Origin of the sequence: Asticcacaulis benevestitus DSM 16100 = ATCC BAA-896 (assembly GCF_000376105.1) — a bacterium.
GTDB lineage: Bacteria > Pseudomonadota > Alphaproteobacteria > Caulobacterales > Caulobacteraceae > Asticcacaulis > Asticcacaulis benevestitus.
The window spans coordinates 1-111697 of record NZ_AQWM01000004.1; the positions used below are offsets into that span (position 1 = coordinate 1).

General features: G+C 60.6%; 114 protein-coding genes, 1 tRNA gene and 1 pseudogene (1 of these 116 cut by a window edge). 59 read left to right on the forward strand and 57 right to left on the reverse strand.

The features are described from left to right. Positions 1–116: 116 nt before the first annotated feature. The gene (locus B060_RS24010) at positions 117–509 is read left to right on the forward strand and encodes a transposase (protein ID WP_157405622.1); all 393 of its coding nucleotides are present in this window, start codon (positions 117–119) and stop codon (positions 507–509) included. 270 nt (positions 510–779) lie between these two features. On the opposite strand, the gene B060_RS28205 is transcribed toward B060_RS24010, so the two are convergent. The 3 genes from B060_RS28205 to B060_RS0107220 form a co-directional block, all read right to left on the reverse strand. Continuing rightward, entirely contained in the window at positions 780–902 is a 123-nt protein-coding gene (locus tag B060_RS28205; protein WP_018081098.1) for a hypothetical protein, read from the reverse strand. 267 nt (positions 903–1169) lie between these two features. Further along, positions 1170–1466: an addiction module antidote protein gene (locus B060_RS0107215; protein WP_018081100.1), complete on the reverse strand. Its 297-nt coding sequence runs from the start codon at positions 1464–1466 to the stop codon at positions 1170–1172. Then, positions 1463–1768: a type II toxin-antitoxin system RelE/ParE family toxin gene (locus B060_RS0107220; protein WP_018081101.1), complete on the reverse strand. Its 306-nt coding sequence runs from the start codon at positions 1766–1768 to the stop codon at positions 1463–1465. Before B060_RS0107220 ends, B060_RS0107215 begins: the two co-directional genes overlap by 4 nt. Positions 1769–1936: 168 nt before the next feature. Here B060_RS0107220 and B060_RS0107225 point away from each other — a divergent pair, with 168 nt between their 5' ends. The 8 genes and pseudogenes from B060_RS0107225 to B060_RS0107255 all read left to right on the forward strand — a co-directional run bounded on the left by B060_RS0107225 (position 1937) and on the right by B060_RS0107255 (position 9914). Then, positions 1937–3151, forward strand: a complete 1215-nt coding sequence (locus tag B060_RS0107225; RefSeq protein ID WP_018081102.1) for an NADP-dependent isocitrate dehydrogenase — start codon at positions 1937–1939, stop codon at positions 3149–3151. Positions 3152–3417: 266 nt separating this feature from the next. Next, positions 3418–3747: pseudogene (locus B060_RS28410) on the forward strand (hypothetical protein); the annotation flags it as partial. A gap of 36 nt (positions 3748–3783) precedes the next feature. After that, the gene (locus B060_RS27970) at positions 3784–4461 is read left to right on the forward strand and encodes an SGNH/GDSL hydrolase family protein (protein ID WP_157405623.1); all 678 of its coding nucleotides are present in this window, start codon (positions 3784–3786) and stop codon (positions 4459–4461) included. Position 4462: 1 nt separating this feature from the next. Next, entirely contained in the window at positions 4463–5548 is a 1086-nt protein-coding gene (locus tag B060_RS0107235; protein ID WP_018081104.1) for an SGNH/GDSL hydrolase family protein, read from the forward strand. A 3-nt stretch (positions 5549–5551) separates the two neighbouring features. After that, positions 5552–6619, forward strand: a complete 1068-nt coding sequence (locus tag B060_RS0107240) for a zinc-binding metallopeptidase family protein (RefSeq protein ID WP_018081105.1) — start codon at positions 5552–5554, stop codon at positions 6617–6619. A gap of 192 nt (positions 6620–6811) precedes the next feature. Next, positions 6812–7891 (forward strand): SGNH/GDSL hydrolase family protein, encoded by a 1080-nt coding sequence (locus B060_RS0107245; RefSeq protein WP_023447243.1) that lies wholly within the window; start codon positions 6812–6814, stop codon positions 7889–7891. 310 nt (positions 7892–8201) lie between these two features. After that, positions 8202–8822, forward strand: a complete 621-nt coding sequence (locus B060_RS24015; RefSeq protein WP_157405624.1) for a DUF2939 domain-containing protein — start codon at positions 8202–8204, stop codon at positions 8820–8822. A gap of 165 nt (positions 8823–8987) precedes the next feature. Then, positions 8988–9914 carry an AEC family transporter gene (locus B060_RS0107255; protein WP_018081108.1) on the forward strand — a complete coding sequence of 309 codons (927 nt, stop codon included), beginning with the start codon at positions 8988–8990 and terminating at the stop codon, positions 9912–9914. Here the strand turns inward: B060_RS0107255 and B060_RS0107260 are convergent, their stop codons facing one another. The 6 genes from B060_RS0107260 to B060_RS0107285 all read right to left on the reverse strand — a co-directional run bounded on the left by B060_RS0107260 (position 9915) and on the right by B060_RS0107285 (position 19629). Then, positions 9915–10700, reverse strand: coding sequence for a glucose 1-dehydrogenase (locus tag B060_RS0107260; protein WP_018081109.1), 786 nt, complete (start codon positions 10698–10700; stop codon positions 9915–9917). Positions 10701–10878: 178 nt separating this feature from the next. After that, entirely contained in the window at positions 10879–13515 is a 2637-nt protein-coding gene (alaS, locus tag B060_RS0107265) for an alanine--tRNA ligase (RefSeq protein WP_026172675.1), read from the reverse strand. 272 nt (positions 13516–13787) lie between these two features. Beyond that, complete coding sequence (gene recA, locus B060_RS0107270) at positions 13788–14873, reverse strand: recombinase RecA (protein ID WP_031220123.1); 1086 nt, start codon at positions 14871–14873, stop codon at positions 13788–13790. Between the two features lie 216 nt (positions 14874–15089). Beyond that, complete coding sequence (locus tag B060_RS0107275; RefSeq protein WP_018081112.1) at positions 15090–15563, reverse strand: VOC family protein; 474 nt, start codon at positions 15561–15563, stop codon at positions 15090–15092. Positions 15564–15733: 170 nt separating this feature from the next. After that, positions 15734–17530, reverse strand: coding sequence for a DUF885 domain-containing protein (locus B060_RS0107280; protein ID WP_018081113.1), 1797 nt, complete (start codon positions 17528–17530; stop codon positions 15734–15736). Between the two features lie 98 nt (positions 17531–17628). Beyond that, positions 17629–19629, reverse strand: a complete 2001-nt coding sequence (locus B060_RS0107285; RefSeq protein WP_023447242.1) for a DUF885 domain-containing protein — start codon at positions 19627–19629, stop codon at positions 17629–17631. Between the two features lie 209 nt (positions 19630–19838). Here B060_RS0107285 and sodC point away from each other — a divergent pair, with 209 nt between their 5' ends. Next, positions 19839–20399, forward strand: coding sequence for a superoxide dismutase[Cu-Zn] (gene sodC, locus B060_RS0107290; RefSeq protein ID WP_018081114.1), 561 nt, complete (start codon positions 19839–19841; stop codon positions 20397–20399). A 9-nt stretch (positions 20400–20408) separates the two neighbouring features. Next, positions 20409–20975 carry a hydrolase gene (locus B060_RS0107295; protein WP_018081115.1) on the forward strand — a complete coding sequence of 189 codons (567 nt, stop codon included), beginning with the start codon at positions 20409–20411 and terminating at the stop codon, positions 20973–20975. On the opposite strand, the gene B060_RS0107300 is transcribed toward B060_RS0107295, so the two are convergent. Continuing rightward, entirely contained in the window at positions 20972–21337 is a 366-nt protein-coding gene (locus tag B060_RS0107300; RefSeq protein WP_018081116.1) for a hypothetical protein, read from the reverse strand. The two genes, B060_RS0107295 and B060_RS0107300, sit on opposite strands and share 4 nt — an antisense overlap. A gap of 68 nt (positions 21338–21405) precedes the next feature. After that, on the reverse strand, positions 21406–21795 hold the full coding sequence (locus B060_RS0107305) for a hypothetical protein (protein ID WP_018081117.1): 390 nt from the start codon (positions 21793–21795) through the stop codon (positions 21406–21408). A 298-nt stretch (positions 21796–22093) separates the two neighbouring features. Here B060_RS0107305 and B060_RS0107310 point away from each other — a divergent pair, with 298 nt between their 5' ends. Beyond that, positions 22094–22492, forward strand: a complete 399-nt coding sequence (locus B060_RS0107310; protein WP_018081118.1) for a DUF1801 domain-containing protein — start codon at positions 22094–22096, stop codon at positions 22490–22492. A 141-nt stretch (positions 22493–22633) separates the two neighbouring features. On the opposite strand, the gene B060_RS0107315 is transcribed toward B060_RS0107310, so the two are convergent. The 4 genes from B060_RS0107315 to B060_RS0107335 form a co-directional block, all read right to left on the reverse strand. Further along, positions 22634–24058, reverse strand: a complete 1425-nt coding sequence (locus tag B060_RS0107315; protein WP_018081119.1) for a DUF1593 domain-containing protein — start codon at positions 24056–24058, stop codon at positions 22634–22636. 141 nt (positions 24059–24199) lie between these two features. Further along, a complete protein-coding gene (locus tag B060_RS0107320) occupies positions 24200–25189 on the reverse strand; it encodes a glycoside hydrolase family 5 protein (protein ID WP_018081120.1) in 990 nt (329 codons plus the stop codon). Between the two features lie 215 nt (positions 25190–25404). Next, complete coding sequence (gene typA / locus B060_RS0107330; RefSeq protein ID WP_018081121.1) at positions 25405–27243, reverse strand: translational GTPase TypA; 1839 nt, start codon at positions 27241–27243, stop codon at positions 25405–25407. Between the two features lie 154 nt (positions 27244–27397). Next, positions 27398–27805, reverse strand: coding sequence for a response regulator (locus B060_RS0107335; protein WP_018081122.1), 408 nt, complete (start codon positions 27803–27805; stop codon positions 27398–27400). Positions 27806–28044: 239 nt separating this feature from the next. Here B060_RS0107335 and B060_RS0107340 point away from each other — a divergent pair, with 239 nt between their 5' ends. The 5 genes from B060_RS0107340 (at position 28045) to B060_RS0107360 (ending at position 32578) form a co-directional block, all read left to right on the forward strand. Beyond that, entirely contained in the window at positions 28045–28422 is a 378-nt protein-coding gene (locus B060_RS0107340; RefSeq protein ID WP_236621531.1) for a response regulator, read from the forward strand. Between the two features lie 169 nt (positions 28423–28591). Further along, positions 28592–29734 carry a sensor histidine kinase gene (locus B060_RS0107345; protein WP_018081124.1) on the forward strand — a complete coding sequence of 381 codons (1143 nt, stop codon included), beginning with the start codon at positions 28592–28594 and terminating at the stop codon, positions 29732–29734. Positions 29735–29993: 259 nt separating this feature from the next. Then, the gene (locus tag B060_RS0107350) at positions 29994–30728 is read left to right on the forward strand and encodes a hypothetical protein (protein ID WP_018081125.1); all 735 of its coding nucleotides are present in this window, start codon (positions 29994–29996) and stop codon (positions 30726–30728) included. Further along, on the forward strand, positions 30715–30927 hold the full coding sequence (locus B060_RS0107355; protein WP_018081126.1) for a hypothetical protein: 213 nt from the start codon (positions 30715–30717) through the stop codon (positions 30925–30927). The genes B060_RS0107350 and B060_RS0107355 overlap by 14 nt, the downstream gene beginning before the upstream one ends. Positions 30928–30997: 70 nt before the next feature. Then, entirely contained in the window at positions 30998–32578 is a 1581-nt protein-coding gene (locus B060_RS0107360) for an alkaline phosphatase D family protein (RefSeq protein WP_018081127.1), read from the forward strand. A gap of 93 nt (positions 32579–32671) precedes the next feature. Here the strand turns inward: B060_RS0107360 and B060_RS0107365 are convergent, their stop codons facing one another. The 3 genes from B060_RS0107365 to B060_RS0107375 form a co-directional block, all read right to left on the reverse strand. Further along, positions 32672–33346, reverse strand: a complete 675-nt coding sequence (locus B060_RS0107365) for a peptidylprolyl isomerase (RefSeq protein WP_018081128.1) — start codon at positions 33344–33346, stop codon at positions 32672–32674. Between the two features lie 56 nt (positions 33347–33402). After that, positions 33403–34833 (reverse strand): alpha/beta hydrolase family protein, encoded by a 1431-nt coding sequence (locus B060_RS0107370; RefSeq protein ID WP_031220119.1) that lies wholly within the window; start codon positions 34831–34833, stop codon positions 33403–33405. Between the two features lie 132 nt (positions 34834–34965). After that, positions 34966–35799, reverse strand: coding sequence for a glycine zipper 2TM domain-containing protein (locus B060_RS0107375; protein ID WP_018081130.1), 834 nt, complete (start codon positions 35797–35799; stop codon positions 34966–34968). Positions 35800–35981: 182 nt separating this feature from the next. Here B060_RS0107375 and B060_RS0107380 point away from each other — a divergent pair, with 182 nt between their 5' ends. Beyond that, positions 35982–36449: a hypothetical protein gene (locus B060_RS0107380; RefSeq protein ID WP_018081131.1), complete on the forward strand. Its 468-nt coding sequence runs from the start codon at positions 35982–35984 to the stop codon at positions 36447–36449. 75 nt (positions 36450–36524) lie between these two features. Beyond that, positions 36525–37340 carry an NAD(P)H-hydrate dehydratase gene (locus tag B060_RS0107385; protein WP_018081132.1) on the forward strand — a complete coding sequence of 272 codons (816 nt, stop codon included), beginning with the start codon at positions 36525–36527 and terminating at the stop codon, positions 37338–37340. Here B060_RS0107385 and B060_RS0107390 read toward each other — a convergent pair. The 3 genes from B060_RS0107390 to msrA form a co-directional block, all read right to left on the reverse strand. Continuing rightward, positions 37297–37701 carry a hypothetical protein gene (locus tag B060_RS0107390; RefSeq protein WP_018081133.1) on the reverse strand — a complete coding sequence of 135 codons (405 nt, stop codon included), beginning with the start codon at positions 37699–37701 and terminating at the stop codon, positions 37297–37299. The two genes, B060_RS0107385 and B060_RS0107390, sit on opposite strands and share 44 nt — an antisense overlap. A 73-nt stretch (positions 37702–37774) precedes the next feature. Beyond that, entirely contained in the window at positions 37775–38935 is a 1161-nt protein-coding gene (locus B060_RS24020; RefSeq protein WP_155847514.1) for a DUF3667 domain-containing protein, read from the reverse strand. Between the two features lie 86 nt (positions 38936–39021). Next, the gene (gene msrA, locus B060_RS0107400; protein WP_018081135.1) at positions 39022–39687 is read right to left on the reverse strand and encodes a peptide-methionine (S)-S-oxide reductase MsrA; all 666 of its coding nucleotides are present in this window, start codon (positions 39685–39687) and stop codon (positions 39022–39024) included. Between the two features lie 235 nt (positions 39688–39922). Here msrA and B060_RS0107405 point away from each other — a divergent pair. Further along, a tRNA-Ser gene (locus tag B060_RS0107405) sits at positions 39923–40012 on the forward strand. 280 nt (positions 40013–40292) lie between these two features. Here the strand turns inward: B060_RS0107405 and B060_RS0107410 are convergent. The 3 genes from B060_RS0107410 to B060_RS0107420 all read right to left on the reverse strand — a co-directional run bounded on the left by B060_RS0107410 (position 40293) and on the right by B060_RS0107420 (position 43584). Continuing rightward, positions 40293–40895 carry a hypothetical protein gene (locus tag B060_RS0107410; RefSeq protein WP_018081136.1) on the reverse strand — a complete coding sequence of 201 codons (603 nt, stop codon included), beginning with the start codon at positions 40893–40895 and terminating at the stop codon, positions 40293–40295. Positions 40896–41179: 284 nt separating this feature from the next. Next, a complete protein-coding gene (locus B060_RS0107415) occupies positions 41180–42853 on the reverse strand; it encodes a methyl-accepting chemotaxis protein (protein WP_018081137.1) in 1674 nt (557 codons plus the stop codon). Positions 42854–42885: 32 nt separating this feature from the next. Next, positions 42886–43584 carry a porin gene (locus tag B060_RS0107420; RefSeq protein ID WP_155847513.1) on the reverse strand — a complete coding sequence of 233 codons (699 nt, stop codon included), beginning with the start codon at positions 43582–43584 and terminating at the stop codon, positions 42886–42888. A gap of 408 nt (positions 43585–43992) precedes the next feature. Between B060_RS0107420 and B060_RS0107425 the strand changes: the two genes are divergently transcribed. Then, the gene (locus B060_RS0107425) at positions 43993–46383 is read left to right on the forward strand and encodes a TonB-dependent receptor (protein WP_026172678.1); all 2391 of its coding nucleotides are present in this window, start codon (positions 43993–43995) and stop codon (positions 46381–46383) included. A gap of 71 nt (positions 46384–46454) precedes the next feature. Next, entirely contained in the window at positions 46455–47543 is a 1089-nt protein-coding gene (locus tag B060_RS0107430; RefSeq protein WP_018081140.1) for a glycerophosphodiester phosphodiesterase, read from the forward strand. A 181-nt stretch (positions 47544–47724) separates the two neighbouring features. Here B060_RS0107430 and B060_RS0107435 read toward each other — a convergent pair whose 3' ends face one another. Next, positions 47725–49068: a glycoside hydrolase family 27 protein gene (locus B060_RS0107435; protein ID WP_018081141.1), complete on the reverse strand. Its 1344-nt coding sequence runs from the start codon at positions 49066–49068 to the stop codon at positions 47725–47727. Between the two features lie 168 nt (positions 49069–49236). Here B060_RS0107435 and B060_RS0107440 point away from each other — a divergent pair, with 168 nt between their 5' ends. The 3 genes from B060_RS0107440 (at position 49237) to B060_RS0107450 (ending at position 51345) form a co-directional block, all read left to right on the forward strand. Continuing rightward, positions 49237–49707 carry a hypothetical protein gene (locus B060_RS0107440; protein WP_155847512.1) on the forward strand — a complete coding sequence of 157 codons (471 nt, stop codon included), beginning with the start codon at positions 49237–49239 and terminating at the stop codon, positions 49705–49707. Between the two features lie 15 nt (positions 49708–49722). Beyond that, on the forward strand, positions 49723–50136 hold the full coding sequence (locus tag B060_RS0107445) for a CBS domain-containing protein (protein WP_018081143.1): 414 nt from the start codon (positions 49723–49725) through the stop codon (positions 50134–50136). Positions 50137–50220: 84 nt separating this feature from the next. Beyond that, positions 50221–51345, forward strand: coding sequence for a heavy metal-binding domain-containing protein (locus B060_RS0107450; RefSeq protein ID WP_018081144.1), 1125 nt, complete (start codon positions 50221–50223; stop codon positions 51343–51345). 7 nt (positions 51346–51352) lie between these two features. Here the strand turns inward: B060_RS0107450 and B060_RS0107455 are convergent, their stop codons facing one another. Beyond that, complete coding sequence (locus tag B060_RS0107455) at positions 51353–52240, reverse strand: hypothetical protein (protein WP_155847511.1); 888 nt, start codon at positions 52238–52240, stop codon at positions 51353–51355. Between B060_RS0107455 and B060_RS0107460 the strand changes: the two genes are divergently transcribed. The 4 genes from B060_RS0107460 to B060_RS0107480 all read left to right on the forward strand — a co-directional run bounded on the left by B060_RS0107460 (position 52232) and on the right by B060_RS0107480 (position 54875). Then, entirely contained in the window at positions 52232–52975 is a 744-nt protein-coding gene (locus B060_RS0107460; RefSeq protein ID WP_018081146.1) for a helix-turn-helix transcriptional regulator, read from the forward strand. The two genes, B060_RS0107455 and B060_RS0107460, sit on opposite strands and share 9 nt — an antisense overlap. 92 nt (positions 52976–53067) lie before the next feature. Beyond that, on the forward strand, positions 53068–53319 hold the full coding sequence (locus B060_RS0107465) for a hypothetical protein (RefSeq protein ID WP_018081147.1): 252 nt from the start codon (positions 53068–53070) through the stop codon (positions 53317–53319). 161 nt (positions 53320–53480) lie between these two features. Next, positions 53481–54227: a LuxR family transcriptional regulator gene (locus B060_RS0107475; RefSeq protein WP_018081149.1), complete on the forward strand. Its 747-nt coding sequence runs from the start codon at positions 53481–53483 to the stop codon at positions 54225–54227. A 21-nt stretch (positions 54228–54248) separates the two neighbouring features. After that, positions 54249–54875 carry an SOS response-associated peptidase gene (locus tag B060_RS0107480; RefSeq protein ID WP_018081150.1) on the forward strand — a complete coding sequence of 209 codons (627 nt, stop codon included), beginning with the start codon at positions 54249–54251 and terminating at the stop codon, positions 54873–54875. 3 nt (positions 54876–54878) lie between these two features. Here B060_RS0107480 and B060_RS0107485 read toward each other — a convergent pair whose 3' ends face one another. The 3 genes from B060_RS0107485 to B060_RS0107495 form a co-directional block, all read right to left on the reverse strand. Beyond that, positions 54879–56666 (reverse strand): chloride channel protein, encoded by a 1788-nt coding sequence (locus B060_RS0107485; protein WP_018081151.1) that lies wholly within the window; start codon positions 56664–56666, stop codon positions 54879–54881. 121 nt (positions 56667–56787) lie between these two features. After that, positions 56788–57498, reverse strand: a complete 711-nt coding sequence (locus B060_RS24025; RefSeq protein ID WP_018081152.1) for a YoaK family protein — start codon at positions 57496–57498, stop codon at positions 56788–56790. A gap of 21 nt (positions 57499–57519) precedes the next feature. Continuing rightward, positions 57520–58086: a TetR/AcrR family transcriptional regulator gene (locus B060_RS0107495; protein ID WP_018081153.1), complete on the reverse strand. Its 567-nt coding sequence runs from the start codon at positions 58084–58086 to the stop codon at positions 57520–57522. A gap of 138 nt (positions 58087–58224) precedes the next feature. On the opposite strand from B060_RS0107495, the gene B060_RS0107500 reads away from it, so the two are divergent. Further along, positions 58225–58944 (forward strand): SDR family NAD(P)-dependent oxidoreductase, encoded by a 720-nt coding sequence (locus B060_RS0107500; RefSeq protein WP_018081154.1) that lies wholly within the window; start codon positions 58225–58227, stop codon positions 58942–58944. A gap of 163 nt (positions 58945–59107) precedes the next feature. Here B060_RS0107500 and B060_RS0107505 read toward each other — a convergent pair whose 3' ends face one another. The 3 genes from B060_RS0107505 to B060_RS0107515 are packed head-to-tail and all read right to left on the reverse strand — an operon-like array spanning position 59108 to position 61200. Next, complete coding sequence (locus tag B060_RS0107505) at positions 59108–59863, reverse strand: metallophosphoesterase (protein ID WP_023447239.1); 756 nt, start codon at positions 59861–59863, stop codon at positions 59108–59110. A gap of 30 nt (positions 59864–59893) precedes the next feature. Beyond that, complete coding sequence (locus B060_RS0107510; protein ID WP_018081156.1) at positions 59894–60805, reverse strand: NAD-dependent epimerase/dehydratase family protein; 912 nt, start codon at positions 60803–60805, stop codon at positions 59894–59896. Beyond that, positions 60802–61200, reverse strand: a complete 399-nt coding sequence (locus B060_RS0107515) for a DUF4260 domain-containing protein (RefSeq protein ID WP_018081157.1) — start codon at positions 61198–61200, stop codon at positions 60802–60804. Before B060_RS0107515 ends, B060_RS0107510 begins: the two co-directional genes overlap by 4 nt. Positions 61201–61306: 106 nt before the next feature. Here B060_RS0107515 and B060_RS0107520 point away from each other — a divergent pair, with 106 nt between their 5' ends. The 5 genes from B060_RS0107520 (at position 61307) to B060_RS0107540 (ending at position 65526) form a co-directional block, all read left to right on the forward strand. Next, complete coding sequence (locus B060_RS0107520) at positions 61307–62188, forward strand: LysR family transcriptional regulator (RefSeq protein ID WP_018081158.1); 882 nt, start codon at positions 61307–61309, stop codon at positions 62186–62188. Positions 62189–62312: 124 nt separating this feature from the next. Next, positions 62313–63893 (forward strand): MFS transporter, encoded by a 1581-nt coding sequence (locus tag B060_RS0107525; protein WP_018081159.1) that lies wholly within the window; start codon positions 62313–62315, stop codon positions 63891–63893. 54 nt (positions 63894–63947) lie between these two features. Further along, a complete protein-coding gene (locus B060_RS0107530) occupies positions 63948–64205 on the forward strand; it encodes a type II toxin-antitoxin system ParD family antitoxin (protein WP_018081160.1) in 258 nt (85 codons plus the stop codon). Positions 64206–64211: 6 nt separating this feature from the next. Next, the gene (locus B060_RS0107535) at positions 64212–64502 is read left to right on the forward strand and encodes a type II toxin-antitoxin system RelE/ParE family toxin (RefSeq protein WP_018081161.1); all 291 of its coding nucleotides are present in this window, start codon (positions 64212–64214) and stop codon (positions 64500–64502) included. Positions 64503–64509: 7 nt separating this feature from the next. Further along, on the forward strand, positions 64510–65526 hold the full coding sequence (locus B060_RS0107540; RefSeq protein ID WP_018081162.1) for an adenosine deaminase: 1017 nt from the start codon (positions 64510–64512) through the stop codon (positions 65524–65526). Here B060_RS0107540 and B060_RS0107545 read toward each other — a convergent pair. From B060_RS0107545 to B060_RS0107560, 4 genes are all read right to left on the reverse strand, one after another. After that, positions 65488–66123 (reverse strand): hypothetical protein, encoded by a 636-nt coding sequence (locus B060_RS0107545; RefSeq protein WP_018081163.1) that lies wholly within the window; start codon positions 66121–66123, stop codon positions 65488–65490. The genes B060_RS0107540 and B060_RS0107545 overlap by 39 nt on opposite strands. A gap of 16 nt (positions 66124–66139) precedes the next feature. Then, on the reverse strand, positions 66140–66736 hold the full coding sequence (locus B060_RS0107550; protein WP_018081164.1) for a DUF1287 domain-containing protein: 597 nt from the start codon (positions 66734–66736) through the stop codon (positions 66140–66142). Between the two features lie 4 nt (positions 66737–66740). Beyond that, the gene (locus tag B060_RS0107555; protein WP_018081165.1) at positions 66741–66866 is read right to left on the reverse strand and encodes an entericidin A/B family lipoprotein; all 126 of its coding nucleotides are present in this window, start codon (positions 66864–66866) and stop codon (positions 66741–66743) included. Positions 66867–67001: 135 nt separating this feature from the next. Further along, positions 67002–67130, reverse strand: coding sequence for an entericidin A/B family lipoprotein (locus tag B060_RS0107560; protein WP_018081166.1), 129 nt, complete (start codon positions 67128–67130; stop codon positions 67002–67004). A 164-nt stretch (positions 67131–67294) separates the two neighbouring features. Here B060_RS0107560 and B060_RS0107565 point away from each other — a divergent pair, with 164 nt between their 5' ends. The 3 genes from B060_RS0107565 (at position 67295) to B060_RS0107575 (ending at position 72365) form a co-directional block, all read left to right on the forward strand. Further along, positions 67295–68476 carry a BaiN/RdsA family NAD(P)/FAD-dependent oxidoreductase gene (locus B060_RS0107565; RefSeq protein ID WP_018081167.1) on the forward strand — a complete coding sequence of 394 codons (1182 nt, stop codon included), beginning with the start codon at positions 67295–67297 and terminating at the stop codon, positions 68474–68476. A gap of 140 nt (positions 68477–68616) precedes the next feature. Next, on the forward strand, positions 68617–70038 hold the full coding sequence (locus B060_RS0107570; RefSeq protein WP_026172680.1) for a glycoside hydrolase family 125 protein: 1422 nt from the start codon (positions 68617–68619) through the stop codon (positions 70036–70038). Beyond that, positions 70038–72365 (forward strand): GH92 family glycosyl hydrolase, encoded by a 2328-nt coding sequence (locus B060_RS0107575; protein WP_018081169.1) that lies wholly within the window; start codon positions 70038–70040, stop codon positions 72363–72365. The genes B060_RS0107570 and B060_RS0107575 overlap by 1 nt, the downstream gene beginning before the upstream one ends. Here B060_RS0107575 and B060_RS0107580 read toward each other — a convergent pair. After that, positions 72353–73180, reverse strand: a complete 828-nt coding sequence (locus B060_RS0107580; RefSeq protein WP_023447238.1) for a LytR/AlgR family response regulator transcription factor — start codon at positions 73178–73180, stop codon at positions 72353–72355. The two genes, B060_RS0107575 and B060_RS0107580, sit on opposite strands and share 13 nt — an antisense overlap. Before the next feature lie 98 nt (positions 73181–73278). Here B060_RS0107580 and B060_RS0107585 point away from each other — a divergent pair, with 98 nt between their 5' ends. From B060_RS0107585 to nagA, 8 genes are all read left to right on the forward strand, one after another. Next, entirely contained in the window at positions 73279–74430 is a 1152-nt protein-coding gene (locus tag B060_RS0107585) for an acyltransferase family protein (protein ID WP_155847510.1), read from the forward strand. A gap of 94 nt (positions 74431–74524) precedes the next feature. Further along, positions 74525–76231: a tetratricopeptide repeat-containing sulfotransferase family protein gene (locus B060_RS0107590; RefSeq protein WP_018081172.1), complete on the forward strand. Its 1707-nt coding sequence runs from the start codon at positions 74525–74527 to the stop codon at positions 76229–76231. 262 nt (positions 76232–76493) lie between these two features. Beyond that, positions 76494–77783 (forward strand): sugar MFS transporter, encoded by a 1290-nt coding sequence (locus B060_RS24030; RefSeq protein ID WP_018081173.1) that lies wholly within the window; start codon positions 76494–76496, stop codon positions 77781–77783. A gap of 60 nt (positions 77784–77843) precedes the next feature. After that, complete coding sequence (locus B060_RS0107600) at positions 77844–78755, forward strand: glucosamine kinase nucleotide-binding domain-containing protein (RefSeq protein ID WP_035422779.1); 912 nt, start codon at positions 77844–77846, stop codon at positions 78753–78755. After that, on the forward strand, positions 78755–79531 hold the full coding sequence (locus tag B060_RS0107605) for a copper homeostasis protein CutC (protein WP_018081175.1): 777 nt from the start codon (positions 78755–78757) through the stop codon (positions 79529–79531). The genes B060_RS0107600 and B060_RS0107605 overlap by 1 nt, the downstream gene beginning before the upstream one ends. A 41-nt stretch (positions 79532–79572) precedes the next feature. Beyond that, positions 79573–80313, forward strand: coding sequence for a GntR family transcriptional regulator (locus B060_RS0107610; protein ID WP_026172682.1), 741 nt, complete (start codon positions 79573–79575; stop codon positions 80311–80313). A 51-nt stretch (positions 80314–80364) separates the two neighbouring features. After that, complete coding sequence (locus tag B060_RS0107615) at positions 80365–81432, forward strand: SIS domain-containing protein (RefSeq protein WP_018081177.1); 1068 nt, start codon at positions 80365–80367, stop codon at positions 81430–81432. Beyond that, the gene (gene nagA, locus B060_RS0107620; RefSeq protein WP_018081178.1) at positions 81429–82580 is read left to right on the forward strand and encodes an N-acetylglucosamine-6-phosphate deacetylase; all 1152 of its coding nucleotides are present in this window, start codon (positions 81429–81431) and stop codon (positions 82578–82580) included. Before B060_RS0107615 ends, nagA begins: the two co-directional genes overlap by 4 nt. On the opposite strand, the gene B060_RS0107625 is transcribed toward nagA, so the two are convergent. The 4 genes from B060_RS0107625 to B060_RS0107640 all read right to left on the reverse strand — a co-directional run bounded on the left by B060_RS0107625 (position 82577) and on the right by B060_RS0107640 (position 84536). Further along, complete coding sequence (locus B060_RS0107625) at positions 82577–82927, reverse strand: hypothetical protein (RefSeq protein WP_018081179.1); 351 nt, start codon at positions 82925–82927, stop codon at positions 82577–82579. The two genes, nagA and B060_RS0107625, sit on opposite strands and share 4 nt — an antisense overlap. Positions 82928–82959: 32 nt before the next feature. Further along, positions 82960–83376, reverse strand: coding sequence for a YdcH family protein (locus tag B060_RS26455; RefSeq protein WP_018081180.1), 417 nt, complete (start codon positions 83374–83376; stop codon positions 82960–82962). Between the two features lie 70 nt (positions 83377–83446). Further along, positions 83447–83950: a TIGR02444 family protein gene (locus tag B060_RS26035; RefSeq protein WP_018081181.1), complete on the reverse strand. Its 504-nt coding sequence runs from the start codon at positions 83948–83950 to the stop codon at positions 83447–83449. Continuing rightward, on the reverse strand, positions 83940–84536 hold the full coding sequence (locus B060_RS0107640) for a UbiX family flavin prenyltransferase (protein WP_018081182.1): 597 nt from the start codon (positions 84534–84536) through the stop codon (positions 83940–83942). Before B060_RS0107640 ends, B060_RS26035 begins: the two co-directional genes overlap by 11 nt. Positions 84537–84706: 170 nt before the next feature. On the opposite strand from B060_RS0107640, the gene B060_RS0107645 reads away from it, so the two are divergent. Continuing rightward, positions 84707–84904: a DUF465 domain-containing protein gene (locus tag B060_RS0107645; protein WP_018081183.1), complete on the forward strand. Its 198-nt coding sequence runs from the start codon at positions 84707–84709 to the stop codon at positions 84902–84904. Between the two features lie 98 nt (positions 84905–85002). Here the strand turns inward: B060_RS0107645 and B060_RS0107650 are convergent, their stop codons facing one another. Both B060_RS0107650 and B060_RS24045 read right to left on the reverse strand, forming a co-directional pair. Beyond that, entirely contained in the window at positions 85003–85467 is a 465-nt protein-coding gene (locus tag B060_RS0107650; RefSeq protein WP_018081184.1) for an Lrp/AsnC family transcriptional regulator, read from the reverse strand. Between the two features lie 49 nt (positions 85468–85516). Further along, on the reverse strand, positions 85517–86422 hold the full coding sequence (locus tag B060_RS24045; protein ID WP_018081185.1) for a tetratricopeptide repeat protein: 906 nt from the start codon (positions 86420–86422) through the stop codon (positions 85517–85519). A 175-nt stretch (positions 86423–86597) separates the two neighbouring features. Between B060_RS24045 and B060_RS0107660 the strand changes: the two genes are divergently transcribed. From B060_RS0107660 to B060_RS0107670, 3 genes are all read left to right on the forward strand, one after another. Then, positions 86598–88451, forward strand: coding sequence for an alkaline phosphatase family protein (locus B060_RS0107660; protein WP_018081186.1), 1854 nt, complete (start codon positions 86598–86600; stop codon positions 88449–88451). An 89-nt stretch (positions 88452–88540) separates the two neighbouring features. Beyond that, positions 88541–89047: a GNAT family N-acetyltransferase gene (locus tag B060_RS0107665; protein WP_018081187.1), complete on the forward strand. Its 507-nt coding sequence runs from the start codon at positions 88541–88543 to the stop codon at positions 89045–89047. A 276-nt stretch (positions 89048–89323) separates the two neighbouring features. After that, a complete protein-coding gene (locus tag B060_RS0107670; protein WP_018081188.1) occupies positions 89324–89833 on the forward strand; it encodes a GNAT family N-acetyltransferase in 510 nt (169 codons plus the stop codon). Here the strand turns inward: B060_RS0107670 and B060_RS0107675 are convergent, their stop codons facing one another. Both B060_RS0107675 and B060_RS24050 read right to left on the reverse strand, forming a co-directional pair. Then, positions 89834–90259, reverse strand: coding sequence for a CPBP family glutamic-type intramembrane protease (locus B060_RS0107675; RefSeq protein WP_155847509.1), 426 nt, complete (start codon positions 90257–90259; stop codon positions 89834–89836). An 80-nt stretch (positions 90260–90339) separates the two neighbouring features. After that, a complete protein-coding gene (locus tag B060_RS24050) occupies positions 90340–91350 on the reverse strand; it encodes a tetratricopeptide repeat protein (protein ID WP_018081190.1) in 1011 nt (336 codons plus the stop codon). Positions 91351–91546: 196 nt separating this feature from the next. Between B060_RS24050 and B060_RS0107685 the strand changes: the two genes are divergently transcribed. The 4 genes from B060_RS0107685 (at position 91547) to B060_RS0107700 (ending at position 95116) form a co-directional block, all read left to right on the forward strand. Then, positions 91547–92194: a LemA family protein gene (locus B060_RS0107685; RefSeq protein ID WP_018081191.1), complete on the forward strand. Its 648-nt coding sequence runs from the start codon at positions 91547–91549 to the stop codon at positions 92192–92194. Between the two features lie 26 nt (positions 92195–92220). Next, positions 92221–93030 carry a TPM domain-containing protein gene (locus tag B060_RS0107690; protein WP_018081192.1) on the forward strand — a complete coding sequence of 270 codons (810 nt, stop codon included), beginning with the start codon at positions 92221–92223 and terminating at the stop codon, positions 93028–93030. A gap of 1 nt (position 93031) precedes the next feature. After that, positions 93032–93724, forward strand: coding sequence for a TPM domain-containing protein (locus B060_RS0107695; RefSeq protein WP_018081193.1), 693 nt, complete (start codon positions 93032–93034; stop codon positions 93722–93724). Between the two features lie 147 nt (positions 93725–93871). Continuing rightward, positions 93872–95116, forward strand: coding sequence for an Hsp70 family protein (locus B060_RS0107700; RefSeq protein ID WP_018081194.1), 1245 nt, complete (start codon positions 93872–93874; stop codon positions 95114–95116). On the opposite strand, the gene B060_RS0107705 is transcribed toward B060_RS0107700, so the two are convergent. The 7 genes from B060_RS0107705 to B060_RS0107735 form a co-directional block, all read right to left on the reverse strand. Continuing rightward, positions 95113–95334, reverse strand: a complete 222-nt coding sequence (locus B060_RS0107705; protein WP_018081195.1) for a hypothetical protein — start codon at positions 95332–95334, stop codon at positions 95113–95115. The two genes, B060_RS0107700 and B060_RS0107705, sit on opposite strands and share 4 nt — an antisense overlap. 198 nt (positions 95335–95532) lie before the next feature. Beyond that, entirely contained in the window at positions 95533–96702 is a 1170-nt protein-coding gene (gene rodA / locus B060_RS0107710) for a rod shape-determining protein RodA (RefSeq protein ID WP_018081196.1), read from the reverse strand. 10 nt (positions 96703–96712) lie between these two features. Further along, positions 96713–98722 (reverse strand): penicillin-binding protein 2, encoded by a 2010-nt coding sequence (gene mrdA, locus B060_RS0107715; RefSeq protein WP_018081197.1) that lies wholly within the window; start codon positions 98720–98722, stop codon positions 96713–96715. A 15-nt stretch (positions 98723–98737) separates the two neighbouring features. Further along, on the reverse strand, positions 98738–99322 hold the full coding sequence (locus tag B060_RS0107720; RefSeq protein ID WP_018081198.1) for a hypothetical protein: 585 nt from the start codon (positions 99320–99322) through the stop codon (positions 98738–98740). Beyond that, the gene (gene mreC, locus B060_RS0107725; protein ID WP_018081199.1) at positions 99322–100479 is read right to left on the reverse strand and encodes a rod shape-determining protein MreC; all 1158 of its coding nucleotides are present in this window, start codon (positions 100477–100479) and stop codon (positions 99322–99324) included. The genes B060_RS0107720 and mreC overlap by 1 nt, the downstream gene beginning before the upstream one ends. 72 nt (positions 100480–100551) lie before the next feature. Further along, positions 100552–101595 carry a rod shape-determining protein gene (locus B060_RS0107730; RefSeq protein WP_018081200.1) on the reverse strand — a complete coding sequence of 348 codons (1044 nt, stop codon included), beginning with the start codon at positions 101593–101595 and terminating at the stop codon, positions 100552–100554. A gap of 325 nt (positions 101596–101920) precedes the next feature. Next, positions 101921–102610, reverse strand: a complete 690-nt coding sequence (locus B060_RS0107735) for a TVP38/TMEM64 family protein (protein ID WP_018081201.1) — start codon at positions 102608–102610, stop codon at positions 101921–101923. Positions 102611–102894: 284 nt separating this feature from the next. Between B060_RS0107735 and B060_RS0107740 the strand changes: the two genes are divergently transcribed. Both B060_RS0107740 and B060_RS0107745 read left to right on the forward strand, forming a co-directional pair. After that, positions 102895–104103 (forward strand): pyridoxal phosphate-dependent aminotransferase, encoded by a 1209-nt coding sequence (locus B060_RS0107740; RefSeq protein WP_018081202.1) that lies wholly within the window; start codon positions 102895–102897, stop codon positions 104101–104103. A 156-nt stretch (positions 104104–104259) separates the two neighbouring features. Then, a complete protein-coding gene (locus B060_RS0107745) occupies positions 104260–105372 on the forward strand; it encodes a glycosyltransferase family 4 protein (protein WP_236621528.1) in 1113 nt (370 codons plus the stop codon). On the opposite strand, the gene B060_RS0107750 is transcribed toward B060_RS0107745, so the two are convergent. From B060_RS0107750 to B060_RS0107770, 5 genes are all read right to left on the reverse strand, one after another. Next, a complete protein-coding gene (locus tag B060_RS0107750) occupies positions 105341–105856 on the reverse strand; it encodes a GNAT family N-acetyltransferase (RefSeq protein ID WP_018081204.1) in 516 nt (171 codons plus the stop codon). The genes B060_RS0107745 and B060_RS0107750 overlap by 32 nt on opposite strands. After that, entirely contained in the window at positions 105846–106277 is a 432-nt protein-coding gene (arfB, locus tag B060_RS0107755; protein WP_018081205.1) for an alternative ribosome rescue aminoacyl-tRNA hydrolase ArfB, read from the reverse strand. The genes B060_RS0107750 and arfB overlap by 11 nt, the downstream gene beginning before the upstream one ends. 31 nt (positions 106278–106308) lie before the next feature. Continuing rightward, on the reverse strand, positions 106309–107001 hold the full coding sequence (locus B060_RS0107760; RefSeq protein ID WP_018081206.1) for a DUF2459 domain-containing protein: 693 nt from the start codon (positions 106999–107001) through the stop codon (positions 106309–106311). 79 nt (positions 107002–107080) lie between these two features. Further along, positions 107081–107539: a Dps family protein gene (locus B060_RS0107765; protein ID WP_018081207.1), complete on the reverse strand. Its 459-nt coding sequence runs from the start codon at positions 107537–107539 to the stop codon at positions 107081–107083. A 98-nt stretch (positions 107540–107637) separates the two neighbouring features. Then, entirely contained in the window at positions 107638–108648 is a 1011-nt protein-coding gene (locus B060_RS0107770; RefSeq protein ID WP_018081208.1) for an SRPBCC family protein, read from the reverse strand. 186 nt (positions 108649–108834) lie between these two features. Here B060_RS0107770 and nadA point away from each other — a divergent pair, with 186 nt between their 5' ends. The 3 genes from nadA to nadC all read left to right on the forward strand — a co-directional run. Beyond that, positions 108835–109923, forward strand: a complete 1089-nt coding sequence (nadA, locus tag B060_RS0107775; protein WP_018081209.1) for a quinolinate synthase NadA — start codon at positions 108835–108837, stop codon at positions 109921–109923. Positions 109924–110063: 140 nt separating this feature from the next. Further along, positions 110064–111632: an L-aspartate oxidase gene (locus B060_RS0107780; protein WP_018081210.1), complete on the forward strand. Its 1569-nt coding sequence runs from the start codon at positions 110064–110066 to the stop codon at positions 111630–111632. After that, positions 111602–111697, forward strand: the 5' end (the start) of a protein-coding gene (gene nadC / locus B060_RS0107785; protein ID WP_018081211.1) for a carboxylating nicotinate-nucleotide diphosphorylase. The gene runs 771 nt beyond the window's last position; the window shows 96 of its 867 coding nt (coding positions 1–96); it begins with the start codon at positions 111602–111604; its stop codon lies beyond the right edge, outside the window. The genes B060_RS0107780 and nadC overlap by 31 nt, the downstream gene beginning before the upstream one ends.

Below are 111697 nucleotides of genomic sequence, written 5' to 3' on the forward strand. Positions count from 1 at the left end.
TGACGCAGATCGCCAGGTCAATACTCGACGCCCGACAGGCCCTTCTGGAGCAGTTCAACCTTCTCCATCGAAAGGTTCTAGCTATGGCAAAGGCCGACCAGCGAANGTGTCGACTGATGACCATACCCGGCGTCGGCCCNNTAACCTCGCTGACTTTTGTATCTGCTATCGACCAAGCCGAGCGGTTCTCCTNGTCACGCGACATTGGTCCACACTTCGGACTGACCCCGCGAAAGTATCAGTCAGGAGAAACAGACTACACCGGCCGCATCTCAAAGACGGGGGATGCCAGCGTACGCACAGCTCTTTACGAGGCGGCGAACACAATCATGATCCGGCCCAGCAAAGCCATACGCCTGAAAGCGTGGGCGACAGCGATTGCCACGCGCTCGGGCCTAAAAAAGGCCAAGGTCGCCTTGGCCAGGAAGCTCGGCGTCATCATGCATGCCATGCTCCGCAATGGGCAGGACTTTGCGGCTACCCAAACAGAAAGGGCTGCCATGGCCTGACATATTACACCCTCAGGCCGCTCTACCATCCTCGGCCTGAGCCAGGTCCCTTCGCCGGGACGCGAGGATCGGTCAGACCGCACGTCCGCTCGCAGCCGAATAGGACTGCGACCTAAAGATTGGTCGGCCGAGCCTTTTTCCTACACCATCAAGCAGCGCTCTCAGAGATGACTGCGGACAGAAGCACGAAGCCGGCGATCGGAAATGGCTCAAAAGGGATTGACTTTAAGTGGCCCGTTACAGAAGCATGTCGTATCCGGCGCAGGCGTCTTACCAGCGTTCGCGGATCGCCAGAAACACCAGCAGAACCAGCGCCAACGGCAGGAGCGCTATGGCGCGAGCGGTATCGACCCAATCGCGGCGGTTGCGGACTTCGTATGTTAACCCGGTCATTTCGGCACCCTCTGTAATATTTGAAGATGTCATTGCAAGGTGCGGGCCAATTAAGGGTTCATAGGTTTCAATCTAAAATCTGAAACATATCCAATGGATACAAATAATCTTCACCATAATCACCCCATACGCGGATCATATCTTTTTCGAGAGCCGCCTCATAAATATTACCAATCGTCAGGTTCACTAAAGGCATTACGAGGCTTTTTGCCTACATGCCTTCAAGACGGATATATTGTCGGTTAGACACACATTTCGTCTTCAGCATCACGACGCCGCTTTCTGATCCGTCACGATGGCCAGCCTGACGCCGACAGCTCGCAAAATAGCGGTGATCGTCTCGTGACGCGGATGCGCCCCCACGCTCAGCGCCTTATACAGACTTTCGCGCCCCAGACCGGACGCCTTGGCTACATTGGCCATGCCGCGCGCTCTGGCCACATTGTTCAGGGCAAAAAGAAAGACATCAGGATTGGGGTCTTCCGCCGCGGCCGACAGATACTCGGCAATGGCGTCTTCACTATCGAGGTAATCGACCGCATCAAAGGGCGCGTAGGTCGTCATGCTTTCTTCTCCTTAAGCTCACGCGCCATAAGTTTGGCACGCGCTATGTCTTTCTTTTGAGACGATTTATCGCCGCCGATCAGCAGCACATAAACCGTTGCACCATCACGGACAAAATAGACTCTATAGCCGGGTCCTGTATGAACACGCATTTCAGAAACACCTTCACCGACAGGCGCACAGTCACCGAAATTACCAAAACGCGCGGAGTCGAGACGCGCCACAATACGCAGTCTGGCTGTCATATCCGTAAGCCCGTGCAGCCATTTGTCGAAATCGGATGATCGGATAAGTATATTCATGCGTCCCCCATCCTTACAGTATCCAATTGGATACAATCTTGCAAGTCCCCACAGGCGAAATTTGAGCTATTTGCGCCGCCAGATAATTCGTTTATAGCACCTGCCGTTAGCGACGGCTCCGACCCTGTGTGTCCTGCCGCCAGCTCCCGTTTGGAAAAGGATTCTGTAATGGCTAAAATCAAGGTGGCGAACCCGGTTGTCGATATCGACGGCGACGAAATGACCCGCATCATCTGGCAGTGGATCAAGGACAAGCTGATCCACCCCTATCTCGATATCGACCTGCAATATTTCGATCTCGGCATGGAAAACCGCGACGCGACCGACGATCAGGTCACCATCGATGCCGCCGAAGCCATCAAGGCCTGCGGCGTCGGCGTCAAGTGCGCCACTATCACGCCTGACGAAGCCCGCGTGAAGGAATTCAGCCTGAAGAAGATGTGGAAGTCGCCCAACGGCACCATCCGCAACATCCTGGGCGGCGTTGTTTTCCGTGAGCCGATCATCTGCAAGAACGTGCCGCGCCTCGTTCCCGGCTGGACCCAGCCGATCGTCGTTGGCCGCCATGCCTTCGGCGACCAGTACAAGGCCACCGATTTCCTCGTCCCCGGCCCCGGTAAACTGACCATGAAGTTCGTCGGTGACGACGGCAAGGAAATGGACTTTGAGGTCTTCAAGTTCCCCAGCGCCGGCGTGGCCATGGGCATGTACAACCTCGACGACTCGATCCGCGATTTCGCCCATGCCTGCTTCGCTTACGGCCTGTCGCGCGGCTATCCGGTCTATCTGTCGACCAAGAACACCATCCTGAAAGCCTATGACGGCCGCTTCAAGGACATCTTCGCCGAAATCTACGCCGCCGAATACGAAGACAAGTTCAAGGCCGCCGGCCTGCACTACGAGCACCGCCTGATCGACGACATGGTCGCCGCGGCGCTCAAGTGGTCGGGCGGTTACCTCTGGGCCTGTAAGAACTATGACGGCGACGTCCAGTCCGACACCGTGGCGCAAGGCTATGGCTCGCTCGGCCTGATGACCTCGGCCCTGGTCACGCCCGACGGCAAGATCATGGAAGCCGAAGCCGCCCACGGCACCGTGACGCGCCACTTCCGCCAGCACCAGAAGGGTGAAGCCACCTCGACCAATTCGATGGCCTCGATCTTCGCCTGGACACAAGGCCTGAAGCACCGCGCCAAGCTCGACGGCAATGCCGAGCTGACCAAGTTCGCCGAAACCCTGGAAAAGGTCTGCGTCGATACGGTCGAAGCCGGCTTCATGACCAAGGATCTGGCGCTGCTCGTCGGCCCGTCGCAAGGCTGGCTGACCACCGAGGGCTTCCTCGACAAGATCAGCGAAAACCTGACCAAGGCGCTGGCCGCCTAAGCCCAGGCCAAACGAGACAGAAAAGCCGTCGGTTCATTCCGGCGGCTTTTTTTATGTCGAGGCGACAACCGCGACATCCACCCTGACGTCTGCTGGCCGGTTGGCAGCGCAGGGCGTGTCAAAAAAACGCGCGTTGACGCCTGTGAACCGAACTGAAATAGTCCACTAAAATACAGGGGAAGACCATGCGATTCACAGCGGCTTTATTATCGGGTATGATACTCGCCGGCAGCGCACATGCGGAAACCATCAGCTCACAGACCTTAATGCATACACCGCCGCTTGATACAGTGCCGCTTAGCGTTGATACCTTCGGCCGTGTGGCGCATGAAAAAAGTGGCGCTATAGCCTATTCGTGGCCTTTGGTTACCTTCTCTTCTCATTTCACAGGTTCGGAAATTTGGATAGATATTGATGATTCCAAGGGCCGATTGAATGTCTATATCGACGGTAATATAGCAACCACACTGAGTCACCCCGGTGCCAGTCGGATTCATATAAAAGACGTGCCGGAGAATCCGCGTGGCGGTGATGAGCACTCTGTGAGTCTGACGCGATTCAATGAAACGCAGGATTCCGTTTCCCGCCTGATCGCAATATATGCTCACGGGGCCTCGTCCGGCCCACCATCAATGTCACCTTCCAAAAGTATCGAATTTATTGGCGATTCCTATACGGTCGGTTACGGTAATACTTCTAGCAAACGTTCCTGCACCGCAGAAGAATTGGATGCGACAACTGACACCGGCAAGAGCTTCGCCGTGCTTACCGCAGATGCCATTTGGGCTAAGGTCCAAGTTAACGCCTATTCCGGCCGCGGCATCGTACGTAACTATAATGGCTTTGCCGGCGACACCCTACCCGACCTCTACCCCTATGCTCTCTTCGACGGCAAGACCGAATATCACGACCCCACCTGGCAGCCGCAGGTCATCGTCATCGCGCTCGGCACCAACGATTTCTCCACGCCCCTCCATGCCGGCGAAAAGTGGAAGACTGAGGCTGAACTGATCGCGGATTACGAAGCAACTTATGTCAATTTCGTCAAATCCCTGCGCACGAAAAACCCGGATGCGTCCGTCCTGCTGATCTCCTACGATCCGGCCACTACGCCGCAAATCACCACTGTACGCGACCGCCTGAGGGCCGCGGGCGAGACCAGGGTGGATGTGCTGGAAATCACCGGCTTCACCAAGAACGCCTGCGATCATCACCCCGATACCGACGATGACCGCAAGATCAGCCAAACCCTGATCGCTTATTTCGATGCCCATCCCGAACTCTGGCCAGACCTCAGACAAGGCAAGTAATATGCGTCTTTTCAATGCTCTCCTGCTCGCCGGCACGCTTCTGGCCACGACCGCTCAGGCCGGAACGCCGATCGGTTATCCCCTGCCGTTGCATATCGGCGGCCGCGTGGCGACCGTTAGCGCCGATCCGGCTCAGGGCTACGTCCACCAGTGGCCGGGCACCTATTTCGAGGCCCGCTTCAAGGGCAAGGAGATATCACTGCGCCTGAACGACCAGACCAATATCCTCAATGTCTATGTCGATGGCCAGAAGGTGCAGACCGTCAATCGCCCCGGCGAAGGCGATATCGTGCTGGGCCCCTTCGCCGATACCGAACACACCATCCGCATCGAGAAGCTGACCGAGTCGGCCTCAAGCTCGGCGCAGTTCACCGGCCTGTTCGTGGCCGATGCTAATAATGTCCGTCCCGCGCCGCTGCCATCACCGCGCCGCATCGAGTTCATCGGCGACAGCTATACCGTAGGCTACGGCAACACCTCCTCCACCCGCACCTGCACCGGCGATCAGGTCTGGGCCACCACCAACACCCAGGCCGCCTTCGGGCCGGTCACCGCCAAACATTTCAAGGCCGATTACCGCGTCAACGCCATTTCCGGCCGCGGCATCGTGCGCAACTACAATGGCGGCGAAGGCCTGCCCCTGCCGCAAGCCTATGCCTATACCGTCACCCCCGACATCAAGGACACATCCGAGAGCTGGAACCCGCAGGTCGTCGTCATCGGCCTCGGCACCAACGATTTCACCACGCCCCTGCATGGCGGCGAGGTGTGGACCACGCGCGACGAACTGCACAGCGATTACGAGCAGACCTATGTCGCGTTCGTGCAGTCCCTGCGCGCCCAATATCCCGGAGCCTATTTCATCCTGATGGCCACCGATCAGGCCAATGGCGAGATCCAGTCCGAGGTTAAAAAGGTACTCACCGCCTTGCGCGCATCGGGTGAGAGCCGCATCGATTTCTTACCCATGAACGGCCTAAGTTTTGGCGGGTGCAACTGGCACCCGACCACGGCGGACGATACTCAGGTGGCGAACAGCCTGATCGGTTTCCTTGAGGCCCGGCCGGAGATATGGGACAACAAATAAAGCATGAAACTTTTTCGCTGCGATAACTGCGGAAATTCGATCTATTTCGAGAACCGGTCCTGCCTCAAATGCGGTTTACGCCTGGGCTTCGTCTGCGAAGAAATCAGCCTGCACGCCATGCAGCCCGACGCCAACCATGCTGATCGCTGGCGCCGCGTCGATCAGCAGCAATTCGTCTATCGCTTCTGCCCGAACGCCGCTTTCGATGTCTGCAACTGGCTGGTGCGCGATGACAGCGACGAAACGTTTTGCACCGCCTGCCGTTACAATGGCTTAGTGCCCAATGCGAAAAGCAGGGAGGGCCTGCGCCGCTGGCGCGCCATCTCCGACGCCCAGCGCCACCTGTTCTATTCGTTCCTGCGCTGGGATCTGCCGCGTCCCTCGCGCAAGGAAGACCCGATCGGCGGGCTTCGCTTCGATCTGAAAGACGACAAGATCAATCCGGATGGCTCGTGCCAGCCGGTGCTGATCGGCCACGATGAGGGCCATATCGTCATCCGCACCGCCGAGGCCGACGACCCGACGCGCGAACAGCAGCGCGCCATGATGAACGAGCCCTACCGCACCCTGCTCGGTCACTTCCGCCACGAGACCGGCCACTTCATCTGGAACAAGATGGTGCGCGATGCCGGCAAGACCGAGAGTTTCCGCGCCGTTTTCGGTGACGAGAGCGTCGATTACGACGAGGCGCTGAAGCATCATTACGCGCGGGGGCCTAGGCCCGGCTGGGGTTCCAGCTATATCAGCTATTACGCCACCACCCATCCGTGGGAGGATTTCGCCGAGTGCTTCGCCCATGTGCTGCATATCATCGATTCACTGGAGACGGCGCACATGTTCGGCATAGCGCTGGCGCCCATGTCACATGATTTCCTGGCGGCGCACGCGAACTTCGACCCCTATTCGGTGCTCGATTTTGAGCGCATCGCCGAGGTGTGGATACCGCTCAGCCTGGCGCTCAACACCATCCACCATTCGATGGGCGAGCGCGATCTTTATCCCTTTATCCTGACCCCGGTGATCAAGGGCAAACTGGCCTATGTCCACAGCCTGCTGACCAGACAGATCTAGCCTCTCTTAATACCTCCCCGCTCATGAATGGGTCTGCTTTTTATACCTCCCCGGCTTGTTCGGGGAGGGGGACCGACGCGCCCCGCGCTCAAACAGCGAAGCGGTAGCGCACCCCAAATAGGCGCGTTGGTGGTGGGGTTTCTTGCTTTCTTGCCTGATAGCCACCACTATCGCTAAAAAAAGGGAGAAACCATGTGGAAATCGATTTTACTGGCCGGGGCGCTGGCTACATCTCCGTTCGCCGCACACGCGACAACCACTGCACAGATGGCTTATCTCCTGCCTATGACCATTGGCGGGCGGGTCACAGCCGATAATGTTCATCAATGGCCTGCCGTTTATTTCGAATCGCGTTTCACAGGGCCGTCCGTAAAATTGCTTTTCGACAATGAGAACAGCAACTTCAATGTTATTGTCGATGGCAAGCCGTTGATGATTTTGCAAAAACCAGGCAGCAAGGTCGTAGAGCTAGGTAAGTTGGGCGACGGCGAACATACGATCCGCCTCGAAAAGCGATCAGAAACCCAATATCTGACAGGTCGTTTCGTCGGGTTCGACACGATCGATCAGCCAAGCCCGCTGTTACCCCCGCCCGACCGCGCCCGCCAGATCGAGTTCATCGGTGACTCACTGACCGTCGGCTATGGCAATACCTCAGCCTTTACCCAGTGTACGCCCGAGGAAATCTTCGAGACCACCGACAGCCAGCAGGGCTTTGGCGTCCTCACCGCCAGGCATTTCGACGCTGATTACCAGATCAACGCCTTTTCGGGTCTTGGCATGGTGCGCAATTACGACGGCCGCGAGCATCCGAAATACCATATGCCGATGCTCTATGAACGCGCGCTCTTCGATGACCCGACGCCCGCCCACCAGCCCGACTGGCACCCACAGGTCATTGTGGTCGGTATCGGCAGCAATGACTTTTCCACGCCGGTGCGTCCCGATGAACCCTGGGGCAATGAGGCCAATCTCCGCGCCGACTATGTGAAAACCTACACCGCCTTCGTCAAAACCCTCCGCGCCCGAAACCCAAACGCCTTTATCCTGCTCACCACGCTGGAAGGCGAACCGGAAGGCTATATCAGCGGCACTGATGCGGTGTTTAACGCCATGACCTCAGGCGGTGATACCAAGATTGACCGCATCACCCTGCCGGTGCTCGACTACACCGGCTGCAACAGTCACCCCAATACCCGCTCGGACGCGCGGGCCGCCGATATCTACATCAAATATCTCGAAGCGCACCCGCAACTCTGGCAAGGCAAGTAAGGCTCTGACACGGATAAGGCACAGATGATGACCTGCGGTCATCGACACGGATAAGGCACGGATTTCATAATAAATTTCAAAGCTCAACGCTGAGCGATAGACCTTAAGGACGGCAAAGCCGTCATAAAATACCTATCCGTGCCTTATCCGTGTCGCCGCGAAGCGGCATCCGTGCCTTTATCCGTGGTCCAAACTATCTTCCAATATCGGCAGCCGCGCCACACCTGCGCGTCAATTCACCGCAAAGGGGCGACAAGCCTAGATTGGCGTGTTAACCTTGTTTCATACGGTCTCCAGGGGGAAATGTACTGTGTCGAGAATTCTAAGCCTGTTGCTGGTCCTCATCGTCGCGGGTTGCGCCGGTCTGTTCTATGCCGCGCCGATCATTTCCTTCGCCGATGTCCGCAGTTCCTGCCAGAGCCAGGATATCGACGCCCTGGCCAAACTGATCGATTTCGACACCGTGCGCATCAGCCTAAAAGCCCAGCTCGATGCCGGCGACAAGGGGCTGGCCGCTCCCGCCCCCAGCGCGCTCAATGATCCGGTCGGCGCCACCGGCAGCGCCTTCAAAAATGTCGCCGATTCCGTCGGCAAGGCCATCAATGACATGGTCAACCCCAATGCGGTCAAAGCACCCGCCAGGCCGGTGATCGACGTCAATTCTTACCTGACGCCCAAGGCGATCCTCGGCCTGACCTATGGCGAAGCGAAAGACGCCAACACCTTTGAGCCGTCAGCTTTCGAGGGCAAGCCGCCCTCGCCCAAGGTGGCGTTTTTCAGTCTCGAACGCGCCCGCCTGACCGTCACCGACGAGATCCACGGCACCACCACCTTCACCTTCGAGCGCCACGGCCTGACCCATTGGGAACTGGTCCATATCGGCCTGCCCACCGCCGAAAGCGAAGCCATGAAGGCCAATCCGGCCGGTTAACCCTAGGCATAAGGTAGCCAAGGCCTTATGGATGGGCGGCTCCGGTGAGTCGAAAAGGATTAGCTTTCGAGACCCGTAGCGCAGCGTACTCAAGTACGTGAGCAACGGAAGCTCTAAAGATGATGCTTTGCAGACCATCGGAGCGAGACCAGACATGAGGCCGACATGATTGATACCTTAGGCCGCGTCCTCGTCTTCTTCGCCTTTATCGGCCTTGGCGCCTTGCTGGTGAAGCTCAAGCGCCTCAACGCGCAGGGGCTGGACGGCCTGTCCGCCTATTTCTACTGGCTGGCCTTTCCGTGCTGGCTGATGATCAGCTTTTCCCGCCTGCCGCATGTCGCCCCCACCATGGCCACGCCGATCCTTGGCTATCTCGCCGCCATGGTACTAACCGGCGCGATCGTCGTTCTTGCCACCCGCCTTTTCAAAAGCCGCAAAGACGACTCCATCGCCGCCGGCATGGCCGGCTTCATCAACAATTCCGCTTTTCTCGGCATCCCCATTGCGCTCAGCCTGTTCGGGCCGGAAGTTTCGCGCATCGGGCCGCTGGTCGTGGCCGCCGATTTCCTCATCCTGTTCAGCATCGGTTGCGCCGGACTGGCCAAGGCCTCGGGCAAGACCTTCCGGGCCGCGCTCGCCCACACCGCCAAAAACCCGACCGTGATCGGTGCCCTGACCGGCGTCGCCTGCATGCTGATCGGTTTTCACTTCCCGCCGGCGATAGACAATGCGCTCGATATCCTCGGCAGGTCCGGCCCGCCGGTCGCGCTCGTGGCGCTGGGCGGCATGCTGGCCTTGATGCCCGCCACCAATCTCGTCCGCCCGGATATCACCAGCGCCATCGCCATCATCGGCAAGATCCTGCTGGCGCCCGCCCTCGTCGCGCTGGTGCTCAGCCTGCTCCGCGTCGATCCGCTGACCTTGCGCGTCTGCGTCTTCCTCGCGGCCACGCCCACCGCCGTCAGCGTCTTCATCCAGACCAAAATGTACGGCCTGTGGTTTGAAGGCGCCGCCAAGACGGTGGCACAATCGACCCTGATCAGCCTGTTTACCCTGTCGGCGCTGGCGCTGATTCTAACGCATGGAATATGACTACTTCGGCGAGGTCGATGTCCCGGCCAGGATACCGCCGTCGATATTGAATTCCGACCCCGTGATATAGGTCGCCTCATCCGATGCCAGCAGGATCGCCACCGCCGCCACCTCATCCGGCCGGCCAAAACGATGCAGCGGCATATTATCGAGCATCCGCTTTTCATCGGCCGCGCCATCGATCATGCCATCCCACATCGGCGTGCGGATCGAGGCCGGATAGAGCGAATTGCAGCGGATTCCGAGATTTTGCTCGGCGCAATAGAGCGCCACCGACTTGCTGTGATTGCGGATGGCGGCCTTGCTGGCGGCATAGGCGGCGGTTTTCGGCACGCCCACAAGCCCCGACCGCGACGACATATTGATGATCGAGCCGCCCTTGCCGACCGCGCGCATGGCCTGGATCGCGTGCTTGCATCCCAGGAACACGCTGTCGAGATTGATGGCCATGACCTTGCGCCAATCCTCCAGACTGGCGTGTTCCGGATCGTGCGGATGCCCGCCCTCGGTGCCGGTGATGCCGGCATTATTGACCAGAATATCGAGCCCGCCGCGTTCTGACACGATAGCGGCCATCACCGCCGCCCACTGCGCCTCGTCGGTGACATCGTGCGCCATAAAGCCGCCCTTGTCCCCCAGCGCCCGGGCGGCGGCCTCGCCTTTTTCCACATTGATATCGCTGATGACAACATAGGCGCCCTCGGCAGCGAAGGCCGCAGCTATGGCCGCGCCGATGCCGCTGGCCGCACCGGTGATCAATGCCGTCTTGCCCGATAGTCTGTTCATAGAAAAACCCTGCAGCTGAAAAGAAGATGCAGGGTTATAGCATGGAACATAAGGGCGCCATGCGCCAGATAGCCGCTGGAGCGCTTTCCGAAAAGTGTGACGCACTTTTCGGATCAAAAAGCGCGTAAACACAAAAAACTAAGAGCGCCGATCTGATCCCATCAGATCGGAATGCGAACTAGATCAGCGCCTTGACCGCTGCGATGCCCGCATCGGCCTGGCTTTCATCCGGCGCGCCGCCCTGGGCGAAATCGGCCTTGCCGCCCGCCCCTTGCCCACCCATGGCGATCACGGCCGCCTTGGCCAGCTCGGTAGCGTTATATTTGCCGGTCAGGTCAGGCGTTACCGCCACGGTGACCGCCGCCTTGCCATCGAGCTTGCCGACCAGCGCCACGATGCCGCTGCCGATCGATTTCTTGAAATCCTCGGCCAGCGGACGCAGATCCTTGCCGCCGACGCCATCCAGCACGCGGGCGATCACCTTGGTGCCGTTGATCTCTTCCGGCCCGGAGGCCGCGCCGCCACCGCCAACCGCGAGTGCGCGTTTGGCTTCGGACAGTTCCTTTTCGAGGCGCTTGCGCTCTGCGATCAGGGCTTCGACGCGGGCGCCGACCTGATGGACCGGCACCTTGAACTGATCGGCCAGAGCCGTGGCCACGCCCGCCTGATCGAGCAGGAACTGACGCGCCGATTCACCGGTATAGGCCTCGATGCGGCGAATGCCCGCCGCCACGCCGCCTTCGGAAATGATCTTGAACAGGGCGATATCGCCGGTGCGCGACACGTGGGTGCCGCCGCACAGTTCGACCGAATAGTCACCCTCGCCTTCGAGCGCATGACCGAGCGCCAGCACGCGCACTTCCTCGCCGTACTTCTCACCGAACAGCGCCACGGCGCCGGCTTCGATAGCCTTTTCCGGCGACATCAGCTTGGTGGCCGCCGCCTGATTTTGCAGGATGACCGCGTTGACCTCGTCCTCGATGCGTTCGATCTCGGCATCGCTCAGCGGCGCGCCGTGGCTGAAGTCGAAACGCATGCGGTCGGCATCGACCAGCTGGCCCTTTTGCGCGACGTGCGCGCCCAGAACGTGCTTGAGCGCGGCGTGCAGCAGGTGCGCGGCCGAGTGGTTCGAGCGCGTGGTGTGGCGCTTTTCGGCATCGACCCTGAGCTCGACCTTGTCGCCGAGCTTGAGCGTGCCTTCGGTGATCTCAAGCAGGTGGACGATGAGCTCGCCGGCCTGACGATAGGTGTCCTTGATGACGCCCTGGCCATGCAGAAGCTCGACCGCGCCGGTATCGCCGGCCTGGCCGCCGCCTTCGGGATAAAACGGCGTCTTTTCAAAAACCGCCTCGACCGTATCGCCTGCCATGGCTTCGCCGACCTGCTCGCCATTGAGCAGCAGTGCCTGCACGTGCGCCTGGGCGTTCAGGTGATCGTAACCGACGAAGTCCGAAGCGCCGATGGCGTCCTTAATGGTGAACCATTCCGCCGACTGGGCCTTTTCGCCGGAGCCGGTCCAGTTTTCGCGGCCGCGCGTCTTTTGCGCTTCCATGGCGGTGTCGAAACCGGCCGTATCGACGGTCAGCCCCTTGCCGCGAATGGCGTCCTGCGTCAGGTCGAGCGGGAAGCCGTAGGTGTCGTAAAGCTTGAAGGCGGTTTCGCCGTTCATGACGTCGCCGTCCTTGAGGTCGCGCGTCGCTTCGTCGAGCAGGGTCATGCCGCGGCCAAGCGTGCGGCGGAAGCGTTCTTCCTCCTGGCGCAAGGTATCGATGATGCTGGCCTCGGCGCGTTTCAGTTCGCCGTAGTGGCCACCCATTTCCGCGACGAGCGTCGGTGCCAGCTTGTGCAGCAGCGGCTCCTGCGCGCCCAGCAGATAGGCGTGGCGCATGGCGCGGCGCATGATGCGGCGCAGAACGTAGCCGCGGCCTTCGTTCGACGGTGTGACGCCATCGGCGATCAGGAAGGACGACGAGCGCAGGTGATCTGCGATGACGCGGTGCGACGGCAGGTTGTCGCCCTCAGCCTTGACGCCGGTGGCCTCGACACTGGCCTTGATCAGGGTCTGGAACAGGTCGATGTCGTAATTGTTGTGCACGCCCTGCAGAACCGCGGCGACGCGCTCAAGGCCCATGCCGGTATCGATCGACGGCTTGGGCAGGCTGACGCGCGTGCCGTCGGCCGACTGGTCGAACTGCATGAAGACGAGGTTCCAGATTTCGACGAAACGGTCGCCATCTTCTTCCGGCGTGCCCGGAGGGCCGCCCCAGATATGATCGCCGTGGTCGTAGAAGATTTCGGTGCACGGGCCGCACGGGCCGGTATCGCCCATCGACCAGAAGTTATCCGAACCGGCGATGCGGGCGATCTTCGATTCCGGCAGGCCGGCGATCTTCTTCCACAGGTCGAAGGCTTCATCGTCATCGATATAGACGGTCGCCATCAGGCGGTTCTTGTCGAGACCATAGTCCTTAGTCATCAGGTTCCAGGCGAACTCGATCGCTTCGGCCTTGAAGTAGTTGCCGAAGGAGAAGTTGCCGAGCATCTCGAAGAAGGTGTGGTGGCGAGCGGTATAGCCGACATTATCCAGGTCGTTATGCTTGCCGCCGGCCCGCACGCATTTCTGCGACGTGGTGGCGCGATTGTAGGGCCGCGTTTCCGCACCGGTAAAGACGTTCTTGAACTGCACCATGCCCGCATTGGTGAACATCAGGGTCGGGTCGTTGTGCGGCACGAGCGAGGAGGACGAAACGACCTCGTGGCCCTGCTTGGCAAAGTAATCGAGGAAGGTCTGACGTATCTGATTTAAGGACGGCATGGTCTGCTTCAGTTCGAGGTAGATGGGCAAATAAGAGGTTGTATATAGAGGGGCTTCACAACAAGCGCAAAGACCTTTGCACCGCTAAGGCTATCTTTTTGCCGCTCTGTGGCATCTGTTCCTGCAACAAACAAAAAAGACGCCCGTTGCGGGGCGTCTTTTCCTGATCAGGCCGGTGGACCGGAGGTTTGGAGCCGGTCCGGCCCGATCATGTTGTTTTGCTCAAGCGCCGCAAGCGTCGCCCTTGCCAGATCACACACGTAATCTTGAGTTTACAGCGACTCGTCGCCTTCGTTGGCGTCCGGCTCTGGCGTGCCCAGCAGTTCCTCGGCCAGGACCACCGACTTGTTGCGGATGCCCTTTTCGATCTCGTTGCACATTTCCGGATTGGCTTTCAGGAAGTCGCGAGCGTTATCGCGGCCCTGACCGATGCGGGTCGAGTTGTAGGAGTACCAGGATCCCGACTTCTCGACGAGGCCAGCCTTGACGCCCAGATCGATGATCTCACCGATCTTGGAGATGCCCTGACCGAACATGATGTCAAACTCGACTTCGCGGAACGGCGGCGCGATCTTGTTCTTGACCACCTTGACCTTGACGCTGTTGCCGATGTTCTCGTCGCGCACCTTGATGGCGCCGGTGCGCCGGATATCGAGACGCACCGAGGCGTAGAATTTCAGCGCGTTGCCGCCCGTCGTCGTTTCCGGCGAGCCGTACATCACGCCGATCTTCATGCGGATCTGGTTGATGAAGATGACAATGCACTTCGACTTGGAGATCGAGCCGGTCAGCTTGCGCAGGGCCTGCGACATCAGACGGGCTTGCAGACCGGGCAGGCTGTCGCCCATGTCGCCTTCGATTTCCGCGCGCGGTGTCAAGGCGGCCACCGAATCGATGACCACGATATCGACGGCGCCCGAACGGACCAGCGTGTCGGTGATTTCCAGCGCCTGTTCGCCGTTATCCGGCTGCGAGACGAGCAGGTCATCGAGATTGACGCCCAGACGCTGCGCATAGCTCGGATCGAGCGCGTGCTCCGCATCGACAAACGCGGCCGTGCCGCCCTGCTTCTGGATTTCGGCCACGGTGTGCAGGGCCAGCGTCGTCTTGCCCGACGATTCCGGACCATAGATTTCAATGACGCGACCCTTCGGCAGGCCGCCGATACCCAGCGCCATATCGAGACCCAGCGAGCCGGTGGAGACCGCTTCGATATCCGCGATCTTGCCGTTCTTGCCCAGGGTCATGACCGACCCCTTGCCAAAGGCGCGATCAATCTGCGCCAGCGCCGCTTCGAGGGCGCGTTGCTTTTCAGCTTCGTTTTTACCGACCAATTTCAATACCGCTTGAGATGACATAACCAAACCCTCCTATGTCACGATTCCCGCCACCGGGTGTTTCTTTTAAATCGTTCTGACCAAACCACGATGTACCTCATTTGTTCCAGGTTCGCAATATGTTCTCATCGTCTTTTTTGCGATCTCTTCTTCCGCTTGCCGAGAACCGTTTTGTCGTCTGGGTTTGCGCGATAAAAAAACTTACAGCCAAGGCCGCCGGGTCGGCGCCCGGCCTGCCTACCCCCTCACCGCCGCCTCGATTTTGGCGACGTCGATCTTGCCCATCTGCATCATGGCCTCAAAAGCGCGCCTGGCCACATCGCCGCCTTTTGCCATGGCTTCAGTAAACGCACGCGGGGTGATCTGCCACGACAGCCCCCATCTGTCCTTGCACCAACCGCAGGCGCTTTCCTGGCCGCCATTGCCCACAATGGCGTTCCAGTATCGGTCGGTCTCTTCCTGATCGTCGGTGGCGATGGCGAAGGAAAAGGCCTCGGTCTGATGGAACACGTCGCCGCCATTGAGCCCCAGGCACGGGATGCCGCAGACGGTGAATTCGACGGTCAGGACGTCGCCCGCCTTGCCGCCGGGAAAATCGGACGGCGCGCGGTGCACGGCGCCCACCGCGCTGTCGGGAAAGGTCTCGGCGTAAAAGCGCGCGGCGGCTTCCGCGTCCTTGTTGTACCACAGGCAAATCGTGTTCTTGTTCATGGCGTGTCCTCGGGTTGTTATATAATAGGCCCCGCTACCCCTAGGGCAACTATCGGCTCACAGTCAGAATCTGTCAATTCCGATGCCGGAGGGCACACCTGCCACAAAAAAGCAGCACCAACCCTAAGGCTGATGCTGCACGACTCCTGTCAAAGCGGGTCTGGTCTAACCTAGATCTGGCCAGCGTCCGTATAGACCTGTTCCAGCACCGCCAGCGGCACGGCGCCCGCCAGAAGGCCGGTATCGTGGAACTTTTTGATATCGAAGGCCGCGCCAAGCTTGGCCTTTGATTTTTCACGCAGTTCCAGCCACTTGATCTTGCCGATCATATAGCCCAGCGCCTGACCGGGCCAGACGGCGTAACGCTCGATCTCGGTTTCATTCGAATCGCCGAGATAGGTGTTCATGTAGTCCATCGCCTGCTCGCGGCTCCACTTCTTGTGGTGCATGCCGGTATCGACCACGAGGCGGCAGGCGCGGAACAAGGCGTCATGCAGATAGCCGATCTCGCCGAACGGATCGGTGGCATACATGTCCATGTCGGTGCCGGCCAGTTGCTCCGAATAGAGCGCCCACCCTTCGATATAGGCGTTGAAGCCCGAAATCTTGCGCAGTTCCGGCAGGTTCTTGTTCTCCTGCTGAATCGAGATCTGCATGTGGTGACCGGGGATAGCCTCGTGATAGGTCAGGGTCGGCAGGGTCCAGCTCGGCACCTCGGCGGTGTTGCGCAGGTTGATGTAATAGGCGCCAGGGCGCTTGCCGTCGAGCGAGGCGCTTTGGTAATAGCCGCCTGGCGCGCCCAGTTCGGTCGCCTTGGGCACACGCTTCACCGTCACCTTCGAGGTCGGCAGGGTGCCGAAGAACTGCGGCAGCTTGGCGAAGACGACGTCGATCTGTTTGTTGAGATCGGCCAGCAGCTTGTCCTTGCCAGCGTCGGTATTGGGGTAGATGAACTTCGGATCCTTGGCCATGGCGGCTAGGCGTTCGCCCGTCGTGCCCTTGGTCATGCCCTGCGCCTTCATGATGGCATCCATCTCGGCGCTGATCTCTTTCACCTTGTCGAGGCCGATCTGGTGGATCGCATCCGGCGTCATGTCGGTCGAGGTGCCGCCGCGCGCGCCGAAGGTGTAATAGGCCTCGCCGCCCGGAATATGCCAGATACCGGCGTCGTGCGTCGCCTTGGGCAGGGCCGCTTCGATGGCCGCGATCTGACGATCGAGCGCCGGCACCACCTCGCCCTCATAGGTCTTGGTGGCGGTGGCGTTCCAGTCTCCCGCAATCGCCTTTTCCTTGGTGCGGCGCGTGATCGAGGCCACCAGCACGCTGTCGGCGGCCTTGGTGTTGCGCTGGCCCTTCAGTTGCGTCAGGGCCTTTTGCAGGGCGAAATCGGGCGGGATCACGCCCTTGGCGACGTCGGCCTTGAAGCGCTCGGTTTCCTGATCGAGCAGCACGGCATAGCCGGTCAGACGCGAGAGGTAAGCGTCGGCGTCGGCCTTGGTCTCTATGCTGTGCTGGCTGTCGAGGAAGTCGGGCACGCTCTGATAGGCGCCGCTCAGTTGCGAAAGCACATAGGGCGCCGGATAGCCGAAGGAACCGAAATCGAAGCTCTTGAAGCCGTTCAGGCTCTGCGAATAGTCCCAGACCACGGTGTCGTAATTGATGCGATCCATGCCGGTCAGCTTTTCGCGGTCGATGGCCTTCAGCGAGGCCAAGGCCTTTTCGATAAAGGCCTGCTGGCGGGCGCGCTCGGCCGGCGTCGAGGGATCGAGCTTCGCCTTGAGGCCGGCGCGCTTGTCCTTGTCGAGGCCGAGCGTGGTGGCCAGCATCGGCGAATTGTCGACCAGTTCGTCATAGATCGACTGGAAGGTGGCGTTAAGGTCGGGCTTGGGCGCCGGCTTGGCGCAGGCGGTGACCGCAACGGCGGTCAGGGCCGAGCCGCCCACCAGCAGATGACGACGATTGATCATGGCATTTTTCCTTTTCTTTTCTCTCAGGCGCCGAGGGCTCCTCGCAAAGGCTCGGGCGCACACTTGTGCTTGCCGGGACGAAGGGCGCCCCGGAAGGGTTAAATCAAATCCGCGGCCTCATAAACATCGGCCAGAACATCCAGCGGCACCGCGCCGCACAGAAGGCCGGTATCGTGGAAGCGCTTGATATCGAAGCCCGGTTTCGCCTTGGCGGCATCGCGCAGGCGCAGCCACTCGATCTTGCCGACCATGTAGCCCAGCGCCTGACCGGGCCAAACGCAATAGCGCTCGATCTCCGCCGTCGCCTCGCCGCGCGCCTTGCCGGCGGTCTCGACCATATAGGTGATCGCCTGTTCGCGGCTCCAGCCCTGCGCGTGCATGCCGGTATCGACCACCAGTCGCACGGCGCGGAACAGGGCGTCGTGCAGGTAACCGATGCGGCCGGCCGGATCGGCGTCATACATACCCATCTCGCCGGCCAGTTGCTCGGCATAGAGCGCCCAGCCCTCGACATAGGCGTTGAAGCTGGACAGCTTGCGCAAAGGCGGCAGGCCTTGGGTTTCCTGCTGGATGGTGCCCTGCAAATGGTGGCCGGGAATGGCCTCGTGATAGGTCAGGGTCGGCAGCGTCCAGCTCGGCAGTTCCGAGATATCGCGCAGATTGATGTAATACATGCCCGGCCGCGAACCATCGAGCGTGCCCGGACTGTAATAGCCGCCCGGCGCACCGGCCTCGGTTGCCACCGGCACGCGCTTGACCTGCACCTGCGTCTTCGGCAGCACGCCAAACCACTGCGGCAGCCGCGCCTGAATGGTCTTCACCTTAGCATTGAGATCGGCCAGTAGCTTCGCCTTGCCTGCCTCGTCGTTCGGATAAAGATACTGCGGATCTTTGTACATGGCCTGCATCCGGTCGTTGACCGAGCCCTGAGCACGGCCCAGCGCGCGGAAACGGCCGTCCAGCTCGGCGGTGATCTCGCTGACCTTTTGCAGCCCCAGCCGATGGATATCGCGCGCGCTCAGGCTGGTCGAGGTGTTGAGCTTGATGCAACTCGCGTAATAGGCCTCGCCATTGCTCAGATTGCGCACGCCGGCGTCATGCTTCGCCACGGCCTGCTGCGCCACCAGGGTATCGATCTGACGGCTGAGCGCTTCTTTCACCGGGCCGGTGACAAGCGCGGTGGCCTGCGTTTGCCAGTCGCCCCCAGAAACTGCCGTGATGCCCTTGGCGGCGGTGCGCGTCACCAGAGACGTAATCAGGGCCGAAGTCAGCGGGTCGACATCGCGCAAGGCCGTCAGTTGCTTGATCGTGACGGTCAGGATGAAATCGGGCGGTACCACGCTGCGGGCGAAATCGGCGCGGATGCGCGCCGTTTCCTGATCGAGCACCACGGCAAAGGCCGAAAGCCGGCTGAGATAGGCGTGCGCGTCGGCGGCGGACTCGATCGTGTGCTGGCTGTCGAGGAAGTCGGGGATATACTGGTAAGCGCCCGATAACTGGCTGATCAGGTAGGGATTGGGGAAGCCGCCGCTCCACAGCCCGCCCGAAGGCGCACTGTCGCCGAAATTGAAATTGCGCGCCAGCGCCAGTTGGTTGCTCAGGTCCCACAGCACGGTATCGTAATTGACGCGGTCCGCCGCCGCCATCTGCTCGCGCGACAGGGCGTTCAGGCGATCGACCGAACGCTTGAGGCGCGTCACCGTCGCGGCCTTGCTGGCCTCGCTGCGGTCATCGAGCTTTGATTTCAGACCGGCATACGGGCCCTTGTCGAGCCCGGCATAGGTGGCCAGGGCCGGCGAGGCCATGAGCATGTCGTGCAGGATGGCGTCAAAGGCCGACTTAAGCGCGGCCGCCAGTTCGGGCGGCGTGACATCGGGCACCGGCGGCGGCGGGGGCGGCTCAACCGGCTTCGGCCTGGCGGGGGCGGCGGTCTTCTTGCTGGCCTTGCCCTTGGTTTTCTTGGTCGAGGCCTTAGTCTTCTTGCTGGATTTCGTCGTCTTCTTCGCCGCCGGCTTCTTCTTTTTCGCGGCCAGCGCCTCGGAGGCGGTCAGGCCGAGCAAGGCGCCCAGGGCACCGACAAGAAAACGGCGATCAATCATCACAAACCCACTTATGCTTTTTTTGCGATGCGAACCTAGGACGAACTTGTCACGTCTGCAACGGGGTGCAGGTGAATAGTTTGTCATCCTCTCGCTGCACATCGTTCACGCGATTCTGATCTCTTCTTTATAATCGCGCCTTTGCAGGGCCATGTTTCGTCGTTAAGAACGATTCTCATTATTTCAGGCATGCTATTCAGGAACCTCCCATGTCCCATCTCACACACGCCTCCGTACTTGCGGCCGTTCTTGCTCTCTGTGCCATGCCGGCTATGGCGCAAACGCCGGCACCGGCTGCTGCCCCCCTGCCCGCCACGCCCCCCCTCAGCGGCAAGCTGGCCGGCAATGGTGGCGCCGATCTGGGCACCATCACGATCAAGCCCGCACCCAATGGCGTCATCCTGCGCGTGGAGGCCAAGGGCCTGACGCCCGGCTGGCACGCCATCCACTTCCATGAAAAGGGGTCTTGCAGCGACGAGAAATTCGCCTCGGCCGGCGGCCACGTCCATAACGCGACCCCGGTTAATCATGGCCTGCTCAATGGCGCCGCCAACGACGCCGGCGATCTGACCAACATCTTCGCGGGCAGCGATGGCACCGCCACCGCCGAGATCTATTCTTCGCTGGTCACCGCCAAGTCAGTCGATAGCCGTCCCGCCCTGATGGACGCTGACGGTTCGTCCGTGGTCATCCACGCCCTGCCCGACGATTACACCACGCAACCCATTGGCGGCGCCGGCGTGCGCGTGGCGTGTGCGGTTATCCAGTAACCGCCTGCCATGCTCAAGCTTGATATCGCCACCACGGCCCTGGTGCTGATCGACCTGCAAAAGGGGATCGCCGGACCGGGCCGCCTGCCCTATGCCAGCGAAGACGTGGTGAACCGCGCCAAAACGCTGGCCGGGCGCTTTCGCGCCGCTGGCTCTCCCGTCTTTATGGTCCATGTTCACTGGGCGAAAGATTACAGCGACGCGTTGAGGCAACCGGTCGATGAGCCGGCGCAACTGCCTACTGATGGTCTGCCCGAAGGCTGGAGTGATTTTGCCGGCGGCTTGAAGCAGGCGGGCGATATCGTCATCCACAAACGCAACTGGGGCGCCTTTCACGGCACCGATCTTGATCTGCACCTGACACGGCGCGGCATCAGGACGCTCGTCCTTGGCGGGATTGCCAGCAATATCGGCGTTGAATCCACCGCGCGTGACGCCTGGGAGCGCAATTACAGTCTGGTCGTCGCGGAAGACGTCTGCACCACCAACGCGACCGAAGCCCACGCGGCATCGTTCAAATACATTTTCCCCCGCATTGCCCGCGTGGTGCAAAGCGCTGACGTGGAGCTGGTTTAGGCCGGATTCGCCGGTGTGGTGTCGGCGTCTTCGGTCACAACCGGTTCCGGATCGCGCGGCGGGCGCAACATGATCTTGAGACGGCGGCGCATCATATGCCCCGCCATGAACATGAACAGAATGATCGCGGCCATCAGCCAGAAGGACAGGCCACGGATGACCATTTCATCGCCACGGGTGAAATAAGAACCGACGCCATCACGGAAATGCGGCTGGATAAAGCCTTCGGCGATGCGCGTCACCGTTGGACGGACGCGGTACAGATGGTCGATATAGACCGGCAGGGCGATGGCCGGAATGGCGGCGAAAATGCCGGCGGCCATGACGCGCAGGGCAGCGCCTGAAGATTTGGGTTTCGACATTTTGGTCTTCTGAACAGTTGTCATACGCGCATCATAGCGCCGCTAAACCTAAAGGCTCAATGTGGAACTTATGCGCCTAACGGCAGGGACAATTGCCGTTTCGCCGCCGGAATCACCGGCGCCTCATAATGGCGCGCCTTGACCACGGCCTTGACCGGATAGGCCAACCGCTCGGTCACCTTCGGACGCCCCAGCAGGGTGACGCGCGGCGGCGCCTGCGGCACGACCGCGGCCTGGCCATTGAAGGCCATCCGCACCATGCCGCCGCAGGCGTCATCGGTGCAGCGATATTTCCATTCCAGCAGGTCGACAAATTCGACACCGAGATGGTTATCGATCAGACCTTGCACACTTTCCCCCCAATGCCGCCCGCAGCTTCTGCAGGTGACACCGATCTTCGTATCGCGCGGCAGGTCTTTCACTTGCGGCGGACAGGCATAGAGCTTGGTATCCAGCATAGGAACATTCCTTGGCATGAAGGCCTCCGGGCGAAGGCCTCGTTGATGTTCTCAATATGTTCCGCATGTGGATAAGTGTCAAGGGGTGGAACAAAAAGAAAACACGCGCAATCTCCGCCGGACCCTTCCACGCTTGCGATAGCCCATAAAAATACACAGCTTTAAATGCCCCTTGCAATTATCCGATTGTCAGTAAATCTGTCTTGAGGCTGCAGAGAGGGAAAAGCGCCTCGATAGCCTCGAAGACCTGCTGAAACGGATGGACCCATGACCGGCGAAAAGATCTGAGAAAGCCCCCATGAAAAAGCCTCTTAAAGCCACCGCGGGCATCCCCGCCTCCCAGCTTATCGACGAAACCATCCAGGCGTATGCTGACTGGCGCGGCGTAACCCTTGCGCACCTGCGCGCCCTGATCAGGGAGGCCGATCCGGACGTCATCGAAGAGTGGAAGTGGAACATCCCCGTCTGGTCACACGACGGCATCATCTGCACCGGGGAGACCTACAAGGCCGCTGTCAAGACCACCTTCCCCAAGGGCGCGTCCCTGCCCGATCCCGCCGGCCTGTTCAATGCCAGCCTGGAAGGCGCCACCCGCCGCGCTATCGATGTCCGGGAGGGCGATACGATCGATGCCGAGGCGTTCAAGGCGCTGATCAAGGCCGCCATCGCGCTGAACCGTCAAAAGGCGAAAGCCTGATCCCAGAAACCGAAACCGAAACCCGCTGCGTCGTCATCGAACGCGACTTTCCCCATCCGCCGGAAAAGCTATGGCGCGCGCTGCACGGCTGGCAGGGCTTCTCGACAAGCTGGGAACCGTCACAGCGCGGGGAGATTAAGTTTAAGGCGTTATGGTCACGATCACGCGGCCATAGCGCGTCAGCGGCGGCGTGCCCTTGTCCGTCACCTTGACGATAAAATGCGCCGTCTGCGTCGTCGTTACCACCGGCGCGGTCACCGGCACACGGTAGAGGTTTTCGGCGCCCTGAATCGGAATGGGCTGGTCGAGGGTGCCGGCTTCCGCATAGTTGAACCACAGATAGCTGAGGTTATCGCCATCCGGATCGCGGCCGGTGGCGCTCAGATGAAAGCCGGCGCCGGACTTGACCGTGATATGATCCGGCTGCCCCAGAGTCACCACCGGCGGATGATTGGCCTCGGCATAGGGCTTGACCGCCCAGTCCATGCGGGCGGCAAAGTCGTTCTGGAACTCCTTGCGCCAGCGACCGACCGTGATACGGGCGCTTTTCACCGTCTTGTCGAACAGCTTCACCGACCGGCCGATGTCATTGGCCACATAGGGCGTATAGCTGTCCGCCGAATTGGTCCAGATCGGGCGCGGCTCCTCGCCCACCGGCACCCCGCCGGTAAAGCCCTTCGGATCGAGATCAGCCAGTTTGGGGATAGAGAGCCGGTAACGGCCGCCCCAGCCGCCCCAGTCCGGATGGTCCGGCGCGTTCAGGCCATTGGGGATCAGCGCCAGATAGGATGGCGTGTCGCCTTCCATGCCGTAGCCGACATCGGGATACTGCGCGCCCAGCGGGCCGTGGCCCTGCTGGATATGCTCCGCCAGCCAGGCATTGCTGATCTCCGTGTTATCGAAGCCCGCCTCTTCGGCCAGGATTCCGGTCCAGACGCCCACACTGTAGCCGCCCGGGCTGACGATATAGAACAGGTCGGGGAAATGCGTGCGTATCCAGATGCCGCTGTCGTCCTGATCGGAGATCGTATAGACGCGCAACCTGGCGATCAGCCGCTTCGCCTCTGCCGGACTTTTCGACTGCCGGATGCGCCACAGCGCCTGAGCCAGGGTGTTGGTGCCGCCCCATGCCGTCACCCACAAAGGCCGCGGATCGGGCGTTTCCAGCGCGCGGATCAGGCGATCAGAGCCGGCTGAATCCTTGCCCTCGCCCACCCCCGCCATGCCATAGACCGGCAGGCCCTCGCTGATCAGGCCAAGCAACGCCTTCGCTTCCGGAAAACCGGCCTCATGCCTGAGCAGGTTCGGCTGCACCTCGCCATAGGCGCCGACAATCCGCCGGATCGTCTCCGGCGCCACAAACGTCTTCTGGTGCGTCGAGGTGGTGGCCACCAGACCTTCGATATCGATCTCATTGGCATAGAGCAGCAGCCGCACCAGCGACATGCTGTCATCCGGATCGGCCTCGATATCGGTCAGAACGAATAACCGCTGCTTTTCCGCCGCCTGCACCGGTGCACTCACGAGCGCCATGACCAGCGCCGCCGCGATCAGCTTCCCAAACATGTTACCGCTCCCTTTTTATCTTTGCGGCAACCTATTACGGCCTTCCCCCCGGCACAATAAAAAACGGCCCGGAGAGTCCGAGGCCGATGTCTAAGGGCGCACATGGGACAGCGCAAGGATGATGCGCCATAAAGGCCAGCCCTACCGGCAATCCGCCGTCCAGTTGCGCACCAGATCGCGCGTCAGCAGGCCCGAAGGCGTCAGGTCGGCATCGATCCACGGGCCGGTTGGCGACACGCCGGGCTTGAAGATCGACGCCGCTTCGGCCTTGTTGCTGACGGCCCAGTTGGCATTGGACAGGCAGTTGGCCTTCAGGAACTGAAACCATTTTCGGGTCTCGTCCGGCACGGCCGCGCCATTGCCATCGGCATTGACGCTGCCCCATTCGCTGACGAACAAAGGCGCATCAGCGGCAATCGCGGTCCGGGCCTTGGCGCGGATATCGTCCTTATGGGTGCCTGCGTAGAAATGCAGGGTATAGGCGATATTGCGCCGTCCCTTGATCGGATCGGCCGCCGCCAGATCGACATCCTGGTCCCAGGTGGGCGTGCCCACCAGGATAAGATTGTCCGGATCCATGGCGCGGATAGCGTCAATCACCGTCTCGGCATAGGGCTTGATCGAATTCGGCCAGCTAACATCGCGCAACGGCTCATTATAGATCTCATAGATCACGTTCGGCGTCTGGCCATAGGTGCGCGCCATGTCGCTGAAAAAGGTCACAGCCGCCTGAGGGGCCTTGTCAGCATGATGCGAATGCCAGTCGATGATCACATAGATACCCTGCGCAATCGCGGCATCGACAATCGTCTTGACCCGCGCGCGGTTGGCCGCTGGCGACTCGGCATAGCCGCCGGGCCCGTCAATCCCCATGGCCGCGCGCACCACGGACACGTTCCAGTCCTTGGCAAAATAGGCCACGCTCTGCGGGTTATAAAAGCCCGACTGGCAAAAATCGGTGTTTGACCAGAAGTAACTGACCCCGCTCAGGGCCGTCGTCTGGCCATGGGCATCGACGACATGCTTGCCCGAAATCGATAAGGCCCCATGCGCCTCGACCGGAGTTTGCGCGTGAACCGGAGTCGTCATCAGTAAGGTGAGAGCCGCAAGGCCAACGGAGATCAGTTTCATGGGTAGACCTGCCTGTATATTTTGTTGGCGGCGAGCATAGGCAGGAAACGGCGATCCCTCAACGCATAAAAAACGGCCCCATCTCTGGGGCCGTTTAAGACTTGAACCATGACAGCCCTAAGCGAGAGCCTTGAGTCGCATAACAGCCGGCGCACGATGCAGGTACTTTGGTACCTGCGAGAGCGACTGCTTATCAGGCGGCCAAGGATCGAAGCTTAGGCGTCTGTACGGACGCGCTTCTTGCGGAACGACGGATTCAGTTCCTTCTTGCGCAGGCGGATCGACTTCGGCGTCACTTCGACCAGTTCATCGTCTTCGATATAGGCGATGGCCTGCTCCAGCGTCGGGCGACGCGGCGGGGTCAGGCGGATGGCTTCGTCCGTGCCCGAGGCGCGGATGTTGGTCAGTTGCTTGGTCTTCATCGGGTTGACGTCGAGATCGTCGAGACGCGAGTTCTCGCCGATGATCATGCCCATATAGGTCTTTTCGTTGCCGCCCACGAACATGGTGCCGCGCTCTTCCAGCTTCCACAGCGCAAACGCCGCGGTTTCGCCGTCACCGTTCGAGATCAGCACACCCTTGCGGTTCTGGTCGATGATGCCCTTGTAGCCTTCATAGTGCGAGAACACGCGGTTCAGCACGCCGGAGCCGCGCGTATCGGTCAGGAACTCGCCCTGATAACCGATCAGCGAACGCGATGGCGACTTCAGCGTGATGCGCGTCTTGCCGGCGCCCGAAGGCCCCATGTCCTTCAGCTCGGCCTTGCGGGCCGACAGCTTTTCGATGACCACGCCGGTGAACTCTTCGTCGACGTCGATCACGACGTCTTCGATCGGCTCCATCTTCTCACCGGTTTCCGGATCGATCTTGAAGACCACGCGCGGACGCGAGATGGCGACTTCAAAGCCTTCGCGGCGCATGTTTTCGATCAGAACGCCCAGTTGCAGTTCGCCGCGACCGGCCACTTCAAAAGCGTCCTTCTCGTCGGTTTCGGTCACGCGGATGGCGACGTTCGATTCGGCTTCCTTCAGCAGGCGCTCACGGATAACGCGCGACTGCACCTTGGTGCCTTCCTTGCCGGCCAGCGGCGAGTCGTTGACCGAAACGGTCATCGAGATCGTGGGCGGATCGATCGGTTGCGCCGGCAGCGCGTCGGTCAGGCTCATGTCGCAGAGCGTATCGGCAACCGTCGCCTTGGAGAGACCGGCGATGGCGCAGATGTCACCGGCTTCGGTGCCTTCGTCGACCGGCTGGCGCTTCAGGCCGCGGAAGGCCAGCACCTTGGTGATGCGGCCGCGCTCGATTTCAACGCCGTCACGGTTCAGCGCCTTGATGGCCAGGCCCGGAACGGCCTTGCCCGAATTGACGCGGCCGGTCAGCACGCGGCCGAGGAACGGATCGGATTCGATCAGAACGGCCAGCATCTGGAACGGCTTGTCCTTGTTTTCGATGACCTTCGGCTCCGGCACGTGCTCAACGATCAGGTCGAACAATGGTCCCAGGTTATCCGACGGCACGTTCATGTCCATCGTCGCCCAGCCGTTCTTGCCCGAAGCGTAGATGTGCGGGAAGTCGAGTTGCTCGTCGGTGGCGCCCATGATGGCGAACAGGTCGAAGGCTTCGTTGTGGACGCGGTCCGGATCAGCGTGCGGGCGGTCGACCTTGTTGATGCAGAGGATCGGGCGCAGGCCCAGCTTCAGCGCCTTGCCGAGCACGAACTTGGTTTGCGGCATGACGCCTTCTTCGGCGTCGATCAGGATGACGCAGCCGTCAACCATGCCGAGGATGCGTTCAACTTCGCCGCCGAAGTCGGCGTGGCCCGGGGTGTCGATGATGTTGATGCGGGTTTCGCCGGCCTTTCCGTTCCACAGAACAGAGGTACACTTGGCGAGAATGGTGATGCCGCGCTCGCGTTCCTGGTCGTTTGAGTCCATAGCGCGTTCGACGGTGGCTTCGTTGGCGCGGAAGACGCCGGATTGCGCCAGCAGGGCGTCGACAAGAGTGGTCTTGCCATGGTCAACGTGGGCGATGATGGCGATGTTACGCAGGTTCATTCGGGGCCTTTTAAACGCGCAAAAGCCTCTCGACAGAGAGGCCGGAAGGGTTGATTCATTCGGAATTGCGCGCTCTATAACCGAATCCGGCGCAAAAGGCTAGTGCAGCCGGTGGATTATTTTCGCGGGTGCGAAAGACTCGTGCGCCCCGCCCTCAATTCATGCGCATGACGCACAGCGTAGTCAGCTTGTTTTCCAGGTGTTCCATCAGGAAGGGTTTGGACAGGACGTCGTTCATGCCCGCCAGTTGGCAGAGATGGCGCGTGCCCGGGTCCGTATGCCCCGTGATCCCGACAATCGGCACCGGCGGCGTCAGGGCGGCGCTTTCCTGACGGCGGATCGCCTTGGTGGCTGCCAGTCCATCCATGACCGGCATTTCGATATCCATAAGGATCAGGGCGTAGGCCGTGGCGTCGCACATCTCCAGCGCTTCCTGACCATTGCGCGCCCGATCGACCTCAAACGCCATCATATCCAGCATCGCCTCGATGACGAGACTCATCTCATCGTTGTCGTCGGCGAGGAGCACAAGCCGGTTTATCCGCGTGATGAGTTCGGCCATGCTGTAACCTTTCAAGCCCCCCTGCCTGAAGATAGGCCCATATCCATAAGGGATCAGTACGGCGTTGGCTTGTGCCCGCAACAAATATCTCCCGTCCCGACATCCGCATGACATCATTACAAATGAAGGCTGCCGCACCACTGCAATAAAACTTATGAGCGTATAATCTAAGCCTTCACCTTGCTCCGGCGGGCTTAAGATAACGGCTTCTTATACAGATGCAGAAAGCGCCCGTTCCCATGCCAAACCACGCCACACGCGTTCTTGTTGTCGATGACAACTATCCGTCCGCCATGACCCTCACCTGGGCCATGGAAGGCAATGGCCACAATGTTCGCACCTGCCACAATGGCCGGGATGCCGTTGAAATGGCCCTGAGCTTTCATCCCGAGGTCGTTCTTCTGGATATCGGCATGCCGGTAATGAACGGTCTGGAGGCCTGCCGCGCCCTGCGGCAGCAGCCGCACATGAATGACGCCATGATCATTGCGCAGACGGCCTGGGACGATGCCGGCATGCGGGGGAAAACCCTTGCCGCCGGCTTCGATTTTCATCTGGTCAAGCCCATAGACCTGGGCGAGGTCGAACGCCTCGTCCTCACCACCCACAACACTTAGGCGAACAAGCCTTCAACCTATACAAGAACTAAATTTCGTATTATCATCAGAAACATGCGCGGATTGGATATCGCAAGCCCGTTTTGAGCGCAGACCCTTCCCTGAAATTTGACCTGAAAAACACCGGCAGCAGATCGGCATAAAGGGTCGGTGCGGAAAGATATCCTGAATGCGCCTACCCCAGTTCATCCGTGACAACACAGAGCTCATTGTGGGTGAATGGGAGACCTTCGCCCGGAGCCTTGTGCCGGCGTCCGACCATATGGGCCCTCTGGCCCTGCGCAACCATATCCACCAGATTCTGGCTTTCGTGACCGCCGATATCGAGTCCGCCCAGACCGATGCCGAGCAGGTGCGCAAATCGCATGGCGAAAAGCCCGAAAGTCTCTATCCCAGCGCCGCCGAAGTCCATGCGTCCTTACGCTTTGACGGCGGCTTCAATATGGACCAGATGGTTTCGGAATACCGTTCCCTGCGCGCCAGCGTCATCAAGCTGTGGCAAGCCGCCGCGCCGGAATCCGGCCCCGAGGACATGCGCGACCTGATCCGCTTCAACGAGGCGATCGACCAGGCGCTGACCGAGTCCATCTGCGACTACACCAAGAAGATGGATCTCTCCCGCAACCTGTTCCTCGGCATTCTCAGCCACGATTTGCGCAATCCGCTCGGCGCCATCTCGATGTCGGCCCAGCTCACCATGAAGATCGGCGCCTTGAGCGAACGCCAGACCATGCTCCAGTCGCAGATTTCCGACAGTTCGTTCCGCGCCACCGCCATTGTCTCCAGCCTGCTCGACCTGACCCGCGCGCGGCTGGGCTCCGGCCTGCCAATCCTGCGCGAAGCGATGGATATCGGCTTCATCAGCAACCAGTTGGTCGATGAAATGCGCGTGCTGCACCCCAACCGCGATTTCGTGCTGACCGTTTCGGGCGATACCACCGGCGACTGGGACAAGGCGCGCATCGGCCAGGTGTTTTCCAACCTGCTGGGCAACGCCGTCCAGTATGGCTTTCGCGGCGCGCCGATCACCATCCGGGTCGAGGGCATGCCGCGCGAGGTGGTCTTAAGCGTCCATAACGAAGGCGTTCCGATCAGTGAGGACGCCATCGGCACCATTTTCAACGCCCTGACCCGTGCGCCCGCCCCCGTTGACGACACCCAACGCACGCCCCTCACCAATCTGGGTCTGGGCCTCTATATCTCCAAGGAAATCGTCACGGCGCATGGCGGCAAGATCTGGGTGACCTCGTCCGAACGCGAAGGCACCACCTTTACGGCCGCCTTCCCGCGCACCGTGAAGACGCCGGACTGACACATGAAGATGTGCGCTGTCAGAGTGCGCGTGGTGTCGGCGGGTCTTGCGAAGGGGCAAAGTCTTTGTGAAGGGGCGGCGGGGTGATGCGAATGTGGTGGTGGGGTTTCTGGCTTTCTTTCATCATGCGGAAAGATGCCCCCTCCGTCTCGACGCGCTTCGCTTGCTCGACACCTCAGCGGCGGCCCGGCTCCCCCGCTTCACAGGAGAGGATAAACAAAGATATCCCCTCCCCCTCAATCACCCCCATCATAGCCGGATGGACAGCTCTGCCGATCCGGCGACACAGACAAAGGATGATGCCACGGCGCTGGCCACGCGCCGGCTGACCCTGCGCGCCTATGCCGATCATATCGCGCATGTGGTCGAGGGCATGGACCTGCCCGAAAGCTATCTGGAGGCCGAACGCGCCGCGCGCGCCGTCACCGTGGCCGACCGCATGGTCCAGCAACTGCCCCTGACCGACACCGACAGCACAACCGAAACCGGCGTCATCAAACCGCCGCGCCAGCGCCTGCGCGTCTTCGCCGACCAGTTGATCAAGGTCATCGGCCATATCCCCGATCCGGACAATTTTCTGGAAGGCGAACGCGCCGGCCGCTGTGTGCTGGCCACCGACCGCATGCTCTGCCAGCTCTACGAAGCGCCGCAAACCCACGCCGGCGCCAAGACAAAAGGACACGGCGCGCGCGATGCCGACGACGAGGACGAATACGAAAGCGCCTACGGATCGGATAAGGACTGGGGCAAAACCTTCCTTGCCAAGGTCGACCGCATGACCAGTCTCCATGCCGAAAACTGCGGCATCTGGCCTGACGGCACGCCGTGCGCCAAAGGCGAACCGGAGCCGGACTATCCGTGGGACGCCCCCGACCGCATCACCCTGACCCGCTGCCGCAGCGAGGAAGCCACCCAGAAGGACAAGGACCGCTGGCCGGCCAATCCTAATCATCAGCCGCGTCAACGCCATCACCCGCGCCATGGCCCGCCGTGACGGCCACTGGCCCGACCGGTCGCCCTTTCACGAAAACGATCCGGATTATTACGACATCACCGCGCGCTTTGAGCAGGATGTCCTCAAACGGCCGCCGCCCGATATTCCGCATCCGCCCGATAAGCACGATCCGATAGGTTTCCCGTGGTGGCTGGTGCGCAACCCGCATTTCAGAAATTCGGCCCGCGCACAGGGCTGATGGCGCTGACTGTAATATAATCGTCAAACATAAGGCCTAAGCCAGAGATACCTTCCCTGTGAGAGTATCCATGCGCCAGACCTTACTGACCCGCCGTCACGCCTTGCTGGGCGGCGTCAGCGCCCTCCTGTCCACCACCGTCGCGCACGCCGCCCCTTTGGCGCCGGCGCAAAAGCCGTTTGGCCTAGGCGTCGCCAGCGGTGATCCGTCGGCGGATGGCTTTGTGATCTGGACGCGCATCGCGCCCGATCCGCTTGCGCCCGATGGTCTGGGCGGTCTGACCGCGCCCGCCACGGTCAAATGGTGCGTCTATCACGACGCCGCCCTGACGAAGCCGGCCCTAAGCGGTGAGGTCACCACGCATCCGGAAACGGCCCACAGCGTCCATGTCGAGGTGGCCGGCCTGCGTCCGGACCGCTTCTACTGGTATCGCTTCGAGGCGATGGGGGTGCAGAGCCCGGCCGGCCGCGCCCGCACCCTGCCGCTGGAAAACGCCTCGCCCGCGGTGCTCAAACTGGTGTTCGCCTCGTGCTCGCACTATGAAAAGGGCTATTTCAGCGCCTACCGTCATATGGCCGCCGAAAACCCCGATTTCGTGCTGTTCCTCGGCGATTATATCTATGAATACAGCTACAAGGACACCTCGAAACTGGTGCGCCAGCATGAGCGCAAGGACGAGGTGACCGACCTGGCCGGTTATCGCAACCGCTACGCCCTCTATCATATGGACGCTGACCTTCAGACTTTGCACGCCAGCACCTCCTGCCTGATGACGTGGGACGATCACGAGGTGCAGAACGACTACGGCGGCTTCCTGTCGCAATATATGAAGGACGATTCCGGCATGGTGGCGCGGCGCATGGCCGCCTATCAGGCCTATTACGAGAACATGCCGCTGCGCCGGTCGTCGCGCCTGATCGGCACGCGGCTCGACCTCTACAAGGGCTACCGCTTCGGCGCGCTGGCCGAGATCAACATGCTGGATGGCCGGCAATATCGCTCCGCCGCCGCCTGTCCGGTCGGCGACAGCCGCAAGGGGCATGTGGTCGATGATAGCTGCTTAGACCGGCTCGATCCGAAGCGCAGCATGCTCGGTTTCACGCAGGAGGCCTGGCTATTCGACCGCTTCCGCAAGAGCCGCGCGACGTGGAATATCCTCGGTCAGGATCTGCTGGCCACCTCCCTGCTGCAATCGGGGAAGGACAAGGACAAGAATCCGATCGTCGGGCACTGGACCGACGGCTGGGACGGCTATCCGGCGACGCGCGACCGCTTGATCAAGGCGATGCAGGGCACTAAGCTGAAGAACCCGGTCATGCTCGGTGGCGACATCCACTCCTACTGGGCCACCGAACTGAAGGCCGACTTCCGCGATCCGGAGAGTCGGACGATCGCCAGCGAGTTTGTCTGCACCTCGGTGACGGCCGATATGCCGCCGTATAAGGCCTTCGCCGACATGCTGCCGCAGAACCCGCAGGTGAAGTATTTCAACAGCCGCACCAACGGCTATGTCGCGGTCGAGGTGACGCCAAAACGGCTGATGAGCCGGTTTATGGCGATTTCCGACCGTACCGATCCGAACGCGACGGTCTCCACCGAGATCGCCTTTGCGGTCGAGGCCGGAAACGCCACGGTCAACGCGATTGCTTGATATAGCTTAAGCGCCGCAAGGCTCCCCGCGTAAGCTCGGGCGGCCAAGAACGTTCTATGGCGGCCTTGCCAGGACGCTTGGACGTCCTGGAACCTAAGCCGAAACGCGAACGGCCTTGGTGATCACTACCGGCTCGGCCAGCATCTGACCGGCCCAGCCGCCTTCGCGGGTGTGCTTGTCGATGCGGCCGTTGAGGATGGCGTGGACCACGTCCATGCCCTTGATGACATGGCCGAACGCCGCATAGCCGAGTTTTTCGTGGTCGGACGCCTTGGGGCCGGCGTCGAGATAGGTGTTGTCGCCCACCATGATGGTGAATTCATTGGTTGCGGTGCCGGGTGCGAAACGCGACATCGAGATGACGCCGTCGGTATGGCTGAGGCCGGTCATCTTGGTCGATTCGTGCGCAATCGGCGGATAGGTCAGGCCCGAAGCGCCGGCCTGTACAAAGCCGGTCTTGCCGTCCTTCAGCGAACGCCAGAAGGTGGCGCCGTCGAACTTGTGCGTATCGAGATAGTGCAGGAAGTTGGCCACGGTGATCGGCGCCTTCTTCTGCTCCAGCAGGATAACGATCTCGCCCTTGGTGGTTTGCAGGCTGACCGTTACCGTATCCGGCAAGGGCGGTGGCGGCGCAGGGGCTGCCACAGGCGCGGACTTGGCCTCGGTCTTTTTAGGCGCCGGCTTGGAACAGGCCGCCAAAGTGCCAGCAAGGGCGCTGAGCGTTAAAGCCGCACCGGCCGCCAAAAATCCACGTTTGTTATGATCCACCGTCACACTCCTTGTACACTGCGCCGAAGTATCGAAATTTCAGCCACTTTGGCAAGCTATTTAGAGCTGGTTTTTCGCCCCATGTGACGATCAGCCCATTGAACGAAGCTTGCCATGTTCGGCGTATCGGTATGACCGCCGACATGCTGCCGCCAGGCGAGTTGGCCATCCATCAGTTCGATCAGGGGCGGTGGCATCTGTGCCGTGCGATAGTCATTGCCAACACCCAGGTCCTTGGCGCCGAGCAGCTTCCAAGCCGAACCGGCCGCAACCGTCGCCATATAGCTGCCCTGCTGGTCGAGCCATTTGGCATCGCCTTCCTTGGGGATGCCATAGGAGATAAAGATCAGACGCGGCGCGGCAAGGGCGATCAGTTGATGCGCATCCACCGGCAGGTCGCCGGCGTTTTTCGGGCCGCCATACTTCAGGAAGTTGCCGGCCATCCAGTGATACTCCCCCTCGCCGGTCAGGTTCTCGACCGCCTCGCCGAAATTACGGCGGTGCGGTTTGGCCCCGCCTTCGCCGGATGAGCCGATCAGACCCATGTAAAAGCGCTGATCGAACGCCATGGTGACCAGCGCCGCCTTGCCGTAACGCGACACGCCCTCAATACCGACATGGTTTTTATCCACGTCAGGGCGGGTCGAGAGATAATCAAGGGCGCGGCTGGCGCCCCATGCCCAGGCTCTGAGGGCGCCCCAATCCTGGGGCTTGCGCGGCTGGCCCTGATTGGTCAGGCCGATGATGCCGCGGGTGAGGCCTGCACCATTATCCGCCTGGAAGCTGCCCGGGTTGATGAGCAGGACGCCCCAGCCATCGCCGAGCAGGTGCTGCAGGCGTTCCAGCATGCCGGCCCGCGCGGCGGCCAGAAAGGGCGCCATGCGCGGATCGACATTGGCCGGTTCCGGTTCGGGCTTGAGCGGCGCGGGGAAACGGATCGGCGACCAGTCGAACATGATCAGCATCGGCGCCGGCGTCTTGCTGGCAGCGGGCATGATCAGCATGGCGTCGATATCGGCCGTGATATCGGGAGCCGCACTGTTATCGGCATGACCTGTCAGGTGCGTGGCCACGATCGCCAGGCCCTCCAGGGTTTCGGCTTCACTGGCCTTGATGCGCCACGTCACGGCCGGCACATGGGCGGGTACACGGCCATAGACCTCGCGCTCAAAGGCCGCGACGATCTCCGGCCGGCGCTGCTGCCACCACTGATCGGGGGTGGTGACCGGCTGGCCGTTGTCGCGCTTCAGGATATCGGGCCAGTCGGGGTAAGGATTGGCCTTGGCCTCATCGTAATTGGCATGGTCCGGGGCGTTTTCATCGCCATTGGCGCCCGGCCGCAAGGTCTCGATGTGGAGCTGGTCCATCATGTTGCGGTGGTCCTGCGCGGCGGTAAAGGTCACCGGCTCGGCCATTACCTGGGCCGGGGCGCAAAGCGGTAGCGCTAACATGGACAGGGCCAGCACGGCCCGCAAAACTGGTATCATGACGCCTCTCCCATGCCGCGCTCATGCGGGCGGCCTGGTATCACTGTCCCATGTAATCGGCCGATCGGAAAGATCAAAAAAGGCGGAAGATGCACGCACCTTCCGCCTTCAAGACTTTTACTCTAGCTAAACTCAGTAGCCAGAGTTCGAGCTGTAGCTTGTGCTGGAATAGCCGGACGATTCCTCGTGCCAGGCGCCGTCACGATCGCGCCAGCCATAGGCGACGACCTGACCGACGTGCCAGCGGCCCTGATCGTCCTGCCAGCCAACCGCACGCGGACGGCCGTTGTGCCACTGGCCCTGCTCGTCACGCCAGCCTTCATCGGCATTGCGCGGACGCTCCGCGCCGTAGCCATCATGGTAGGGCGTGCTGTCGCTATAGGTCGAAGTCGACGAATAGGTGGAGGAACTATAGCCGGTGCCCGACGACGTGCTGTTGTCGCTGTAATGATGATAGGGCTGCGGGCTTGAGTACGGCGTGCTGTTGTACGGCTTCGACTGATAGTCGCTATTGTCGTTATACGGCGCAGTTGAATTGCTGCTGTATTGGGGGGGATCATAATAGACGTTATCGTAATAGCCGGTCTGCGGGCGATCGCGGAAATAGATGATGTCATAGCCTTCCGGCGCAGGGGGCGGCGAATAGTAACGGCCCTGACGATAGGCGTAATAGCTGCCATTATAGCACTTTACCGACGACTTGCCGACCTGATTGCCGATCACGCCGCCGAGCACCGCGCCGCCGACTGTGCCGAGGCCGCGTTCGTGCTTCGAAATCTGGCTGCCGGCGAGCCCGCCGATAACGGCGCCGACGACGGCGCCATTGGTGCCGGCATTGCTCTTGCGGGTATAACAATAACCGTCATAGGCCTTGCTGTCATACTGCGCGTGCGCCGCGACCGGCATGAGCGTGACGGCGGCAAGCGCCAGCAGCGAAGGGGCGGTGAATTTCCTCAGATAGGTCATGGTTTGCGTCTCCTCATGAGCGCGTTGAGTTCTGCATCTTAGATGCGCTTAAGGATATAAGAATGCAATAAGGGCGGATTTATGGACGAGTATCCTTAACGGGTAAGGGATTTTATCTTGGGGTCGCCTCATCGCCATTGACGGCTTGGTTTTAGCGCCAAAGCGTTTAGGGTAACCGCACCATGAGTCATACGCGCCGCCTGACTGTCGATGAAATCAACGCCCTGCCCGCCGGACTGGCGGCAGTGCTGCCGCTCGACAGGGTGCGGCTGGTGAGCCGTCATCACTGGGTGTCGTGGCTGGCGCAACTGATCGGACGCGGCGCACAGATCGTGGTGCGCGGACGCAAGGTGTTCTGGCCACGCCTTACGGCCGATGTCAGCGCACACCCGCTGGCCATGAGCCTGCTGGCGCATGAACTGATCCATGTCTGGCAGTATGAAAACGGCCTGACCCTGTGGCGCTATATCTTGCGCGAACGCGGACAGTATCATTACTGCATCGATGGCCGCGCCTATACGGATTATGGCTACGAACAACAGGCCGCCATGGTCGAGGACTGGATGCGCCTGCGCGCGGGCTTAAAGCCGCGCTATGGCGAAAGGGTTGATATACACAGGCTGGAGGCGATAGTGCCTTTTGTGAAGTAAGCAAGAAACCCCACCACATCTCACTACGCTTGATGGTCCCCCTCCCCGACAAGCGGGGAGGTATAAGAGGATAGCATGGACAACATCCCCAACCTTTGGCTCAAGGCCCTGCCCGCGCTCAAAAGCGACGGCAGCAAATATAATCGCGGCCATTGCGTCGTGCTGGGTGGTCCTGTGGCCTCAACGGGCGCCGCCAGGCTTTCCGCACGGGCGGCCCTTCGCATCGGTGCCGGACTTGTGTCGGTGGCGTGCGATCCGTCGAGCCTGATCGTCTACGCCACGGCGCTGCAAGCGGTGATGACCAAGCCGGTGAAGGACGAAGCCGCCTTTGCCGAACTCATGGCTGACCGGCGCATCACGGCCGTCCTCCTGGGCCCTGCGGCGGGTATCACTGCCCGCACCAAGGCGTTTGTGCTGACGGCTTTGCGGGCCGGAAAAGCCTGCGTGCTTGATGCTGACGCCCTCACCGTCTTTCAGGATCAGCCAACCGAACTTTTCGACGTGATCCGCTCGCCGGTTCTGCTCACCCCGCATGAGGGCGAATTCTCGCGCCTGTTCGGCAAGGTCACGGACCGCGAAGGCGATGCACTCAGAGCGGCGCAACAGAGCGGCGCGGTGGTACTGCTGAAAGGCGCCGATACGGTCATCGCCGCGCCGGATGGCCGCATCCTTATCAACCGTGCCGCGCCGCCCACCCTGGCCACAGCCGGCTCGGGCGATGTGCTGGCGGGTTTCGCCGGCGGCCTGATGGCGCAGGGCATGGACGTGTTCGATGCGGCGTGTGCAGCGGCCTGGATTCACGCCGAAGCCGCGCGGGTTTTCGGTCCCGGCCTGATTTCGGAAGATCTCAGCGAGGCTGTGCCGCAAGTTCTGCGTCATCTCGGACGCTGAACCGCCCCACGCTTAGGAAGGCGAGGCAAATGGCGCTCTCCAGTCCGATGGCGGCGAAAATACCATTGCCGGCGTGATGGCTGATGCGTTCATAAAGGCCTAGCACAATCAGCGACGCGCAGGCGACGATGATGCCGTTGCCCAGCGCCTGTTGCGTTCCGCGCGAGCGCAGATGTCGCAGCCCGAACAGGATCACGCCCAGCGCCAAAAACAGGCAGGCCATGCGCCGCGACACCAGCGCGCCGCCTTCGAGATAGGCCACATGCCAGTTCGCCAGGATCCAGTCTGGCAGGACAAACCAAACCACCGCCAGGACCAGGCAAAGGGCGGCCGTCAGGATCGAGAGGGCTTTAAAAGGCATCGCGGGCTCCGGAGGTTACGCAAGCTTCTACGCATCCCCCTTAACCCTGGTTCACCCATAAGGCGAAGGCGCCTCAGAACCCGTTGACCGACACCAGGAAGATCCCCGCCACCAGAAGGGCGAAACTGATCGTCGTTGTAAGCCACAACAGCAGCGTCTTGATGAGCGCACCCAGAATGCCCGAACCATAGGCACCGCGCAGCGTCATGAAGATATAGATCGGCGTCCAGATCGTCAGCACGCCGAACCCCCATTCCATCGCCTCTGCCGGCAGGGCCAGAACGAGCGCATTGGTCAGGAAAATGAACGACATCATGTTACACGCCACCAGGAAGTGGTCGAACAGATAGAAGCGCTTGCGATAGACATAAAGCAGGCCCAGCGCGAGCGTCATCAGCGGCAACAGCAGCACCGCCAGCCGGTGCCCCCAACCGAACATGGTCAGCATCAGAGCCTCTGGATTTTTCAACGCCTTGTTGATCTTCGCCTTGAGGCTGCCGGCGCCTTTTTCATCATAGGCAAAAGAGCGAACCGAAATCTCTTCATCGTCCAGCACCGCCATACCTTTGGACGTCAATTCCAGATCGTGAGTCGCTGCCGCGATCGGATCGGCCGCCACCGCATCGTATTCGGCCTTCTCAGCCGCGAAAGCCCTGGTATAGCTGGCCTCGACCAGCGCTTTTTCTTCGGAGGAAGTTGCATCTTTCAGATCGTCAGCGCGTTCTTTTTGCAGAGCCGCCGTCTCTTTGGCGTAGTCAGCCTGCGCCGATTTCAGTAGCGCGTCGCCATGCGCTTTTACCGCCGCCGGATCATGCAAGGCATGGGCAGCCTCCTCGGTCTTGTGCTCAAACTCCTTGGCGAGGTGATGGGTAAGGCCTTCAGAAACAAAGATGAACAGAAGCAGGGCGACCAAAAAGGTGCGAAAGGGCGGGACATGGCGCGCCAGCTTGCCCGACATGTAGTCCTTCGCCAGCGTGCCCGGCCGGAAAAACAGCGGCGGCAGGGTGCGCCACAGCCGGCCATCGAGATGGAACAGGCTTTCGATCGAATCAACGATCATATGCAGGATATGGCGGTGATGATTGCTGGCATCCTGACCGCAGGCGTAACAAAAGCGCCCCTGCAACTCGGTTTCGCAATTCAGACACTTTTGGCCAGGCTCCGGCACAAAGGCCTTATGGCGACCGAAGAGCGACCCCAGCCCGTCCATCGTCAGCAGTTCAAGCTCTTTCAAAGTCCACGCCCCGGTAAAAAAATGCCCGCCGCAAGGATGGGTTGCGGCGGGCAAAATGTAAAGTCGTGACGATGGAAATTATATCGTCAGATGGCGCAGACCGCGCCTGTGCCCTTGAGGCCGCAATAGCCTTCGGGGTTTTTGGCGAGGTAACCCTGATGGTAACCTTCGGCGAAATAGAAGGGTGCATTGGTATTGATTTGCCCTGCCGCTTCGCTGCTTGAGGGCGGTTCGATCTCAGTGCTGATCGCGCCCTTGCCGAGTGCGGTCAGGGCATTCTGGAACTCAGCCTTGCTGGCCACGGCGGCATCAAATTGCGCATCGGTCGAAGCGAAGATGGCCGAGCGATACTGCGTGCCGATATCGTTGCCCTGACGATAGCCTTGAGTCGGATCATGGCTTTCCCAGAACACTTTCAGCAGTTGCTGGAAAGTGATTGTCTTCGGATCATAGACCACAAGCACGCCTTCGGTATGACCGGTCTGGCCGGTGCAGACCTCCTTGTAGGTCGGGTTGGGCGTATAGCCGCCGATATAGCCGGCGGCGGTGACGTAGACGCCATCCTGCTGCCACAGCTTGCGCTCGACGCCCCAGAAACAGCCCATGGCCAGCACGACGGTCTCCATGCCGGCCGGATAAGGGCCTTTGAGCGGTGTATGCAGGACAAAATGGGTGTCTTCGGTGGGTATGGCTTCGCTGCGACCGGCCAGGGCACTGGTGGGAGCGATCATCTGGGTTTTGAGGCCGAACATGCTGTTTTCCTTTTTAAAGTGCTCAGGCGCCGCAGGGCTCGCCGCAAAGGCGGCGGCGGGCGGTTGCCCTTGCCAAATCCCCTTTAAGCGGGATTTGGAATGTAAGATACGCGCTTGTGGCCAATATAGTTACAAAAAAACTGTGTGGAAGGGGCTGTGGGGCTTGCGAATGCGCGCGGCATGGGTATAAAGGCCGCCTTCCGCGCGCCATCGACCCCGGCGCGCATTGATGGATGGACAGGTGGCGGAGTGGTCGATCGCGCACGCTTGGAAAGCGTGTGTACGTGAAAGCGTACCGAGGGTTCGAATCCCTCCCTGTCCGCCATTAACAAGAGGCTCCCACGAGGGGGCCTTTTTTAATGGCGGAAATGGGGTTCAGAACCGCTCGGCACATGCATAAATGCGGGTTCGAAAACCGAGCGCAGCGAAGGTTTCGGCGGAGCAAAGCGCAGCCAATCCCTCCGTACACAGAAAATTCTCACTAATGCAAAATATGGGGTTCGGTGAGAGGCAAGCCGCGTAGAACGTGGCGCGTCGATTCTGCTCTGAGTAACGACACAGGCCTTCATGATGGGCATCACCAGGCCGCAAAAGAATTGGCACGATCAGGAACTAGGCCACCAATTTTGATCGCAATACGGCATCTCAAAATCCGTTGGACGTGTGACACGCGGACACTCATCATAGGCAGCGCAAGTCGCCCACAGAGACGTACCCATCATGCCGGTATCAACGTATAAAAACTGGACGTTACCCCGCGCCTCGCGAACAACGGAATCGGCTGCCCTCAGCGACCTCAGCAAATGATATCTGTATCGGGCATCTCCTGCGGCCTTGGCGCGCCGGGCGAGTTCGAAATGGCGATTCTGATCCCCGCCACGACTGTCGTCCGACAACCAAGCCGTGTCCCGATTTCCGATCGCCTCATTGTAGGGGGCCGTTCCGGGGCCATACTGTTTCGCCGTGGATAATTTCGCCGCACGGTAACGCGGCAAACCGTAACCAGACTCGGCCATCCATCTTGCGTACGCCACGTTCTCCTTGCGCGTGCGCGCAAATAGGTATTCCACCGACTGGCAAAGCGCGGCCTGCGTATCGTAGCGCAGGGCCGGAGAGCGGTCTTCTCCGCCTTCACGGGCCGATCCGGCATTTCCGCATGCGGCAAGAAGCAGAAGAGCGCCAAACGAGCGCAAAATATTTACTCTCATCACCTTTCCCTCCCCACAACCCCAGCGATATCATTCTTCAATGCGCTTAGCTACTGAATTTAGGGGCCTTCGGTCACCGCGCTGACTGACATTACGTTTGCCTATGGGCAAAACCGTCTTCGCCTTCGCGCTCAGCCGTAGCCCCCGGCGAGTCCAATGCTTAGACCGGTACTTGCGCCGAGTGTTGCGAAAAGTATATTCTAACCTTCATGATCGGTATCACCAGGCCGCAAAATAACTGGCCCGCCGCGACCATCATCGCGGCGGGCCGTGTATCCTTCTGACTAGGCCGCGCGAACGGTCGTCAGGAACTTGTCCATTTCGAAATTCAGACGCTCCGCCTGCGTGGCCAGTTCGGCCGACGAACTGAGAACCTGCGAGGCTGCCTCACCGGTCTGCTCCGCGGCCTGCGCCACGCCGGTGATATTGGACGTCACTTCCTGAGTGCCGATCGAGGCCTGATTGACCGCCTGAACGATCTCTTGTGTGGCCGCTGACTGCTGCTCGACGGCTGAGGCGATGGTCGTTGAGACATGATTGATATTCTGGATCGTCCCGGTGATGTTCTGAATGGCGCCGGCCGCTCGTGAGGTGGCCTCCTGGATTTGCGCAATCTTGCTCGAAATTTCGGTCGTAGCCTTCGCCGTCTGGCCCGCCAGGGCTTTGACTTCGGAGGCGACGACGGCAAAGCCCTTACCGGCCTCACCCGCACGTGCCGACTCGATGGTTGCGTTGAGCGCCAGAAGGTTGGTCTGTCCGGCCAGCCCGGCGATCAGGTCGACGACCCCGCCAATCGATGAGGCGACTTCGTTGAGTTCGGCAACAATGCGGACAGCCTCATCGGCTTCACGCACCGCGTCCGAAGAGATGGCCGACGACGTTTCCACCTGGCGTCCGATTTCAGCGACAGACGCGCCAAGTTGTTCTGCCGACGACGCGACGGATGTGACATTGGCCCCGGCCTCTTCGGCCGCACTTGAAACCGCTATTGACTGCGCTGAAGCCTCCTGGGCGGTGGCGCTGAGCTGTGCCGCTGCGGCCTGCATTTCGGTGGCCGCAGAGGATACCAGACTGACAATACCGCCCACGGATTTTTCAAAATCATCCGCAAGTTTCAGCGTCGCGCTCTTGCGCTGCTGGACGGCCGAGGCTTCGAGCGCCTGTTGGGCTTCCGCCATGGCGGCAACCCTCTTGGCGTTGTCTTCAAAGGCGCGTGACATGGCGCCAATTTCGTCGCCGCGTTCGGCGCCCGGCACCTTCACATTATCCTCGCCTCGCGCCACCTTTTCCATCGCACCGGTCAAGCTGGTGATGGGGCTAACGATCATCTTCGATACCGCGAACAGGATTGCGACAATCACGCCAAGACTTGCCAGACTGCTCAGGATGATGGTCAGGACAATGCCGGTCAAGGAAGACGCCAGAGCCTTGGACCGCACGGCCAGCAGGCTGGATTCAGCCTCCCGGAATTCCGTCATCTTGGCCCGGAAGCTATCCACATAGCTCTTACCCTTACCCGTTCTCTCGTAGTCCTGCCCCTGAGACTGGGTCGTCGCGTCCCGACCGAGTTTGATGGCCGGCTCGGTCACCTCACTGCGCCATGAGTCCGCGATCACTTTCATATCGTCGAGCCGCTGCTGTTGCGCCGCGTTGTCTTTGGTAAGGTCCTTCAACTTGGCGAACTGGGCGTCGAAGCTGTCCTTGCCGCCCTTATACGGATCGAGATTGGCTTCATTCCCCGTTATCAGGAAGCCGCGCATACCGGTTTCCTGATTGACCATCGACATCAGCAAAGCATCGGCTTTTTCCAGGACCACATAACTGTGGTCATTCCACGTGCTGTTTTTAGCGACCGAAGATTCCATAAGGAAGATGACGGCGCTGGAAATTAAGGTGATAAGCGCAATGGCGGCCAGCATCACCGTCATTTTGGCGCCGATTTTTTGGGTCTTTAGCATAGGAACTCCGAGGAACAGACAGTGAATTTGAGTTAGAAGTTTTGCATCAGTTGCAAAACCAGACGGGATTTGAAGGCGTCCCCGGCGTCATGCCGATCCGTGTCGTAATACCTCAGATCGATTTTGGTGCGGGGCAAAAGGGCGTAGGTCGCCCCGAGATTGACGGCGCTGTAGTCGTTCTTCGGCGTCAGGCGACGCGTACCGACAGCGCCTGAAACGGACCAATGTGCGTTAATTACCTGCGACAGGCCGGCTTCGATCCAGTTGTCGCCCTGGGTTGCCCCGGGCGCATCAGAGGCATATACATCCGTCACACGGACGGTTGTGCCACTGGCGAAGGTGCGTGAAACATCGGCTTGCCATTCCACGAAATGGGCATCGAAACCCGATGGCGCGTTGGTCTTGATCTTGTAGCCGCCACCGAAGGCGAGATCGAAGCCCTGGGCGCGACCTTTCAGGCCAAGCACATACTCCTGCTGCCCGTCGATGCCGCCAGCCTCGTGCAGATTGCGCAATGATGCACTGATGAAAACAGGCCCGTGGACTGCTTCAATGCTGCCCTTGAACTGTCCGCGATCAGATGTTTCGCCCACATCCTTGCTGACGCCTTCGCTCGCGACACCCAATGCCCCCGAGACCTGCCAATCGGTCGTTTGCGCCACGGCTTGCTGGACGCCCACCAAAAAGAAAACAGATGTAAAACCTGCCAATAGCCTCATATGTTGTGACATCACGCAACCACCCTACTCAAACCAAACTACCAGGCCGTCACGGATCAAACCACGAGACAGCTTGAGAACAAGATTATGCGAACAGGGTTAGCGACAGATTAACCGTTTACCGAAACTACTGACTAAATTCCGCAGGCAAATTGCCTTAGGAGGCACCTTTACAGCAATTGGCCGATGGCCGATATGATCGGTGTGTGCGGCGCGCCCTATTGGCGAAGTCCACGCCCCTGTGATCGCAAAAGCACAGACCACTTTCCTCAAAAATTACACAAAAACAAAATGTTAACCTATGTCGCAAAAGCTTTGCTCATCTGACGCCTGTTCGTCGAAAAAGGTTTCTCAAACTGTCATCATAGCCGATTAGGCGCTGATCCATGAGGCCACTTCAGGCCGTCATGGGGATAGATGATGAAAACCGTACTTCTTACGAGCGCCGCCGCGCTTGCCTTTATGAGCCTCGCCGGTATGGCGCAGGCGCAGGACGCCGCCGTCAACGCCACCACCGCGCCGGCCGCCGCCGAAGAAATCACCGAAGTCGTCGTTTACGGCACCGGCCAGAGCCGCCAGACCCAATCGCTCAAGGCCGACGACATCACCAAGGTGGCGCCCGGCACCAGCCCGCTGAAAATCCTCGACAAGCTGCCCGGCGTTTCGTTCCAGTCAGCCGATCCGTTCGGCGCCTATGAGTGGTCGACCCGCATCTCGGTGCGCGGCTTCAACCAGAACCAGATGGGTTTCACGCTCGATGGCGTCACCCTCGGCGACATGTCTTACGGCAACTATAACGGCCTGCACATTTCGCGCGCCATCATCAACGAAGACATCGCCCGCGTTGACCTGAGCCAGGGCGCCGGCTCGCTCGATTCCGCCACTTCCTCAAACATGGGCGGCACGCTGAAGTTCGTCTCGCGCGATCCGTCAAAGACACTCGGCGGCGAAATCGCCGCCACGGTCGGTTCGGATTCGATGCACCGTCTCTACGGCCGCTTCGAGACCGGTTCGATCACCGCGCTGGGTGGTCTGCGCGCCTATGTGTCGGCCGTCGATATGAAGACTGACAAGTGGAAGGGCGATTCCGAACAGAAGGCCCAGCAGATCGACGCCAAGGCTGTTCTGCCGATCGGTGAAGGTTCGCTGTCGGCATTCGTGAACCACTCGCAGCGCCGCGAGCAGGACTATCAGGACATGTCGTTCGAAATGATCGACCGCCTTGGTTACGACTGGGATAACTTCCAGCCCAACTGGAAACTGGCGAACGACGTTTCGATGGCTTACTGGACCAGCCAACTGACCGGCACCGCCGCCGTCTATCCCGGCAAGATCACGTCGGTGGACGACGCCTACTATTATGGCGGCGGCGTTCGTGACGACACGCTTTCGGGCATCAAGCTTGATATGCCGGTATCGGACATGATCAAGTTCGACGCTCAGATCTACCATCACACCAACGAAGGCCAGGGCCTGTGGGTTACCCCCTACACCCCGTCGCCGGGCAGCCTGATCCTGGCCGCCGTGGGGTCGCCGTCATACAGCGCCACCAGCACCGATACGGCTAATGTTTCGGTCCGCACAACTGAGTATGATATCGACCGCACAGGCGTTATCGGTGGCGTCAACTTCGATTTCGGCGCGCACCAGGTTTCGGCCGGCTTCTGGCTGGAAGACAATGACTTCCAACAGGCGCGCCGTTATTATGGTGAATCCTTAAGCGCGCCGCATCGCGATTCGCTCGGCTTCCAGAGCAATCCGTTCTTTACGCAATGGTCCTACGCCTTCAAGACCAAGACCACGCAATACTATGCGCAGGATATCTGGACGGTGAACGACGCCCTGAAGGTCAACTTCGGCTTCAAGTCGCTCTCGGTCGAAAATTCGGTGAAGAACACGCACGTTCCCGGACTGCAATATGGCGTCATTCCGGCCGCAGGCACAGCGCTCGTTACCGCTGCTGGCGCGCTGAATGCCGAACTGAAATCGGAAGACACCTTCCTGCCGCAAATCGGCGCGGTTTATAAGCTGAACTCGCACTACGAACTGTTCGGTTCCTACGCCGAAAACATGAACGCCTATGTTTCTGCCGCCTCTTCGGGCCCCTTCAGCTCGCTGTCGCAGACCAATGTCGATTACGTGAAGAACAACCTGAAGCCGGAAAGTTCGAACACCCTCGAAGGCGGCCTGCGTTTCCGCTTCCCGCAGTTCCAGGGCGTCGCGGCGATCTACAGCGTCAAGTTCGACAACCGTATCCTCGCTGTGGCGCAAGGCTCGGGCATCCAGGGCAACGCCCCGGTGCTCTCCAACGTCGGTGGCGTGGAGACCAAGGGCGTGGAACTGGCCGGCACCTACCGCTTCACGCCGGAATGGAAGCTCTACGCCGCCTACAGCTACAACGACTCGAAGTATGAAAACGACGTCATCGCGCAGGACGGCACCATCAAGGCGCTGACCAAGGACAAGACCGTCGTCAACAGCCCGAAGAACCTGCTGAAGACCGAACTCGGCTATGACAACGGCGCGCTCTTCGGCACGCTTGGCGTCAGCTACACCGACAAGCGTTATTACACCTACACCAATGTCGGCGGTGAAGTGCCTTCGAGCACCATCTCCGACCTGACCGTGGGCTATCGCTTCGAAACCATCGGCACCAGCGTCCAGCTCAACGTCACCAACCTGACGGACGAAAAGTACATCTCGACCATCGGCTCCAACGGCTTCGTCAATTCCGACGCCGACAACAACGAGCAAACCATCCTGACCGGCGCCCCGCGTCAGTGGTTCGTCTCGGTCAAAAAAGCGTTCTAAATCTGTTTGTCTGACCTGAGGCCAGTCGCTGTCACCACAGCGGCTGGCCTTTCCTTTTTACCGGAGTTACCATGACCTATCTCAACCGCCGCCGGCTGCTCGGCGCAGGACTTGCCACCATGGCCTCCGCCACCCTCGCCTATGCCGCCACGCCCAAACCGCCGCTGATCGTGGGTCACCGCGGCGCGCCAGGCTATCTGCCCGAACATACCCGGCCCGGCTACGAACTGGCCATCAAGATGGGCGCCGATTTCATCGAACCCGATGTGGTCTCGACCTCTGACGGCCACCTGATCGTGCGCCACGAGCCCCTGCTCTCCGTCACCACCGATGTCGTGAAGCACCCCGAATTCGCCGACCGCAAGCGCACCCGTACGCTGGACGGCATCGAGACCACCGACTTCTTCACCTGCGACTTTACGCTGGCCGAGATCAAAACCCTGCGCGCGCGGCAGGCGTTCGATGACCGCGACCACAGCCATGACGGCCTCTATCCGGTACTGACACTGCAAGAGGTCATCGATCTGGCGCAGGCGAAATCGCGCGAGACCGGCCGCATCATCGGCGTCTATCCTGAGATCAAGCATTCAACCTTCCACCAGCAGCTTGGCCTTGCTATCGAGGACAGGTTCCTCGACACGCTGAAAAAGGCCGACCTGACGCGCGCCAGCTCGCCGGTCATCGTCCAGTCGTTCGAGACGGCCAATCTGAAATATCTGCGCAAAAAGACCGATGTGCGTCTGATGCAACTGATCGACGGTTCGGACACCAACCCCGACACCGGCGCCATGATCCTGACCGCGCCCTCCGACAAGCCCTATGACTGGGTGGTGGCAGGCCGCGCCGGTAATAATCTTGACCAGCTTACCTTATCAGGCCTGACCGAGATCGCCGGCTATGCCAACGTCGTGGCGCCATGGAAGCGTCACCTGATCAGCTTCGCCAAGGGAAAGCCCGTGCTGCGTGAGGATATCGTGCGCAATGCCCACAAACTCGGCCTGCAGGTTCATACTTGGACGATGCGCAATGATCGTCTCGATCCGGTCTATGCTGGCAATGTCGATGCCGAATATCACCAGCTTTTCCGCATGGGTGTCGATGGGGTTTTCACCGATTTTCCGGATGCCGGGGTCAAAGCGCGGGCCAGTTTCAAGGGGTAGAATGTCTTCATCCTCCCCTGTGAAACGGGGGAGGTGTCAGCGCCCAGAACTCGGGCAAAGTCCGAAGGGCTGGTGTCGCNGANGGNGGGGGCCTCTTCTGGCTGTAGGGTCGCCCCCTCCGTCACGGACAAGCCGTGACACCTCCCCCGTACGCTTCGCTACAGGGGAGGATCAAACCTACTTAGCTCAAACGGAACAAGGCCGCGCCATGCGACGGCACCGAAGCGGTCAGGCGGCCGCTGACGGGCGCCAGATCCGCCTTCGCCCACAGATCGCGCACTTTCGCAGCTTTAAGCCCGATCACACTGAGATCGAAAGTCAGATCCGCGGTCTTGTCCGTGGTGTTGAACAAAGCCAGATAGGTGTCGCCATTGGCAGCTTTCGCGGTCCAGACGCGCTTTCCATCGCCCAGGAAATGCGGCTGGTTGTCGTGGCTGTCCTGATTGATGGCGATGACTTCGTCATTGTTCAGCAAGGCCAGCGTCGGCTGATCGAGGTGACGCAAGTCCCCGCCCATGATCAGAGGTGAACGCGCGATCGACCACAGGGTCATGACGGTCTTTTGTTCCGCCGGCGTGAACTTGGTGTCGCGGTTGCCGAGCGCCAGACGACCCAGCGGCAGCATGTCGGCATCGGGCCAACCACCGATGGTGCGGTGTTCGTTCCAGTTTTCCAGACGCGTGAACTGTGATTCCAGCAGGGGCCATTCGTCCCAGAAGTCATCGCTGATGCGCCACATCTGGGCGTACTTCCGGACGTGTCCGGCGCGCGCCACCGGGGTTTCGCCCGGCGACAGGCTGAGCAAAATCGGCCGTCCGGTCTTGACGATGGCCTTGTGCGCGCCTTCGATTTCGGGCGCATGGGCATCGTAAGGGCGGCTCATATCGTCCATCTTGACGAAATCAACACCCCACGAGGCGTATAGCGCGAACACGCTATCATAATAGGCCTGCGCCCCCGGCTTCGACATATCGACGCCATACATGTCAGGGTTCCACGGACAGATGCTCTCAATATTGGCGATATCGCGGGCATGGACCGAGGTGCCGAAAACCGGCAGGTTCTGCTCGACCGCCAGACGCGGGATGCCGCGCATCAGGTGGATGCCGAAGGTCAGGCCGAGCGCATGCACCTGATCGGCGATAGGCTTGAAACCCTTGCCGCCGGCGCTGGAGGGGAAGCGGTTAGGGGCCGGCAGCAGGCGGCCGTAACCATCCATGGTCGGCACCGGCTTTTCATTATAGACGTAGCTGGTAGCGGCGGGATCGTACCACTGGATATCGATGGTGAAGACCGTATAGCCATGCGGTTTCAGCTTGTCGGCCATGATCCGCGCCGTTTCCAGCGCCTGGGCCTCATTGATGGTGGTGGCGAAGCTGTTCCAGCTATTCCAGCCCATCGGCGGTTTGGGAGCCAAAACTGCCGGTGTTTTGGCCTCGGCCGTCGTGGTCGCCATGGCACCCAGGGCCGGCAAGGCGCTAAGGCCAGCCAGAAGGCTGCGACGGTCGGTCGAAAAACGGGTCATGCGATCATCCTGCCTGATATTGTTATTGTCTGAGGAATAACACGGGTCACACAGAAAACCAGCCGTAAAGCGACTTATGGAAGTTTTACATCCGCCCTGCCGATCGTCACAATAACCTTACGGCCAAGGGCATAGGATGTGATGTTGAAAACGAAAAAGGATAATGTCATGGCCCGACATAGCGACGAGACGCCCGGCAGCAAGGGCAACCTTGAGCCAGAGACCGAGCGCGACGCTCTGAACGACCGTCAGAATGGCTGGCAGGCCAATGTCCGCGTCGACAATCGTGGCGATGAGCGCCCTGATCAGGACAACCCTTTTCAAAATGACTGGCGCGATGAGCAATGGCGCGTAACCGCCAGCCGGGAGGATAAAACGCAACCTGCGCATCCGTGGCGCCCGAATGACGATGTCCGTAATGAACACCGCGACGGCAGCGCTTATGACCGCGCTCGCGATTCAGAGGGCAATTCGCGTTTCCATGATGAAGATCACGGCTATCGCACCTCACGTGACGCCGAGCGTGATTCCGACCCCAGCGAAGACCCCGACGATCCGCGCCGGGCGCGTGACCATGCCGCGATGTCGGAACGTGATTATGAAGACTGCAATCCGTCCAACCAGATCAAGCGTCAATAATCAGGAGCTACAGCCATGCATGTGAAAGATATTATGAGCGCGGATTTCAAGTTCGCCCGTCCGCAGACGACCTTGCGCGAAGCGGCGGTGCTGATGCGTGACGGCGATTACGGTTACCTGCCGATCGGCGACAGCGAAAAGCTGAAAGGCGCGGTGACCGACCGCGACATCGTCATCCGTGCCGTCGCCGCAGGCCTTAGCGCCGATACGCCGGTCAGCGAGATCATGTCGGAATCGATTATCTATTGTTTCGAGGACGATGATATCCGCGAAGCCGCCGATATGATGAAGCGCGAGCAGATCCGCCGCTTGGCTGTGCTCAATGATGCGAAGCGCCTCGTCGGGATTATCACCCTTGGTGATATCGCCCGCGCCGACGAACAAAGACTGGCTGGCGAGATCGAGCTTCAGGTCGCACAACCCGCCTGACGGATCTGCCTTTCCGGCCATTGACAAACGCCCCAAAGAGGCTCCACCCTCCCGCTTATCATCACCAAGTGAGGGAGCGCCGTCATGGCCAGGGTTACCGGTTTATCAGGCAACGAAATCTACTGCATGGCGCTCAAGGGCTATACGGCCGGTGAGCTGGTGGTGGGCAACAGCGTCAATTCGATGGGCTTTCTGGGCTCGATCGGCGCCGGTCTCAACAATATTCTGGGCGGTGAAATACCGCAGGTGACGCAGGCAATTCAAGATGGCCGCATGCACGCCTTCGCCCGCATGGCGAAGGAGGCGCAAAATCATGGCGCGTCTGGCGTGGCCGGTGTTTCCGGCGATCTGCGCGCCTTTTCCGGCAATACCGAATTCCTGTTTGTCGGTTCCTGTGTCTTCTCGAAAACCGGCAGCGGTTCGTTCTTCACCACCGCCGGCAATGCGCAGGAACTTTATTGCCACATGGACGCCGGCTACACGCCGATCCAGCACGTCTTTGGCAATATCGCCTATTCCATGGGCGTCGGCGGCGGTTTCATCGGCGCGCTCAAGCAATTGGGGCGCGGCGAGATTTCGGAATATTCCGACGTCTTCAACAAGACCCGTCACAAGGCGCTGGACCGCATCACCGCCGCCGCCCGCGCCGATGGCGCCAACGCGGTGCTCGGTATCCGCACAACCATCCTGCCGTGGATGGGCACGCATGAAATGGTCATGACCGGCACGGCCGCTTCGCACCCCGGGCTTCCGTCTGACCATGTGGTGACGTCCGACCTGACCGGCGAAGAGCTATGGTCGATGGCAAGCCTGGGCTATGCGCCGATGAAACTTCTGATGTCGACCTCGATCTATTCGCTGGGGCTCGTCGGCGGCATCTTCTCGGCGCTGAAATCCTTCGCCAAGGGCGAGATCAGCGAGCTGACCTCGCTGGTGCATGACGCCCGCGAACACGCGCTTGATCGTCTCAAGGCCGAAGCCGATTCGATCGGTGCCGAGGAGGTGGTGGGGGTGAAGACCTACATCATCGAGATCGGGCAGGGCCTGATCGAATTCATGGCCATCGGCACGGCGGTGCAGAAGGTCAGCGGCATGGGCACACATACGCAGATGATGCCAGCACAGGCCATTGTCCACGACAAGGACACCTGGATGGATTCGGATATGGGCATGTCGCTGATGCGCTCGGCGGACAACCAAGGGGCTTAGCAACGCGTCAATCGCCAGCCCAGTACTGGAATCGCACATTCCTGAAGGTCTTGCCGTTAATTGTCAGGTCTCCTGTCAGGATGGCATCCTTATCCTGCGTTAAGATAGACATAGAATTAACCATGTTAGCCAGAAACCGCGTTGTGAACTTGCCTGTGAAGCTTACTTTTCCCACCTGTTTGTCATAGCCTTCAAAGGTTACGACCTCACGGGTAATCAGGTAACGCTTGCAAAAAACGCGTGGTGAATTTTCACGAAAATTACCCTGATCCGTTTGTATTTCCTTGCTGGTTATATCTTCAAATTCAAATTCGAAAGGCGTCCATGTCGGGATTGATTGCCCATCCTTTTCAAATTTGATGAAATCATTATTCGACCCCATATCGATATGGGCCAACCGGAAATTGCCAATCTGTACCGGCTCGAAAGAGAAGTAATATCCGGTAAGGTCAAGTGCCTTGTCATGAACGAAGGCTTCGTCAACGGAGCTATTCAGGACTGGCGCAGGCAATACTGGCTCGAACGCTGATTGCGAAATGGCCTCGACGGCAGCGGATGCAACACTCTCGGAGGCTTTTATTTCCTTGAGTTCAATTTTTTCCGATAAGAGGTAATACCCGACTCCCAGATGAACCAGACCAACAACGATAATTATGCCAAGCACGACTAGGAATGCCGTCAGGCAACCATTTTGTTTTTTCATAATTCCCCCCTCTGATTGACTTAATTTAGCATGTCGACTCAAGGGATGCGCCAGAAAAACTCCGCCTGTTCGATTTACGCCGCGCAACCAGATGTGGCCCAGACGCCACCCATGGTTTAAAACCATGTTTGCGCTACCATATCCTTCTCGCCAAGCCGCAGGATAGCGCCTAGACTTGACAGTATGGGTCATTTCAACCGCTATCAGTTCGAAGATTTTGTCACCGACACCCGGCAGGTCACGGCGGACGTCGACCTGTTCGCCCTGCTGAAACGCGCGATGGCCCAGTATGGCTATGACCGTATCAGCCTGTGGGTGATCGACGATCCCGACCTGCCCCAGCGTGTGCATGGCCGCGGCGTGCTGCACAATTTTCCCGATGATTTGCGCGGCTATTATCAGGACAACGGCTGCGCTGCCTACGATCCGGTGATGATGGCGGTGCGCCGGCAAAGCGGAGTGCTCGATTGGGAAGACTATGAGAAGCGCTCCAACTATCTGCCCGCTCAGACCCGGCTTTATAATGTCGCGCGCGAAGGCGGCTTGCGTAATGGCCTGACCGCGCCGATCTGGGGGCGGACCGGCTTGGTGGCCTGCATCGGCCTGGCCTCGACCGAAGGCAAGGATGGCGCCCATGCCAATCCGGATCTGATCGGCGCCCTCAGCGCGCAGTTTTATCTCAGCTACAAGCGGCTGAATGCACAGGGCGAAACGCCGCGCGCCCAGGCCATTGGCATCACACAGAAGCAGACCGAAATCCTGAGCTGGGTGGCCGCCGGCAAGACCGATAGCGAGATCGCCACGATTATGGGCATCAGCCGCAATACGGTCGATACCCATATGCGCCAGATCTTCGCCCGCCTCGATGCACCCAATCGCGTCACCGCCGTGGTCAAGGCGATAGGCGAAGGCCTGATCCGGCCGTAATCCGTCCATCCTGGCCCCGGCTCACGAATTCTCGTGATGGCGCGGTCAACGGCAATATGTTTGCCTGAAAGGAATAATGACAGGGGGCGCGTATGGCGGACAATAATATATGTGAGATCGCGACTTTCGCCGAGCCTGAGAGCTATGACGATACGGTCATGGCGGTGCTGAACCGGCTGGACGAGTTGCGTATGCTGGCGCTCGACGTTGGTGATGTGCCCCTGCAGGAAGGGCTGGCCGAGGTTTTTGAAAGCTTTCTCAAGCGCTACTGTGATTCCAAACACGCCGCGCTGACCAGCCAGATGCGCCGGCATTTTCAGCCGCCAAAGCCTTACATGCACTGACGGATGCGCATTCTCACCTGTCCTGATCATTGACCTCTTCAGGATAAGTGCCGGGGGGCATGGGGGAAGAATTGTCCGCGCTTTCGGGTGGGAGACCTGATTGTGCGGACAGTTCGATCATACCGTGGTATCGCTGCGTCTCTTCCCTCTTCAGAAACGCCATGTTCGATACCTCCACCCGATATATTTTTGAGGATTTCATCACCGATACCAGCCGTGCCCGGAGTGGTGACGAGCTGTTTGACCTGTTGCGCAAAGGCGTCGGGCAATATGGCTATGACCGGCTAGTGCTCACCATCCATCGCGATGACGACCTGCCCGAATCGCTCAATGGCTATGCCCTGCTCTACAGCTACCCTGAAGATTGGGTAAAATACTACATGGAGACACAGTGCGCATCCTTTGACCCGGTCATGAAGGCCGGCGCTACCCACGCCAACGCCTTCACCTGGGATGGACTTGAAAAACGATCCGTCTATACGCCCAAACAAACGCGCTTCATGCGCCTGGCCGAGGAGGCCGGTCTCAACAATGGCGTCGGTATCCCTATCCGCAGCCGCGCCTCAGCGATCGCCGGAATCGGGCTGGCCTCGACCGAGCGCTGTGACGCTGCGCATCCGCACCTCGATATGCTGAGCGCCTTCTGCACCCAGTTCTATGCCGCCTTCAAGCGGCTGAATGCCCGCACGGTGCCCGAACAGACAGAGCCGGCGCACCTGTCGCCGCGCGAACGCGAGGTCCTGAGCTGGATGGCCAGCGGCAAGACCGATGACGAGATCGGGATGATCCTCAGCATTAGCCGCAATACGGTCGATAGCCACGTCCGCCATATTTTCCTCAAGCTCAATGCCTGCAATCGTGTCACGGCGGTGGTGGCCGGCCTGATGCATGGCCATATCTATCTCTAGATCATTCTCCAGGATCATCGCATGTGCGGGCAATTCGACGCGCTCAAATATCTCAGCTTTTTGAAGACGATGCTGCATATGCCCGATATGCCGGACGTGATGACGTATGGCGAGACCCTGAGGATCGCGCCCAGCCTTGGCACCTCGATCGTCATTGAAAATCCGGAGACCGGTAAGCTTGGTTTGCTGCCGGCGCGTTTCGGCCTCATCCCGCACTGGTACAAGGGATCGCTCAAGGACTGGAAGGCCACGAGCTTCAACGCGCGGCTCGACAGCGCCGCCGAAAAGCCCGTCTTCAAGGCGGCGTGGCGCTATCGTCATGCGCTGGTACCGGCCGATTGTTTCTACGAATGGTCGGGGACGAAAACGGCGCGGGACAAATGGCGGATCACGCGCGCAGATAATCAGCCCCTGGCCTTCGGCGGATTGTGGGATTGCGCCGACCTCACCGAGGGCACGATCTGGAGCTTTGCCCTGCTCACCCGCGACGCCGGCGGGGATATGTCAGCCATCCACGATCGTGAACCTGTGGTGTTGCATCCCGATCAATGGGACGCCTGGCTAAGGCGCATGCCGGTCGATCTGACGCGCAGCGCACCACTGAAAGTGACGTCTGAGCGCGAGCCAGCTCCGGGCGGATTGTTTTAACGATTACATCTCGCCGAAGAATTCACGCTGTGAGCGTTCCAGTTCTTCGACGTAGCGACGGTTGACGTACTTTTCCGTCAGCAGGCCAAGCAGCTTGTGGTCTTCGTCCACCACGGCCAGATCATCCACGCCAAAGTGTTCGAACACGCGCATGATCGCCGAAATATCCATGTCCGGCCGCACATAGACCTCTGTCTGGCGCGCCAGTTCTTTCAGCGGCGCATCTGGCGATACATGGTCGATATACGCCTCGGCGGTCGGCACAATGCCGCGATAATCGCCCTGATCATCGACCAGCAGCACGCGCGAGGTCGAGCCCAGCGGTACCTTGTCACGCAAGGCAGCGACGCCTTCGCTCTCCCCCATGGTCGTATGGTTCCTGCGCATCAGGCTGGTGGCGGTCAGGGCCTTCACCCAGCCGATATCGCGGGCGTTGCGGATGGCCTCGCCGCGCAGGTGCAGACGCCAGGTCGAGAAGGAATAGCCGAACCGTTCGCGGATAATGGCGCTGGAACAGAGCGCCGCCGTCACCACCGCCGCCGTCAGGGCGAAATCGTGCGTCACCTCCAGCACCATCAGCGACATGGTCATGGGGCCGCCGACAACCGCCACGGCCAGCGCCGCCATGCCGACGAGCGAAGCGTTGAGGATGTCGAGATCGGCGGCGGGATAGATGTGGTTGACGATCTGCGCGAAGATCGAGCCCAGCAAGGAGCCCAGGAACAGCGAGGCGAAGAACAGCCCGCCGCGAAAACCGAAGGCCAGCGAGATGACCGACGCCACCAGCTTGAGCGCGAAGACCAGAAGCAGCGTCGTCACCAGGGCCTGCTGCGCCATGTAGAGGTGCATGGCGCCGTGGCCGGAACTGAGCGCCTGCGGGGCGGCCCACGCCACCGGGATGAGGAACAGCCCCCCGATCATGGGGCGCCAGATCTCACCGATCGGCATCTTGCGCACAATGGCCTCGACGCTGGCCACCAGCCGGATGATGGCGATGCCGACGCCGGCGCAGATGGCGCCCAGCACGGCATAAAGCAGGTAACCGCTGATCTCAATGCTCTGGCCGGCGGTCGAGGCGATAACGAACGGCTCGATGTTCATCAGTTGCGCCGCCAGCACCGCCATGAGCGAGGCCGCCGCCACCGGGGCCAGCGCCGCCGGGGTGTAGCCGCCGAGCACCAGTTCAAAGGCATAGAAACTGCCGGCCAGGGGCGCACCGAAAGCTGCGCCGATGGCCGAGCCGGCACCCGCGCCGACCAGGGTGCGCAGGGACTGGCGCTTGAGGTCGAGCCACTGGCCGATCTTCGAGGCGATGCCGCCGCCCAACTGGGCATAGGCGGCTTCGAGCCCGACCGAAGCGCCGAAACCGTTGGAGAGGAAGGTCTGGAACGACACGATCAGGCTATCCCGCAGAGGAATGCGTCCGCCATAGAGCGCATTGGCCTCGACGACGTCGATCGGGGCGCGCGTACGACGCGGGAAGATGAAACGCACCAGCCCCAGCGCCGCGCCGCCGAGCGGCAGGGCCAGCAGGTGCCAAGGTTCGATGGTGGGCAAGGCGCTCAGGCGCAGATCGGGCGAGAAGCCGTAGAGCATGGATTGCAGCAGGTGGGCGAAATGGCCGAGCAGCGCCGCCATGATGCCAGCGATCAGCCCGACGCCACCGGCCAGCACGATGAACCAGACCTCAGAGCCTTGCAGGTGGCGCTTGATCAGCGCCACGCCGCGCAGCACCGGGCGCTTGACGGACTTGCCGAGCAGAAGATCACCAAGATGGGCGTTATGCGACATACAGCGCTTTCCGCAGAGTGTGGCGCACCTTTCGAATGAAAAGGCGCGCTTCGAAGGTAATCCTAAGCCCGCCCCTGCGCCTTGTGAAGCCATCATACGCTTGAAGGCAATAAGAAAAACCTTACGAGTCGGTCTTTTTCACAGGCTCGCCATTGAACAGACCGCGCATCGGCACATTCCATGGCAGGCACAGCACAAGGGCCGCCGCTAACAGTGCGGCGGGCAACCAGACGGCGCCATGGCCAAAATAGGTAGTGGCCTCGGCACCGGCCAGCGCCCCGCTGATGAAGCCTGCACAGAGGGTCAGGAAAAACACCGCCTGGCGGCGGCTCTCGCGGTTTTTGCGAAACACCAGCCAGTCCAGAAGGCCTGTCGCGAAGTGGCGCAGATTGGCGCTGGTCGTCACAGAGGTGTAGGCGAATTCGCCAATTCGCGTGAAGGCGGTGGCCTGCATGGCCGCCACTAACGCGATGCCGGTCACCACCAGCATGTCCGGTATGCTACGCGGCAGGAAGGCGACGAGGATGAGAAAGACGATTTCCAGCGCCAGAAAGGTGCGCGCCGGTGAGCGTAGTCGTCCGAAAAGCGGTCTTTCCTTAAGGATGTGCGCCACCGCCACCCCGGAGAGATAGCTCAGGATCGGCGCCAGAAAGGGCAGGATGGCGGCATAGTCCTGCTTGGCCACGCGCACCACCAGCAGCACGATATTGCCGGTCATGGCGTTGGCGAACACGCCGCCATAACCGACATAGGTGAAGGCATCCAGCATGCCGGCGGCGGTGATCAAAAGAGCGGCCACAGGCAGGGTGCGTTCAGGCTTGGGATTCGTCATACGCCTATTCTGGCGCGTGGGTCAGGCGGCGGCAAGCAGGATATGCACCGCCCTTTTGGCCACGTCGAAAACGCCGGGGTCCTGCTGCATCTGTCCGGCCAGTGCCGCACCCTGGAACAGCAGGTTGAGCTGGCGGGCGGTGTCGGTCGCGTTTTTCAGGCCGGCCTTTTCACACAGCTCGATAAAGCGGCGCTCGACATAGACCGAAGCGTCCTTGCCCCGCGCGGCGATGCCGTCGTGCTTGCCGATATATTCCTGCCCCGCCTTCATGGCCAGACAGCCCCGGCAGTTTTTAGACATCATCTCCTGACGAATATCGAACAGCGCAAGGATCTGTTCGCACGGATCATCGCTGCGGGCGAACGCCGGTTTGAACAGGAAGGTGTCGGTGTCCTCGCCATATTGTTCCAACACAGCCTCGATCAGGTCTTCCTTGCTGGGGAAGTATTTATAGAGGGTGCGCTTGGAAATGCCGCTGTTGGCCATGACCGTGTCGATGCCGGTGGCGTGGAAGCCGCCGTCATAGAAGGCGTCATAGGCCTGAGCGATGATCTCCTGCTTCTTGGTGGGGGCGGCGGTATCGGCCATATCGAAATCTCCTTGAAAAAGTTCCTACCACGGCCGCTTGACAATGTAAACCGATCTGTTTACTTGTGGCGATGTAAACAGATCGGTTTACATTAACAGCGCCGCCTAACCACGACGGCTTTTCAAAGGAAGATAGTCATGTCGTACACAAATCAAACCGTCCTCGTTTCCGGCGCAAACCGCGGCATCGGCGTCGCCACTGTCCGCGAACTGCTCAAGACCGACGTCAAAAAAATCTATGCCGGCGCCCGTCGCCTGGATTCGTTGCCTGACTTTGGGGATGCCCGCGTTGTGCCGCTGCAACTCGACATCACCGATCAGGCCTCGGTCGATGCCGCCGCGAAAACCGCCGCCGACGCCGATATCCTGCTCAACAACGCCGGCACCGCCGTCTTAGCCAACTTCATCGACAGCCCGATCGAGCTGATCAACGGCGATATGGACGTCAACTATTACGGCACGCTGCGCATCATCCGCGCCTTTACGCCGCTGTTTACCGCCCGCAAGAGCGGCACCATCGCCAATGTGATCAGCGTTGTGGGCCTGACTTCAGCGCCGGGACTGGCCGGCTATTCGGCCTCCAAGGCGGCGCTGCAATCCCTGACCCAGACCCTGCGCGCCACGCTCAAAGGATCAGGCATCAAGGTGCTCGGCATCTATCCGGGCCCGATCGATACCGACCTGGCCAAGGACATCCCGATGGAGAAGGCTACGCCGGAACACGCTGCCCGGCATATCGTGGCCGGCATCGCGGCGCATGAGACCTACATCTTCCCGGATCCCGTGGCTTTGCAGATCGGTCATCTCTGGGCCACCGACGGCAAGACGCTCGATACCGCTCTGGCGGGTGAAGGCTAAAACAACAAAGGCCGGGAGACATCCCGGCTTTTGCTTTAAGGTATCCACAGATAAGCCAGATAAGCACAGATAGCGCTTCGCGCCTTCACTATCTGACAGATTCATAGAAGACGCCGATCCTTATGACATCTGTGCTTATCTGGCTTATCTGTGGATCACTTTCCTAAAAGAACACCGGCGGCGGGCGATCCGTGTCCATCTCGCGCCGCACCTGCATCAGTTCGCGCGTCTCGCCATACAGCCGCACCGCCGTGAGAATACCGCTATAATAGACGCCGGTGTCGATGCCGATACGCCAGCGCGTATTGACCGGCACCTTGTGCGGCGAATGGCCATGCACCACGACATATTCGCACGCCTGATCGGCGCGCAGGAAACGCCCGCGGATATACATGAAGGTGGCGCCGTTCTGATCAGCCAGCGGCCGGTCGGGATCAACGCCGGCGTGGACAAACAGGTAATCCTCAGCCTGAAACGATGACGGCATCGCCCGCAGCAGGGCCAGATGATCCGGATCCATCTTGGCCGCGAAATCCTGACTGACCGCCTGCCAGATGGCTTCCGAGTGCGCCATATAGGGCATGGGCACACCGTAGGAATCAAGCGTGGCCGCTCCGCCCCAGTCGCGCCAGGTGGTGCCAAACTCCGGCTCATCGAGGAAACGCAGCAGCGCCTCTTCGTGATTGCCCATCAGCGCAACCACATCGCACCACGGCGCCTTTTGCAGGCGCTGCACACGATCCAGCACCTGACGCGACAAAGGTCCGCGATCGATATAATCCCCCAAAAGCAGGATGCGCGGACGCTCTTTCAAGAGCTCGGCATCGATCCGGATCCGGTCGATCATACGCTCAAACAGGTCGTCATACCCGTGAATATCGCCGATGGCGTAGGTCAGTTGTGCAATGCGGGAGGTCATACGTCCTATATAGGCAGGACGCACATCTATTTAAAGCAAAGTCTTCAGAGCCTGATCAAGCGGGGTGCGCGGCACTTCGCCGATGACCTTTGCCAGACCCTCGTCCTTGAGCGCATGCGGCACGTCCCACAGGTACAGCATTTCCAGCGCCGCCCGCATGAAGGGATCGAACAGCGCGATCAGTGAGAACATGACGCGCGGCATATGGCCCACGGTGACCTTGCGGCTCAGGGCGATGCGCGCCGCCTCAGCCAGCCTTTCCGCCGAGACATTGTGGCTCTCGAAGTGGAAAACCTCATAGGCGCCAAGCGTGCTTTCCACCTCGGCCAGTTTGACGATCGTGGCCGCCAGATCGGGCAGGAAGGCCCATGCGTGGACAGTCTTCTTCTTGCCGGGGGTAACGAGTTTCCCCTTGCAGAGGTCCCTGGCGACCAGGGCGTTCATCCAGCTCTTCGACGAATCTCTGCCGAAGAAATCACCGGCGCGGATAACGAGGGTGCGCAGACGCCCGGCCTCGGCGCGTGACGAAAACATCGCTTCGATGCTGACCCGGATGCGCCCCTTCAGGGTATCCGCCGCGAAAGGCGTCTGCGGCGTCAGCACCGGCGGCATGGAGGAACCGAAATTATAGACGCTGCCGGGATAGATCTGGCGGCCCCCAAGCGCTTCGCAGACATCTGCGGCGGCGGTATAGGTCGGCAAGGCTTGCGTGGCCCAGACCGGATAGGGCACATTCAGGCCATTGAAGACGATATCGACCGGACCGCACGCTTTTGCCACAGCGGACGCATCAAACAGATCCGCATGGATGGGAACAATCCCCTCGCCCGCCGTCTTGCCGGCGCGCACCAGACCCAGCACCCGCCAGCCCTTGGCCAGAAACGCCTTCGCCACGACCTTACCGACGCCGCCATTGGCGCCCAGAACCAGAACCGTTTTCATGCGTAGTGTTCCTTTTTGGCGGCCTTGCCCTTGAGGCCGAGGTGGGTAAGGCCAAAGCCTTGGGTATATTTGAGGCCATAGCCCAACAGACGGTCGAGACCGATATGCGCGGTCCAGATCAGCGCGGCACTCGTGGCCAGGGGTGTTTCAGTGATCACGCCATAGGCCAGAAGCCCCACCGGGATCAGATAGCTATGGCCAATGTTATAAATATGCGCCCCGGACTTTTTGCCGAAGACATAGCCGAGCATCGACAGATCCGGCACCAGAAAACCCAGGGCAAAAACTGACCACCCGGCACCGTATCTGGTGTAGGCGAAGGTGCTGAGGGCCAGCACGGCAAGCCCTTCGAGGCGCAGTATGGTTTTTGGTGGACCACTTACAAATCCGGGCATCTGATATCTCCTTAGTTGGTGGAGACAGAATAGAGCCATTATTTTCGTATGTTTATTGCCTAATTTTTGATACTTTATATGCATAAACGCATAGAGAGTTCCCAACATGCTCGACTGGACCTTGCTTCGCTCCTTTTTGGCGACGATCGATACCGGCTCGTTATCGGCGGCGGCCGCACACATCGGTACGACACAGCCCACGCTCAGCCGCCACATCAAGGAACTGGAGCAGGTTATCGGCACGCCGCTGTTCCGCCGTTCGGTCAAGGGGCTGGAACCGACCGAAGCGGCCCTTGGTCTGGTCGATGACGCCCGCGAGATGGGCCGCGCCGCCGAGGCTCTGGCGCTCAAGGCGCAGGGCAAGGCTGAAACCCTGTCCGGCACGGTGCGGATCACCGCCTCGGTGGTGGTGTCGAATCTCATCCTGCCGCCGATCATCGCCGAGCTGCGCCGGACCGAGCCGCTGATACAGATCGAGATCGTCGCGTCCGATGCGTCACAAAACCTGCTGCGCCGCGATGCCGATATCGCGCTGCGCATGTTCGACCCGACGCAGAACGCCCTGATCGCCCGCAAGCTCGGCGATACGCCGCTGGGGCTCTACGCCTCAAAAGCCTATATTGCGCGCAAGGGCCGGCCACGGGAAATGCTCGACATCCTAGACCACGACGTTATTGGCTTCGACCGGCTCGATGATATCATCCGCGGTTATGCCGCCATGGGACGCGTGGTGACGCGCCATCAGTTCCCGGTGCGCTGCGATGACCAGATGGTGTGCTGGCACCTGTTGCTGGCGGGCGCTGGCATTGGCTTTGCCCAAGATCTTCTGGCCGGGGCGCAACCCGACCTGGAAAAGCTCGATATCGGCATGCGGCTGCCCGCCCTGCCCGTCTGGCTGGTGATGCACGAAGAGGTGCGCAGCAATGCCCGCATCCGCCGCGTTGCCGATTTTCTCAGCTCAGCTTTCAGCGCACGCCTGAAAGCATAGGGACCATACCAACGTAGCAACAAGTTAATGCACAAACACATTTGCCAACCTTATGAATTATAAAGCTTTATTTTCGGCCAAATGAGCGTATGGCTTAGAAAAACAAGTCAGAGGCACGAGGCACATGGACGCAAAACTCTTTCTCGACCGGCGCGGCGTCTGGGCTTTCTGGCTTGGCTGCCTGTGCGTCACCGCCGGTGTGCTGCTGCACTTGCCGATGTTCTGGATGGGCAGGGATATGGGCTTCGCCATGGCCGGGATGCCAATGGATAACGGCATGCTGTTCGGCATGTTCCTGATCGTCGCCGGCATCGGCGTTGCCGCCTATGGCCTGCTACCAAAAGACGTCGACCAGCAGGTCAGGTCCGCCGCGCATATCGCTGTCACTGCTCCGGAAGACGCCAAACTGAGCCCCGCGCACGCCCTTCTGATGCTGGTGCTGGTCGTGGCCCTGATCATCGACGTCATGAAACCGGCCTCGCTCGGCTTCGTTATGCCTGGCCTTATAAAAGAGTATGGCGTCACCAAGGCGCAAGCCTCGCTGGTGCCGTTCTTCGCCCTCATCGGCACCGTCACGGGCTCGATCCTGTGGGGCATTATCGCCGATATTTACGGCCGCAAGGCGTCGATCCTGCTGTCGGCCGTCGTCTTTGTCGGCACCTCGATCTGCGGCGCCATGCCGTCGCTGCAATGGAACATCATCATGTGCTTCCTGATGGGCGCCGGCGCCGGGGGTATGTTGCCAGTGACTTACGCCCTGCTGGCCGAAACCATGCCGTCGCGCCATCGCGGCTGGGCGCTGGTGCTTGTCGGCGGACTGGGCGCGGTCGGCGGCTATTTTGCTGCTTCCGGTTTTTCTTACCTGCTGGTGCCGACCTTTTCCTGGCGCATTCTGTGGCTGATCAATCTGCCGACCGGCCTCCTCCTGATCCTGATGGGCGGGCTGATCCCGGAATCAGCCAAGTTCCTGCTGTCGCGTGGCCGTGACGCCGAGGCGCACAAGATCATGGCGCGCTTCGGCACGGTCAGCCACAAGCTGGCTGCCAGCGAAGAGGATACCGACGACACCTTTGCCCACCACCACGCCAGGCGCGATGGCACCGACCCAAAACTATGGACACCGGGGCTGATCGGCAAGACGGCGGCGCTCACCATTGCCGCGCTGGCCTGGGGCCTGATCAATTTCGGCCTGCTGTTGTGGCTGCCCAATGATCTGGTCGCCAAGGGCTATTCTATGGCCCTGTCATCTAAGCTGCTGGCGGAATCGTCATTGATCGCCTTCCCGACCGTTTTCCTGTGCACCTGGATCTACAGCCAATGGAGCACCAAATGGGCCTTCACCACCATGATCAGCGTGACGCTCGCCGGCCTGATCTGGGTGCTGCTGCTAGAGAGTGGAAAAGGCGGCAGTCCGGTGCTGCCCATCGCCTTGCTGATCATCGGCTCCAACGGCATCCTGGCCATCCTGTTGCCCTATGCGTCGGAAAGCTACCCGCTCAAGATTCGTGGCCGCGCTACTGGCTGGGTGGCAGCATGCACCAAGGGGGGCGGCGTACTGGCGCAGACGCTCAGTATCACCGCACTCGTGCCGCCTCTGGGTATCGCGGCCGGCATGATCATCGTGCCGATCCTGCTGACGTTGGGCCTTTTCATCAAGTTCGGCACCGAAACGCGCGGACTAGACCTGCGGCAACTAGAAAAATAATAGCCAAATTTGTCATTTTTTGTTATCATAGTGCTTCACAAAGAGAGTGATGCCATGAATGTATCCCTGACACCCGAACTGGAAGCCTTTGTGGAAACGCGGGTAAAGAGCGGCTTTTACACCAGCGCCAGCGAAGTGATCCGAGAGGGACTACGTTTGCTGGCCGAACAGGATACCCTGAAACAGAAGCGCATGGCGCTGCTCGATGCCGAAATCGACAAGGGCCTGGCCTCCTTGCAAGCGGGAAAGTCGCATTCCGGTCAAAGCGTTTATGATGACCTGGTGGCAAGACGCAAAAAGTACGCCGGCTAAACAGCTATGAATTTCATTCTGTCGGATGAGGCGCGCGACGACCTGATCGATATTCAGGATTACATCGCGCTGGATAGCCCGCGCCAGGCTGAGCGGGTGATTGACGACATATTTACGGTCTTTGACAAGCTTGCGGCCAACCCCATGATCGGTCATGTGCGCGAAGATTTGACATCGAGACCTGTGCGCTTTTTCAGCGTGCATAGCTATCTTATCATCTATAATGCCACCAGCCGGCCTTTGAGTATTGTTCGTATTTTGAGCGGCTACCGCGATATCGCCGTCCTTCTCGAATAGGTTTCCCATGCTCGATACCTCCCTTGATGCCTTTGTCGCCGGATTGCCCAAGGCCGAACTGCACCTGCATATCGAAGGCTCACTGGAGCCGGAGCTGATGTTCGACCTGGCGCAGCGTAACAACATCGCCCTGCCCTATAACAACGTGGAGGCCTTACGCGCCGCCTATGACTTCTCCAATCTGCAGGACTTCCTCGACATCTATTATCAGGGCGCCGATGTTCTGCTCACCGAGGCCGATTTTTACGATCTGGCCATGGCCTATTTTCGGCGGGCAGCGGCCGATAATGTCCGCCACGCCGAAATCTTCTTCGATCCGCAGACCCATACCGATCGCGGCATCCCTTACAACTATGTCATCGAAGGCCTAAGCCGGGCAGCGAAGGACGCCGAAGCGCTCGGCCTGTCGGTATCGCTGATCCACAGCTTCCTGCGTCATTTATCCGAAGAGGCTGCCTTTGAGAGCCTCGCCATGGCCGTGCCCTATCTCGACCGGATCATCGGCGTGGGGCTCGATTCATCCGAAGTCGGCCACCCGCCGTCGAAATTCGCCAATGTCTTCGCCAAGGCCAAGGCGCTCGGTCTGAAACTGTGCGCCCATGCCGGCGAGGAAGGCCCGCCGGCCTATGTTTACGAAGCGCTCGACGTCCTGCATATCGACCGCATCGACCACGGCAACCGGTCGCTGGAAGACCCTGTTCTGGTGGCGCATATCGTGCGTGAAGGTCTGACCCTGACCGTCTGCCCGCTCTCGAATCACAAGCTCTGCGTGGTGAGCGATCTCAACGCTCACCCCATCCCCGACATGCTGAAAAAGGGCCTGCGCGCCACGATCAATTCGGATGATCCGGCTTACTTTGGCGGCTATGTGAACGACAATTTCCTCAGCCTGACGCGGCTTGGCCTGATCGACCGCGACGCTTGCCTGACCCTGGCGCGCAACAGCATAACCGGCGCCTTTCTCGATGACGCCCGCAAGGCGGTGCTACTCGCTGAAATAGAGGCGTTCGCGGCGAAACACTGACGGCCGGGCTTCGGCTACCGCCGGCAGATCTTCGGTAAAAGGCTGGGCCCTGAAGGTGGCGGGCCTGACAGGCTTGGCCGGCACAGACTGGCCCCCCAACAGCTTGCCCAATTGCGCGCTGAGCGTGACGACCATCAGGCCGGCCATCAGCAGGCAAAGCGCCAGGCGCACGCTGGTCATATCAGGCAGGCCATCATGGCCGATCACAAACAGCGCGCAGATCAGCACGAAACTGAGCAGAAAGGCCGCCAGTGCATAGAGCGTATCGCGCCCCTGACTGATCCGTCGCGCAAGCAGCGAGCTAAAGAGGTAGAGGCCTTGCAGGTAAACAAAAAAGCCGAGCGTGTAGGCAGAGGCCAGCCAGGTCTTCCAGAGATAGAGCCCCCGGTCGCCGTCCATGAAGGCGCGGGTGATGAAGCCCGCCTCATCGAGATTGGTACGCAGGGTTTCGCGCACGGCGGCGGTAAAAGTCTCAAGACTGGCATAGCTTGCGTCGCTCACCGGCAGCAGGAACTTGACCGCGATCAGGCAGGCGATCGCCAGCTGCAGCTCTACCGCCCTTTCAATCAGCCAGATGAAGAAGCGCCGGAAGGTCATGCGGCATTATAGGCGTTTACAGGCCATAGCGAAAGTGTCCGCTAATCTCGGCGCCCATGATGAAGAGGCTATCCTCCTGCTTCGGACCCCAGCCGATATTCTGGATGATCAGGGGCCGCGAACGATCGAGCAGCGCATATTGATCGCTGACGATGGCGATGTGCGGCAGATTGCCCATCAGGCGATAGGTGACCAGATCGCCCGGCGCATAGTCGGACGCGTGACGCGTGGTCGGCAGCGAGGTGCCAAAGCGCTTGAAAAAGACTTCAAGATTGGGCACGCGGCGATGGTCGATATTGCTGTCCGGCCGCTTCAGGCCCCAGTTTTTCGGATAGAGGGCGAAATGCGCCGCCATATCCTCATGGACCTTTTGTTGCAGATCTATGCCGATGGCGCGGTAGGCGCGGATAGCGACATCGCTGCAAACGCCCTTATTGGCCGCCACATCCCCCATCGGATAGGCGATGCGCGTATAGGCGCTGTCGTAGGTTACCGCATGCTGCGTCTGTTCGCGGGCGGCTTCGATAAAGGTATCGCGCTTCACCGGACGGGCGAGTGCCGGCTGTGAAAAAGCCATGGCCGGCAAGGCCGTCAGGAAAGCGCGACGCTGCATCGGTCTAGTGGGTGGCGTTTTCAAGGCCCTTGCCAACGGCGGTGACGTCCTTGCCGACGCCCTGAATGGTGTGGCAGCCCGCCAGCAGCGGGGCGAGCGTCAGCAGGGAAATAAGAACGATGCGTTTCATGGTGTAATCCTCAGATAGGGGTCGTGCGAAAAGTGACTCGCAATTGCGGTGATTTTAGGAGAGATCGCCCGCATATGCAAACGGCCCACGGCACGCGAATGCTGTGGGCCGACCGTTAGATATATAGCTTGCCCATTAGTTCTTGGCAGCGTCTTCCATGCCCTTGCCAACGGCAGTCACGTCCTTGCCGGCGCCCTGAACGGTGTGGCAGGCGGCGAGCATAGGCATAAGGGCGATAACGGAGATGAGAATAATGCGTTTCATGGTCTTGTGTCCTTCTCAGATTGCGTGGACATGAAGCGCCACGTGGGCACCAGCATCAGATTCCGCCCATAAGGATTCAATGGGACGCGATGCCTGGAAAGATCAAGGACGCAACGGTCATATTCAATAGCGTTTCGCGCCTCTTCGGGTTATGAGCGCAAACCATGACAAACATCCCCACCCTTGCCATCATAGGCGCCGGCCCGGCAGGCCTGATGGCCGCCGAACGTGTCAGCGCCGCCGCCAATGCCGCAGGATGGCGCGTCGATCTCTACGACCGCATGCCCTCGGTGGCGCGCAAGTTCCTGATGGCCGGACGCGGCGGGCTCAACCTGACCCATTCCGAGCCTTTCGACCGCTTCGTGACGCGCTACGGCAAGCGGGCACAGGTTTTACGTCCGGCGCTCGAAGCTTTCAGCGCCCGCGATCTGCGCGCCTGGGCCGATGGTCTGGCGGCGGATACGTTTGTCGGCACCTCCGGCCGCGTGTTTCCCAAGGCGATGAAAGCCTCGCCCCTGCTGCGCGCCTGGCTCCGGCGTCTGGAAGCGCAGGGTGTGCGGCTGCACACGCGCCATGACTGGCGCGGCTGGGAGGGGGATGCGCTGGTGTTCGCGCACGGCGATGACACCGTGCGCGTCACGCCGGATGCGACCCTGCTGGCGCTTGGCGGCGCAAGCTGGCCAAAGCTCGGTGCCGACGGCGGCTGGGTGGACCTGCTGAAAGCGCGCGGGGTCGAGGTGGCGCCTTTCCAACCCGCCAATGTCGGTTTCCACGTCGGCTGGAGCGCGCTGTTCGCTGACAAATTCGCCGGTGAAGCGCTGAAGAACATCGCTGTGAAATTTGGCGGACGTGAGGTCAAAGGCGAACTGATGCTGACCCGTGCCGGTCTCGAAGGTGGCGCCATCTATGCGCTCAGTGCGGCCCTGCGCGATGCCATTCATAAGGATGGCCACGCCGATCTGGTCATCGATCTGCGCCCCGACCTGACCGCCGATCAGGCCATCAACAAGCTGAAACGCGCCTCGCCCAAGGACAGCCAGTCGAACCGCCTGCGCAAGGCGCTCAACCTGTCGCCGGCCGCCATCGCGCTGATCCATGAAAAGCCGGGCCCCGATCTCAAGAGCGTGACGGTGCGGCTGACGGCGGCGCAAGGGCTCGACCGCGCCATTTCCTCGGCTGGCGGCATCCGCTTTGAAAGCCTGACGCCGGATTTTGAACTGAAAGCGCTACCGGGTGTCTACGCGGTCGGCGAAATGCTCGACTGGGAAGCCCCGACCGGCGGCTATCTGTTACAGGCCTGCTTCTCCACCGCCGTGGCGGCGTCACGCGCGATCACCGGCAAGTAAAACATCCCCGACGATTACACCTTTATGCAGCCCGAACTCAAACCCTGTTGAAAGCCCGCGTTACCCCGCATCTGCACGGTTAAGCGCGCTTTACCTGTGACGAAGACTGCGTCAGTATACCTGCAAACGTGGGGACCCTGATGTTGCAACGACGCGAAGTTTTATTAAGTCTGGCCTCGATGGCGCTGGCAGGCAGCGTAAAGGCCGAAACGGTAAAAAGCGGACGACCGCCGGTCGTTGAGCGCAAGTTCGTCAGTCCGGCCATCGAGCAGGTGATCAGCCAGACGAAGAAGAAGCTCAAGGACAAACAACTCGCCACTTTGTTCGAGACCTGCTTCCCCAACACGCTCGATACCACCGTCACCACCTCCGTCATCATGACGGAGTCCGGGGCAAAGCCGGACACCTTCATCATCACCGGCGATATCGACGCCATGTGGCTGCGGGATTCCTCGGCGCAGGTCTGGCCCTACCTGACCTACGCCGCCAAGGACAAGGCGCTGACCACCCTGTTTCACGGCCTGATCGGCCGGCAGGCGCGCTGCATCCTGCTCGACCCCTACGCCAACGCCTATATGCGTGACCCGACCGCCAAAACAAATATCGAATGGTCGCAATCAGACGACACCGACATGAAGCCGGGTGTGGCCGAACGTAAATGGGAGATCGACAGCCTGTGCTATCCGATCCGCCTCGCCCACGGCTACTGGAAGGCGACCAGCGACACCACGCCGTTTGATGATGCGTGGCGTCAGGCCATGCGCACCGTCGTCGCCACTTTCAAAACTCAGCAACGCAAAACCGATCAGGGCCCCTACCGTTTCCTGCGTGAAGCGACCTCATCCAGCGAAATGATGCCGCTCAATGGCTACGGCGCCCCGACGAAAAAAGTCGGCCTGATCCATTCCGGCTTTCGTCCTTCCGATGACGCCTGCGTCCTGCCCTTCCTGATTCCCTCCAACCTGTTCGCCGCCCGATCGCTGCGCCACCTGGCGGAGATGGGCGCAAGCGTCGGGTTCGACGCGGCCTTCCGCAGCGAGTGCAGCAACCTGGCCGACGAGATCGGCATGGCGGCGGCGCAATACGGCAAGCACCGTATGCCGGACGGCACCGTGGTCTGGGCCTATGAGGCCGACGGTTTCGGCAACACGCTGTTCATGGACGACGCCAATACGCCGGGGCTGCTCGGCCTGCCTTATCTCGGTGTCTGCGAGATGGATGATACCCTCTATCAGGCGACCCGCGCCGCCATCTGGAGCGACGCCAACCCCTATTTCTTCAAGGGCACCGCCGGCGAAGGCATCGGCGGGCCGCATATCGGCATGGACATGATCTGGCCTATGTCGCTGATCATGCGCGCCCTGACCAGCGCCGATGAGGTCGAGATCACGCAAAGCCTGACCACGCTGAAAGCCACCACCGCCGGCACCGGCTTCATCCATGAAAGCTTCCACAAGGACGATCCGGCGAAGTTCACCCGCGCCTGGTTCGCCTGGGCCAACACCCTGTTCGGCGAACTGGTGCTCGACATCGTCAAACGCAAACCGAAACTGGTGGTCTGATGCTCTCACGCCGCACCCTTCTCGCCTCGGTGGCCGCCACCGGTCTTGGCAGCGTCTTGGCCAGCGCCCTGCCGCGTGCGTCACGCGCCCAAACGGCCGGCATGACCGCTTTCGTCGATCCGATGATCGGCACCGGCGGCCACGGCCACGTCTATCCCGGGGCCAGCCTGCCGTTTGGCATGATCCAGCTTTCGCCCGATACCGATAATGCCCGCTGGGACGCCTGTTCGGGCTATTATTACGACGACAAGACCCTGCTGGGCTTTTCGCATACCCACCTCTCCGGCACCGGCGCCAGCGACATGCTCGATCTTCTGGTGGTACCGGTGACAGGCGAGGTACGGATCAAGCCGGGCACCCTGGCCGATCCGGAAGGCAGCTACCGCACGCGCATGAGCCACGCGCAGGAGACGGCGCGACCCGGCTATTACAGCATCGTCCTGCCTGAAAACGGCATCCGCGCCGAACTGACCGCCAGCACCCGCGCCGGCCTGCACCGTTACACGTTTCCGGATTCTGGTCCGGAAGGCAAGGGCGCCCATCTGCTTATCGACTGGGCGCACGGGTTTCGCAATGATGACCGTTCGGCCACGCGCCTGCTCTCGTCCAGCCTGCGCCTTATGGACGACAACACCCTGGTCGGTTCACGGCAGGTCCGGCAGTGGGCGCAAGGCCGCGTCATCCATTTCGCGCTGCGCATGTCGCAACCGGCCGAGTCGATGACCTTCTACAAGGACGATACCGAGATCACCGGCGCCACCGCCTATAATGGCAAGTCGCTAAAGGTGGCCCTGCATTTCAAGGATCTGAAGGGGCCTCTGCTGGTCAAGGCGGCGCTGTCGGCGGTCGATATCGACGGCGCCCTGCGCAATCTGGAAGACGATGGCGCCGGTTTCGATTTCGACGCCGTGGCGGCGGCGGCCGATACGGCCTGGGACACCCACCTGAAGGCCATCCGCATCGAGACCGACAGGGCCGAGGATCGTGCCATCTTCTACACCGCGCTCTACCATGCGCAGATGGCCCCGACGCTCTTCTGCGATGCCGACGGGCGCTATCGCGGCATGGACAAGCAGGTTCACACCCTGTCGGAAGGCCAGCTCAACTACAGCACCTATTCCTTATGGGACACCTACCGCGCCCTGCATCCACTGATGACGATCATCGACCCTGAGCGGGCAGGCGCCTTTGCGCAAAACCTGATCGAACAGGGCGAACAAAGCCCGTCCGGCCCGGTGATCTGGCCGTTGCAGGGCATCGAGACCTTCTGCATGACCGGCTGGCATTCGGCGCCGGTCATCGCCGAGGCGCTCAACAAGGGCCTGCCCGGCATCGACGCCAGGCGCGCCTGGGCCGTCTATCGCAAGCTGGCCTTCGAGCGCGATACCCAAGGTCTCAACAGCTATCGCGGCAAGGGCTATATCGCCTGCGATCAGGAAGATCAGTCGGTCTCGAAAACACTGGAATACGCCTATGACGACTGGGCCATGGCCCATATGGCACAGGCCGCCGGCGCCACGGTCGACGCCATCTTGATGCGTGAGCGCTCGCGCAACTATCGCCATGTGTTCGACGCGACGACGCAATTCTGCCGCCCGCGCCTCAACAACGGCCAGTGGGCCCTGCCCTTCGATCCGCGCAGCATGGGCTATAATTCCAAGCTCTGGTGGGACTATACCGAGAGCAATGCCTGGCAGGCCACCTTCCTCAATCAGCATGATCTCTACGGCTATATCGCGCTGTTTGGCGGCGATGCGGCTTTCGAGGCCAAGCTGGACGCCCTGTTCAATGCGCCTTCCGATCTGCCGTCCGATGCCCCGCCCGACATGACCGGCATGATCGGGCAATATGTCCACGGCAACGAGCCGAGCCACCACATCGCCTATCTCTACGCCTATGCCGGCGCGCACCACAAAACCCAGGCGCGTGTACGCCAGATCCTGCGCACGCAGTATCGCGCGGCGCCGGACGGCATGGCGGGCAATGAGGATTGCGGCCAGATGAGCGCCTGGTATATCCTGAGTTCGCTCGGCTTCTATCCGGTCGATCCGGTCAGCGGTGTCTATGTGTTCGGATCGCCGCTGTTCCCGAAGGCCGAGATCACCGTCACCGGCGGGCAGGTCCTGACGATCAGGACTGAGCAAGGCGGCGACGATCGGCCCTATATCGAAAGCGTCACCTGGCGCGGACATCCCTATACGCGCTCATGGATCACGCATGCCGATCTGATGATCGGCGGCGAACTGGTGTTCACAATGTCGGACACGCCGAACCTCGATTTTGGGCGCGCGGAGGCGGATCGACCACCCTCGTTTCAGGTGATCTGATCGCGAAAGCGCCGGCTGCCGGTCAGTTCACGGCCATCGCTCAGGGTGATGCGCAGATCACCGGCCGTCGTGCTGGTGAAACTGCGCATATGGCCGCGGTTGAGCAGGCGCGAACGATGGATGCGCGCAAAGCCATAGGCGCCGAGGCGTTTCTCATACTCGGTCAGGGTGCCGCGCAGCAGTAAAGGCTTGGGCGTGGTCGTCAGGTGCAGTTCGATATAGTTGCCCGCCGCCTCGGCATAGAGAATTTCAGACGGCGTCAGATACAGCGTGCGGCCATCGGACCGGACCTCGATACGCTCCGGCAGGGCAGACGGGACAGCTTGGCCAAGGCGCTCATAGACCCAGATGAATCCGCAGACGACAAGAAAGGTCAGGGCGTCCTTGCGGCCTTCGTAGATCAGTTCGAGCGCCAGATGGCCTTGCGCGAAATTGTAATGCTGATGCGCCAGACCGTAACCGAGGAGGCGCAAACCGACCATAATGGCGATGTGCGCCAGCGAAAATCCGATGGAGGCCAGGATCTGTACCGCCAGAAAGCGTGGCACACCAAGCCTTTGCCAGTGAAAGCGCTGATAGCTGCAATAGATGCCAGGCACCAGAACCAGGATGGCGAGGTAGCTGGAACATTCCCACAGGACGGGCTCCCATAGCGCGGTTTGCGGGTCTTCGATGGCGTGGGAGGAAATATTGACAACGATCACCACCAGCAGAAAGCTGGCCAGCGCGGCGAACAGCTTCCAGGGGACGACTGGAAAAGCGATTCCGTTCGTCCCTGCGAGGCCGCCGCCTATCCCAGATCGCTCTCCGCTCATCACCGTCTGCCCCATCCCGACCGCCGTCCGTGTCTCGGCGATTTGCCCCAGACTAGACCGATGTCATGAGAATTTCCATCGCCATAATGGAGTTTCTCATGACCACCGCCACCCGCCGCTACGATCTCGACTGGCTGCGCATCATCGCCTTCGGACTGCTGATTTTTTACCACATCGGTATGTTTTACGTGACCTGGGACTGGCACGTCAAAAGCGATCACGCCAGTTCGCTGATCGAACCGCTGATGCGTCTGGTCAATCCGTGGCGCCTCGATCTTCTCTTCTTCATCTCCGGCGTCGCCACGGTGTTTCTAGCCGGCAAGATGAGCGCGCTGCAACTGGCCGGTTCGCGCTTTACCCGCCTGTTCTGGCCGCTTCTCTTTGGCATGCTGGTGATCGTACCGCCGCAAAGCTATTACGAGATCGTCTCCGATATCCATTTCTCAGGCGGCTATCTCGATTTTTACGGCAAGTACCTGACCGCCTATAAGGGCTGGTGCGATCACAACGGCTGCCTGACCGTGCCGACCTGGAATCACCTGTGGTATGTCGCCTATCTGCTGGCCTACAGCCTGATCTTCGCGGCCCTGTGGCCTGCGCTAAAACGCCTGCCGTTACAGTGGGCCACGCGCCTGCCGGCGCCGGTCTATTTCGCCATCCCGATCGCGCTCTACTGGTTCGCGCAATGTATCCTGCAGCCGCTCTTCGAGGACACCCATGCCTTTGTCGGTGACTGGACCGTCCATGCCCATGCCTTCGGCTTCTTCCTGATGGGCGCGACCGTGGCCAGGTTCGACCGCCTGTTCGATATCGCCCGCGCCTCGCGCTGGTTCAGTTTGATCATTGGCCTGATCGCCTATGCCGGCGTGAGCTGGCTACGCGTGGCCTATTACGGCGGCTATCTGCCCCTGCCCAAAGAGGCCGCCTGGATCATCGGCACCTTCGCCGAATCCTGTCAGGCGGTGTTCATGATCATGGCCCTGCTCGGCTTTGCCCGCAAGCATCTCAGCCATGTCGATACCCCCCTGCGCCGCACCCTGACCGAGGCCATTTTCCCTTTCTACATCGTCCACCAGACGATCATCGTGGTAGCGGCCTATAATCTCAACCGTCTGCATTTGCCGGTGGTGCTGGAGGCCACGCTGCTGGTCGCCATCACGGTCACCGGCTGCTGGCTGAGCTATGTCATCGTCCGCCGCCTTCCGCTGTTGCGGCCGTTCTTCGGGTTGAAAGTCAACGCTAAAGCGTAAAGCCTTACCCGCGCGGGGATGGCGCGCCCTTGCCTTGTGACGATTGGAGAATCCGTCTACACGTTACGGGTTAGTGCGTTTTGAAAGTGTCGACTTGACCGCATCCCCGCACCCTCTTGTTCTCAAGGGCCGTCAAGCCTTTCAGGCCGGCGATGTTTCCGGCGCGCTGAGTCTGTGCGGCATGCGGTTGAACGAGGCGCCAACCGATGGACACGCGCTGGAACTCAAGGCCGTCATCCAGACCTCGCGTGGTGATGTGCGCGGCGCCGAGGTCACCCTGCGGCTGGCGATCGACCATGATCCGGCCTCTGACTGGGCGCTCAATGACCTGACACAACTGCTGCACAACAATGGTCAGGCCCTGGCCGCCGAGATCGCGGCGCGCGAGGCGCTGATCCAGCGCCCGGAAGACCCGCAGGCCCATCTGCAACTGGCCGTCATTTTGGGTGAAAAGGACGATCTGCCGGCGGCCGAATTCCATAGCCGGCGCGCGCTCGATCTGGCCGGGCCGCATCCGCAGATCCTCGTCACGCTCGGCCTCTGCCTCTACCGTCAGGGCCGTATCGACGACGCCTTGAGCGCGCTTCTGGAGGCGCACCGGCTGCAACCGGACCAGGCCCAGGTCCTGGCGCATATCTCGCGCGCCTATGAGGCCAGGCGCGACATGGCTGACGCCTATATCTGGCTGGAACGCGCCGAAGCGCAAGGCCGCAAGACCGGTGAGAGCTTCACCCTTCAGCGCGCGCTTTACCTACGCCATGCCGATCAGCCAAAACAGGCGCTGGACCTGATCGAGTCCACGCCAGATACCCTGGCACCGCCCGCCATGCTGGAACGCTCCGTGCTGCTCGATAAACTCGGCCGCCACGACGAGGCGATGCAGGGCTTCGTCACCGCCAAGGCGCGGCTGGCGCAGGATATGGGCGTGCGTTACGAGGCCGTCCGGGTGGCGCATGAGTTCGCGGCGCTGACCGACTTTTTCACCGCCGAACGGATGCAAAACCTGCCGAAGGCGACGGTGCGGCAAGGCCCGCAGCCGATCTTCATCTTAGGCTTTCCGCGTTCAGGCAGCACCATGATCGAGCAGATGCTGGATGCCCATCCCCATGTCAGCGCCGGCGGCGAACTGCCGTTCGTGGCGGAATGGCAAAAGCTGATCGCTGACCTGTTACCGGGCGCGAAGCCCTACCCCGAACGGCTGGCGCAGATGCAGGCCGCTGACCTACACCACGTCGCCGGCGTATTGCGCGACTATTATCTCGACCGCGCCGAAAGCTATGGCTTGCTGGGCGAAGGCAAGACCTTCTTCACCGACAGGATGCCGCTCAATGACGTCCACCTGCCGCTGATCCGGCTGGCGTTTCCGCAATCGACCGTCATACGCATGGTGCGACACCCGCTCGACGTCGCCCTGTCGATGCTGTCGCACAACCTAACGCATGGCTATCATTGCGGCTACAAGATCGAGACGATCATCGCCCATAGGGTGGCCATGCAGGCGCTCAACACGCACTATGACGCGGTGCTGGGCTATCCGGCGCTGATCCTGCGTTATGAGGATTTCGTCGCCGAGCAAAAGGGCCATACCCTGCGCGTGCTCGGTCACATTGGCCTGGGATTTCATGAAGCGACCCTGCGCTTCCACACCCATCGCCGCCACGCGCCGACGCCGACCTTTACGCAGGTGTCCAGACCTCTGAATGACCGCTCGATCGGACGCTGGAAAGCGTATGAGCGGTTCTTCGTGCCTTTTATGGATGAGATCGGGCCGGTCATCGAAGCGCTGGGTTATCGTCTTTAGGGGAACGATTTTCCGCGCGATACCATTAAGATACCTGTCCCATTTTTGGTATTAAAAACGTATTGCGGCTATGTGGCCTGCACATCATGATAATACCGAAAATTCATGGGTTATTGCGGCATATTGTGGGATAATTTTTGAAATCAGGCTTGCTTTGCTAAAAATTTGCGCCAATTAATAGATTTACGCACAGACCGATTGCTATTCAACCGCATCCAAGCCATACCACTTAGGTTAATTGGTATTATAAGGGGAGCCGACCATGTCCGCTAACGCGACAACGCCTGTTACAAAGACGCCCTGGGGCGCCGTGCTGCTGTTCTGCGGCCTGTTTGCCATCTTTGGCTTCGTGACCTGGCTCAATGGGCCGCTCATCACCTTTTCCAAACTGGCCTTTAGCTTAAGCGACGTCGAAGCCTTTCTGGTGCCGTCGGTCTTTTACCTGTCCTATTTCTTCCTGGCCCTGCCCTCGGCCTTTATCCTGCGCAAGACCGGCATGAAGACCGGCATGGCGCTCGGCCTGCTCGCCATGGCGATCGGCGCCGCCGCTTTCGGGCAGTTTGCCTCCATGCGCCTGTTCCCGCCGACGCTGGTATCCCTGTTCATCATAGGGGCTGGCCTTTCGCTGTTGCAGACGGCGTCCAACCCCTACATCTCGGTTTTGGGGCCGATTGAATCGGGCGCACAACGCATCGCGCTCCTTGGCATCTTCAACAAGCTGGCAGGCGCCGCGGCACCGCTGGTCATCGGCACGCTGATTCTCACGGGTATCGGCGAGTTGCAGACCCAGGTCGATTCGGCCCCCACAGCGGCCGCACGCGAAGTGATTCTCAACGCCTTTGCCGCCCGCATCCATCTGCCTTACCTGCTGATGGGCGCTTTCCTGGCCGTTATCGCCTTCTTGGTTTACAAATCCCCCCTGCCCAATGTCAGCGATGACGCCAATCCGGGCTCCGGCAAGAGCTTCACCGCCGCCATCCCGCAGATGTTCTTTGGCTTCCTCGCCATCTTCTTCTATGTCGGCGTCGAGGTCATGGCGGGCGACGCTGTTGGCACCTACGGCAATGGCTTCAATCTGCCGCTCGACCAGACCAAGTTCTTCACCAGCTTCACCATGGTGACCATGCTGATCGGTTACATCTGCGGTCTGATCGCCATTCCGCGCTTCACCAGCCAGGAAAAGTACCTGACCTTCTCGGCGGTGCTCGGTGTTCTGTTCAGCATCGGCGCCTTCATGACCAACGGCTATACCTCCGTGGCCTTCGTCTGGGCTCTGGGTTTTGCCAACGCCATGATGTGGCCTGCCATCTTCCCGCTCGGTATCCGTGGCCTCGGCAAACTGACCGAATTCGGCGCCGCCTTCCTCGTCATGGGCATCATCGGCGGCGCGGTCATCCCGCAACTGTTCGCGCACTTCAAGGATCAATACGGCTTCCAGCTCGTGTTCCTCTGCCTCACCGTGCCCTGCTACATCTACATCCTGTTCTTTGGACTGATCGCCGGGGCAAAAGGCAAGGCCACCGCCGCTGCCGCAGCACCGACAGATGTCTGACACGCTGTCCCTTCACCAAAACCTGACGCCTTCAAAGCCAACCGTGTTATGTTGCACCTGATGAACCAACCTGATCCCCGCCTTACGCTCTTCGCCGGTGTTGACGGCGGCGGCACCAAATGCCGCATCCGTCTGCGCAATGCCGAGGGCGTCCTGCTGGGCGAAGCCGAAGGCGGCTCCGGCAATATCCGCCTTGGTCTCGAACTGGTGTGGGGCAATATCACCGCCGCGCTCGATCAGATTCTGGCGCAAAACGGTCTCGACCTGTCAGCCTATGACCATATGAGCCTGGGCCTCGGTCTCGCCGGCATCTCCTGCCTCGATGACGCCGTAACCACTATAAAGGCCGGGCCGACATTCGCCCGCTGCGATGCGGCGTCCGATGCCCATACCGCGTGCCTGGGCGCCTTTTCCGGTCGCGATGGTGCCATCCTGATCTCCGGCACCGGCAGCGCCGGCTATGCCTGGGTCGGGCAAAAGGCCCATCAGGTCGGCGGCTGGGGCTTCGAGGTCTGCGACAACGGTTCGGCCGCCGATCTGGGTCGCTCAGCCATCCGCGCTGCGCTGGAAGGGTTCGACGGCCTCGGTCCCCACACCGACTTCACCCGCGCCCTGATCGCGCATTTCGGCGGTCATCCTGCCGATATCGTGCATTGGGTGACGCACGCCAAGCCGCGCGATTACGGCACGCTGGCACCGATCATCATACCGTTTGCCGACAAGGCCGACACCGTGGCCGTGGCCCTGGTAAAGCGCTCGGCCGACGATCTGGCGCGTTATATCGAACACCTGCATGTTCTGGGCGCCACGAAAATCTGCCTCGTCGGCGGCATGGCCCCTGTCTTCACGCCGTGGCTCAGGCCCTCCGCCAGCGCCCTGCTGGCCGAGCCCGAGCACGATGCGCTCGAAGGCGCCATCCTGATGGCGCATGGCGTCAGCAATGGTATGACCACGGAAAAGGTGCCATCCTGATGGCCGACACCCACCCGCAAAAGCCGCATCCTCAGGCCGGCCATGTGCTGCTCGAAGTCGTGGTCGACACGTCGGCGGGCCTGCGCGCGGCGGCCGATAATGGCGCCGACCGCATCGAACTGTGTGCGGCGCTGGGCGAAGGCGGGCTGACCCCATCGGTCGGGCTGATGCGACTGGCGGCGGAAACAGGCTGCCCGACGCGGGCGATGATCCGGCCGCGCGCCGGCGATTTCACCTACACGGCGGACGAACTGCACATCATGCACCATGATATTGTCGCGGCGGCGGCGTGCGGACTCGAAGGCGTGGTGCTGGGCGCCAACCAGACCTCCGGCGCGCTCGACGAAGCCGCTTTGAAGAGTCTGGTCATGCACGCCAAGGCACATGGCCTGGCTGTCGCCCTGCATCGCAGTTTCGACCTTGCACCCGATGCGCTGGAAGCGCTCGATATCGCTCTTTCGCTCGGTATCACCACCCTCCTGACCTCCGGCGGCGGCCAGACAGCGGCGCAAGGTGTCAACGGCCTGACCGCGCTGGTCAAGCGCGCCGCCGGCCGTATTGAAATCTTGGCTGGTAAGGGCATCACGGCTGAGAATATCGCGGCCATTCTGGTGTCAGGCGTCACCTCCGTCCACGCCTCGTGCAGCGCGCCGATCCCGCCGCACGACAACCGCGCCTTCGCGCTTGGCTATGTCAATGCCGGCATGCGCGACACCTCGGCCCAGTCGGTGGCGCAGTTGAAGGCCATACTGACGGGTGCGGGAGGCGTATCATGAGCCTGCAGCACAAGCCCTCATCGCTGACGAAAGATAGCTCCATGTCGTTTGCTGAAACCATCGGCCGCCTGGCCAAGGACGATCCTGCACCTCTGTACCTGCAATTGCAGCGGCATTTGCGTGACGCCATCCAGAGCCGGCATCTGCATCAGGACGACGCCATCCCGCCCGAACGCGATCTGGCCGAGGATTTCGAGGTGTCGCGCATCACCGTGCGCAAGGCGATCGACGGTCTCGTCTCCGAAGGCCTGCTGACGCGCCGTCGCGGCGCCGGCACCTTTGTGGCCAGCCGCGTTGAAAAGAGTTTCTCCAAGCTGTCGTCCTTCTCGGAAGACATGATCTCGCGCGGCCGCAAACCCCATTCGGAGTGGGTGTCGAAATCAGCCGGCGCCGTCACACCGGAAGAATCGCTGTCGCTCGGCCTGTCGCCCGGCGCGCTGGTCTATCGTTTCCATCGCGTCCGTTTCGCCGACTCGACCACCATGGCGCTCGAATATTCGACCATCCCCGGCTATTGTCTGGCCTCGCCCGAAGCCGTCACCAGTTCGCTGTATGATGCGCTGGAAAAGACCGGGCACCGGCCCGTGCGGGCGCTGCAACGCCTGCGCGCCGTGGCCTTCAATGCCGAACAGGCCGAGCGCCTGGGCGTCAAACCCGGCGATCCCGGCCTCTTCATCGAACGTCGCGGCTTCCTCCAGGATGGCCGCGCCGCCGAATTCACCCAGTCCTATTACCGCGGCGACGCCTACGATGTCGTCGCCGAGCTGAATGACATCAGCTAAATTTACCGGCCAAGGCCAAAAGTACCAAGGCCAAATTACCAAGGAATAACTATGCCCTCCCCTACCCTCACCCAGCCGGCGGTTCTAGACGCCGAATCGACCCTGATGTTTGCCGAGGCCTCCGAAGGCGGCGCGGCGGTCGAACGCTTCCTCACCCGCAACAAGGACGCCCTGGCCCGTCTGTCGGTGCGCCTGAAGGCCAACCCACCGCGTTCGGTCACCACCGTGGCGCGCGGCTCCTCCGATCACGCCGCCACCTTCGGCAAGTACCTGATCGAGACCCTGACGGGCGTGCCGACCTCGACGGCGGCCATGTCGGTCTCCTCCATCTATGCCGCGCCAGTCGTGGCGAAGGATTCGCTGTGCATCGCCATCTCTCAGTCGGGCCGTTCGCCTGACCTGCTGGCAACGGTCGAGGCCCACCGCAAGGCGGGCGCCTATGTCGTGGCCCTGGTCAATGACGAAACCTCGCCACTGGCAGCCCTGGCCGATGAACTGCTGCCCCTCTGCGCCGGTCCGGAAAAGTCGGTCGCGGCCACCAAGTCCTACATCGTGTCGCTGGCCGGTCTGGCCGCCATCGCCGCCGGCTGGTCAGGCGATGAAGCCCTGCAGGACGGCTTACGCGGCCTGCCTGAGCAACTGAAAGCCGCCTTTGCGCTCGCCTGGACGCCGGCCCTGCCGGTCCTGACCGATGCGCGTAACCTCTTCGTCATCGGTCGCGGCTACGGCTTCGCGGTGGCGCAGGAAGGCGCGCTCAAGCTGAAGGAGACCTGCGCCCTGCACGCCGAGGCCTTCTCCTCCGCCGAAGTCAAGCACGGCCCGATGGCCATCATTAATGACGGCTTCCCGATCCTCGCCTTCGCCACCTCCGACACCGCCGGCGACGGCGTGCGCGAAGCGGCGCAGGAATTCGCCGCCCGTGGCGCCAAGGTGCTGCTGGCCAATCCGGCCGGCGCCATCGCCACCACCCAGCACCTGCCCGCCCTGCTCAGCCATCCGGCGCTTGAGCCGATCCTGCAGATCCAGAGCTTCTACCGTCTGGCCAACAGCCTGTCGGTGGCGCGCGGCCTCGATCCGGACAGCCCTCCCCACCTGAACAAGGTCACGAAAACGGTATGATCACCTCCTTTACCAACGCGCAGATCGCTACGCCCGACGGTCAGGTCACGACCGGCACCCTGACCTGCGAAGGCGAAACCATCACGGCCATCGGCGGATCAGCCCCGGTCGGCGCGCGCGTCATCGATGTGCAGGGCGGCTATCTGCTGCCCGGCTTCATCGACACCCAGGTCAATGGCGGCGGCGGCGTCCTCTTCAACGATGAAACCACCGCCGAGGGCATCGCCGCCATCGGCAAGGCCCACCGCGCCTATGGCACCACCGCCTTTATGCCCACCCTGATCAGCGACGAGCTGAGCGTGATCGATGCCGCCATGCGCGCCACCGAAGACGCCATCGCCAAGGGCGTTCCGGGCGTGCTCGGCATCCATATCGAGGGGCCGTTCATCTCAACCCAGCGCAAGGGCATCCATAATGCCGCGCTTTTCCGCACGCTCGACGCAGAGTCAAAAGCCCTGCTGAAGAGCCTCAAGCGTGGCAAGACTCTGGTGACCCTGGCGCCGGAAAACTGCACGCCGGAAGATATCGCCGAACTGGCGCAGGCGGGCGTCATCCTCGCCGCCGGCCACACCAACGCGACCTACGACACCACCGTGGCGGCGCTGAAAGCCGGCGTCACCGGTTTCACCCACCTGTTCAACGCCATGTCGCCCTTCACGCACCGCGCGCCGGGCGTGGTGGGGGCCGCGCTGGAAGACCAGACAAGCTATTCCGGCCTGATCGCCGATGGCCACCATGTCGACTGGGCCGCGCTGCGCATTGCCCTGCGCACGCGTCCGATCGACCGCTTCATGCTGGTGACCGACGCCATGCCGACCGTAGGGTCTCCCACCAAGACGTTTGTGCTCAACGGCATGACCATCGTGGTGCGCGACGGCGTCTGCATGGGGCCGGACGGCACCCTGGCCGGTTCCGATCTCGATATGGCGACGGCTGTGCGCAATGCGGTCGAGCATGTCGGGGTCAGCCTCGGCGACGCGGCGATCATGGCCGCCACCGCTCCGGCAAACTTCCTGGGCCTCGGCGCCTCACGCGGTTCGCTGGCTGTGGGTCAGCGCGCCGATATCGTGTGGCTGGACAAGGGCTTGCAGGTCAAGGGCACCTTTATTGGTGCAAAGCTCGATGAGGACGTGGCAGTTTCGGCTTAACTCTTATCACCAAACGTATCGGTAATTTCGATTACACCGACAATAGCCTGATTGAAACCGTCGAGATCCTCGGCCGGAATCCAGTATTCCTGATGGTCGCGGCCCCCGGCGGTTTCAATTCTGTAAGCACTCAGAAAATCTGTCCGCACTTCGAATTGCGTGACATAGCCAACGCCGCTTTCCGGTACATTCCAGTCACGCGCAATCTTGATCGCATAGGCTTGCGTCGTAACCGGATAGAAGATTGGTTGTTCTGGCAGGCGTGGTGGAAGAGCTTTCATCCCAGTCGCTTCCATCAGCGCCAGCTCTTTCGGCCCGACAGGCCGCCAAAGGGTCGTGGTAAGCATAATTCTGTCCGCAGAAGTGCTGTTTGATAGGCCTAAGCAATAATATCCGGGCGGATCTTGTCTTCGATCTTGGCGATCCGGTCGCGCAGATAGAGCTTCTTGCGCTTGAGGCGGGCCAGCAGGATCTGATCCGGCAGGCGCGCCTGTTGCAGGGCGTTGATCGAATCGTCGAGATCCTTGTGCTCCTGCTTCAGCAACGCGCATTCGTTGCGCAGGATGACGACCTTGCCGTCGATCGGCAATTCGCGGACGCGCGGTTCGAGATCATCCACCTGTGCCGGCGCCTCATCAGGCACAAGGCCGATATAGCTATGATCGCCTTCGAGGCGTTCGGCGATGCGGCGCTCGATATCCTTGTCGCTGTTCCCTTTGCCATCCTGGCCATCCGACTTGACGAGATGCAGATTATCGTTTCCGCGCAGGGTCCGGATGTTGCTGTCGTCATGCATGAGATGCCGACTCCTCTGTGGCTTAAGGGGTTGAAGCTAAAGGACAAAAAGGCGCCACGGAGGCCGCCCTTCATTCGCCATCATAACCCAAAAATTGCCCTTTGATAAGGGCTTCTGTCAGGCGCTCCAGCGCAAGGTCGGGTGCGACCTCCCCCCATGCGCCGGAAACCCTGCGCAAACTGGCCATGGTTCGTGCGTTAACATTTTGATTTGTTTCAAATTTAACAGAGTTTTCAAGCACAACCAACTGCGCCATCAAGGCGCGTTCGGCCTCCAGCTCCAGGCCTTTTATTTTTTCGCGTAACGGCAATCTGTGCGCCGCATCGCCCTCGGTCAGGGCCGTTTTCAACCGCCGGCGCAGGAATCGCAACGGCACGATGACCTCATCCGACCAGAGTCGCGCAAGCTCCGCCGCCTTTAGCGCCAGAGCTTCATCCACGGGGCCGTCCAGCCACACCGCCCATAACAGCAGCGGCACGTTCTGACCGTGATCATCCTGCAGGCTGAGGCAGGCCGCAGCGACGCCCTCGCCGCCATAGGCCTTAACCGCCCAGGTCCAGAAATCAGCCGTCAAGGCCGATATCCTCGCCCCAGCGCTTCATCGGCGCGTCGATATCAAACAGGCCAAGCGTGCGCGCCACGCTCTGCCGCACCATCTCATCGAGGCTTTCCGGCTTGGTGTAAAAGGCCGGCATCGGCGGCGCCACGATGGCGCCCATCTCGGTGACCGCCGCCATAGAGCGCAAGTGGCCGAGATGCAGCGGACTTTCGCGCACCATCAGCACCAGCCGGCGGCGCTCCTTCAGACAGACATCGGCGGCGCGGCTGACCAGAGACGAGGTGACGCCCGTGGTGATCTCGCCAAGTGTCTTCACCGAACACGGCGCGATCAGCATGCCGAGCGTTTTGAACGATCCCGAAGCGATGGCGGCGCCGATATCGGCCGGCTTGTAGACCACGTCGGCCAGGGCATGGACATCGGCCAGGGTCAGGTCGGTTTCGGCGGTCAGGCTGAGTGCCGCCGCCTTGGAGATAACGAGGTGACTTTCGATGCCCGCCACACGCAGGGCCTCCAGCGCGCGGATACCGTAAATTGCTCCGGACGCGCCGCTTATGGCGACAATAAGACGTTGATTAGGTTTTAATTTATCATTGGTCATGACGTAAAACAGCTTAACTCGCTCTAAACTATAATTCTCTCGTTACCGTGATCGGTTGTAATCGTTTGTGATTCTACATTCGCCCGTTACGGGTGTTCCCTAGGCTGTCGGGACAATCCGGTCCCGCCGTCAGATGAAGCCAACATAGAGACGTTGAAGGATACTGCCTTATGACCATCGAAGCGAGAGTTCGTGAACTCGACCATCGTCATCAATCCCTCAAGACCATCATTGCCCGCGAAGAGCGCAGCCCCTCCGTGGACTCTCTATACCTTAAGGAACTGAAACGGAAGAAACTTAAGCTCAAGGAAGAAATCGAACGGATCAAGACCCTCCAGCGAAAGGACATGTATGATACGGTCCAGTAGCTCAACCGGAAAATTCTAGCGCCGCCGTCGCGCCGCGCACAAAAAAAGACCTCCGGGACAGACGTTCCGGAGGTCTTTTTTTGACCTGCTATCCCTGCTCAGCCCATCTTGACGGTGCGGATCGAGAAGCTCGACGCCAGTTTCGACACGCCCGGCATGATGCTCAGCACATCGCGGTGGACATCCTCATAAGAGAGGCTTTCGCGCAGCACGATCTTGAGCAGGTAATCGGCCTCACCCGACATCAGATGACATTCCTCGATGGCAGCGCAGGCAAGCGCCGCCTTCTCGAACTTCTCAAAGGTTTCGCGGCGCTGATCGGTGAGCGTGACGTGGACGAAAACGGTGCCCTGCTTGCCCTGAACATTCTCGGCGATGACAGCGCGATAGCCGGTGATGACACCCTTCTGCTCGAGGATTTTCACCCGGCGGTGGGCCGCGGAGGGGGACAGGCCCACGGCCTCGCCCAGATCGGCCGAAGTGGCCCTTGCATCGCTGCGCAGAACCTTGATCAGCTCGCGATCGAAAGAATCAAGGTCGGAAAATTTATCGCTATTGGCCATGTTATTGAGAATATATCCACCGACCTGTCAGATCAAGCGCCAAAATTTCCTATGACCGGGGCATCGACGCCCAGCGCGCCTGCGCCTGGGCCTTCGCATCGGCGAGCTGTTCCGGCGTCAGGGTCTTTTCCAGCGCTTCCCGATCGGGCAAGGCTTCGGGGTGGCCATTGAGCGCATAGATCTGGAACCACACCTCGGCGGCGACAAGGTCTTTCGCCACACCGATACCGGCGGCATAGGAGCGGGCGACGCCCAGTTGCGCGTCGGCGAAATTGAGGCCGGCCGAACGCAGGAGCCAGGAAAAGCCCGCCGCCACGTCCTTGTCGACGCCGCTGCCATCCATACACTGAACCCCCAGCATATAGGCGGCGTAGCTATGGTTCTGCGTCGCCGCCTGATTATAGAGCGCGAAGGACTTTTTGAAATCCTGCTTCACGCCGCGGCCATTATAATAGGCGTCAGCCAGAGATGCCCTGGCATTGATATTGCCCTGATCGGCGGCCTTTTGCAGCCACATCGCCGCCTGCGCCGGATCGGGTCGCAGATCGCCCTCGCCATAGACCAGCGCATAGCCCCGCACGTACTGCGCTTCGGACAGGCCTTGCAGGGCGGCCTTCAGGTTCCACGCCGTCGCGGCCTCGGCATTGGCGGCCGTGCCCTTGCCATACTTGAAATATTGCCCCAGCAGATATTGCCCCGGTGCGTAACCGGCATCGGCCGCTTTCTGAAACCAGGTGAAGGCCTTGGCATCGTCCTTATCGCGCAAAGCCACCACGAAACCGTGGCAGAACATGGTGTTGGGATCGGCCTCATCGGCCCGCTCGGCGGTATTGGCCACCTTGGCCTGACACAGTTCGATGGCCTGATCCATCGAGTCGGCGGCATAGGCGCTGCCGCTCAGGCCCGTGGCACCCAAAAGGATCGCGGCGACAAGCGTCTTACAGGTCAGGTTCATGAATCGCCCTCATAGCTATATCGCCACTCTAGCACAGTCGCCGATAAAAAAAGTCCTTCGCATGGCGCCCATGCCCGCCTGATGAAAATTTTACGCACTTTCCACTTCGCACCTCAAAGTGTCATAATCGCGGTCTATGGCGTGAGGTCATAGCTTTAGGCGCAGGAGTACCGTCATGACCACCAAGCCCATCCTCAAGGCCCTGATGTTGACGGCCAGTTTGCTGGCGGTCGGCAGCGCCCACGCCGAAGCCGCGCGCACGCCGCGCAACGTCATCGTCTTTGTGGCCGACGGCCTGCGCTACGGCATCGTCACCCACGATACCGCCCCGACCCTGGCCGACATCCAGAAAAACGGCGTCGATTTCCGCAATTCGCATGCGCTTTACCCGACCGTCACCACCACCAATGCCTCAGCCATCGCCACCGGCCATGGCATCGGCGATACCGGCGAATGGTCGAACTCCCTGTTGCTGCCGCCGCTAAAAGCCGAGCCCGGCGCGGTGCATTTCATGGAAAGCGACCTGATCCTAAAAGAAACCGATGCGGCCTTTGGCGGCAACTATCTCAACGAGATGAGCCTGCTACGGCTGGCGCGCGACCACGGCTACCAAACCGCCGCCATTGGCAAGGAAGGCCCGATCCTCATTCAGGATATCTCGGCGGCCGATGGCAACAGCACTATCTTCATCGATGACTCCACCGGCACGCACTATGAAAAGAACCACGCCATTCCGGTGCCGGCCGATGTGATGCAGGCCATCAAGGACGCCGGTCTGGAAACGACAGCGCGCGATCGCGGGCTCAACCAGTCCGCCGGCGCCTACAATCTGCCGGGCGTACAGGTCGCCAATATCTATCAGCAGCAGTGGTTTACCGGCGTCGCCACGAAAGTGCTGCTGCCGCGCTTCGCCGCATCGGGCAAGCCCTTCGCCATGGTCTACTGGTCGCGCGACCCGGATGGCACCCAGCACAATACCGGCGACAGCCTCAACACCCTGTCGCCCGGCATCAACGGCCCGACCTCGCTGGCCGCCGTGCGCAATGCGTCGGACAACCTGCAGGCCCTGATCGACAAGCTGAAAGAGCTTGGCATCTACGACAACACCGACATTTTCGTCACCGCCGACCATGGCTTCTCGACCATTTCGCGCCAGTCGAAAACCTCTTACGCCGCCAGGCACGCCTATCCGGATGACACGGTGAAGGGCTTCCTGCCGGAGGGCTTCCCGGCCATCGATCTGGCCCACGCCCTCCATCTGCCGCTGCTCGATTCCTACAAGGTGCCGATCGATATCGACAAGGGCGAGCATCCGCACAACTATTCGGCCATCGGCGGCGACGGCGATCATCCGGACGTGCTGATGGTGGGTTCGGGTGGCTCAGAGTTGCTTTTCATCGATCCGGCCAAGGCGAAAGACCTGGCGCCAATGATCATCGCCGCCCTGACGCAACAGGACTATGTGGCGGCGCTGTTCGTCGATGATGCGCTGGGCCCCATCCCCGGCACTCTGCCGATGAGCGCGGTGGGCCTGACTGGCAGCGCCCGCACGCAGCGTCCTTCGATCTATGTCAGCTTCGCCGATTTCGCCCTGCCCTCGTGCCTTAAAAAATGGAAGAGCCCCGAGGTCTGCTCGGTCATGATCAACGACACCAATCTGCAGCAGGGCCAGGGCAATCACGGCGGATTCACCCGCGCCAATACGCGCAACTTCATGGCCGCCATCGGCCCGGATTTCAAAGCCGGCTTCGCCAATGACGCGCCGATCTCCAATGCCGACATCACCCCGACTCTGGCGCATATCTTAGGCTTCGACCTGCCGTCGATCGGCAAGCTGAAAGGGCGCGTCATAGATGAGGCGCTGAAAGAGGGGCCGCAAACCACGCAGAGCACCCCGCACGTCACGCGTTCGGCGCCCGCCGCCAACGGCTTCGTCACGGTGCTGGAAAGCCAGAACGTCGGCGATGAAGTCTATCTCGATGCCGCCGGCATGCCTGGCCGCGTGGTTGGCCTCAAGACGACGAAATAGACATCCATTATTTTTCTTGGCGAATTCAGCTTTCTGCAACATAGTTCCCGTTAAATAGAAAAATCTTTGTAATAAGCAGGAAGTGAAACATGGCCCGGAATGTCCGGATACGCAGAATCGGCGTCGATGAACTGGAAATCGTGCGCGAACTGGCGCTGATCATCTGGCCGAAATGTTACCGTAACATCATCGCCCCCGATCGCGTCGACGCCATGCTGGCCGTGCTCTACGCCACCGACCATCTCGAAAAAGAAATGCTCGAAGATGGTCACGTCTTCTGGCTGGTACGCTTCAATGATCTCGATGTCGGCTATGCTTCCGCCTATCAGGAAGGCGGTCGCCTATGGCTGAAAAAGCTTTACGTACGTGATGAATTTCGCGGCCAGGGGCTTGGCAAGGCCCTGATCGACAACGCGCTCGACCATTTCAAATCCGAGACAAGGGACAGTGCCGAAGAACTGGCGCTCTACGTCAACAAGGACAATACGCCGGCGATCAACTACTATCTGCGCTCCGGTTTTCAGGTCGAGGCCGAAGTGCCTGTGCAGATGGGGCCCTACCTCTTTACCGATTATGTGATGCAGCGCGCCCTATAAAAGCGCTCCCTTTATTAAAAAATGACAGCGTTCGTCATAGGTTTATCTTTACCCTTCATAAACTATACGCGCAAAACGCGTATTCACGACCTATAACAAGCCTGTTACCGTTCATTTGACAACTTACCCGCGCAGACCTTCTGTGTTACCTTAACATCACGTCGAATCATGACGAGGGCGACATAAGGCTTGCCCTTTTCTGCACAAATTACGGAGCTACTGTTTTATCGATTTCTGAGGACGCGCCTTTTCACATCGCAGCCATGGAGCCCACCGATGATCCTGATGCCCCAAGCCCGCCCCATCTCCGCCGACGAACTCGATATCGTCCGCGACCTGGCCCTGCAAATCTGGCCGAAGGCCTACCGCACCAGCATTTCGCCTGACCGGATCGATTCCCTGGCCAGCGAAATCTTCGATATCGACAAGCTCGAAGACGATATCATGCAGCGCGGCCATGTCTTCTTCGTGATGCGCGTCGGCCGTGCCGATGTCGGCTTCTGCGCCGCCCATCTGGAAGGCACGCGCATCTGGGTCAGCAAGCTGTGCATCCTGCCCGATTTCCGCGGCTTCGGCCTTGCCAGCGCGCTGATCGACGCCGCTCAGGATCATTTCTCGCCGGCCGATGATCTGGTCATCTGCGTCCACAAGGATCACGACCCGGCGGTCAATTTCTGCTTGCGCAGCGGCTTCAAGATCGCCCGTGAAATTCCCTCGGAATATGGCGAGCTGACCGACTATGTGATGCACAAGACCCTACCGCATCACCAGATGCACGCCGCCTGATCAACCCATCAGTTGCGCGATATCGGGGCCGCCCAGCAAGGTTTGCCACAACCAGACCACCAAGCCGTGAAACAGGACCGCAGGCCATAGCGAACCTGTATGATAGCGCATGATTGTGCAGGCGAGCCCCAGAACACCGGCGCAGATCAGGAAGGCCGACGCAAGGAAAAGCTGCGCGTTCGGCAGGATGACCACAGCCTCGAAAACGTGCCACAGCATGAAGACAAGAACCGCCAGACCGATCCACAGCACGGGACGGCGGATCTCCCCTTTGTCAGGCACCAGCACGCCCCGAAAGACAAGCTCTTCGGTAAAGGCAGGCATCGCCATGACCATGACAAGCCTTACAGCCGCGCCATGCCAAAGCGGTTGCCAGATCAATAGACCGCCGAAGCCGCCTATGGCGGCGATGAATACCAGACACACGGCACCTATAATAAAGCACACCCTCCACTGACGGCCCTCTGGCCATGTCAGGACCGCGCGCTTCAGGCGATGAAAAAGGATCACGTCGCCGGCGCGGTGTGCGGCACCGGCTTGAACGCCTTGGCCAAAGCCTTGGCCTTGGTCTTGTCGCCGCCTGACATCTGCTTGCCGATGAAGTCCAAGGCGGCGATGGCGTCGTCATCGTCCTGCGCTGCCGCCAGCAGATACCATTTCATCGCCTCGATGCGGTTCTGCTTCACGCCCATGGCGTTCTCATACATGGCGCCAAGCTTATACTGGCCATAGGCATCGCCCTCATTGGCCGCCTGCGTCAGATAGGTCAGAGCCTTGCCATAATCCGCCGGCACACCGATGCCATTAAGATAGACCAGCCCCAGGGACGTGACCCCGGTGCTTTTCTCGCGGGCGTTTTCCTTCAGCCTGTCCAGACCGGCCTTGGTGTCCTTCACCGTGCCCTTGCCGGTCAGCAACATGAACGCGACCTGCCGGCGCGCGCTATCGTCACCGCCGTCGGCCGCTTTCTTATACCATTCAAACGCCTGTTTCTCATCCTTGGTGAGCCCACTTTCGCCGACCAGATAGAGATAGCCGAGGGTTTCCTGAGCGTTGCCCAGCCCCTGCTCCGCTGCCTTGCGCAACCATTCCAGCCCCTTGGCCTCGTCTTTCTCAACGCCTTCGCCATAGCGATAGAAATAGCCGAGCAGGTTCTGCCCCTTGCTATCGCCCTGCTGGGCCGCTTTCAGCGCCCAGGCAAAGGCGGTCTTGTCGTCTTTCGGGACTCCTTCGCCATTGCTGTACATGAGGCCAAGATAGTATTGCGAGCGGGCATCGCCCTTGTCCGCGCCCGTTTTGAAAAAGGCGAAGGCTTTCGGGTAATCCGCCGTCACGGCCTTACCCTCATAGTAGAGAATGCCCAGCGCGCGGGTGGCGGTGATATCGCCGCCCTGCGCCGCCGTCTGCAGTTCGGCGACCGTGCGCTTGTCGGCGCTGTCTTCGGCCATGGCAGGCGCGCCCAACAGTATAACGGACAGGACGGCCCAGCCGGCGGCTTGTATCTTCAGATGTTTCATAATCTCCCCAGAATAGAGCAAAAAGATAGATGACAATCGCTGATTTGTCTCGCTTTTTTCGATATTGCCAAACGGTAATGCGGTCCCCCTTTGTATCCCCCTTCAAAATCGGTTAAGACTGCCTACATAGTGAGGGCGCAGGGGGCCGCGTTTGGAGTGCATCCCTGTCATCGAGCATTCAAAGGGAGCTCCTTAGATGAAATTCACACGCGTTTTGGGCCTTATCGCCGCCGCTGGCCTTGCGCTGAGCCTTGTGGGCTGCGGGGTCAACAATATCCCGACCAAGGAAGAGACGGCAAAGCAATCCTGGGCAGATGTCCAGAATGCCTATCAGAACCGCGCGGATCTGATTCCTAACCTTGTCGCCACCGTCAAGGGTGCGGCGGCCCACGAAGAGGGCACACTGACCGCCGTTGTGGAAGCGCGCGCCAAGGCGACCTCGGTCAATGTCGATGCCTCGACCATTTCCGATCCAGCCAAATTCAAGCAGTTCCAGCAATCGCAGGACGGCCTGTCGTCGGCGCTCGGTCGCCTGATGGTCATTCAGGAGCAGTATCCGAACCTGAAGGCCAATGAGAACTTCCTGGCCCTGCAAAGCCAGATCGAAGGTGTCAACAACCGCATCACCATTGCGCGCCGCGACTATAACGCCGCCGCCACGCAATATAACCTGTCCTTGCGCACCTTCCCGAGCGTGATCTGGGCCAAGACCCTCTACGGCTCCAGCAAGCCGATGGAACTCTTCACCGCTTCGGCCGGCGCCGAAACCGCGCCTGTCGTCAGCTTCGACAAGCCCGCAGCCCCTGCCGCCACCGCACCGGCAGCCGCGCCGGCTTCGCACTAAGCCAGTAGCCAGCAAGGCCATCCAGAATGAACCGTTTTCTTAAACCCTTCTGGGTGGTCTTGGCTGTGCTTATGGCCGGCTTGTGGGCTGGGCAAGCTTTTGCCGAACCCAAATACCCCGACCTGAACAACCAGCGCGTCGTCGATGACGCACACCTGCTTTCTGACGCCACCAAGGCCGACCTGACGCTCAAGCTCAAGGGGCTGGAAGACGCCACCACCGATCAGGTGGTCATCGTCACCGTACCGGATCTGGAAGGCTATGATATCGCCGATTACGGCTATCAGCTCGGCCGTCACTGGGGCATCGGCCAGAAGGCCGGCGGCCCGGCGGCCAGCAACGGCCAGACCTACAAGGACAACGGCATCCTGCTGATCGTGGCGCCCAATGAGCGCAAGGTTCGCATCGAGGTCGGTTACGGGCTTGAGCCGGTGATGACGGATGCGATGTCGTCCGTAATCATCCAGCGCGCCATCCTGCCGCAATTCAAGGCGGGCGATTATTCGGCCGGCATTGTGGCCGGCACCGACCAGATCATTGCCCAACTGGCGCAGGATCGTCAGGTCGCCATTCAAAAAGCACAGGAAGCGCAGACGGCCGCCGATACCGGTGGCAGCCGCAAGGGCGGCTTACCTCTGCCCCTCATTATTTTCATCATCATCATCTTTGTGATGTTCTCACGCGGCTGGTTGCCGTGGTTCCTGCTCGGCAGCCTCCTGGGCGGTGGCGGACGTGGAGGCGGTGACTGGGGCGGCGGTGGCGGCTTCGGTGGCGGCGGCGGATTCAGTGGTGGCGGCGGCTCGTTCGGCGGCGGCGGAAGTTCGGGAAGCTGGTAACATGACCTTGAAAATCGACCATAGCCGCGTCAATGCGGCCATCGCCAAAGCCGAACTGAGCACATCCGGCGAGATCACCTGTGTTATCAAATCGAAGGCGCTCGATTACGGCGAAACCCCGCTAGGCTGGGCGGCGGTGGCGGCCTTTGTCGTGCCCATGCTGCTCTCCGCCATGGGCACCCTGCCGCACGAATGGCTCGCGCCCCTGCTCACGCATATTTTCGGCTGGAACGGCATCGGCGTCAGCGGCGATTTCGCCACCTGGGAAGTGCTGATCGGTTACGGCTTCCTGCAGGTTATCGTCTTCGCCGTCGTCTACGCGCTCATTCGCTTCACCGGCCTGAAACTTATCCTGACGCCGAAAGCCACGCGCAACCGCAAAGCTCACCAGAAGGCCATGGAGCAGTTCTACGCCCGCGGCCTGCATCTGACACAGGGCCAGACCGGCGTCATGATCTTCTGCGCTTTGGAAGAGCATTTCGTCGATGTCATTGCCGACGCCGGCATCTATGCCAAGGTCGACAAAACCTTGTGGAATGACACCGTGGCGGCTCTGCTTGGGCATGTGAAGAATGGCGACCTGACCAGCGGTTTTGAGGCCGCCGTCGAAAAATGCGGCGAGGCTCTGGCCGCGCACTTCCCGCCAGGCGAGGACAATCCCAACGAACTGCCGGACGTGCTGATCGAGATTTAAGCAAGATACCGCACGGGCCGCGCAGCGGTGATCGGACCGCCGATGCGACTGTGGTGGTGGGGTTTCTGGCTTTCTTCAACTTCCCACTGGCTTTTGACGCCGCCGCCCGTTAAACAGCGCCTCCCCTTCTCCCCAAGGTTTGCGCTCATGTCCCGTCCCTATTGCGGTATCGACTTCGGTACATCCAATTCCGCTGTCTGCGTAGGGGATGATGACGGCCTGCGACTGGTACCGGTCGAGGGCGAGTCGGTCACGCTTCCCTCAGCTATCTTCTTCAATTTCGAGACCGGCCGCGTCAGCATTGGCCGCGAAGCGATCGCGCAATATCTTGACGGCTACGAAGGCCGCCTGATGCGGGCGCTGAAATCGATCCTCGGTTCGCGTCTGATCTCGGAAACCACCCAGATCGGCACACGCCGTCAGGATTTCCGCGCCATCATCGGCTACTATATTTCCGAACTGAAAAAGCGCGCCGAGGACTTTTGCGGCGAGGCCATCGAGGACGTAGTTCTGGGGCGCCCGGTCCATTTCGTCGATGGCGATCAGGAGGCTGATAATCGCGCCGAGGCCGAACTGCGCGGCATCGCCGAGGCGCAAGGCTTCCGCAACATCTCGTTTGAATATGAACCCCTGGCGGCGGCGCGCGACTATGCGCAGAACTTGATCACCGAGGAAATCGTGCTGGTGGTCGATATCGGCGGCGGCACGTCCGACTTCTCTGTGCTTCGCCTAGGCGCCGGTCAGCGCGAAATTCTGGCCAATGCCGGTGTCCATATCGGCGGCACCGATTTCGACACCCGCCTCAGCCTGGAAACCGCCATGCGCGATCTCGGCTATCGCGGCAAGCTCAAGAACGGCAACGAGATGTCGAGCCAGCCCTATTTCCAACTGGCGACCTGGCACCTGATCAACTTCCTCTATACGCAGAAGGTCATGACGAGCCTGCGCCAGACCCACTATCTCTCTGGTGAACGCGAGAAGACCGCGCGCCTGCTCGAGGTCATCGAGCGTCAGGCCGGTCACGATATCGCCAACCGCATCGAAAAAGCCAAGATCGCGCTGTCGGACGCCGAGACGACGACGGTCGATTTCACCGCCATCGATCCGGACTGGCAACTCGATATCGACCGCAATACCCTGACCAATAGCGTTGAGCGGGAAGTGGCGAAGGTGGTGGCTGTGGCGCTGGAAACCGTGACGGAGCGCGCCGGCCTAGACGCCGATGCGGTCCAGACCCTGTTCATGACCGGCGGCTCGACCGCCCTGCCCGGCTTTGAGGCGGCGATGCAGGCAGCGTTTCCAAAGGCGCAGATGACCTATGGCGACCGCTTCTCGTCCGTCGCCAGCGGGCTGGGACTGGCGGCCAAAGAACGGTTTAGCGGCAAAAGCTAAGGCGTTATGGCCGGCGCTGTTCGTCCGGTCAGTCCGCCTTTTGCGGCGCCTTCGGCGGCGGCAGGATTGCTGCCGTCAGAGCCCGGTCGATCGTGCGCCCCCTGCGGCGCTATGAGGATCATCGCCAGAACCGCCACAATCATGGCCACGATGACGCCGGCGGCCCATTTGGCGCGACTCTTTTCGGTTTTCGATGCGGGTGGCTCGCGGGTGGTCATGACCGATCCCCTTTCAGGCCTCAGACTGACGCCTCCGCCGTAAGAAATCCGACCGGAACATCCTCATGTCAACGCAAAAAGCGGTAAGGAACCGGCGTGGGAAATTCGCACGGCTAGCGCCGCAGGTACGCTTGTACGGGGCCGCCGAGGCCTGCTAGCGACGACTGCGACGCAATCGGCCAAAGATGCGAATTTCCCCTACTCGAAGCGGGAGAAGATGGAGGCTTGACGTGGCAGCTCCTGATAGCGGTGGACCTTGACGCCCAGCACGACGCCAAAGCCGGTCATCACCATCAGCATGGCCGAACCGCCGTAGGAGACGAGCGGCATCGGCACGCCGACCACGGGGAACATGCCCATGACCATGGCGCCATTGATCAGCACATAGAGCGCAAAGGTGGCCGTGGCGCCCGCTGCGGCCAAACGGCCAAAGTGCGAGTGCGACAGCGAGGCCATGCGCAGGGCCATAAGGATGATCAGGGCATAGAGCAGGAAGATGGTGAAGCCACCGGCAAAGCCGAGTTCCTCACATACCGCCGCCATGATGAAATCGGTATGTTTTTCGGGCAGGAAGTTGAGCTGTGATTGCGAGCCGAGGCCCAGTCCCTTGCCGAGCAGGCCGCCGGAGCCCATGGCGATCTTCGATTGCAGGATATGGTAGCCGTCACCGGAAGGATCGCCCTCCGGGTTGAGGAAGGTCAGGATGCGCTTCTTTTGATAGTCGTGCAGGGCGTATTGGAAGGCTAAGAACACGGCGACGGGAGCTGAGGCAGCGGCGGCGGCGATGATCTTCCAGTTCAGTCCGGCCAGGATCATGACCGAAGCGCCGGTCAGCGAGATCAGCACGGCGGTGCCGAGGTCGGGCTGGTGCATGACAAGCGTGGCCGGCACGCCTATCATGGCGGCGGGGATCAGCAGCTTCCACGACAGATTGGCGTCCTTGGCAGAGCACTCATGGTAAAACCGCGCCAGGGCGAGAACGATGGCCAGCTTCATGAATTCCGATGGCTGGAACGTAAAGCCACCGATGCTGAGCCAGCGCTGCGCGCCCATCCGGACAGCGCCCACGGCCTCAACGGCGATCAGCAACAACAGCGACGCGCCATAAAACCAGTAGGCACCCATCAGCCAGACCCGCAGGTCGAGCAAGGACAGGCCACACATCATGACGAGGCAGACCGAAAAGAAGATCAGTTGCTTATAGGCCCAGCCGGGTCCGCCCCAGGTCATGCCGCCGACACTGTAGAGCATGATGATGCCGATGCCGGTCAGGGCGCACAAAAGTCCGACAAACAACCAGTCGACCTGGGCGAGCTTTGAATCGTAGCGTTCGCGTTGGCCGGGGCGTGAAAGGGCGGAATCTACCATGATCTTCTACCTAAACGCCGTTATCGATGATATCGGGCGGTGGCGGCGCCGCGCCGGGGTCGCTTTCGGGGGCACTATCGGGATCTGGCCCATCCGATATCGGCTTATCAACCAGATCGGCCGGATTGACGGCGACAATGCGTTTTTGAATTTCGGGGTCTTTGAGCAGAGCCATGCGCATGATTTCACGCGCCTTGGGCACTGCCGACGAAGAGCCCCAGCCGCCGTGCTGCACGATGACGCTCATGGCGTATTTCGGCGCATCGGCCGGCGCGAAGGCGACAAACCAGGCGTGGTCGCGCTTTTCCCAGCCGAGATGCAGCGTGGCGCGCGACCCGCCGGCGGCGTAGGTATGGGCCTGCGCCGTTCCGGTTTTGCCGGCCATCAGGATGGGACCGAGGTCAAGCTTGCCCGACCGCGCGGCGGTGCCGCCCGGTGCTGACGTCACGTCGGCCATGGCGGCGCGGACAAAGGCGATATGAGCCGGATCGACCGGCAGGTCTTCGAATTCGGTATCTTTATACGGCTTGCCGCCGATCGACTTGATCAGACGCGGCATCACCGCCTTGCGGCCATTGGCCAGGCGCGCCACGGCGACGCAGTTTTGCAGGGCGTTGACATTGGTATAGCCCTGTCCGATTCCCATGGACGGGGTTTCGCCAGGCCACCAGCGCGTATTGTTGGGCTGGCGCTTTTCGAAATAAGCTTTTTTCCACGCCTGATCGGGCACCACGCCGGCCTTCTGGCCATCGATGCCGATATCGAAAATCTGCCCAAGGCCAAACTTGCGCGCCACTGCGGCGATCTTGTCCGGCCCGACCGCCAAGGCGCACTGATAGAAATAGACATCGCATGAGGTGACGATGGCGCCGTGCAGATCGAGCGTGCCGTGGCGGTCGTCGCAGTGGAAGACGCGATTGCCATAAGGAAACACGCCGTTGCAAGTGTGGGTCGTCTTCGGGTCAAAGCCGTTTTCCAGCGCCGCCAGCCCCACCAGCGTCTTGAAGGTCGAGCCTGGCGGATAGGTGGCGGTCAGGGCCTTGTCGAGCAGCGGGTTGTGGTCATAGTCGTGCAGCAGCTTGTAGGCATCGTTCGAGATGCCGGAGACGAACAGATTGGGATCGAAACCGGGACTAGACGTCATGCACAGCACTTCGCCGGTCTCGATATCCATCATAACCGCCGAACCGGACTCCTGACCGAACACATCGATGGCGCGCTGCTGGATATCGGCGTCGAGCGTCAGCACGATATCCTTCCCCGGCACCGGCGCGATCGAGCCAACGCCATCCTCGGCCACCACGCGGCCACGGGCGTCGACCTCGACCTTCTTGCCACCGGCCGTGCCGCGCAGATCGCGGTCGAAGGCCTTTTCGATGCCTGACTTGCCGATGCGGAAGCTGGGGTGGTGCAGGAGATTGAACTCGCCTTCCGGCCCGCCCTTTTCCTTATCCATATCCTTTTGCGAAATCTTGGCGACGTAACCGACGACATGCGAGAAGGCGCCGCCATAATAATAGGCGCGCATCTCATCCCTATCGGCCACCACGCCCGGAATATCGTTGGCGTAGAGGCTGACCTTGGAGAAATCTTCCCAGCTCAGATCGGAGGCGATAATGGTTGGCACCGAGCGCTGGTTCTGGTTGATATCGCGCAGGATACGGCGGCGGCTGGTCAGGGTCTGGGGCAGGATATACGACACCTGATCCAGGGTATCGTCGATATTCTTGATCTCGTTGGTCTCGATCATGACGCGGAAAGACGGCCGGTTGCCGGCGATCAGCTTGCCGTTACGATCAAAAATATTACCGCGCGGCGGCGGCACCAGGCGGAAATTGAACTGGTTGGCGGCCGACAGTTTCTGGAACTTGCTGCCTTGCAGGATTTGCAGATGGACCAGACGGCCGGTCAGGGCGAACATGCCAAACGCCACCACGCCGCCCATCAGGAAGACGCGGCGTGTGAAAGCACCCTGACGCTCATTGACATCGGTAAAGACGAGGGACGGTTCAGCAGCCATGTGTCTCCCCTCCCCTTACTGAAACCGGACGTCGGTATGGACGTATTTTTCGAGCAGATAGAGCACGACCGGAAACAGGAGCATGGTGGCGAAGGCCTGTTCGACCACGCCCCAGATACGCGGCACAAAGCCGGTGTCGATTGTGGTCAGCAGGATGCAGAGCCCGAAAAAGGCCAGTTCGGCCAGCAGGAAGATGCCGAAGACAACGATCCATTCCTGCCCGATGATAAAGGTGCGGGCGGTGATCAGCGAGGCATAGACCAGCATCAGGCCGAGCGTCCAGAACCCAAGCGGCGCGCCCCAGAAGAAATCGAGAAACATGCCAAGCGCGCCCAGAACGAACGGCGCGATATAGGAGGGGCGGATGAGCGGCCAGGCGAAGGCCAGGATAAACGGCGATACCGGCTCTGGCAGATAGAAGCCAAACGGCTGAAAAGCGGTGGCCAGCACGATGGTCAGGGCCAGACTGATCAGGGCCGGCGCGATGATCCAGTCCCACGGACCGATGATCTTGGACGCCATGCCGCTGCGCACGCCGCGATTGATGGCCATGCCGGCGATGCCACGCTTCCTCATGCCAAGCATGCCCGGCATTTTCATCAGTTTTGCCCCGTCGGTGCGGCGGGCGGCACGAAAGGCTTCAGGTCCGGTTCAACCGCCGGCGCTGCCGAAGAGGCCGATGTCGCGGCGGGCCTGGGCATGACCGGTTTCGGTTTTGGCTTAACCACGGGCGGTTTGACCGGGGAGGCACTGGCGGCTCCCGCCGATGAGCCCGTGGCGGAACTGGCGGCGCCAGAGGAGGCACTGGACGACGACGCGCTGCTTTGCGCCGCCTGAACGGGCGGCAGGGCCGGCGGCGGCAGCACATCGCTGACAGCGGGGGTACGCAGCAGGGTGTCGGCGTTCGGCAGTTGCGAGAAGTCCTTGAACAGCAGAACCTTGACGAAATCGATCGCCGAGCGGTTGGAATACAGACGGACGCGCCAGACGCCATCGACGCCCTTGACCGCTTCGCCCACCGGCAGGCCACGCGGGAAGATGCCGCCATCGCCCGACGACAGGATCTGATCGCCCACCTTGACCGACTCCTTGCCGCGCACAAAATCGAGCTTGGGATAACCGCCGCCATCGCCGCGCATCATGGCGCGGGCGTCGGAGCGCAGGATCATAACCGGCACATTGCTGGTCACATCGGTCACCATCAGCACGCGGCTGACATCGGGCGATACGCCGATGACGCGGCCGACCAGGCCATGTTCGGTGATGACGGGGTTGCCGAAGGTGATCTTCTTGGACGAACCGGCATTGATCAGACGGTTGTTGGCGAACGGCCCGCGCGACACGGCCACCGACCGCGCCGTCACAGCCTCGACGGCAGGCTCGGTGCGCAGGTTCAGCAGCTTTTCGTAGCGCGCATTGATGTCCTTCTCCTCGGTATAGAGGTCGCGGTACTGGCTGAGCTCAGCCACCTTGCGCTTGAGGACACGGTTTTCACGGACGGCGAAGAGATAGTCATCCAGCCAGTTGGTGCCATCGCCGACCGCATGGACCGGCAGGGACAGCGCCTTGTCCGGCAGGCTGGCGACACCATCGAACCCGGCGCGATTGGCAAAGGAGGCCGGCTCGACCTCTTCGCGGTGATCGCCCAGGAACAAAAGCGCCGCCCCGACGCAGACAACACCGACTATACCCATCACCGCCCAGGTCATGGGCAGTTTCAGGTGCTCGAAGTGCTTGTTGTTGTCCCCGTAAGCCACGCTTTACTTTTCCTTGAGGCGGAGAGCTTTGATCTGGTGTTGATTCGCTCGATATTACGACATGCCCGATATCTAAGACATAGTCGCGTCGAGAATGCCCTTCATCCAGCGCGGATGCTCCAGCACCCGGCCGCAACCGATGGCGACGCAGGACAACGGATCTTCGGCCACCGAAACCGGCAGGCCGGTCTGGTCGCGGATCTCGATATCGAGGCCACGCAGCAAGGCGCCGCCGCCGGTGAGCATGATGCCCTTGTCGGCGATATCGGCGGCCAGTTCGGGCGGGGTGGCTTCCAGCGCCACCTTGACGGCGTCGATGATCTGCGCGACCGGCTCAGCCAGGGCTTCCGCCGCCTGACGCTCGGAGATACGCACTTCGCGCGGCACGCCCTGCATCAGGTCGCGGCCCTTGACGTCGATCGCCAGGCCTTCGCCATCGTGCGGGACACGGGCGGTGCCGATGTCCTTCTTGATGCGCTCGGCGGTGGTTTCGCCGATCAGCAGATTGTGGTTACGGCGCATGAAATTGGTGATGGCTTCGTCCATCTTGTCGCCGCCGACGCGGACCGACTTGGAATAGACGATGCCCGACAGCGACAGCACGGCCACTTCGGTGGTGCCGCCGCCGATATCAACAACCATCGAGCCGGTCGGTTCGTGGATCGGCAGGCCGGCGCCGATGGCAGCCGCCATGGGCTCATCGAGCAGGCCGACGCGACGTGCCGAGGCATTCAGGCAGGAATCGTTGATGGCGCGGCGCTCAACGGCGGTGGCGCCCGACGGCACGCAGACGATGACCTTGGGATTCACGAAACCCTTGCGGTTATGCACCTTGCGGATGAAATACTTGATCATTTCCTCGGCGACTTCAAAGTCGGCGATGACGCCATCGCGCATCGGGCGGATGGCTTCCATGTGGCCCGGCGTGCGACCCAGCATCTGCTTGGCTTCGATACCCACGGCGTGCACCAGCTTGCGTCCCCCGACATTTCGCAGCGCCACGACCGAAGGCTCGTTCAGCACAATGCCCCGCCCCTTCATATAGATCAGCGTATTGGCGGTACCAAGGTCGATGGCAATATCGTTGGAGAAACCGCCGAAGAAGGATTTGAACATTGAGACTAACTACCTTGGTGCTTAGAAAGGCTGGGCGCTTGGAAAAGCCGGTTTGGGTGGGGTGGAACCCGTTAAAGTGTAAGGAAGGCATTTTGGGGGCAGACCGGGTAGGAGTCTGCCGGATCAAGGCAAAAGCCTTGAGTCAACAGGTTCTGAATCCCGGAAAACCCTCACTTGCCCTTATCTGAATCATATTTCAAGGGGGTTGAAAAAAAAGATAGTTTCACCCTACAAGCGAAATGGTTAACAGCTTGTTTTCAATAGGAAACCCTGATTTCGGCACACAAGGATCACATAAATTGTCATCTGATAAAAAGTGCGAAACCTATTCCGGCGTTTGATCCTTATTTTTGGCATTTTCATAGACCTTGCGCGCCAGCAGCATAAGGCCAAGCCATACCACCGCGACGCCGGCCATCAGCAGCGCCATCTGCCAGTTGCCGCCCTTGACCAGCGAGGTGTAGGACGAGCCGAACATAGCGACCAGCGCCGTCTTGGGCAGGATGCCGAGCGCGCAACCGCTGATAAAACTCAGGAAAGGCGCGCGCGACGCCCCGAACGCCATATTGACCACGATGAACGGCGCCGAGGGTATATTGCGCACAATGAACGAGGCGGAAAAGGCGTTCTTGCCGATATAGTCGCTGAGGCGGCCAACATGATTGCCGCCGAGCCGCTTCATGACGCCGGCGCCGGCAAAGCGGCCCATGTAAAAGGTCATGACCGCCGAGATCACGGTCGCCACCCAGCTATAGACGAAGCCCCAGCCCGGTCCGAACACCACCACGCAGGCGGCGATCAGCACGAATTGCGGCGCGCCGAATAAAGCCGAGACACAAAACACCAGGGTGACTATGACCACGGCCAGCGGCGAATGACGATACTGCGCCATCCAGGCCTCCAGCGACAGGAGCATTTCCTGACCCCAGGCCGACTTGCCAATAAGAAAGACCGCCACCACCGAGGCCAGCAACAGCAGGCTCATCATCAGGGCACGCGAGTTCTTCCCGTCCATATGCAGGAAGAAACCTGTTACTCTTCGCCATAAATGTTGAAATCGGTTGTGCATTGCACGCTGTATGTCTTCAAAGCTAGGGTCTGCACAAGTAAAATTCGTGCGAAAAATCGGCTTTTAGAAACGTTTGCAACCAAACGTGCCGCGATCTGCACAGGTAAGAGAGAAATTCAGCGATGATGGATGATGACAGTTGGACAAATGAGCGCGTGCGGGTAAAGAAGGGCCTGCATTTTTCCTTCGGTTCTTCCCCTGAGAACCGTCTTCCCCCTGTGAGCACTCCCATGGCCGATTTCTCCGAATCCGATACGCTGAAGCGCGTAAAACCCTCGCCGACCATAGCCGTCACCGCCAAGGCGCGTGAAATGGCCCGTCAGGGCAAGAAAGTCATTTCGCTGGGCGCCGGCGAGCCTGATTTCGACACGCCTGAAAATATCTGCGACGCCGCCATCAAGGCGATCAAGCGCGGCGAGACCCGCTATACCGACGTCGACGGCATCCCTGAACTGAAGGCCGCCATCGTGGCCAAGTTCAAGCGCGAGAACGGCCTCGACTACAAGACCACCCAGGTTTCGGTGTCGCCGGGCGGCAAGCCGGTCATCTATAACGCCTTCATGGCCTCGCTGAACGCCGGTGACGAAGTCATCGTGCCGGCGCCTTACTGGGTGTCCTACCCCGATATGGTGCTCCTGGCCGGCGGCACGCCCGTCTTCGCCGTGGCCGGCATGGAAACCGGCTTCAAGCTGACGCCAGAAACTCTGGAAGCCGCGATCACGCCCAAGACCAAGTGGCTGATCCTCAACTCGCCATCGAACCCAACCGGCGCGGTCTATACCGCTGCCGACCTGAAGGCGCTCGGCGAGGTTCTGAAGCGTCACCCGCAGGTGTGGATCCTGACCGACGACATGTACGAACACCTGTTGTTCGACGGCATGGAATACGCCACCATCGCCCAGGTGGTGCCGGAGCTTTACGACCGCACCCTGACCATGAACGGCGTCTCCAAGGCCTATTCGATGACCGGCTGGCGCATCGGCTATTGCGCCGGACCTGAGCCCCTGATCAAGGCGATGTCCAAGATCATCTCGCAATCGACCTCCAACGCCTGCTCGATCGCCCAGTGGGCGGCCGTCGAAGCGCTCAACGGCACGCAGGACTTCATCGCCCCGCGCGCCGATATCTTCCAGAAGCGCCGCGACCTCGTCGTCGCCATGCTGAACAACGCCCGTGGCATCACCTGCCCGACCCCGGAAGGCGCCTTCTACGTCTATCCGTCGATCGCGGGCTGCATCGGCAAGACCGCGCCTTCGGGCAAGATCATCACCAATGACGAGGAATTCGCCGGCGAACTGCTGCAAACCGAAGAAGTCGCCGTCGTCCATGGCGCCGCTTTCGGTCTGTCGCCCTTCTTCCGCATCTCCTACGCCACGTCGGAATCGGTCCTGACCGAAGCCTGCTCGCGTATTCAACGTTTCTGCGCCAGCTTGAAGTAAAGTCGGCTTCCGACCTGAGACCTTGATGGGCGCGAAGGATGACCTCCTTTGCGCCCATCATCATTTATACTCATGTTTTCCGCGCATTATGCTGCAACTTGCGCTTGCCCTCCTGTGAAAAAAGGCGTTAGTCACCCTACTATGAGCGACTGGCACATGACATGGCTGATTCCGCCGGGGCTCCTGTTGGGTGCACTGGTTACCTCCGCGCTTATATCGGCGGCGTTCAGCCTGCTGGTGCTGAAAGGCGGCCCGATCGATATTCCGCGCGAACGCGGCGCCCACCTCTCCCCCACCCCCACCAGCGGTGGCCTCGCCATCATGGCCGCCTCGGCGCTGGTGATTGGTCTTGTCATCTGGTTTTACGGCCCGGTCATTCCCGGAAACTGGCGCGATGGTCTCATCCTCTTTGGCTTCGCATGCCTGATGGGGATATCTGGCGCGGTGGACGATGTGATCGACCTGCCGGCCAAATGGCGGCTCGGCTTTCAGGTCGTGCTCTGCCTGATCTTCGCCTGGCATTACCCGGTCACCGAGATCGATTTCGGCCCCGCCCTTGAGCTAGATGTGTGGCTGCCGTTCGGTTTGCTCGGCAGCGCCGCCTGGCTGATCCTGACCATCAACACCATCAACTTCATGGACGGCGCCAATGGCCTGGCGGTCGGCTCCCAGACCATCGCCCTGCTTGTCATGGCCGGGCTGATTGTGCTGATGGCGCCGCTTAATCTCTACGGCGCCTATGTCGGCGGCGTGCTGCTGGTCTGCGTCTGCGTGGCGGGCGCCCATATTGGTTTCGCCCCCTTCAACCTGCCGCCCGGACAGCCGCAACAGGCCAGAGCCTTCCAGGGTGACGCCGGTTCGATGTTCTCCGGCGCCCTGATCGGCGGCTCTATTCTGATGGTCAAGGCCTACGGCATCGGTTCGGTGTGGTTCGGCGGCTATTTGCTGGCGCCGCTGCTGGTCGATGTGGTCCTGACCCTGATCGTGCGCACGCGCAAGAAGCAGAACATCCTGAAGCCCCACAAGGAACACCTTTACCAGATCTGGCTGCAGCGCCGCGACGGCTCGCACCTGAAGCTGGCGATCATCGTGTGGTCGCTGTGCCTGTTTTCCAGCCTCGTCGGTCTCGGCGCCCGCATGATCGACCGGCTCTATCAGACCGATCTGCGCTTCCTTGTGCTGGTCGTGCTGATCAGCGCCTACAGCTACGGCTGGGTGCGCCTGCGCGGCAGCCTGCTCAAGCGTCCTTTGTTAAGTGCAAAGCCATAACCAGATCGTCGAGATAGGGGCCATGCTCCTGCCAGACGCGACCTTTCAGGCGCCCCTCGAACGTGAAGCCCAGTGACTGATAGAGATCAATGGCGCGCTGATTGTCCTCGCGGCAAAACAGCTCGATGATGCGGAACTTTGGTGTGGCGCGCGCCGCCGCGATCAGGCCCTCGAACAAGGCCCGGCCGACCCCGCGCCCCTGCGCCGCCGGATTAACGGCGATCGTGGTGTTGCCGAGGCAATGCCCCAACTGGCGCGTTTCCGATGGCCACGCATGGATATCACCCAAAATACGACCATCGTCATCCGCCGCCACCAGCGAGATGCCGATGCGCAAGGCGTTCTCAAGGCCATAACGGATATAGTCGTGCGTCACCTCGTCCTCACGGCGCAATATGCCTTTGCCCTGACGGGCGGCGGCGCGATACACCTCATAGATGCCGGGTTCATCGGTCAGGGTGGCGGGGCGGATCCTATAGCTCATCTTCGCCCTCCGGACGCTTGCGATTGGATTTGACGGTGGCGCGGATCGCCTTGCCAACCAGTCGCCGCTTGACCGCACCGCGTGTCGGCTTGGTGGCGATGCGCGGCGGCGGCGGCGGCAGGGCCGCTTTCAGCACCAGTTCGACAAAGCGCGCCTCGGCCGCCTTGCGGTTCATTTCCTGGGTGCGGTGGGTCTGGATAAACAGCACCAGCACGCCTTCATTATTGACGCGCCGCCCGCCAAGCGCGATCAGGCGCTGCTTGACGTCGTAAGGAATGGTCAGGTTCTCGAAGATCGAAAAGCGCAGTTCGACGGCGGTCGAGACCTTGTTGACATTCTGCCCGCCAGCCCCCGACGCCCGCACGAAGGTCTCGTGCAGTTCATCATCGGGAACAGTAATGCGGGGTGTTATAAAAACCATGGCGCCTTTTGCTGGAAAAGGCTGGCGAAGTCTAGTGCTGCGCTTTCCTGACTCCGCTGCGCCAACGCAGATCGAGATTGAACAGCAACGCGCTGCCGTCAATCATCGGCGCGGTCGGCAGGCCTGCCGCCGCGAGTTGGTCAGACGTCCAGTTATTGCACACCCTGAAAATCGAAAAATGTTCATGGCTGACAAAAAAGACGTCTTGCATCGGTACGTCGACCGCAACGGGTGCGCCATTTTTGAGCGCGAAAGACGCCTCGATATGGCGTGCCATGGCATCGAAACCCTTCGACGATACCGTCGTCACCGAAGCAATCGGATCGGCAAAGGCTCTGTCCGGGGATAAATTCAAACTGAAGACGCGGATAACCGACGGATTTCCTGGCATGAAAAGAGCGCGCAAAGCATCTTTGGCGCGGGCGAACGATATGCCTTTGGCTGTGTAAAAACCAGCATCGCCCCAGCCATAGACCAGCCAATTCCCGGGTCCCGCCTTGCGTCCGGCTTCGGCCAACAGACCACCACGGTTCATCACCGCATCAGCCGGCAGGGCGATATCGGTGTGAAAGCCATTATTGATGACATAGATCGGAATGCCATCGGCCTGTGTGGGATAAAGCGTTTTATCTCCGTGGCGCAGTGTGATCAGAGTCAGCACAGTATAAAGCGCTATCAGCCCCATCAGGACTTTCCACACACGAAACTTAAGCAAAAATGCCATGATGCGCCTCCCTTAAGGAGAGCACACCACGGCTTTTGAACAATGTCCAATCACATTATCACGAAACCGTGATTGGAACTTAACGTAGGGTGGCGTTGATCATCCACAGGTGCTTTTCGTGCGCCGTCAGGCGCGTGGTGCACAGATCGGCAGTCGAAACATCGCCGGCGGCTTCGGCGGCCTTCACGGCGGCTTTCAGCGTGGCGACGACCGTGGCGTGATCGGCGGCCAGGTCTTTCAGCATGTCTTCGGCGCTGGCGTTCGGATCGCCGTCCTTGATCGAGGTGAGGTTGCCCATGGCGGCAGCCCCCATCGGGGCGGTGGCGTTCAGCGCGCGGATGCGCTCGGCGATCTCATCGATCGAGGTCCAGATCTCGTTGTACTGCTCTTCAAACAGAAGGTGCAGGCCTCGGAAGGTCGGACCCGTGACATTCCAGTGATAACCGTGGGTTTTCTGATAGATGGTGAAGGAGTCAGCCAGAACCTTGGACAGTTCCTGGGCCACCTTCTTGCTGTTGTCGACGCCGGATTCGCTCATAATAATCTCCTCAGATAAGTCTCGAATGCGATGGTTCACATATGAGAATAGCGGCATAAAGATACAATGAGGGAAAGCCGTCTAGTCGAATATTTCCCTTATTTGCCTCTATCCGCGGCATAATCACGCTCAGCCAGGGTTTTCATATAGCCCATAACGCGGAAGTGGATATGGCGCGTCACATCCTCCGCCCACCAGGCGAAATAACCGGCCGGACGAACGTGCAGGCGATACCAGCTTGTCGCCGTGATGGTGGTCGAGCCATCGGCATTGGGCGTCAGCACCATCTCGCCCTTGTCGACCGTGATATGACCGATGATTTCGGGGTGGTCCGGCTGTTTGGTAATGGCGAAGACAAGCTTTTTGTCCGGTTCCAGTTCGATAATCTTCTCCTCGAAAGCCTGATCGCCGGTGAACTTGCAGTCACGGCGCGCGCCAACCTTCTGCACCGGCGCCACCGAATGGGTCGGGGCCGGCAAACCAGCCTTCCACAGCCAGTAGTCGGGCGGATTAGGGTTATCGGGATAATCAACGATATATCGCCAGACATATTCAGGCGGGGCCTGCACAGTGATGGAATCGACCACCACGGCCGGATGATTGGGCGACGGTCCCTGTGTTTCTGCCACGACCGCGAACAGAACCAGAGGCGCAAGGCTGACCGAAAGGGTCTTCGCGCGGCGCAAACGCGCCAGTCCGCGCCCGACGCCATAGCCGATAGCGATAATAGCCAGCAGCAGAGGCGCCCCCATAAGCAGGCAGATAACACCTTCGCGCAGAAAGATACTGGCGATCGCCGTATCAGCGGCCCATAGCACTGCCACCATAAGGAAACCGGAGCCTATGGTCTGCTTTTGCCGTCCGCGCGCCAGACCTGCTACAAGTCCCTGCACTAAAGGCATTAGCAACAGGATACTACCGTTATAAATCCATTCCGGCGTACCATTCATCAGGAAATTAAAGCTTTTGCTGCGCGCGATCAGCGCGATGACATAGGGCGCAAATATCAGTCCCCAACCACTTAAAAGCCCCCACAGTACTCCCTTTAGGAAATAGGATGGCGGCGGCTGTTCCGGCGGTCCCAAATCATCCAGACTGCGTTCACTCATGCTTTCCGCCCCTCAACAATAGTCATTTAGCTTAATGACGAATTGTTATCTGCAGAAGCCGTGAATGTCAACCTGTCATAAAACGTGATAGTTCGTGACCGCAAATCCGGTTGCAATACGCGGTCATCGGATTATTTTAGACATACCTTATGCTGAAAATGAGCATAAGTCATCTGGAGAGAAACGATGGCCGATACGGCTGCCCCGCTTGAATTCACCCCGGCGATCGAAGCCGAGACAGCTGATGTCTATGCCCGTCTCCAAGGCAAGGTGTCGCTGCTGGAATGGCAGCTACAGGCGCCATTGATCCATGCGATCAACACGCTCAAGAAAGAGATGAACGCCGTCATTCTGGCCCATAACTACATGACGCCGGAAATCTTCCATGGCGTCGGCGATTATGTCGGCGACAGTCTGGGCCTCGCCCGCGAAGCCGCCAAGTCCGACGCGCAGATCATCGTCCAGGGCGGCGTGCACTTTATGGCCGAAACCTCCAAGATTCTGGCACCGGAAAAGACCGTGCTGATTCCCGACCTGCGTGCCGGCTGTTCGCTGGCCTCGTCGCTGACCGGCGAACAGGTGCGACTGATCAAGCAGCGCTATCCCGGCCTGCCGGTCGTCACCTACGTCAACACCACGGCCGACGTGAAGGCCGAAACCGATATCTGCTGCACCTCGGCCAACGCCGTGCAGGTGGTCGAGCACATCGCCGCCGAATGGGGTGTCGATAGTGTCATCCTGATCCCCGATCAGTTCCTGGCCAAAAACGTGGCACGTCAGACCGATATCAAGATCATCGCCTGGGCCGGTGCCTGCGAAGTGCACGAGCGCTTCAATGCCGAGGATATCGCCGAGGTCCGCGCCGCCCATCCGGGCGTGGTCGTGCTGGCGCATCCGGAATGCCCGCCGGAGGTGATTGCCGCCTCGGATTTCACCGGCTCGACCACGGCCATGAGCGACTATGTAACGCACAACAAGCCGAAACAGGTGGTGCTGATCACCGAGTGCTCGATGTCGGACAACGTAACGAGCGATGCGCCGGGCGTTGAGTTCCTGCGGCCGTGCAATCTGTGTCCGCACATGAAGCGCATCACGCTGCAAGGCATCTATGACAGTTTACGCTTCCATCAGTACGAGGTCGAGGTTGACCCGGCGCTGATCCCGCGCGCGGCGCTTGCCGTGCAGCGCATGATCGATATGCCGCCGCTGAAAACCCCCGCCCGCTACGACATAGTCAAGGCCCGCCATCACGTCGATGTCGAGATGATCAGCTAAACCCTTCGCCCCGTTTACGGGGAGAAGGTGGCCAAAGGCCGGATGAGGGGCAACTCACGGCTTATACGTCCTACTCTACCCGCCCCTCACCCCAACCCTCTCCCCGCCTGCGGGGAGAGGGGGTTAGGAAGGAGGCCATCATGGCCATAGACGTTCATATCCATAACGGCCCGCTGGTGATCGGCGCGGGACTGGCGGGCTTAAGCGTCGCGCTCAATACCTCGCCCCACAAGACGCTGGTTTTGGCGCCCGTGGCGCTCGGCGTTGCCTGTTCGTCGGCCTGGGCGCAAGGCGGGATCGCGGCAGCCCTTTCCCCCGAAGATTCGCCCAAAGACCACGCCGAGGACACCATCCACGCCGGCGCCGGCATCGTCGATGAACTGGCGGCGAAAACCCTCACCGATATGGGCCCGGAAACGGTGCGCAAGCTCAACGCCATGGGCGCCCCCTTCGACCACAAGCCGGATGGTTCCTTCGTGCTCAACCGCGAGGCCGCGCACGGTCTGGCGCGCGTGGCGCGCGTCGGGGGCGATCTCGCCGGCAAGGCCATCCTGGAGGCCGTCGTCCACCAGACGCTGAATTCGCCGCATATCGACGTCTGGGAACGCGCCACGGCGCTCGGCCTGATCAAATCCGCCGACGATACGGTCATTGGCGCTCTGGTCGATCACGCCGGCAAGCTGATCGAGGTCTATGCGCCGGTCGTCATCATGGCCAGCGGCGGTTCGGGCGGCCTGTTCGCCGTCACCACCAATCCGGCCAATCTGCGCGGCGAAGGCATGGCCATGGCCGCACTGGCGGGCGCGGTGATCGCCGATCCGGAATTCGTCCAGTTCCACCCGACCGCGCTGAAATTCGGCCTCGACCCGGCCCCCCTGGCCACCGAGGCCCTGCGCGGCGAAGGCGCCACCCTGATCGATCAGAACGGCCATCGCTTCGTTTTCGATGACCACCCCGAAGGCGAACTGGCGCCACGTGATATCGTCGCTCGCGCCGTCCACAAGGCTGACTTGAATGGCGGCGCCTTCCTCGATGCCCGCGCCGCGATAGGCGACCACTTCCCGGCCGAATTCCCCACCGTCTTCGCCTCCTGCATGGCGCAAGGCGTCGATCCGCGCACCCAACCCATGCCGGTCGCACCCGCCGCGCACTATCACATGGGCGGCATCGGCAGCGACATCTTCGGCCACACCTCGCTGAAAGGCCTCTATGCCGTGGGCGAATGCGCCTCAACGGGTGTGCATGGCGCCAACCGTCTGGCCTCCAACAGCCTGCTCGAAGCGGCCGCCTTCGGTGAGCGCATCGGCCTTGACGCCATTCAAGGCCTGACGGCGGACGGTTTCGCACCGGATATCGCAAAGGCCGTGCGCCCAGCCATGCCACCGCACCTCAGCGAAGCCGATCTGAAGACCTTACGCGACGCCATGACGCGCTATGCGGGGGTGGTGCGCGATGAGGCCGGTTTGCGCACCCTGCTCAGCCTGATTGATAGCCTAGATCAGGGCTATCCCGGTGCGCTGGCCTTGGTCAATGCGCGCCTGATCGCAACTTGCGCCTTGCATCGGCGCGAGAGTCGCGGTTCTCATTATCGCAGCGATTACCCGCTGACCGAGGCCACGGGCGCACGCACCTATATAACATGGGCGCAAGCCCTCACCACAGCCGGGGAAATGACCGCATGTACATCACAGGACTGCCTGACCTCCTGATCGAGCCTATCGTCCGCGACGCCCTGCTGGAAGATCTCGGCCGCGCCGGCGATGTCACCGCCTCG

Excerpts from the sequence above, each read along its gene's own strand:
- B060_RS0107625 (WP_018081179.1), bottom strand. The coding sequence starts at position 82,927 with ATGCTTACCACGACCCTTTGGCGGCCTGTCGGGCCGAAAGAGCTGGCG.
- B060_RS0107500 (WP_018081154.1), top strand. The coding sequence starts at position 58,225 with ATGTCGTACACAAATCAAACCGTCCTCGTTTCCGGCGCAAACCGCGGC.
- B060_RS0107645 (WP_018081183.1), top strand. The coding sequence starts at position 84,707 with ATGACCATCGAAGCGAGAGTTCGTGAACTCGACCATCGTCATCAATCC.
- B060_RS0107340 (WP_236621531.1), top strand. The coding sequence starts at position 28,045 with ATGCCAAACCACGCCACACGCGTTCTTGTTGTCGATGACAACTATCCG.
- B060_RS0107560 (WP_018081166.1), bottom strand. The coding sequence starts at position 67,130 with ATGAAACGCATTATTCTCATCTCCGTTATCGCCCTTATGCCTATGCTC.
- B060_RS0107380 (WP_018081131.1), top strand. The coding sequence starts at position 35,982 with ATGAGTCATACGCGCCGCCTGACTGTCGATGAAATCAACGCCCTGCCC.
- B060_RS0107295 (WP_018081115.1), top strand. The coding sequence starts at position 20,409 with ATGCTCAAGCTTGATATCGCCACCACGGCCCTGGTGCTGATCGACCTG.
- B060_RS0107445 (WP_018081143.1), top strand. The coding sequence starts at position 49,723 with ATGCATGTGAAAGATATTATGAGCGCGGATTTCAAGTTCGCCCGTCCG.
- B060_RS0107690 (WP_018081192.1), top strand. The coding sequence starts at position 92,221 with ATGAACCGTTTTCTTAAACCCTTCTGGGTGGTCTTGGCTGTGCTTATG.
- B060_RS24025 (WP_018081152.1), bottom strand. The coding sequence starts at position 57,498 with ATGACGAATCCCAAGCCTGAACGCACCCTGCCTGTGGCCGCTCTTTTG.
- B060_RS0107275 (WP_018081112.1), bottom strand. The coding sequence starts at position 15,563 with ATGAACAAGAACACGATTTGCCTGTGGTACAACAAGGACGCGGAAGCC.
- B060_RS0107315 (WP_018081119.1), bottom strand. The coding sequence starts at position 24,058 with ATGTTTGGGAAGCTGATCGCGGCGGCGCTGGTCATGGCGCTCGTGAGT.
- B060_RS0107615 (WP_018081177.1), top strand. The coding sequence starts at position 80,365 with ATGCCCTCCCCTACCCTCACCCAGCCGGCGGTTCTAGACGCCGAATCG.
- B060_RS0107570 (WP_026172680.1), top strand. The coding sequence starts at position 68,617 with ATGTTGCAACGACGCGAAGTTTTATTAAGTCTGGCCTCGATGGCGCTG.
- B060_RS0107510 (WP_018081156.1), bottom strand. The coding sequence starts at position 60,805 with ATGAAAACGGTTCTGGTTCTGGGCGCCAATGGCGGCGTCGGTAAGGTC.
- B060_RS0107670 (WP_018081188.1), top strand. The coding sequence starts at position 89,324 with ATGATCCTGATGCCCCAAGCCCGCCCCATCTCCGCCGACGAACTCGAT.
- B060_RS0107310 (WP_018081118.1), top strand. The coding sequence starts at position 22,094 with ATGAAAAAGCCTCTTAAAGCCACCGCGGGCATCCCCGCCTCCCAGCTT.
- B060_RS0107780 (WP_018081210.1), top strand. The coding sequence starts at position 110,064 with ATGGCCATAGACGTTCATATCCATAACGGCCCGCTGGTGATCGGCGCG.
- B060_RS28205 (WP_018081098.1), bottom strand. The coding sequence starts at position 902 with ATGACCGGGTTAACATACGAAGTCCGCAACCGCCGCGATTGGGTCGAT.
- B060_RS0107450 (WP_018081144.1), top strand. The coding sequence starts at position 50,221 with ATGGCCAGGGTTACCGGTTTATCAGGCAACGAAATCTACTGCATGGCG.
- B060_RS0107505 (WP_023447239.1), bottom strand. The coding sequence starts at position 59,863 with ATGACCTCCCGCATTGCACAACTGACCTACGCCATCGGCGATATTCAC.
- B060_RS0107545 (WP_018081163.1), bottom strand. The coding sequence starts at position 66,123 with ATGACCTTCCGGCGCTTCTTCATCTGGCTGATTGAAAGGGCGGTAGAG.
- B060_RS0107550 (WP_018081164.1), bottom strand. The coding sequence starts at position 66,736 with ATGCAGCGTCGCGCTTTCCTGACGGCCTTGCCGGCCATGGCTTTTTCA.
- B060_RS0107280 (WP_018081113.1), bottom strand. The coding sequence starts at position 17,530 with ATGATCAATCGTCGTCATCTGCTGGTGGGCGGCTCGGCCCTGACCGCC.
- nagA (WP_018081178.1), top strand. The coding sequence starts at position 81,429 with ATGATCACCTCCTTTACCAACGCGCAGATCGCTACGCCCGACGGTCAG.
- B060_RS0107415 (WP_018081137.1), bottom strand. The coding sequence starts at position 42,853 with ATGCTAAAGACCCAAAAAATCGGCGCCAAAATGACGGTGATGCTGGCC.
- B060_RS0107535 (WP_018081161.1), top strand. The coding sequence starts at position 64,212 with ATGAATTTCATTCTGTCGGATGAGGCGCGCGACGACCTGATCGATATT.
- B060_RS0107525 (WP_018081159.1), top strand. The coding sequence starts at position 62,313 with ATGGACGCAAAACTCTTTCTCGACCGGCGCGGCGTCTGGGCTTTCTGG.
- B060_RS0107730 (WP_018081200.1), bottom strand. The coding sequence starts at position 101,595 with ATGTTCAAATCCTTCTTCGGCGGTTTCTCCAACGATATTGCCATCGAC.
- B060_RS0107305 (WP_018081117.1), bottom strand. The coding sequence starts at position 21,795 with ATGCTGGATACCAAGCTCTATGCCTGTCCGCCGCAAGTGAAAGACCTG.
- B060_RS0107605 (WP_018081175.1), top strand. The coding sequence starts at position 78,755 with ATGGCCGACACCCACCCGCAAAAGCCGCATCCTCAGGCCGGCCATGTG.
- B060_RS0107300 (WP_018081116.1), bottom strand. The coding sequence starts at position 21,337 with ATGTCGAAACCCAAATCTTCAGGCGCTGCCCTGCGCGTCATGGCCGCC.
- B060_RS0107540 (WP_018081162.1), top strand. The coding sequence starts at position 64,510 with ATGCTCGATACCTCCCTTGATGCCTTTGTCGCCGGATTGCCCAAGGCC.
- sodC (WP_018081114.1), top strand. The coding sequence starts at position 19,839 with ATGTCCCATCTCACACACGCCTCCGTACTTGCGGCCGTTCTTGCTCTC.
- arfB (WP_018081205.1), bottom strand. The coding sequence starts at position 106,277 with ATGGTTTTTATAACACCCCGCATTACTGTTCCCGATGATGAACTGCAC.
- msrA (WP_018081135.1), bottom strand. The coding sequence starts at position 39,687 with ATGTTCGGCCTCAAAACCCAGATGATCGCTCCCACCAGTGCCCTGGCC.
- B060_RS26455 (WP_018081180.1), bottom strand. The coding sequence starts at position 83,376 with ATGCATGACGACAGCAACATCCGGACCCTGCGCGGAAACGATAATCTG.
- B060_RS27970 (WP_157405623.1), top strand. The coding sequence starts at position 3,784 with ATGTCACCTTCCAAAAGTATCGAATTTATTGGCGATTCCTATACGGTC.
- B060_RS0107610 (WP_026172682.1), top strand. The coding sequence starts at position 79,573 with ATGTCGTTTGCTGAAACCATCGGCCGCCTGGCCAAGGACGATCCTGCA.
- B060_RS0107740 (WP_018081202.1), top strand. The coding sequence starts at position 102,895 with ATGGCCGATTTCTCCGAATCCGATACGCTGAAGCGCGTAAAACCCTCG.
- B060_RS0107555 (WP_018081165.1), bottom strand. The coding sequence starts at position 66,866 with ATGAAACGCATCGTTCTTATTTCCCTGCTGACGCTCGCCCCGCTGCTG.
- B060_RS0107215 (WP_018081100.1), bottom strand. The coding sequence starts at position 1,466 with ATGACGACCTACGCGCCCTTTGATGCGGTCGATTACCTCGATAGTGAA.
- B060_RS0107565 (WP_018081167.1), top strand. The coding sequence starts at position 67,295 with ATGACAAACATCCCCACCCTTGCCATCATAGGCGCCGGCCCGGCAGGC.
- B060_RS0107235 (WP_018081104.1), top strand. The coding sequence starts at position 4,463 with ATGCGTCTTTTCAATGCTCTCCTGCTCGCCGGCACGCTTCTGGCCACG.
- B060_RS0107455 (WP_155847511.1), bottom strand. The coding sequence starts at position 52,240 with ATGACCCATACTGTCAAGTCTAGGCGCTATCCTGCGGCTTGGCGAGAA.
- B060_RS0107735 (WP_018081201.1), bottom strand. The coding sequence starts at position 102,610 with ATGGACGGGAAGAACTCGCGTGCCCTGATGATGAGCCTGCTGTTGCTG.
- typA (WP_018081121.1), bottom strand. The coding sequence starts at position 27,243 with ATGAACCTGCGTAACATCGCCATCATCGCCCACGTTGACCATGGCAAG.
- B060_RS0107355 (WP_018081126.1), top strand. The coding sequence starts at position 30,715 with ATGGCCCGCCGTGACGGCCACTGGCCCGACCGGTCGCCCTTTCACGAA.
- B060_RS0107385 (WP_018081132.1), top strand. The coding sequence starts at position 36,525 with ATGGACAACATCCCCAACCTTTGGCTCAAGGCCCTGCCCGCGCTCAAA.
- B060_RS0107580 (WP_023447238.1), bottom strand. The coding sequence starts at position 73,180 with ATGAGCGGAGAGCGATCTGGGATAGGCGGCGGCCTCGCAGGGACGAAC.
- B060_RS0107425 (WP_026172678.1), top strand. The coding sequence starts at position 43,993 with ATGAAAACCGTACTTCTTACGAGCGCCGCCGCGCTTGCCTTTATGAGC.
- B060_RS0107575 (WP_018081169.1), top strand. The coding sequence starts at position 70,038 with ATGCTCTCACGCCGCACCCTTCTCGCCTCGGTGGCCGCCACCGGTCTT.
- B060_RS0107465 (WP_018081147.1), top strand. The coding sequence starts at position 53,068 with ATGGCGGACAATAATATATGTGAGATCGCGACTTTCGCCGAGCCTGAG.
- B060_RS0107700 (WP_018081194.1), top strand. The coding sequence starts at position 93,872 with ATGTCCCGTCCCTATTGCGGTATCGACTTCGGTACATCCAATTCCGCT.
- recA (WP_031220123.1), bottom strand. The coding sequence starts at position 14,873 with ATGTCATCTCAAGCGGTATTGAAATTGGTCGGTAAAAACGAAGCTGAA.
- B060_RS0107335 (WP_018081122.1), bottom strand. The coding sequence starts at position 27,805 with ATGGCCGAACTCATCACGCGGATAAACCGGCTTGTGCTCCTCGCCGAC.
- B060_RS0107410 (WP_018081136.1), bottom strand. The coding sequence starts at position 40,895 with ATGAGAGTAAATATTTTGCGCTCGTTTGGCGCTCTTCTGCTTCTTGCC.
- B060_RS0107480 (WP_018081150.1), top strand. The coding sequence starts at position 54,249 with ATGTGCGGGCAATTCGACGCGCTCAAATATCTCAGCTTTTTGAAGACG.
- B060_RS0107750 (WP_018081204.1), bottom strand. The coding sequence starts at position 105,856 with ATGAGCTATAGGATCCGCCCCGCCACCCTGACCGATGAACCCGGCATC.
- B060_RS0107485 (WP_018081151.1), bottom strand. The coding sequence starts at position 56,666 with ATGTCGCATAACGCCCATCTTGGTGATCTTCTGCTCGGCAAGTCCGTC.
- B060_RS24045 (WP_018081185.1), bottom strand. The coding sequence starts at position 86,422 with ATGAACCTGACCTGTAAGACGCTTGTCGCCGCGATCCTTTTGGGTGCC.
- B060_RS0107240 (WP_018081105.1), top strand. The coding sequence starts at position 5,552 with ATGAAACTTTTTCGCTGCGATAACTGCGGAAATTCGATCTATTTCGAG.
- rodA (WP_018081196.1), bottom strand. The coding sequence starts at position 96,702 with ATGGTAGATTCCGCCCTTTCACGCCCCGGCCAACGCGAACGCTACGAT.
- B060_RS0107255 (WP_018081108.1), top strand. The coding sequence starts at position 8,988 with ATGATTGATACCTTAGGCCGCGTCCTCGTCTTCTTCGCCTTTATCGGC.
- B060_RS0107770 (WP_018081208.1), bottom strand. The coding sequence starts at position 108,648 with ATGAGTGAACGCAGTCTGGATGATTTGGGACCGCCGGAACAGCCGCCG.
- B060_RS0107435 (WP_018081141.1), bottom strand. The coding sequence starts at position 49,068 with ATGACCCGTTTTTCGACCGACCGTCGCAGCCTTCTGGCTGGCCTTAGC.
- B060_RS0107720 (WP_018081198.1), bottom strand. The coding sequence starts at position 99,322 with ATGAAAATGCCGGGCATGCTTGGCATGAGGAAGCGTGGCATCGCCGGC.
- B060_RS0107245 (WP_023447243.1), top strand. The coding sequence starts at position 6,812 with ATGTGGAAATCGATTTTACTGGCCGGGGCGCTGGCTACATCTCCGTTC.
- B060_RS0107370 (WP_031220119.1), bottom strand. The coding sequence starts at position 34,833 with ATGATACCAGTTTTGCGGGCCGTGCTGGCCCTGTCCATGTTAGCGCTA.
- B060_RS0107650 (WP_018081184.1), bottom strand. The coding sequence starts at position 85,467 with ATGGCCAATAGCGATAAATTTTCCGACCTTGATTCTTTCGATCGCGAG.
- B060_RS0107515 (WP_018081157.1), bottom strand. The coding sequence starts at position 61,200 with ATGCCCGGATTTGTAAGTGGTCCACCAAAAACCATACTGCGCCTCGAA.
- B060_RS0107350 (WP_018081125.1), top strand. The coding sequence starts at position 29,994 with ATGGACAGCTCTGCCGATCCGGCGACACAGACAAAGGATGATGCCACG.
- B060_RS0107640 (WP_018081182.1), bottom strand. The coding sequence starts at position 84,536 with ATGACCAATGATAAATTAAAACCTAATCAACGTCTTATTGTCGCCATA.
- B060_RS0107495 (WP_018081153.1), bottom strand. The coding sequence starts at position 58,086 with ATGGCCGATACCGCCGCCCCCACCAAGAAGCAGGAGATCATCGCTCAG.
- B060_RS0107420 (WP_155847513.1), bottom strand. The coding sequence starts at position 43,584 with ATGTCACAACATATGAGGCTATTGGCAGGTTTTACATCTGTTTTCTTT.
- B060_RS0107530 (WP_018081160.1), top strand. The coding sequence starts at position 63,948 with ATGAATGTATCCCTGACACCCGAACTGGAAGCCTTTGTGGAAACGCGG.
- B060_RS0107705 (WP_018081195.1), bottom strand. The coding sequence starts at position 95,334 with ATGACCACCCGCGAGCCACCCGCATCGAAAACCGAAAAGAGTCGCGCC.
- B060_RS0107765 (WP_018081207.1), bottom strand. The coding sequence starts at position 107,539 with ATGAGCGAATCCGGCGTCGACAACAGCAAGAAGGTGGCCCAGGAACTG.
- nadA (WP_018081209.1), top strand. The coding sequence starts at position 108,835 with ATGGCCGATACGGCTGCCCCGCTTGAATTCACCCCGGCGATCGAAGCC.
- B060_RS0107745 (WP_236621528.1), top strand. The coding sequence starts at position 104,260 with ATGACATGGCTGATTCCGCCGGGGCTCCTGTTGGGTGCACTGGTTACC.
- B060_RS0107345 (WP_018081124.1), top strand. The coding sequence starts at position 28,592 with ATGCGCCTACCCCAGTTCATCCGTGACAACACAGAGCTCATTGTGGGT.
- B060_RS0107390 (WP_018081133.1), bottom strand. The coding sequence starts at position 37,701 with ATGCCTTTTAAAGCCCTCTCGATCCTGACGGCCGCCCTTTGCCTGGTC.
- B060_RS0107475 (WP_018081149.1), top strand. The coding sequence starts at position 53,481 with ATGTTCGATACCTCCACCCGATATATTTTTGAGGATTTCATCACCGAT.
- B060_RS0107375 (WP_018081130.1), bottom strand. The coding sequence starts at position 35,799 with ATGACCTATCTGAGGAAATTCACCGCCCCTTCGCTGCTGGCGCTTGCC.
- B060_RS0107320 (WP_018081120.1), bottom strand. The coding sequence starts at position 25,189 with ATGAAACTGATCTCCGTTGGCCTTGCGGCTCTCACCTTACTGATGACG.
- B060_RS0107460 (WP_018081146.1), top strand. The coding sequence starts at position 52,232 with ATGGGTCATTTCAACCGCTATCAGTTCGAAGATTTTGTCACCGACACC.
- B060_RS0107430 (WP_018081140.1), top strand. The coding sequence starts at position 46,455 with ATGACCTATCTCAACCGCCGCCGGCTGCTCGGCGCAGGACTTGCCACC.
- B060_RS0107285 (WP_023447242.1), bottom strand. The coding sequence starts at position 19,629 with ATGATTGATCGCCGTTTTCTTGTCGGTGCCCTGGGCGCCTTGCTCGGC.
- alaS (WP_026172675.1), bottom strand. The coding sequence starts at position 13,515 with ATGCCGTCCTTAAATCAGATACGTCAGACCTTCCTCGATTACTTTGCC.
- B060_RS0107600 (WP_035422779.1), top strand. The coding sequence starts at position 77,844 with ATGAACCAACCTGATCCCCGCCTTACGCTCTTCGCCGGTGTTGACGGC.
- B060_RS24050 (WP_018081190.1), bottom strand. The coding sequence starts at position 91,350 with ATGAAACATCTGAAGATACAAGCCGCCGGCTGGGCCGTCCTGTCCGTT.
- B060_RS0107220 (WP_018081101.1), bottom strand. The coding sequence starts at position 1,768 with ATGAATATACTTATCCGATCATCCGATTTCGACAAATGGCTGCACGGG.
- B060_RS0107440 (WP_155847512.1), top strand. The coding sequence starts at position 49,237 with ATGGCCCGACATAGCGACGAGACGCCCGGCAGCAAGGGCAACCTTGAG.
- B060_RS0107360 (WP_018081127.1), top strand. The coding sequence starts at position 30,998 with ATGCGCCAGACCTTACTGACCCGCCGTCACGCCTTGCTGGGCGGCGTC.
- B060_RS0107260 (WP_018081109.1), bottom strand. The coding sequence starts at position 10,700 with ATGAACAGACTATCGGGCAAGACGGCATTGATCACCGGTGCGGCCAGC.
- B060_RS0107685 (WP_018081191.1), top strand. The coding sequence starts at position 91,547 with ATGAAATTCACACGCGTTTTGGGCCTTATCGCCGCCGCTGGCCTTGCG.
- mrdA (WP_018081197.1), bottom strand. The coding sequence starts at position 98,722 with ATGGCTGCTGAACCGTCCCTCGTCTTTACCGATGTCAATGAGCGTCAG.
- B060_RS0107665 (WP_018081187.1), top strand. The coding sequence starts at position 88,541 with ATGGCCCGGAATGTCCGGATACGCAGAATCGGCGTCGATGAACTGGAA.
- B060_RS24030 (WP_018081173.1), top strand. The coding sequence starts at position 76,494 with ATGTCCGCTAACGCGACAACGCCTGTTACAAAGACGCCCTGGGGCGCC.
- B060_RS0107660 (WP_018081186.1), top strand. The coding sequence starts at position 86,598 with ATGACCACCAAGCCCATCCTCAAGGCCCTGATGTTGACGGCCAGTTTG.
- B060_RS0107760 (WP_018081206.1), bottom strand. The coding sequence starts at position 107,001 with ATGGCATTTTTGCTTAAGTTTCGTGTGTGGAAAGTCCTGATGGGGCTG.
- B060_RS0107520 (WP_018081158.1), top strand. The coding sequence starts at position 61,307 with ATGCTCGACTGGACCTTGCTTCGCTCCTTTTTGGCGACGATCGATACC.
- B060_RS0107695 (WP_018081193.1), top strand. The coding sequence starts at position 93,032 with ATGACCTTGAAAATCGACCATAGCCGCGTCAATGCGGCCATCGCCAAA.
- B060_RS0107585 (WP_155847510.1), top strand. The coding sequence starts at position 73,279 with ATGACCACCGCCACCCGCCGCTACGATCTCGACTGGCTGCGCATCATC.
- B060_RS0107225 (WP_018081102.1), top strand. The coding sequence starts at position 1,937 with ATGGCTAAAATCAAGGTGGCGAACCCGGTTGTCGATATCGACGGCGAC.